Annotated in this window: 107 protein-coding genes, 2 tRNA genes and 1 pseudogene (1 of these 110 only partly in view); 72 read left to right on the top strand and 38 right to left on the bottom strand. The window is 66.3% G+C overall.

Features of this window, described 5'->3' with window-relative positions; translation table 11 throughout:
- Both ACFQ2S_RS14120 and cobT read right to left on the bottom strand, forming a co-directional pair.
- A protein-coding gene (locus ACFQ2S_RS14120) for an aminopeptidase P family protein (RefSeq protein ID WP_386075379.1) crosses the window boundary here: on the bottom strand, positions 1–1,691 show its 5' portion. 124 nt of this gene lie to the left of the window's left edge; the window shows 1,691 of its 1,815 coding nt (coding positions 1–1,691); it begins with the start codon at positions 1,689–1,691; its stop codon lies beyond the left edge, outside the window.
- A gap of 87 nt (positions 1,692–1,778) precedes the next feature.
- A complete protein-coding gene (gene cobT / locus ACFQ2S_RS14115) occupies positions 1,779–3,650 on the bottom strand; it encodes a cobaltochelatase subunit CobT (protein WP_386075377.1) in 1,872 nt (623 codons plus the stop codon).
- A 180-nt stretch (positions 3,651–3,830) separates the two neighbouring features.
- Between cobT and ACFQ2S_RS14110 the strand changes: the two genes are divergently transcribed.
- Complete coding sequence (locus ACFQ2S_RS14110; RefSeq protein WP_386075375.1) at positions 3,831–4,145, top strand: c-type cytochrome; 315 nt, start codon at positions 3,831–3,833, stop codon at positions 4,143–4,145.
- A gap of 162 nt (positions 4,146–4,307) precedes the next feature.
- The gene (locus ACFQ2S_RS14105) at positions 4,308–5,825 is read left to right on the top strand and encodes a hypothetical protein (RefSeq protein WP_386075373.1); all 1,518 of its coding nucleotides are present in this window, start codon (positions 4,308–4,310) and stop codon (positions 5,823–5,825) included.
- Between the two features lie 25 nt (positions 5,826–5,850).
- Here the strand turns inward: ACFQ2S_RS14105 and ACFQ2S_RS14100 are convergent, their stop codons facing one another.
- From ACFQ2S_RS14100 to ACFQ2S_RS14085, 4 genes are all read right to left on the bottom strand, one after another.
- Positions 5,851–7,401 carry a CYTH and CHAD domain-containing protein gene (locus ACFQ2S_RS14100; protein ID WP_386075371.1) on the bottom strand — a complete coding sequence of 517 codons (1,551 nt, stop codon included), beginning with the start codon at positions 7,399–7,401 and terminating at the stop codon, positions 5,851–5,853.
- A gap of 73 nt (positions 7,402–7,474) precedes the next feature.
- Positions 7,475–7,888, bottom strand: coding sequence for a hypothetical protein (locus tag ACFQ2S_RS14095; protein ID WP_386075370.1), 414 nt, complete (start codon positions 7,886–7,888; stop codon positions 7,475–7,477).
- A 198-nt stretch (positions 7,889–8,086) separates the two neighbouring features.
- Entirely contained in the window at positions 8,087–9,073 is a 987-nt protein-coding gene (gene cobS / locus ACFQ2S_RS14090) for a cobaltochelatase subunit CobS (protein ID WP_386075368.1), read from the bottom strand.
- Positions 9,074–9,872: 799 nt separating this feature from the next.
- Positions 9,873–10,124, bottom strand: coding sequence for a hypothetical protein (locus ACFQ2S_RS14085; protein ID WP_386075366.1), 252 nt, complete (start codon positions 10,122–10,124; stop codon positions 9,873–9,875).
- Positions 10,125–10,720: 596 nt separating this feature from the next.
- On the opposite strand from ACFQ2S_RS14085, the gene ACFQ2S_RS14080 reads away from it, so the two are divergent.
- Positions 10,721–11,206, top strand: coding sequence for a hypothetical protein (locus ACFQ2S_RS14080; protein WP_386075364.1), 486 nt, complete (start codon positions 10,721–10,723; stop codon positions 11,204–11,206).
- 46 nt (positions 11,207–11,252) lie between these two features.
- Here the strand turns inward: ACFQ2S_RS14080 and ACFQ2S_RS14075 are convergent, their stop codons facing one another.
- Positions 11,253–11,882: a J domain-containing protein gene (locus ACFQ2S_RS14075; RefSeq protein ID WP_386075362.1), complete on the bottom strand. Its 630-nt coding sequence runs from the start codon at positions 11,880–11,882 to the stop codon at positions 11,253–11,255.
- Between the two features lie 110 nt (positions 11,883–11,992).
- Between ACFQ2S_RS14075 and ACFQ2S_RS14070 the strand changes: the two genes are divergently transcribed.
- Entirely contained in the window at positions 11,993–12,250 is a 258-nt protein-coding gene (locus tag ACFQ2S_RS14070; protein ID WP_089232706.1) for a BolA family protein, read from the top strand.
- 7 nt (positions 12,251–12,257) lie between these two features.
- Here ACFQ2S_RS14070 and ACFQ2S_RS14065 read toward each other — a convergent pair whose 3' ends face one another.
- A complete protein-coding gene (locus tag ACFQ2S_RS14065; protein ID WP_386075360.1) occupies positions 12,258–12,770 on the bottom strand; it encodes a DUF4177 domain-containing protein in 513 nt (170 codons plus the stop codon).
- 264 nt (positions 12,771–13,034) lie between these two features.
- Here ACFQ2S_RS14065 and ACFQ2S_RS14060 point away from each other — a divergent pair, with 264 nt between their 5' ends.
- Positions 13,035–15,272 carry a Calx-beta domain-containing protein gene (locus ACFQ2S_RS14060; protein ID WP_386075358.1) on the top strand — a complete coding sequence of 746 codons (2,238 nt, stop codon included), beginning with the start codon at positions 13,035–13,037 and terminating at the stop codon, positions 15,270–15,272.
- Between the two features lie 178 nt (positions 15,273–15,450).
- On the opposite strand, the gene gatB is transcribed toward ACFQ2S_RS14060, so the two are convergent.
- Entirely contained in the window at positions 15,451–16,959 is a 1,509-nt protein-coding gene (gatB, locus tag ACFQ2S_RS14055) for an Asp-tRNA(Asn)/Glu-tRNA(Gln) amidotransferase subunit GatB (RefSeq protein ID WP_386075356.1), read from the bottom strand.
- A 246-nt stretch (positions 16,960–17,205) separates the two neighbouring features.
- Between gatB and ACFQ2S_RS14050 the strand changes: the two genes are divergently transcribed.
- The 4 genes from ACFQ2S_RS14050 (at position 17,206) to ACFQ2S_RS14035 (ending at position 20,050) form a co-directional block, all read left to right on the top strand.
- Positions 17,206–17,961, top strand: a complete 756-nt coding sequence (locus ACFQ2S_RS14050) for a J domain-containing protein (protein ID WP_386075354.1) — start codon at positions 17,206–17,208, stop codon at positions 17,959–17,961.
- Between the two features lie 151 nt (positions 17,962–18,112).
- Positions 18,113–18,799, top strand: coding sequence for a transglycosylase SLT domain-containing protein (locus ACFQ2S_RS14045; RefSeq protein ID WP_386075353.1), 687 nt, complete (start codon positions 18,113–18,115; stop codon positions 18,797–18,799).
- 157 nt (positions 18,800–18,956) lie between these two features.
- On the top strand, positions 18,957–19,424 hold the full coding sequence (locus ACFQ2S_RS14040; RefSeq protein ID WP_386075351.1) for an Lrp/AsnC family transcriptional regulator: 468 nt from the start codon (positions 18,957–18,959) through the stop codon (positions 19,422–19,424).
- The gene (locus ACFQ2S_RS14035) at positions 19,421–20,050 is read left to right on the top strand and encodes a LysE family transporter (protein ID WP_386075349.1); all 630 of its coding nucleotides are present in this window, start codon (positions 19,421–19,423) and stop codon (positions 20,048–20,050) included. The genes ACFQ2S_RS14040 and ACFQ2S_RS14035 overlap by 4 nt, the downstream gene beginning before the upstream one ends.
- Before the next feature lie 20 nt (positions 20,051–20,070).
- Here the strand turns inward: ACFQ2S_RS14035 and ACFQ2S_RS14030 are convergent, their stop codons facing one another.
- Complete coding sequence (locus tag ACFQ2S_RS14030) at positions 20,071–20,946, bottom strand: 1-acyl-sn-glycerol-3-phosphate acyltransferase (RefSeq protein ID WP_386075348.1); 876 nt, start codon at positions 20,944–20,946, stop codon at positions 20,071–20,073.
- Between the two features lie 162 nt (positions 20,947–21,108).
- The gene (gene pepN, locus ACFQ2S_RS14025; RefSeq protein ID WP_386075346.1) at positions 21,109–23,682 is read right to left on the bottom strand and encodes an aminopeptidase N; all 2,574 of its coding nucleotides are present in this window, start codon (positions 23,680–23,682) and stop codon (positions 21,109–21,111) included.
- Between the two features lie 257 nt (positions 23,683–23,939).
- Here pepN and ACFQ2S_RS14020 point away from each other — a divergent pair, with 257 nt between their 5' ends.
- Positions 23,940–24,725, top strand: a complete 786-nt coding sequence (locus tag ACFQ2S_RS14020; protein ID WP_386075344.1) for a hypothetical protein — start codon at positions 23,940–23,942, stop codon at positions 24,723–24,725.
- 43 nt (positions 24,726–24,768) lie between these two features.
- Here the strand turns inward: ACFQ2S_RS14020 and ACFQ2S_RS14015 are convergent, their stop codons facing one another.
- Positions 24,769–25,395, bottom strand: coding sequence for a response regulator transcription factor (locus ACFQ2S_RS14015; RefSeq protein ID WP_386075343.1), 627 nt, complete (start codon positions 25,393–25,395; stop codon positions 24,769–24,771).
- A gap of 161 nt (positions 25,396–25,556) precedes the next feature.
- Entirely contained in the window at positions 25,557–27,875 is a 2,319-nt protein-coding gene (locus ACFQ2S_RS14010) for a cache domain-containing protein (protein ID WP_386075341.1), read from the bottom strand.
- 538 nt (positions 27,876–28,413) lie between these two features.
- Here ACFQ2S_RS14010 and ACFQ2S_RS14005 point away from each other — a divergent pair.
- The 7 genes from ACFQ2S_RS14005 to ACFQ2S_RS13975 all read left to right on the top strand — a co-directional run bounded on the left by ACFQ2S_RS14005 (position 28,414) and on the right by ACFQ2S_RS13975 (position 35,018).
- Positions 28,414–28,593 (top strand): hypothetical protein, encoded by a 180-nt coding sequence (locus ACFQ2S_RS14005; RefSeq protein WP_089232716.1) that lies wholly within the window; start codon positions 28,414–28,416, stop codon positions 28,591–28,593.
- A 163-nt stretch (positions 28,594–28,756) separates the two neighbouring features.
- A complete protein-coding gene (locus ACFQ2S_RS14000; protein WP_386075339.1) occupies positions 28,757–29,137 on the top strand; it encodes a VOC family protein in 381 nt (126 codons plus the stop codon).
- Positions 29,137–29,844, top strand: a complete 708-nt coding sequence (locus ACFQ2S_RS13995; protein WP_386075338.1) for a helix-turn-helix transcriptional regulator — start codon at positions 29,137–29,139, stop codon at positions 29,842–29,844. Before ACFQ2S_RS14000 ends, ACFQ2S_RS13995 begins: the two co-directional genes overlap by 1 nt.
- A 75-nt stretch (positions 29,845–29,919) precedes the next feature.
- On the top strand, positions 29,920–31,119 hold the full coding sequence (locus ACFQ2S_RS13990) for a hypothetical protein (RefSeq protein WP_386075337.1): 1,200 nt from the start codon (positions 29,920–29,922) through the stop codon (positions 31,117–31,119).
- A gap of 192 nt (positions 31,120–31,311) precedes the next feature.
- Positions 31,312–33,513: a malate synthase G gene (locus tag ACFQ2S_RS13985; protein WP_386075336.1), complete on the top strand. Its 2,202-nt coding sequence runs from the start codon at positions 31,312–31,314 to the stop codon at positions 33,511–33,513.
- Between the two features lie 146 nt (positions 33,514–33,659).
- The gene (locus ACFQ2S_RS13980; RefSeq protein ID WP_386075335.1) at positions 33,660–34,091 is read left to right on the top strand and encodes a GlcG/HbpS family heme-binding protein; all 432 of its coding nucleotides are present in this window, start codon (positions 33,660–33,662) and stop codon (positions 34,089–34,091) included.
- A gap of 150 nt (positions 34,092–34,241) precedes the next feature.
- Positions 34,242–35,018 (top strand): gamma-glutamyl-gamma-aminobutyrate hydrolase family protein, encoded by a 777-nt coding sequence (locus tag ACFQ2S_RS13975; RefSeq protein ID WP_386075333.1) that lies wholly within the window; start codon positions 34,242–34,244, stop codon positions 35,016–35,018.
- Positions 35,019–35,194: 176 nt separating this feature from the next.
- Here ACFQ2S_RS13975 and ACFQ2S_RS13970 read toward each other — a convergent pair whose 3' ends face one another.
- Both ACFQ2S_RS13970 and kynU read right to left on the bottom strand, forming a co-directional pair.
- A complete protein-coding gene (locus tag ACFQ2S_RS13970) occupies positions 35,195–35,665 on the bottom strand; it encodes a GNAT family N-acetyltransferase (protein WP_386075331.1) in 471 nt (156 codons plus the stop codon).
- Positions 35,662–36,858: a kynureninase gene (kynU, locus tag ACFQ2S_RS13965; RefSeq protein ID WP_386075329.1), complete on the bottom strand. Its 1,197-nt coding sequence runs from the start codon at positions 36,856–36,858 to the stop codon at positions 35,662–35,664. The genes ACFQ2S_RS13970 and kynU overlap by 4 nt, the downstream gene beginning before the upstream one ends.
- A 194-nt stretch (positions 36,859–37,052) precedes the next feature.
- On the opposite strand from kynU, the gene ACFQ2S_RS13960 reads away from it, so the two are divergent.
- Both ACFQ2S_RS13960 and ACFQ2S_RS13955 read left to right on the top strand, forming a co-directional pair.
- Positions 37,053–37,796: a hypothetical protein gene (locus ACFQ2S_RS13960; protein WP_386075328.1), complete on the top strand. Its 744-nt coding sequence runs from the start codon at positions 37,053–37,055 to the stop codon at positions 37,794–37,796.
- A 91-nt stretch (positions 37,797–37,887) separates the two neighbouring features.
- Complete coding sequence (locus ACFQ2S_RS13955) at positions 37,888–38,847, top strand: MBL fold metallo-hydrolase (RefSeq protein ID WP_386075326.1); 960 nt, start codon at positions 37,888–37,890, stop codon at positions 38,845–38,847.
- A gap of 71 nt (positions 38,848–38,918) precedes the next feature.
- On the opposite strand, the gene ACFQ2S_RS13950 is transcribed toward ACFQ2S_RS13955, so the two are convergent.
- Positions 38,919–39,077, bottom strand: coding sequence for a DUF1328 domain-containing protein (locus tag ACFQ2S_RS13950; RefSeq protein ID WP_089232727.1), 159 nt, complete (start codon positions 39,075–39,077; stop codon positions 38,919–38,921).
- A 92-nt stretch (positions 39,078–39,169) separates the two neighbouring features.
- The gene (locus tag ACFQ2S_RS13945; protein ID WP_386075324.1) at positions 39,170–39,463 is read right to left on the bottom strand and encodes a hypothetical protein; all 294 of its coding nucleotides are present in this window, start codon (positions 39,461–39,463) and stop codon (positions 39,170–39,172) included.
- A 187-nt stretch (positions 39,464–39,650) separates the two neighbouring features.
- Between ACFQ2S_RS13945 and ACFQ2S_RS13940 the strand changes: the two genes are divergently transcribed.
- The 7 genes from ACFQ2S_RS13940 (at position 39,651) to ACFQ2S_RS13910 (ending at position 48,279) form a co-directional block, all read left to right on the top strand.
- The gene (locus ACFQ2S_RS13940) at positions 39,651–40,106 is read left to right on the top strand and encodes a methyltransferase family protein (protein WP_386075323.1); all 456 of its coding nucleotides are present in this window, start codon (positions 39,651–39,653) and stop codon (positions 40,104–40,106) included.
- 126 nt (positions 40,107–40,232) lie between these two features.
- Entirely contained in the window at positions 40,233–41,807 is a 1,575-nt protein-coding gene (locus ACFQ2S_RS13935; RefSeq protein WP_386075322.1) for a Re/Si-specific NAD(P)(+) transhydrogenase subunit alpha, read from the top strand.
- A gap of 13 nt (positions 41,808–41,820) precedes the next feature.
- The gene (locus tag ACFQ2S_RS13930) at positions 41,821–43,254 is read left to right on the top strand and encodes an NAD(P)(+) transhydrogenase (Re/Si-specific) subunit beta (protein WP_386075320.1); all 1,434 of its coding nucleotides are present in this window, start codon (positions 41,821–41,823) and stop codon (positions 43,252–43,254) included.
- A 194-nt stretch (positions 43,255–43,448) separates the two neighbouring features.
- Positions 43,449–43,997 carry a lipocalin family protein gene (locus ACFQ2S_RS13925; RefSeq protein ID WP_386075318.1) on the top strand — a complete coding sequence of 183 codons (549 nt, stop codon included), beginning with the start codon at positions 43,449–43,451 and terminating at the stop codon, positions 43,995–43,997.
- 222 nt (positions 43,998–44,219) lie between these two features.
- On the top strand, positions 44,220–45,392 hold the full coding sequence (locus ACFQ2S_RS13920; RefSeq protein WP_386075317.1) for a type III PLP-dependent enzyme: 1,173 nt from the start codon (positions 44,220–44,222) through the stop codon (positions 45,390–45,392).
- Positions 45,393–45,574: 182 nt separating this feature from the next.
- The gene (locus tag ACFQ2S_RS13915) at positions 45,575–46,885 is read left to right on the top strand and encodes a DUF3422 family protein (RefSeq protein WP_386075315.1); all 1,311 of its coding nucleotides are present in this window, start codon (positions 45,575–45,577) and stop codon (positions 46,883–46,885) included.
- Positions 46,886–47,115: 230 nt separating this feature from the next.
- Positions 47,116–48,279: a M20 aminoacylase family protein gene (locus tag ACFQ2S_RS13910; RefSeq protein WP_386075313.1), complete on the top strand. Its 1,164-nt coding sequence runs from the start codon at positions 47,116–47,118 to the stop codon at positions 48,277–48,279.
- Between the two features lie 109 nt (positions 48,280–48,388).
- Here ACFQ2S_RS13910 and ACFQ2S_RS13905 read toward each other — a convergent pair whose 3' ends face one another.
- Complete coding sequence (locus ACFQ2S_RS13905) at positions 48,389–48,853, bottom strand: helix-turn-helix transcriptional regulator (protein WP_386075311.1); 465 nt, start codon at positions 48,851–48,853, stop codon at positions 48,389–48,391.
- Between the two features lie 214 nt (positions 48,854–49,067).
- On the opposite strand from ACFQ2S_RS13905, the gene ACFQ2S_RS13900 reads away from it, so the two are divergent.
- Positions 49,068–49,868 carry a glycosyl transferase gene (locus ACFQ2S_RS13900; RefSeq protein ID WP_386075309.1) on the top strand — a complete coding sequence of 267 codons (801 nt, stop codon included), beginning with the start codon at positions 49,068–49,070 and terminating at the stop codon, positions 49,866–49,868.
- A 138-nt stretch (positions 49,869–50,006) separates the two neighbouring features.
- Positions 50,007–50,765, top strand: a complete 759-nt coding sequence (locus tag ACFQ2S_RS13895; RefSeq protein WP_386075308.1) for a phytochelatin synthase family protein — start codon at positions 50,007–50,009, stop codon at positions 50,763–50,765.
- A 94-nt stretch (positions 50,766–50,859) separates the two neighbouring features.
- Here ACFQ2S_RS13895 and moaA read toward each other — a convergent pair whose 3' ends face one another.
- Entirely contained in the window at positions 50,860–51,861 is a 1,002-nt protein-coding gene (gene moaA / locus ACFQ2S_RS13890; protein WP_386075306.1) for a GTP 3',8-cyclase MoaA, read from the bottom strand.
- A gap of 111 nt (positions 51,862–51,972) precedes the next feature.
- On the opposite strand from moaA, the gene ACFQ2S_RS13885 reads away from it, so the two are divergent.
- Positions 51,973–52,455, top strand: coding sequence for a D-galactarate dehydratase (locus ACFQ2S_RS13885; protein WP_386075304.1), 483 nt, complete (start codon positions 51,973–51,975; stop codon positions 52,453–52,455).
- Between the two features lie 13 nt (positions 52,456–52,468).
- Here ACFQ2S_RS13885 and ACFQ2S_RS13880 read toward each other — a convergent pair whose 3' ends face one another.
- On the bottom strand, positions 52,469–52,786 hold the full coding sequence (locus tag ACFQ2S_RS13880; protein WP_386075527.1) for a HesB/IscA family protein: 318 nt from the start codon (positions 52,784–52,786) through the stop codon (positions 52,469–52,471).
- Between the two features lie 84 nt (positions 52,787–52,870).
- Between ACFQ2S_RS13880 and ACFQ2S_RS13875 the strand changes: the two genes are divergently transcribed.
- The 9 genes from ACFQ2S_RS13875 to ACFQ2S_RS13835 all read left to right on the top strand — a co-directional run bounded on the left by ACFQ2S_RS13875 (position 52,871) and on the right by ACFQ2S_RS13835 (position 63,403).
- Entirely contained in the window at positions 52,871–54,010 is a 1,140-nt protein-coding gene (locus ACFQ2S_RS13875; RefSeq protein WP_386075302.1) for a deoxyguanosinetriphosphate triphosphohydrolase, read from the top strand.
- A 162-nt stretch (positions 54,011–54,172) separates the two neighbouring features.
- On the top strand, positions 54,173–55,993 hold the full coding sequence (locus ACFQ2S_RS13870; RefSeq protein WP_386075300.1) for a cation:proton antiporter: 1,821 nt from the start codon (positions 54,173–54,175) through the stop codon (positions 55,991–55,993).
- Between the two features lie 53 nt (positions 55,994–56,046).
- A complete protein-coding gene (gene argS, locus ACFQ2S_RS13865) occupies positions 56,047–57,792 on the top strand; it encodes an arginine--tRNA ligase (RefSeq protein ID WP_386075298.1) in 1,746 nt (581 codons plus the stop codon).
- 97 nt (positions 57,793–57,889) lie between these two features.
- Positions 57,890–58,993 (top strand): SPOR domain-containing protein, encoded by a 1,104-nt coding sequence (locus ACFQ2S_RS13860; RefSeq protein ID WP_386075296.1) that lies wholly within the window; start codon positions 57,890–57,892, stop codon positions 58,991–58,993.
- Entirely contained in the window at positions 58,990–60,006 is a 1,017-nt protein-coding gene (gene nagZ, locus ACFQ2S_RS13855; RefSeq protein WP_386075295.1) for a beta-N-acetylhexosaminidase, read from the top strand. Before ACFQ2S_RS13860 ends, nagZ begins: the two co-directional genes overlap by 4 nt.
- A 16-nt stretch (positions 60,007–60,022) precedes the next feature.
- Complete coding sequence (locus ACFQ2S_RS13850) at positions 60,023–60,823, top strand: segregation and condensation protein A (RefSeq protein WP_245837895.1); 801 nt, start codon at positions 60,023–60,025, stop codon at positions 60,821–60,823.
- Positions 60,816–61,547 (top strand): SMC-Scp complex subunit ScpB, encoded by a 732-nt coding sequence (gene scpB / locus ACFQ2S_RS13845; RefSeq protein ID WP_386075293.1) that lies wholly within the window; start codon positions 60,816–60,818, stop codon positions 61,545–61,547. Before ACFQ2S_RS13850 ends, scpB begins: the two co-directional genes overlap by 8 nt.
- A gap of 288 nt (positions 61,548–61,835) precedes the next feature.
- On the top strand, positions 61,836–62,885 hold the full coding sequence (locus tag ACFQ2S_RS13840; protein ID WP_386075291.1) for a fasciclin domain-containing protein: 1,050 nt from the start codon (positions 61,836–61,838) through the stop codon (positions 62,883–62,885).
- 122 nt (positions 62,886–63,007) lie between these two features.
- Entirely contained in the window at positions 63,008–63,403 is a 396-nt protein-coding gene (locus tag ACFQ2S_RS13835; protein WP_089232749.1) for a VOC family protein, read from the top strand.
- A 92-nt stretch (positions 63,404–63,495) separates the two neighbouring features.
- On the opposite strand, the gene ACFQ2S_RS13830 is transcribed toward ACFQ2S_RS13835, so the two are convergent.
- From ACFQ2S_RS13830 to ACFQ2S_RS13795, 8 genes are all read right to left on the bottom strand, one after another.
- Positions 63,496–64,572: a 2'-deoxycytidine 5'-triphosphate deaminase gene (locus tag ACFQ2S_RS13830; RefSeq protein WP_386075289.1), complete on the bottom strand. Its 1,077-nt coding sequence runs from the start codon at positions 64,570–64,572 to the stop codon at positions 63,496–63,498.
- 82 nt (positions 64,573–64,654) lie between these two features.
- A tRNA-Pro gene (locus ACFQ2S_RS13825) sits at positions 64,655–64,731 on the bottom strand.
- 64 nt (positions 64,732–64,795) lie between these two features.
- Positions 64,796–65,617: a MerR family transcriptional regulator gene (locus ACFQ2S_RS13820; RefSeq protein WP_386075288.1), complete on the bottom strand. Its 822-nt coding sequence runs from the start codon at positions 65,615–65,617 to the stop codon at positions 64,796–64,798.
- 12 nt (positions 65,618–65,629) lie between these two features.
- Positions 65,630–65,932, bottom strand: a complete 303-nt coding sequence (gene ihfA / locus ACFQ2S_RS13815) for an integration host factor subunit alpha (protein ID WP_386075286.1) — start codon at positions 65,930–65,932, stop codon at positions 65,630–65,632.
- A gap of 177 nt (positions 65,933–66,109) precedes the next feature.
- Complete coding sequence (locus tag ACFQ2S_RS13810; protein ID WP_386075284.1) at positions 66,110–67,081, bottom strand: beta-ketoacyl-ACP synthase III; 972 nt, start codon at positions 67,079–67,081, stop codon at positions 66,110–66,112.
- Positions 67,082–67,136: 55 nt separating this feature from the next.
- Complete coding sequence (gene plsX, locus ACFQ2S_RS13805; protein ID WP_089232753.1) at positions 67,137–68,228, bottom strand: phosphate acyltransferase PlsX; 1,092 nt, start codon at positions 68,226–68,228, stop codon at positions 67,137–67,139.
- A gap of 35 nt (positions 68,229–68,263) precedes the next feature.
- A complete protein-coding gene (gene rpmF / locus ACFQ2S_RS13800) occupies positions 68,264–68,470 on the bottom strand; it encodes a 50S ribosomal protein L32 (RefSeq protein ID WP_386075282.1) in 207 nt (68 codons plus the stop codon).
- Positions 68,471–68,787: 317 nt separating this feature from the next.
- On the bottom strand, positions 68,788–69,327 hold the full coding sequence (locus ACFQ2S_RS13795) for a YceD family protein (RefSeq protein WP_386075280.1): 540 nt from the start codon (positions 69,325–69,327) through the stop codon (positions 68,788–68,790).
- Between the two features lie 85 nt (positions 69,328–69,412).
- Here ACFQ2S_RS13795 and ACFQ2S_RS13790 point away from each other — a divergent pair, with 85 nt between their 5' ends.
- The gene (locus tag ACFQ2S_RS13790; protein ID WP_386075279.1) at positions 69,413–69,880 is read left to right on the top strand and encodes an outer membrane protein assembly factor BamE; all 468 of its coding nucleotides are present in this window, start codon (positions 69,413–69,415) and stop codon (positions 69,878–69,880) included.
- Positions 69,881–69,926: 46 nt separating this feature from the next.
- On the opposite strand, the gene msrB is transcribed toward ACFQ2S_RS13790, so the two are convergent.
- Complete coding sequence (gene msrB, locus ACFQ2S_RS13785) at positions 69,927–70,340, bottom strand: peptide-methionine (R)-S-oxide reductase MsrB (RefSeq protein WP_386075278.1); 414 nt, start codon at positions 70,338–70,340, stop codon at positions 69,927–69,929.
- A 190-nt stretch (positions 70,341–70,530) separates the two neighbouring features.
- Here msrB and ACFQ2S_RS13780 point away from each other — a divergent pair, with 190 nt between their 5' ends.
- The 8 genes from ACFQ2S_RS13780 (at position 70,531) to ACFQ2S_RS13745 (ending at position 78,111) form a co-directional block, all read left to right on the top strand.
- The gene (locus tag ACFQ2S_RS13780) at positions 70,531–71,262 is read left to right on the top strand and encodes a GNAT family N-acetyltransferase (RefSeq protein ID WP_386075276.1); all 732 of its coding nucleotides are present in this window, start codon (positions 70,531–70,533) and stop codon (positions 71,260–71,262) included.
- Positions 71,263–71,328: 66 nt separating this feature from the next.
- The gene (locus ACFQ2S_RS13775; RefSeq protein ID WP_386075274.1) at positions 71,329–72,207 is read left to right on the top strand and encodes a glycosyltransferase family 2 protein; all 879 of its coding nucleotides are present in this window, start codon (positions 71,329–71,331) and stop codon (positions 72,205–72,207) included.
- A 64-nt stretch (positions 72,208–72,271) separates the two neighbouring features.
- Positions 72,272–74,107, top strand: coding sequence for an ABC-F family ATP-binding cassette domain-containing protein (locus tag ACFQ2S_RS13770; RefSeq protein WP_386075273.1), 1,836 nt, complete (start codon positions 72,272–72,274; stop codon positions 74,105–74,107).
- 130 nt (positions 74,108–74,237) lie between these two features.
- On the top strand, positions 74,238–74,594 hold the full coding sequence (locus ACFQ2S_RS13765; protein ID WP_386075271.1) for a hypothetical protein: 357 nt from the start codon (positions 74,238–74,240) through the stop codon (positions 74,592–74,594).
- 248 nt (positions 74,595–74,842) lie between these two features.
- Positions 74,843–75,424, top strand: a complete 582-nt coding sequence (locus ACFQ2S_RS13760) for an outer membrane protein (RefSeq protein ID WP_386075269.1) — start codon at positions 74,843–74,845, stop codon at positions 75,422–75,424.
- 152 nt (positions 75,425–75,576) lie between these two features.
- Complete coding sequence (locus ACFQ2S_RS13755; protein ID WP_386075267.1) at positions 75,577–75,984, top strand: hypothetical protein; 408 nt, start codon at positions 75,577–75,579, stop codon at positions 75,982–75,984.
- Between the two features lie 73 nt (positions 75,985–76,057).
- The gene (locus ACFQ2S_RS13750) at positions 76,058–77,032 is read left to right on the top strand and encodes a threonine dehydratase (protein WP_386075265.1); all 975 of its coding nucleotides are present in this window, start codon (positions 76,058–76,060) and stop codon (positions 77,030–77,032) included.
- A 98-nt stretch (positions 77,033–77,130) separates the two neighbouring features.
- The gene (locus ACFQ2S_RS13745) at positions 77,131–78,111 is read left to right on the top strand and encodes a zinc-binding metallopeptidase family protein (protein ID WP_386075263.1); all 981 of its coding nucleotides are present in this window, start codon (positions 77,131–77,133) and stop codon (positions 78,109–78,111) included.
- 9 nt (positions 78,112–78,120) lie between these two features.
- Here the strand turns inward: ACFQ2S_RS13745 and ACFQ2S_RS13740 are convergent, their stop codons facing one another.
- Positions 78,121–78,564 (bottom strand): MmcQ/YjbR family DNA-binding protein, encoded by a 444-nt coding sequence (locus tag ACFQ2S_RS13740; RefSeq protein WP_386075262.1) that lies wholly within the window; start codon positions 78,562–78,564, stop codon positions 78,121–78,123.
- Positions 78,565–78,595: 31 nt separating this feature from the next.
- Here ACFQ2S_RS13740 and ACFQ2S_RS13735 point away from each other — a divergent pair, with 31 nt between their 5' ends.
- From ACFQ2S_RS13735 to ACFQ2S_RS13715, 5 genes are all read left to right on the top strand, one after another.
- Positions 78,596–79,264: a gamma-glutamylcyclotransferase gene (locus ACFQ2S_RS13735; protein ID WP_386075261.1), complete on the top strand. Its 669-nt coding sequence runs from the start codon at positions 78,596–78,598 to the stop codon at positions 79,262–79,264.
- Positions 79,265–79,450: 186 nt separating this feature from the next.
- Positions 79,451–80,854: a cysteine--tRNA ligase gene (gene cysS / locus ACFQ2S_RS13730; RefSeq protein WP_386075259.1), complete on the top strand. Its 1,404-nt coding sequence runs from the start codon at positions 79,451–79,453 to the stop codon at positions 80,852–80,854.
- Between the two features lie 115 nt (positions 80,855–80,969).
- Positions 80,970–82,595, top strand: a complete 1,626-nt coding sequence (cimA, locus tag ACFQ2S_RS13725; RefSeq protein ID WP_386075257.1) for a citramalate synthase — start codon at positions 80,970–80,972, stop codon at positions 82,593–82,595.
- Between the two features lie 11 nt (positions 82,596–82,606).
- A complete protein-coding gene (locus tag ACFQ2S_RS13720; RefSeq protein ID WP_386075256.1) occupies positions 82,607–83,326 on the top strand; it encodes a class I SAM-dependent methyltransferase in 720 nt (239 codons plus the stop codon).
- Positions 83,323–84,093: a squalene/phytoene synthase family protein gene (locus tag ACFQ2S_RS13715; protein ID WP_386075255.1), complete on the top strand. Its 771-nt coding sequence runs from the start codon at positions 83,323–83,325 to the stop codon at positions 84,091–84,093. Before ACFQ2S_RS13720 ends, ACFQ2S_RS13715 begins: the two co-directional genes overlap by 4 nt.
- Before the next feature lie 82 nt (positions 84,094–84,175).
- Here ACFQ2S_RS13715 and ACFQ2S_RS13710 read toward each other — a convergent pair whose 3' ends face one another.
- Positions 84,176–85,393, bottom strand: a complete 1,218-nt coding sequence (locus tag ACFQ2S_RS13710) for an MFS transporter (RefSeq protein WP_386075253.1) — start codon at positions 85,391–85,393, stop codon at positions 84,176–84,178.
- 175 nt (positions 85,394–85,568) lie between these two features.
- Between ACFQ2S_RS13710 and ACFQ2S_RS13705 the strand changes: the two genes are divergently transcribed.
- Complete coding sequence (locus tag ACFQ2S_RS13705) at positions 85,569–86,204, top strand: DNA-3-methyladenine glycosylase family protein (RefSeq protein WP_386075251.1); 636 nt, start codon at positions 85,569–85,571, stop codon at positions 86,202–86,204.
- Positions 86,205–86,222: 18 nt separating this feature from the next.
- Here the strand turns inward: ACFQ2S_RS13705 and ACFQ2S_RS13700 are convergent, their stop codons facing one another.
- On the bottom strand, positions 86,223–88,601 hold the full coding sequence (locus ACFQ2S_RS13700) for a LamG-like jellyroll fold domain-containing protein (protein ID WP_386075250.1): 2,379 nt from the start codon (positions 88,599–88,601) through the stop codon (positions 86,223–86,225).
- A 197-nt stretch (positions 88,602–88,798) separates the two neighbouring features.
- Between ACFQ2S_RS13700 and ACFQ2S_RS13695 the strand changes: the two genes are divergently transcribed.
- The 3 genes from ACFQ2S_RS13695 to ACFQ2S_RS13685 all read left to right on the top strand — a co-directional run bounded on the left by ACFQ2S_RS13695 (position 88,799) and on the right by ACFQ2S_RS13685 (position 91,970).
- Positions 88,799–89,470: an alpha/beta hydrolase gene (locus ACFQ2S_RS13695; RefSeq protein WP_386075248.1), complete on the top strand. Its 672-nt coding sequence runs from the start codon at positions 88,799–88,801 to the stop codon at positions 89,468–89,470.
- 166 nt (positions 89,471–89,636) lie between these two features.
- Positions 89,637–91,220, top strand: a complete 1,584-nt coding sequence (locus ACFQ2S_RS13690; protein ID WP_386075246.1) for an ABC-F family ATP-binding cassette domain-containing protein — start codon at positions 89,637–89,639, stop codon at positions 91,218–91,220.
- A 165-nt stretch (positions 91,221–91,385) separates the two neighbouring features.
- Complete coding sequence (locus ACFQ2S_RS13685; RefSeq protein ID WP_089232776.1) at positions 91,386–91,970, top strand: HNH endonuclease; 585 nt, start codon at positions 91,386–91,388, stop codon at positions 91,968–91,970.
- Between the two features lie 18 nt (positions 91,971–91,988).
- Here ACFQ2S_RS13685 and ACFQ2S_RS13680 read toward each other — a convergent pair whose 3' ends face one another.
- The 3 genes from ACFQ2S_RS13680 to ACFQ2S_RS13670 form a co-directional block, all read right to left on the bottom strand.
- Positions 91,989–92,324 carry a DMT family transporter gene (locus ACFQ2S_RS13680; protein WP_386075244.1) on the bottom strand — a complete coding sequence of 112 codons (336 nt, stop codon included), beginning with the start codon at positions 92,322–92,324 and terminating at the stop codon, positions 91,989–91,991.
- Between the two features lie 7 nt (positions 92,325–92,331).
- Positions 92,332–92,961: a YitT family protein gene (locus ACFQ2S_RS13675; protein WP_386075243.1), complete on the bottom strand. Its 630-nt coding sequence runs from the start codon at positions 92,959–92,961 to the stop codon at positions 92,332–92,334.
- 211 nt (positions 92,962–93,172) lie between these two features.
- The gene (locus tag ACFQ2S_RS13670) at positions 93,173–94,387 is read right to left on the bottom strand and encodes an NADP-dependent isocitrate dehydrogenase (RefSeq protein WP_386075242.1); all 1,215 of its coding nucleotides are present in this window, start codon (positions 94,385–94,387) and stop codon (positions 93,173–93,175) included.
- A gap of 233 nt (positions 94,388–94,620) precedes the next feature.
- Here ACFQ2S_RS13670 and ACFQ2S_RS13665 point away from each other — a divergent pair, with 233 nt between their 5' ends.
- Positions 94,621–95,685 carry an HlyD family secretion protein gene (locus ACFQ2S_RS13665; RefSeq protein ID WP_386075240.1) on the top strand — a complete coding sequence of 355 codons (1,065 nt, stop codon included), beginning with the start codon at positions 94,621–94,623 and terminating at the stop codon, positions 95,683–95,685.
- Positions 95,675–96,091 (top strand): annotated as a pseudogene (locus ACFQ2S_RS13660) (DUF2955 domain-containing protein); the annotation flags it as partial. The gene ACFQ2S_RS13665 and the pseudogene ACFQ2S_RS13660, both read left to right, overlap by 11 nt.
- Before the next feature lie 538 nt (positions 96,092–96,629).
- On the opposite strand, the gene ACFQ2S_RS13655 reads toward ACFQ2S_RS13660, so the two are convergent.
- The 3 genes from ACFQ2S_RS13655 to ACFQ2S_RS13645 form a co-directional block, all read right to left on the bottom strand.
- Positions 96,630–97,259, bottom strand: coding sequence for an HD domain-containing protein (locus ACFQ2S_RS13655; protein ID WP_386075239.1), 630 nt, complete (start codon positions 97,257–97,259; stop codon positions 96,630–96,632).
- A 64-nt stretch (positions 97,260–97,323) separates the two neighbouring features.
- Positions 97,324–97,551: a hypothetical protein gene (locus tag ACFQ2S_RS13650; RefSeq protein ID WP_386075238.1), complete on the bottom strand. Its 228-nt coding sequence runs from the start codon at positions 97,549–97,551 to the stop codon at positions 97,324–97,326.
- Between the two features lie 8 nt (positions 97,552–97,559).
- A complete protein-coding gene (locus ACFQ2S_RS13645; RefSeq protein WP_386075236.1) occupies positions 97,560–98,213 on the bottom strand; it encodes an alpha/beta hydrolase in 654 nt (217 codons plus the stop codon).
- A gap of 167 nt (positions 98,214–98,380) precedes the next feature.
- Between ACFQ2S_RS13645 and ACFQ2S_RS13640 the strand changes: the two genes are divergently transcribed.
- The 14 genes from ACFQ2S_RS13640 to ACFQ2S_RS13575 all read left to right on the top strand — a co-directional run bounded on the left by ACFQ2S_RS13640 (position 98,381) and on the right by ACFQ2S_RS13575 (position 110,736).
- Complete coding sequence (locus ACFQ2S_RS13640; RefSeq protein WP_386075234.1) at positions 98,381–98,848, top strand: Fe-S cluster assembly transcriptional regulator IscR; 468 nt, start codon at positions 98,381–98,383, stop codon at positions 98,846–98,848.
- A 113-nt stretch (positions 98,849–98,961) separates the two neighbouring features.
- The gene (locus ACFQ2S_RS13635) at positions 98,962–100,011 is read left to right on the top strand and encodes a cysteine desulfurase family protein (protein ID WP_386075233.1); all 1,050 of its coding nucleotides are present in this window, start codon (positions 98,962–98,964) and stop codon (positions 100,009–100,011) included.
- Between the two features lie 35 nt (positions 100,012–100,046).
- On the top strand, positions 100,047–101,570 hold the full coding sequence (gene sufB, locus ACFQ2S_RS13630) for a Fe-S cluster assembly protein SufB (protein ID WP_386075232.1): 1,524 nt from the start codon (positions 100,047–100,049) through the stop codon (positions 101,568–101,570).
- A gap of 142 nt (positions 101,571–101,712) precedes the next feature.
- Entirely contained in the window at positions 101,713–102,612 is a 900-nt protein-coding gene (locus tag ACFQ2S_RS13625) for a polysaccharide pyruvyl transferase family protein (RefSeq protein ID WP_386075230.1), read from the top strand.
- The gene (locus tag ACFQ2S_RS13620) at positions 102,609–102,920 is read left to right on the top strand and encodes a heavy metal-binding domain-containing protein (protein WP_089232788.1); all 312 of its coding nucleotides are present in this window, start codon (positions 102,609–102,611) and stop codon (positions 102,918–102,920) included. The genes ACFQ2S_RS13625 and ACFQ2S_RS13620 overlap by 4 nt, the downstream gene beginning before the upstream one ends.
- A gap of 76 nt (positions 102,921–102,996) precedes the next feature.
- Entirely contained in the window at positions 102,997–103,296 is a 300-nt protein-coding gene (locus tag ACFQ2S_RS13615) for a hypothetical protein (RefSeq protein ID WP_386075229.1), read from the top strand.
- An 82-nt stretch (positions 103,297–103,378) separates the two neighbouring features.
- Positions 103,379–104,134: a Fe-S cluster assembly ATPase SufC gene (gene sufC, locus ACFQ2S_RS13610; protein WP_386075228.1), complete on the top strand. Its 756-nt coding sequence runs from the start codon at positions 103,379–103,381 to the stop codon at positions 104,132–104,134.
- Between the two features lies 1 nt (position 104,135).
- Positions 104,136–105,431 (top strand): SufB/SufD family protein, encoded by a 1,296-nt coding sequence (locus tag ACFQ2S_RS13605; protein WP_386075226.1) that lies wholly within the window; start codon positions 104,136–104,138, stop codon positions 105,429–105,431.
- 3 nt (positions 105,432–105,434) lie between these two features.
- Positions 105,435–105,941, top strand: coding sequence for a YIP1 family protein (locus tag ACFQ2S_RS13600; protein ID WP_386075225.1), 507 nt, complete (start codon positions 105,435–105,437; stop codon positions 105,939–105,941).
- Between the two features lie 11 nt (positions 105,942–105,952).
- On the top strand, positions 105,953–106,567 hold the full coding sequence (locus ACFQ2S_RS13595; protein WP_386075223.1) for a YIP1 family protein: 615 nt from the start codon (positions 105,953–105,955) through the stop codon (positions 106,565–106,567).
- Positions 106,560–107,780 carry a cysteine desulfurase gene (locus ACFQ2S_RS13590; protein WP_386075222.1) on the top strand — a complete coding sequence of 407 codons (1,221 nt, stop codon included), beginning with the start codon at positions 106,560–106,562 and terminating at the stop codon, positions 107,778–107,780. Before ACFQ2S_RS13595 ends, ACFQ2S_RS13590 begins: the two co-directional genes overlap by 8 nt.
- A gap of 84 nt (positions 107,781–107,864) precedes the next feature.
- Positions 107,865–107,941 (top strand) — tRNA-Arg (locus ACFQ2S_RS13585).
- Between the two features lie 107 nt (positions 107,942–108,048).
- Entirely contained in the window at positions 108,049–109,062 is a 1,014-nt protein-coding gene (locus ACFQ2S_RS13580; RefSeq protein ID WP_386075220.1) for a tyrosine-type recombinase/integrase, read from the top strand.
- A 951-nt stretch (positions 109,063–110,013) separates the two neighbouring features.
- Positions 110,014–110,736, top strand: a complete 723-nt coding sequence (locus ACFQ2S_RS13575; RefSeq protein WP_386075218.1) for a hypothetical protein — start codon at positions 110,014–110,016, stop codon at positions 110,734–110,736.
- Positions 110,737–110,787: the final 51 nt, after the last annotated feature.

The following is a 110,787-nucleotide window of genomic DNA, read 5'->3' as shown; positions in this document are numbered from 1 at the left end:
GCCACGTCGATCAGCCGCCGGTCGATCGGCACCCAGGTCAGCGTCTCGAAGGCCAGCATCTCGCGCCCGGCATCGCCGCCGGGCAGGTCGGGGGCCTCGGTTATGTGGATCAGGTTCTCGATCCGGATGCCGAACGCCCCCTCGCGGTAGTAGCCGGGTTCGTTCGACAGGACCATGCCGGGCTCAAGCACCACGTCTGTCTGCCGCGAGATCCGCTGCGGCCCCTCGTGCACCGACAGGTAGGCGCCGACGCCGTGCCCGGTGCCGTGGTCGTAATCCTGCCCGGCCCGCCACAGCGGCGCCCGCGCCAGCGCATCCAGATCCCGCCCGGTCAGCCCCACCGGCCAGCGCTGCGCCGAGACCGCGATCATCCCCTGCAGGACCCGCGTGAAACAGGCCTTCTGCTCGGCGGTCACGGGGCCTGTGGCGATGGTGCGGGTGATGTCGGTTGTGCCGTCGGCATATTGCCCGCCCGAATCCACCAGCAGGATCTCCCCCGGCGTGACCGGCCGGTTGCTCGCCTCGCTCACCCGATAGTGCACGATCGCCCCGTTCGGGCCGCTGCCGGCGATGGTCTCGAAGCTGATGTCGCGCAGCATCGGGTCGTGCCGGCGCTCCTGCTCCAGTCGCTTCACCACGTCGATCTCTGTCAGCCTGCCCGTCGGCGCCTCGGCGTCGAGCCAGCACAGGAACCGGCACATCGCCGCCCCGTCGCGCAGATGCGCCGCCCGCATCCCCGCGATCTCGGCCGGGTTCTTGCGCGCCTTTGGCAGCACGCAGGGATCGCGCCCCAGCACCACCTCGGTCTCGCCGAGCTGCGCCTTGAGCCAGACCGAGGCGCTGCTCCGGTCGAGCCGCACCGGCCCCTCCAGTGCCGCCAACGCCTCCGGCAGCGCCGCCTCGGGGCGGCACTCGACCGCCTCGCCCAGGTGCGCCCGCACCTCGTCCGTGAGCTTGGCCGGGTCGCAGAACAGCGCCACCCGCCCGTCATCGTGCAGGATCGCCACCGCATGGGGCACCGGGTTTCGGACGATGTCGCTGCCCCGGATGTTCAGCAGCCAGGCCACCGAATCCGGCAGCGAGATCACCGCCGCCCGCTCGCCCTTGCGCGTCAGCTCCGCCGCCAGCCGCGCCCGCTTCGCATCATGCGCCTCGCCGGTCAGTTCCAGCGGATGCACCGAGATCGGCCCCACCGGCGGGGCCGGCTGGTCCTCCCAGATCGCGTCGACCGGGTTCTCCACCGCCACCAGCTCGATGCCCTGCGGCGCTCCCTTGCGGGCCAGCGCCTCGACCGCCTCGACCGTGTGCAGCCGCGGATCGAAGCCGATCCGCCCGCCCTCCGGCATCTGTTCGACCAGCCAGTCGCCGAGCTGAACCTTCGGCCAGCCGACCGGCGTGAAATGCTCCAGGTCGACCTGCGCGCGCACCTGCACCGTATAGCGCCCGTCGATGAACACGCCGGCGACCGAGGGCAGCACGGCGCAGAACCCCGCCGAGCCGGTGAAACCGGTCAGCCAGGCCAGCCGCTCGTCATGCTGCGCCACGTATTCGCCCTGGAAGGCATCCGCCCGCGGCACCAGGAACCCGTCGAGCCCGATCTCCGCCAGCTTCGCCCGCAACGCCGCCAGCCGCGCCGGCCCGTCCTCCGGCCGCGTCGTCACCGCGAATTCCTGAAACCCCGGCTGATCCATACCGGCCCCCGTCCTCATCTGTTCAAAAATATCCCCGACGGAGGCACGCGGCGCAGGCGCGCCCCGCCGCCGGGTCCAATCCCGCCGTCAGCCGGCCTTCCTCATCCCGAGAAACCGCGCCCGCGCCCGCGGGTCGTTGTCGAACAAGGCCGCCAGCTGCTCGGTCATCGCGCCGGCCAGCTGCTCGACATCGGTGATCGTCACCGCCCGGTCGTAATAGCGCGTCACGTCGTGGCCGATGCCGATGGCGATCAGCTCGACCTGCCGCCGCCGCTCGATCATCGCGATCACGTCCCGCAGGTGCTTCTCCAGGTAGTTCGCCGGGTTCACCGACAGCGTGCTGTCGTCCACCGGCGCCCCGTCCGAGATCACCATCAGGATCTTGCGCGCCTCGGGCCGCCCGACCATCCGCTTGTGCGCCCATTCCAGCGCCTCGCCGTCGATGTTCTCCTTGAGCAGCCCTTCCTTCATCATCAGCCCGAGATTGTCGCGCGAGCGCCGCCAGGGCGCGTCCGCCGACTTGTAGATGATATGGCGCAGGTCGTTGAGCCGGCCGGGGATCTGCATCCGGCCCTCCTTGAGCCAGCGCTCCCGGCTCTGCCCGCCCTTCCACAGCCGGGTGGTGAAGCCGAGGATCTCCACCTTGACCGAGCACCGCTCCAGCGTCCGCGCCAGCACGTCGGCGCAGATCGCGGCGATCGAGATCGGCCGGCCGCGCATCGAGCCGGAATTGTCCAGCAGCAGCGTCACCACCGTGTCGCGGAACTCGGTGTCCTTCTCGACCTTGAAGGAGAGCGGCGTGGTCGGGTTGGCCACCACGCGGGCCAGCCGCCCGGCGTCCAGGATGCCTTCCTCCAGGTCGAACTCCCAGCTCCGGTTCTGCTGCGCCTGCAGCCGCCGCTGCAGCTTGTTGGCCAGCCGGCTCACCGCGCCCTTCAGCGGCTCGAGCTGCTGGTCGAGATAGGCCCGCAGCCGCTCCAGCTCCGCCGGCTCCGCCAGTTCGGTCGCCTCGATGATCTCGTCGAATTCGGTGGTAAAGACCTTGTAGCCCGGGTCCGCCTCCGAGACCGGCGCCGGGGCAGGGGGCTCCAGCGGCGCCTCGCCCTCGGGCAATTCGGTCTCCTCGCCCATGTCCGATTCCGCCGAATCGTCCATCGAGACCTGCGCCTCCGACGGATCGTCGGTGGTCTCCTGGTCCTCCTCGGGCTGGCTCTCCTCGTCCTGGCGGCCTTCCTCGTCCTCCTGACCGGTGCTCTCCGGCTCGTCGGGATCCTGCTCGGCCTCCTCGGAGCTCTCCTCCTCGTCGACCTCGTCGGGGTCCTCGCCCAGCTGGTCGCCGTAGCCCAGATCCTCGATCACCTGGCGCGCGAACTTCGCAAAGGCCGCCTGGTCGTCGAGGCAGGACTCGAGGTCCGGCAGCGTCTCCGAGGCCGAGCCCTCCAGGTGGTCGCGCCACAGGTCGAGCACGTTTTGCGCCGGCTCCGGCAGCTCCCGGCCGGTGGCCAGCGCCCGGATCATGTAGCCCGCCGCCACCGCCAGGGGCGCCTCGCTCGGGTTGCTGATCTGGCCATAGCCGCGCCGCACCGCCTCGTGGTTGATCTTGGCGTCGATGTTGCCGGCCGTGCCCGGCATGGTCCGCGCCCCGAGCGCCTCGCAGCGCGCCGTCTCCATCGCCTCGTAAAGGTCGAGCGCCATCTGGCCCGAGGGCAGGTAGCGCTGGTGCACGCCGGGATCGTGATACTTGCGCCGCAGCGCAAAGGCATCCGCCGTGCCGCGCGCCAGCAGCACCTCCTCCTTGGTCAGCCGCCGGCTCACCTGCGGCAGCCGCACCTGGTCGGCGGTCATGCCTGGCGGGTCGACGGTGAACACGACGCCCAGGTCGGGGTCGTCGGCGATCACCCGGGTCGCCTCGCTCAGCGCCTTCTTGAAGGGGTCGGCAGGGTTGTCTTGCTGGGCCATGTCTCCCCCGGGGGCATCTGGATCAATCCCCGGCAACCTAGGATGGATTTCGCCCGGGTGCCATGCACGGCGTGAAAAAATCACCGGCCCCGGATCGGGGGTGCATTGACCGGCATCAAGGCGGCACGCGGCAAATTGACGTAAGGGAAGTTATGGGATGCGAAACAGGGAGGAGAGACGATGAAACGCATTATCCTGACAACGATCCTGGCACTCTGGGCCGGGGCCGGACTTGCGCAGAGCGCCGGCGACGCGGAGGCGGGCAAGCTTCTTGCCGATCAGTATTGCGCCCGCTGCCACGACGTGAGCGCCGACGGGGCCTTCAAGCAGACGCCGCCGAGCTTCAGGGCGATTTCGGTCTACTGGGGAGAGGATCAGATCTGGAGCCGGATCATGTTCCCCATCCACACCAGCATGCCCGCGATGTGGGACTTCATGATGCCCGAGAACGTCGGCCACGTGACGGCCTATATCCTGTCGCTCGAAGAGATGTGAGTGCGGCCGCACCCGTGACGCCGGCCATCGGAGACGCGCTCGGAAGCAGATGCACAAATGCCGCGCTGCCTGCCGTAAGGTCAGCCACGTGATTGACAGCAAAAGGCCCACCCGCTTTATCGATAGCCACACCCTTCCTGCATTCCAAGGGACGTTGGTCATTTGTTGAACGATAACGTGGTCGAGAGGACCTTTCTGGTCCCGGCCTTTCTGCTTCTTGCAACGGCCGTCTTTGTCCGCCTCTACCCTTTCGCAGGTGCGTTTTTCCCGCTGAATGACGGAGCGCTCTTCCTCGCGTTCGTCGAACACATCCACGCCGGCGCCTACTTCACCGAGCCTTGTGTCGGCTACAACGGCGAATGCGTCCCCTTCGCCTATCCACCGCTGTCGTTCTTTGCTGCGTCGGGCCTGTTGTGGCTGGGGCTTGCGCCCGTGCAGGTCGCGGTCGTCTACCCGCTGGCCCTGTCGCTGCTGGTAGTGCTGGCGGCATTGTGGTTGTATCGTGAAGTCATCGAGGACGATTTCATCTTTCTCCTCGCCGGGGCCGCGGCGTTGCTGCAGGTTCGGTCGATCGAATACCTGCTGATGGGCGGCGGCATTTCCCGGTCGACAGGAGCCCTGTTCTTCCTGCTCACGCTGATCGCGGCCCTCGCCGCAACCAGTGGCAATCGCACCCGTCCGGCGGTCCTCGGCGGTCTCTTTGCCGGGCTGGCGCTGCTTGCCCACCTGGAATGGGGGATCAATGCAATCGTCGGCGCCGTCCTGCTGGTGCTGTTCTCCAGCCGCACGGGAGCGGAAAAGGCGCGGGTGATCGTGCTCGCCGGACTGTGCGCCGCCCTCGTGGTCGCGCCCTGGGCGATCTGGCAACTCTCCACCCAGGGTCTCGACCCGTTCCGCAGCGCGAGCAGCAGCGCCCATTGGAGCCTGCCTATCGCTGTCACGGCCTCTGCGCAGCTCTCATTCTTCCGGCCATTTCACTTGACATGGCTCTGCGTGATCGGGTCGGTCGTGCTCTGGCAGCGGCGCGAAAACGTCTGGCTTGCCATGCTGGTCGCCTTCTACTTCGTCACGCCCCGGCATTTCGGTTCCGTTGCCGTATTTCCGACCGCAATCCTTCTCGCATACGGTTTCGACAGTGTTCTCAACTGGCTCAGGCGGCAACTTGAAGAGCTGCCTGGCCGCGTCACGCGCCCGGCGCAGGGCCTGTCCATGCGCGCCGAAGCCCTTGCCGTCGTTGTGGTCGTGGCCCTTCTGACGGTCTCGCTGGTCCAGCAGTCTGGAAACGTCGTCGGCTTCCGCAAGCTGTCACCCGATGTCCAGGCCGCGGCCTCCTGGGCGGCCGAGGAATTTCCCGATAGCGCTGTCGCCGCGATCCTAACCGACGATCCCTGGGCGGTCAGCAAGGATGCCGAGTGGTGGCCCTACTTGTCTGAGCACAAGGTTCTCAACACCGTGCAGGGCTCGGAATGGCTGAACGAGGGTGAATACATGGCACGCTGGCAGACCTCGGAGGATCTGCGTGTTGCCGAGGACTGCCCCTCGGTCCGTGACGTGCTGGAACGGCTCGGCCCCCCCGACTACGTCATCGACGTCTCCTCGCGGAACTGCGTCTCGGAATTCGGCCGCCCGATCTTCGATCTTCCCGGCGTGCAGCTCTTCACCTTCGACCATTCCGGCTGAGGAGGAAGCGGCCATTCCGGCCAGCTCACGCCCAGAAAGGTCCCTTTCCCTTGAGGTCCTGCCACAGCTCCTTGGCATGGGTCCAGGACAGTTCCGCATGGGCGCCCCGGTTGCCGAGGATCCAGCCCACCGCCCGCTGCGCCGCAAGATTCCGCGCGCCGGGGCTGTCGATCCCGCAGAGCATCTCCTCGGCCATCGCGAGGTCGTTCAGCTCGCCAAAGACGGTCTGCAACCGCTTCATCCGCTTGACGAATTCGGCCACGGCCTTCTCCTTGTAGAGCGGCCCCATGAACTCAACCGAATAGCGCAGCTTCTTGAGCTCCTTGCGCAGCTCGTGCCGCGCCTCGATGGTCAGGTGGTCGATCCCGTGGGCATGTTTGCGTACCGATTTCCACCGCTTGCCAAGCGCCCGTTCGGCCAGCTCGCCAACCGGGGCGGCCAGCCGCGTGGTCTGATCGATGTCGCTCGGCACCAGCCAGCCCCGCGCCTCGATGAACCGCGCCAGCGCGATCTGGAACCCCTGGACCTCGGCGCCCTCGAGATGCCGGCGCAGGGTCTCCCGCGTGGTATCGCGCCGCGCCTCCACCGCCTCGCGCAAGATTGCGAAGCCGGGCTCGGAGGCATGGTCGCGCTCGCTCGGGTCGATCACGTCGGCAATCACCACGTCGAGGTCGCGCAAGGCTCCCACCGCCGCGCCAAGCGCCTTGGCCTGCGCGCCCAGTCGCGCCATCTCCGGATGGCCGATCACCGGTCGGAACAGGCCCATCGCCGCCCGTAGCCGCCGCAGCCCGATCCGGAGCTGGTGCGGTCCCTCCGGCGCCGGCGAATGCAGCACCACGTCGATATTCGCGGTGATCTGTTCGAAACATTCCCGCAGCACGTCCCGCGCCGCGATCTCGGCTGTCATCTCCGGCGCAAGCGGCACCTCGCGGGCCTTGCGCGGCGCCAGCTTCGGTCCGATCTCGCCGGTCTCCGCCAGCAGGTAGCCTCGCGCCGATTTCGGTAGCGTCGACAGCCGCAGCCCGCCCTCGGGAAACAGCCGCCCCGCCAGATCGTAGAGCGCGCTCACATCGCCCTGCAGCAGCTCCAGCTCCGCCTCGCGGAACGGCGCGCGCCGGTCGCCGGCCAGGATCTCGCCGCAGTCGATAGCCAGCTCCACCCGCGCCCCGCCCTCGGAGCGCAGCACGCAGGACGTCCGCTCCATCCGGGTCTCGCAGACCGGCAACAGCTCCGCCCCGTCCACCGCGGCCAGGATCTCCTCGCGGATCTCCGGCACCGGGATGCGGTTGAGGTCCAGAAGGCCGTCGGGGGCAGGGGCGTCCACCTCTTCGGTGCGCATGAGCCCGCCGGCGATCCCGGCCCGCGCCTTCACGGTCTGGGTCCAGGTCTCGCCCTCCAGCCGCAGCCGCAACGCCGTGCCGGCCTTGCGCAGCCGGTGATCCGGCGTGTCGTGATAGACCGTCCGCAGGGACTGCCGCCGCAGCGCCGGTCCCCCCTGCCGTACATCCTCCAGCCGCGCCCGCAGGTGCGCTTCGCCGGCGTCGTCCAGGACGACCTTCAACTCGATCTCACTCATGCGCTACAGATAGGGCCTTGCGGTTTGGAATTGAAGGAAAACCTCATGCCGGGGAACGCCGATGCGCTGCCTGTCAGAACAGCGCCAGCCCCCGGCAATAGTCGATCTCCGAGGCCGCCCGCCGCCGCGACCATTCCGCCAGCCGCCGGTCCGAGTGAAACAGTGCCTGGCTGAGCAGCGCCGAATGCGCCTGCCGCGCCGCCGTCCGCTCCTGCAGCACATCCCGGCCGGCTTCCTCCGGCATCGCCGCCTCAAGCAGATCGATCATCGCCGCGCGCTCCGCCTCCGTCTGGTCCGCCCTCGGGTCGGACACCAGCCACTGGTGCTGCATCTCGGCCGACAACCGGCCCACGCAGGAGGCAAAGACCCGCACCATCTCACCCGCAGGCGCCGCCCCGCGCCCGTCCGCCGCCGAACCGCCCTGCGGGAGGCCGACGATCATCCCGATGCACAGCACGGGAAAGACGAGAGTTTTCAAACTGGTCATAACAAAAGCATTACATGCGAAAAACCGCACAACAATAAGGCAAAATGAAAACAATCCTGCGCGGGACGCCCATGCTACAGGCCGCCCCGCGTCCTCCGCCACCGCGAACGCAAAACGGGCGCCGCCCGCGCCCGATCCGTCATCTGTTCAGAAATGTCCCGCGGCCCCGGATGTCCTGGCGCGCGCGGGCGGGGCGGCTCAGCCGAGCGCCGTGCTTACCGCGCTCTCGGGCAGTTCCTCGTCGAAGCAGCGCTGGTAGAACTCCGCCACCGTCTGCCGCTCCAGCTCGTCGCACTTGTTGAGGAAGGTCAGCCGGAAGGCATAGCCGACCGAGCGGAAGATCATCGCGTTCTGCGCCCAGTTGATCACCGTCCGGGGGCTCATCACCGTCGACAGCTCGCCGTTCATGAATGCGGTCCGGGTCAGGTCGGCGACGGTCACCATCTGGCTCACCGTCCTGCGGCCCTTCTCGGTGTTGTAGGTCGGCGCCTTGCTCAGGACGATCGCCGTCTCGGCGTCGTGGCTGAGGTAGTTCAGCGTCGCGACCAGCGACCATCGGTCCATCTGCGCCTGGTTGATCTGCTGGGTGCCGTGGTAGAGGCCGGTGGTGTCGCCCAGGCCCACGGTGTTGGCGGTCGCGAAGAGCCGGAACGACGGGTGCGGCGTGATCACCTCGTTCTGGTCGAGCAGCGTCAGCTTGCCATCGTGCTCGAGGACCCGCTGGATCACGAACATCACGTCGGCGCGGCCGGCGTCGTACTCGTCGAAGACGATAGCCACCGGGTTCCGGAGCGCCCAGGGCAGGATGCCCTCCTGGAACTCCGTCACCTGCTTGCCGTCGCGCAGCTTGATCGCGTCCTTGCCGATGAGGTCGATCCGGGAGATGTGGCTGTCGAGGTTGACCCGCGCGGTGGGCCAGTTCAGCCGGGCGGCGACCTGCTCGATATGGGTCGACTTGCCGGTGCCGTGGTAGCCCTGGATCATCACCCGGCGGTTGTGGCTGAAGCCCGCGAGGATCGCCAGCGTGGTATCGGGATCGAACTTGTAGGTCGGGTCGATCTCCGGCACCCGTTCGGCCACATCGGCAAAGCCCTTGACCACCATGTCGGTGTCGATCCCGAACACGTCCCGGACAGAGACTTCCTCGGTGGGTTTCGCTTTGGGGTCGACGGTGGTGGCTGCCATGATCCTGCTCCTCGCAAAAACGTCCGCGCCCGGGCAGCGCGACCGGTGCCCGGGATGCACCATATCCGACAGGGGTGCAAGGGTGGCCATGCGATCCCGCGCCGCGTTGCATGGGCCGGGCGGAGCGGGCAGCCTTCCGGCGAGATTCACGGGGCGCGCACCGATGACAAACCACGCAGGTTTCGACGGCGAAGAGCCGGCCCGGTCCGCATCCCCGGCGCGGGATCCGGCACCAGTCCGGCGACGCATCGCCGGGCTGGTCGCCGTGGCGGCAGTCATTCTGATGTGCCCATCATTCCTTTTCTCACTTCGGCACGAGCCGATGAGCTTTCGGCTGATCTACTGGTGGCCGGGGTGTACCGCGCTGGGCGGATACCTTGCTGGTCGGATATGGACCGCGTCGTTCGGGCATCCGGGTTGGCCCGGGGTCAAAAGGGCCCTGTCCGCCGCAATCCCTGTCTCAGTCACCGGGGCGCTGATCGGAGGATTTTTCGCAGTTCCGATCCTCGGAACCGCTCTGGGGCCAGCTGTTCTTTTTTGGCCAATGGAACATTCTCTTTCCGGAAGTGCTGCAACAACGAGGCGGTGACGCACTTCTGACACTCTCCCCATACAGTATCGCCATAGCGCTGATTGTCCTCTTCATCCTCACAATCCCCCTCCGTCTCCTCGCCAGCCGGGTGCGACGCCGTGCCGAGTGACGGCGCCCTCCCGCCGGTCGTCCACGCATCGCAGATGCGCCTCCTCCCGTTGGGCCGGGCGCGCGCGTGCCGCGCGCGGGGGCAAGCGTCACCCGGTCTCAGATCTTCTGGGGTTTTTCGCCCGGGGCTGCGGTTATCGGGCGCTCGCGCCGGCTGTTCCATTCGGGATCTTCCCGTTTGATTCTGCGGGCAGCCCAGTAAGACACCGGGTAGGCGAGCAGGAGACCGACGATCACGGCTCCGAGGATGGCGGTCCACGAGTAGATCCCAGACACGAGAACCAGGATGACGAGAGCGCCGGGAATGCTGGTGCCTGCGGCAAGCGTGACGAGCAATGCGAGACGATCCATCGGGGGCCTCCTTTCATGGTCGTGCGATGGCTTTATGGGTAGTGAACGCGGGCCTCTGGCGCATTGTTCCGTTTGGTCCTTGCGCAACGCCGTAGTGGCGCGACCCGTCCCGGTCGTTCTTTCGCCGCTGCCGGAGTTGCCGTGGCCGGGGCCAGCCTCGGCCGGATCTTCTGCCCTTGCCACGGTGTCCTGGTATTGATGGACGGACGTGCCAGGTTGACCGGCGACACGGGGTAGGACCGGTTCGCCGATCACGAAGGCCCGGCCAGGCGCCACAGACGCGGCATGCGCCCGAGCGTGGTTCCTTGCCTTCTCGAAGACCGCTTTCTCAGCCGAAAATTGGAGGGCATAGCGCGCTGCTCCTTCTTGCCGCCGACCGCCGCCCCGGTCCTTCTCGCAGCCCTCAGCCTGCGGCGGAGCGAGGCCCGAAGCTTCGCCCGCCTGGTGCGCGCCCGGGCCGACGCGACGCCTTCCGATGCCAAAGCGCACCGCGGCCGCTGACTGCGCGCCGCGGTCTTTCCTCGGCCCCCGTTTCCGGGCAAATTGACCCTGGGGACGCCCGCCGGGCGCAAGAACGAACAAGGGGCAGTGATCGCATGACCGATACCTCGAAACCTGGACGCGCACCGCGGCTGGTGGTGGCGCAGATGATGGCCGTAATCTCGGGGCTGCTGGTGCTGGCCTTCATCTTCCAGGACAGCGCCGCCATGGCCGACGCCCAGCCCGGGCTCGCCGGCGCGATCACCTTCCAGCTGGTCGCCCAGGCGCTGGGCGGGTTCATCGTCGGCTGGATCCTTGCGGGGCTGTTCGGGCGCCCGGGCCTAACGGGCTGGATGCTGTCGCTCGCGATGGGCGTTCTGGCAACCGTGCTTGCCGGCCTGCTCGGCGGGATCATCAAGAGTGTGCCGAGATTCCTGTCCGAAGGCTTCGAACTCGGCGAGCTCGTGACCGTCGCCGCCAGCGCGCTGGCCGGGCCGCTGGCCTTCGACCGCAATCCGGTGCTCGCGGTCATCTGGGTCGGGCTGCTGCTGCTGACCCACATCGTCGCGGCGCGCGAGCGCGGTCAGACTCGCACGATCTGAACCGCTGGCCTCGGCTGGCCGCCGTGGCCTCCCGCAGCGGGGGAGCTCACTTGAAGTTGCGGCTGTCCTTGATCTGGTCCCACGCCCAGACGACCTCCTGCAGGCGCTCCTCGTCGGAACGGTCGCCGCCGTTCATGTCCGGGTGCAGCACCTTGATCAGCGCCTTGTAGGACTTGCGCACCTCGGCCTTTGTCCAGTGGTCCTTGGCGTCGAGGATCTCCAGCGCCCGCCGCTCCGTCGGTGGCAGCCGCCGCCCGGCGCTGCCGCTCGACTTGCCGGGATTGCGGGTGGCGTTCTCGCCCAGCACCTGGTGCGCGTCATCGACCCCGAGCCGCGCCCAGGCCCGCTCCTCGGCGGACTGCCGGAACGGCTTGGTCTCGCGGCCCCACACCTTGTCCTTGTCGATCTGCTCCTGGAATTCCTCCTCGGTCGTGCCGTCGAAGAAGTTCCACTTCAGGTTGTACTCGCGCACGTGGTCCTTGCAGAACCAGTAGTAATCATCCAGCGAATCCGGCGATTTCGGCGCCCGGTACTGGCCGGCCTCCTCGCAGCCCGGATGCTCGCACTGCCGTCTCGATGTCTCGAAGGCGCCGGACATCCCCCGCTTGCCGCGCGACCGCTTCTGCTTGTCGCTCTTGACGCGAATGTCGAAGCCAAAAGGATCTGGTTTCGCCATGGGGACTGCTCCTTTCTCGAAACACCTGCGCTCGGCCCGGAGTTCTTTCCGACTCGGACGCAGGAGTTTAATCTCTCCGATGGGGCTTCGAACAGGGGGAAATCCGAAAAATGACCGTAGCCGATGAAATCGCCGAGCGGCTCACCGCCGCCTTCTCGCCGCGCGAACTGCAGGTGGTGGACGACAGCGAGAAACACAGGGGCCACGCGGGCTACCAGGAAGGCGGCGAGAGCCACTTCAACGTCCGCATCGCCGCGGACAGCTTTGCCGACATGTCCCGGCTGGCCCGGCACCGCGCGGTCCATGCCGCGCTCGGGCCGGAGCTGATCGGGCGCATCCACGCGCTGGCGCTGGATATCAGCGCCTGAGCGGGCGTTACTGGGCGGCGACGCTTCCGTCGTCGTCCTTGTCGCTGGCGCGCGCGGGGCCGAGCTTCGGCGCCGCGCCGGCAGGCGGCGTGCCGCGGTAGGCGCTGAGTGCCGCCGCCGCCGCCGCGGCCGCTTCGGTCGCCTGCTGGGTCGCAGGAGCGGCGGGCGCAGCCGGAGCTGCTGGCGCGGCGGGGGCGGGCGCTGGCGCCGCGGCCCGGGGAGCGGGCTGCCAGGACTGTCCGGCCTCCGGCGCGGCCTTCGCCACCGCCTGTTCGCTGCGCACAGCACCCGTCTCGCGGCGGAACACCAGCATGTTCTGGTAGGCGGTCGTCGAGCCCGTCAGGCCCGAGCGTTCCTCGCAGGGCAGGGTGTCGGCGCGCTGGTACTCCCACCCTGCGGCGCCGAGTTCGTTCATCAGGGTCTCGAGCGCCAGCGCAAAGCGCCCCTGCGTGCCCTTGGTTCCCTTGCCCTTCAGCCCCTTCACGGGTGCAGGCACCACCTTGTATTCGTAGATCGGCATTGGTTCGTCCCCGCAATCCGCTTGTCGCAGCCCGTTCCTTAACTGATTCGCGCAGCGGCGTCCAAAACTCGCCGTCCCGGCCTGAGCGCTGAAATGCCGACGTGATTCAACCTGCGGGAGAAATTCCCGCAACATGACTCATTCATTAGGCCATGCGCGAAGAATCGCCTAATCTGGCGCGAGCCGGCCAGCATTTTGCGCCGTGCCGGATTTCCATTAGCGCGCAGTCATCTGTGCACAATCTGACTTGGGGGTATGAATTCTATGGTCAAGATGACCCTTTCTCCGGCTTTTGCCGACGAAGGAACCAACCAGTATACGAACCTTGTCTTCACGGCGACGCTCGTCAGGGCCGTGGATTACAACGTCACGGTTTACTACAGAACGATCTTCGACGGCTCCGCCTACGTCACTGACCTGTACAGAGATTACGATGGGTCCTTTACCATTCTTGCGGGCGCTACTTCCGCCACGATCACGGTGCAGACGCCCTATTACGATGACGTTAACGAGCGCGACGAGTTCTTCACCATGGAACTCTACAACCCGACCTCAGGCGTCACGTTCCAGCACGATCAGCCCATCCTGCGGTCGCCCGGTATCATTCTCGATGACGATGGCGATCCAAGTCTCTCCTTCGGCGTCACCGATCCGATTATCGAGGAAGGCAACAGCGGGGAGCGCTTCGCCGTGTTCGAAGTGTGGCTCTCGCGGCCGGCTTCGAAGGATCTCAGTTTCGACTATACCACCGTGGACGGATCTGCTCTCGCCGGATCCGACTACGTCAAGACGGCCGGTACGATCGTTTTCCAGGCAGGGCAGGAGGTCGCGTATGTCCGGGTCCCGGTCAAGGGCGACAAGACACTTGAAGGCTCGGAGAATTTCAGCCTTCAGGTGATCCCGCCGAAAGGGGAAGGCTTTGCCAAGACAGATTCCGTCGGCGTCGCGCGCATCCTCGACGACGACGCATCCGGCGGGCCTGTCGTTTCCATTCAGGATGCCTATGCAATCGAGGGCACCAACAAGTATACCAGCCTTCGTTTTACCCTCGTTCTGTCCGAAGCCGCAGACGAAGATCTTAGCGTCTATTATCGGACGAACAGCAGCGGAACGGCATCCGACAGCGATCTCTATCGGGCGTATACGGGACTGGTCACCTTCAGGGCTGGCCAGACTTCCGCGGAAATAGAAGTTCAGACTCCATATTACGACGACGTGGACGAGGATGACGAAGTCTTCTTTATGGAGCTCTACAATCCGTCTGCCGGTCTGAAACTCGCGGGCGGGGTCCCCGTGCTGTCGGCCGCCGGCTACATCCTCGACGACGATGGATCGGGTTCCAAAACCGCTCTGGCAGCGGCGCCTGTCAGCATTGCCGAAAACGCTGTGAATGACGGAAAGACGGTCAGCTCTGTCTCGATCAAGCTGAGCCGGCCGCTGGACACGGCGCAGGTCTTCTCGGTCAAGGCCGTCAACGGTACAGCAATTGAAGGGCGTGACTTCAAACTGTTGCAGGACACCGTGCGCTTTGCCCCCGGTCAGACAGAGGCCGGCGTCAAGGTCAAGATCCTGGGCGACTTCAACCAGGAGAAGCTGGAGACCTTCGAGCTTGCCTTCAAACACAAGTTCGGCGCCGACTTCTCGGGCTCCATCCTCAACCAGACGGTGAGCATCGTCGATACGGTTGTCTTTACCGCAGGGGCCGAAAGCCTGCGCCTGACGAACCGCGACGACAACGTCAAGACGCTTGGAGGCGGGGACGAGGTCTTTGGTCTCAAGGGCAACGACAGAATCGACGGTGGCTCCGGGCGGGATATCCTCGACGGCGGCGCCGGAAACGATCTCCTGATCGGCGGCGGCGATGCCGACAGTCTCTTTGGCGGCAAGGGTGCCGACACGCTGCGGGGCGGCAAAGGGGGAGACAAGCTTTACGGCGACGGCGGCAACGACACCGCAGATTACACAGGTGCCGCCGGTCCGGTGCGGGCCAACCTCGCGAAGTCGGGACAGAACCGGGGAGAAGCCGCCGGCGACACCTATCGCAGCATCGAAAACCTCACCGGTTCGTCGGGCAACGACTTCCTGACCGGCAACAACGCCAACAACGTCATCAAGGGCGGCCAAGGGGGAGATTCGATAAACGGCTCCGGCGGCCGCGACTGGCTCTACGGCCAGAAGGGGAACGACAAGCTCATTGGCGGCGAGGGCAACGATGTGCTCGCAGGCTCCGATGGTAACGACCGGATGACAGGCAACGGCGGTGCGGACAGCTTCGTGTTCGACGGCGGAAAGGATATCATTCTCGACCTCCAGGATGGCGTGGACAGCGTGAGCCTCGACAAGTCTCTCTGGACCGGGTCGTACTCGGTGCAGCGCCTCGTCGATCGCTACGGCTTCGACTACGGCAAGGACGTCGCCCTCGAGTTCTCCGGCGGCAATTCGCTGACATTCAAGGGTATCGGAAACCTCGACACCCTGGTCGACAACATCGAGATCGTCTGATTCCAGGGACGCAGAATCGCGACGGCCGGCACCTCGGAGCCGGCCGTTTGCGTTTCATCCCGAGTTTCGGTCATTCCAGCGTCGAAAACGACCGAATGCGCCGATTTGGGGTATCCTGATACAGTTTCGGTCATTTGCGAAACGACCGGAACAGGTGGTCAGAACGACCGGAACGGGCTCAGCCGAGCTTCCTGGCGACGATTTCGTTGACCGCCTTCGGGTTGGCCTTGCCGCCCGTCGCCTTCATCACCTGGCCCACGAACCAGCCCGCAAGCTTCGGATTTTCCCTGGCTTTCGCGACCTGATCCGGATTGGCCTCGATGATCTCGTCAACGACTTTCTCGATCGCGCCCGTGTCCGTGACCTGCTTCATCCCTCTTTCTTCAACGATTCCAGCGGGATCTCCGCCTTCGCTGAAGACGATCTCGAACAGGTCCTTGGCGATCTTGCCCGAGATGTCACCCTTGGTGATCAGGTCGATGATCCCGCCCAATTGTGCAGCGGAAACAGGGCTTTGCGTGATATCAAGGTCGTCCTTCTTCAGCCGGCCGAACAGTTCGTTGATCACCCAGTTCGCCGCCAGCTTCCCGTCACGCCCCTGCGCCACTTCCTCGAAATAGGCCGCGGCCTCTGACTCCGCGGTCAGCACCGAGGCATCGTATTCGGTCATGCCGAAGTCATTGACAAAGCGAGCCTTTTTCTCATCCGGAAGCTCCGGAAGGCTGGCCGCGATATCGTCCACCCAGGCCTGTTCGATCTCCAGCGGTAGCAGGTCCGGGCAGGGGAAGTAGCGGTAGTCATGCGCCTCTTCCTTGCTCCGCATCGACCGCGTCTCGCCCTTGTCCGGATCGTAAAGCCGCGTCTCCTGGTCGACCTTGCCGCCGTCCTCGATGATCGCGATCTGGCGTTTCGCTTCGTATTCAATGGCTTGCTGGATGAACCGCATGGAGTTCATGTTCTTGATCTCGCAGCGCGTACCAAGGTGCCCGAAGTCCCCGGTCTCCCGGTATTTCTCGTAATCCCCCGGCCGGCACACCGAGACGTTCACGTCCGCCCGCAGGTTGCCGTTCTGCATGTTGCCATCGCAGGTCCCCAGATACCGCAGGATCTGCCGCAGCTTGACGACGTAGGCCGCGGCCTCTTCCGGCCCCCGGATGTCGGGGCGTGAGACGATTTCCATCAGCGCCACGCCTGTCCGGTTGAGGTCGACGAAGGACATGTTCGGGTCCATGTCGTGGATCGACTTGCCGGCGTCCTGTTCGAGGTGGATACGTTCGATCCGGACAAGCCGGGCCACGCCCGGTCCCATGTCAACCAGAACCTCGCCTTCACCCACAATCGGATGATAAAGCTGGGAAATCTGGTATCCTTGCGGGAGGTCCGGGTAGAAGTAGTTCTTCCGGTCGAAGGCCGAGAAAAGATTGATTTCTGCTTTCAGCCCGAGCCCTGTCCGCACCGCCTGGGCAACGCAGAACTCGTTGATCACCGGCAGCATCCCCGGCATGCCCGCGTCGATGAAGGCGACGTTGGAGTTCGGCTCCGAGCCGAATTTCGTGGAGGCACCGGAGAACAGCTTTGCCTTGGACGAGACCTGCGCATGGACCTCCATCCCGATCACCAGTTCCCAGTCTTCCCGCGCGCCCGAGATGACCTTGGGTTTCGGGGCTTCGTAGGTGAGGTCGAGCATAGGCATGTCCCTTCGGCTGATCGCATCCGGGTTTAGTGCAGGCCCGGGCAAGGGGCAAGACGCGCCGCGGCAGCTGATAGGCTGGCGGAGTGTTCAGCCCGCCGTCGAGATAAATTGTCAGCGATTTCCATGCCCCGGTTCCACCATTCGTCCTCCTTTTGCCGCCATAGACGTCAGGATGGCAGCCGATGAGTGCGACTGTAGTGCGAGGAGTAGGGCAGTGGAGATGGGAAGGCGGGGCGGAGAATGAGGGCGCCGGGAAAGAGCTTCTCGGCTGCCGATCTCGGGCTGGTGCCCGGGCTGCCACCAGAGGAAATGCGCCAGGTGTATCGCCGTCTGGTGCGCCGGTTTCATCCCGATCTGGGAGGTCCGGCCGATTTCCTCGCACAGATCAATGCCGCCTATGACGCGATCCGTCGCGACCGTCCGTTCGCGCTCCCCGCGGTGGCTGCCCGGCCGCTGCGTCGTCGACCGGTCGCAACTTGCCGACTGGGGCGGGACCTGCAGAAAAGCATGGCCGAGACCGCGTTGCTGGCGCTCGATGACTGGCTGGCGGTCCGGCATGGGCTGCCGCGCTCACCGCTGCTGCGGCAGATGGCTTGTCGATCCGGGCTGTTCAGTCCCGTAGAGCGGCCAGGGTTGCTGTTGCCATGCGGGGTAACGCTCTGGAGCGAGGCGCTGGTGCTGCATCACGACGGCGCGATCCGGGCTGGGCCTAACATCCTGATCCTGCCTGGCCTACGCGCCGGTGATGGCGGACGGCCCGAGCCCAATGGCAATCTGTCCGCCATCCTGCGCAGCGTGCCGCGGCCGTCCCGTGTAATAGAGTTGCCGGTGGAGGATGCGCGGCGCTACGGCCTGGACTTGCGGTTTGACGACCGCGCGCTGCCGGTCCGGTTGCGGTTTGCGGGGCGAGGAGAGAATGCGGGCGCGGCGCTCTGCGACGCGACCGCAAAGCGGTATCGCGGGCTTTTCAGGCAAGCAATTGCTCCTGAGTTCTGAACAATGGATGGCGGGCGCAAGGGCGCTGACCCGGGCCGCGGGCGAAAGATCGCCGATTTCTCCCCTTCCGGAGCGAGAGGGTTGCCACGCGGACTTTATCCGGCAACAAATTCGCCGTCGGGCCGGACCCGATGCTGACAGAGCTTCCAAAATGCCGACCCGTTTTGCCTTTCTTAAGGCTGCGCTTTTCGCATTGCCATTTGCCCTCTCCGCCTGTGCGACGCCGAACGACGCCACGATGGAAGAGACCGAGGCAACCGCTTCCACCAAATCGACGCTTTCGACCAAGGCTCCCCACATGCGGTGGGATCATCGGCCGGAAGCGACCAATTGGACCACCTCCGCCCTGACCGCGCTGCGGACGCATGGCGCGGTCCTGCCCTCCATGGTGCCGGCCGATATCGAAACCTGGTGCCCGGGCTACGTAACCGCCAGCCAGGAAGATCGCGAGGCCTTCTGGGTCGGGCTGATCTCGGCGCTGGCCAAGCACGAGAGCACCTGGAACCCGTCCGCCGTTGGCGGTGGCGGGCTCTGGTTCGGGCTGGTGCAGATCGCCCCGCCGACGGCCCGCGGATATGGCTGCAAGGCAAACAGCGGCTCGGCCCTCAAGAATGGCGCCGACAACGTGAGCTGCGCAATCCGGATCATGGCCCACACGGTGCCGCGCGATGGCGTGGTCAGCCAGGGGATGCGTGGCGTCGCGGCGGATTGGGGCCCGTTCCACTCCGCGGCCAAGCGCGCCGACATGATCGCCTGGACCCGTGCCCAGCCCTTCTGCGAGGCGAAGCCGCAGACGATTCGGGCGCAAATGCTCGACCGCCTCAAGAAGGACGGCTGATCGGCCCCCGGTCGGTTGCCGGATTTCAGGACTGAATGGCGCCGCTGGCCGGAAGAATTCCGGCGGCGGCGTTGTTGTTTCGGTCATCTGGTGGGAAATCCCCCTGAATCCGGAATTTTGTTTGATTTAGTCGATTTGTGCCTGCAATTTGTGGGTCATGGATGAGATCGACCGGAAGATTTGCGGCCTTCTGCAGGCCAACGGGCGCGCGTCAAGCGCCGAACTGGCCGAGGCCGTTGGGCTCTCGGTCTCCTCTGCCAATGATCGCGTGCGGCGTTTGGTGGCGCAGGGCGTCATCACCGGATGGCAGGCCGTGCTGGACCGGGTGGCGACCGGCGCGTCACTTTGCGCCTTTGTCCTCCTCGATGTCGATTACAAAGGCGAGGCGGAGGCCTGCACGGCCTTGTCGGAACGGCCGGAGGTGATGGAGCTTCACCACGTCAGCGGCGCGCGGTCTTACGTGATGAAGGTACGGCTGGCGGATACGGCGGCGTTGCAGGCCTTCCTGCAGGAGGTGGTAAAGCCTCTCCGGGGCGTGCGCCGGACCGAGACGATGATCTCGCTCGATGCCCTGAAAGAGACCATGGCGGTGCCGGTGGTGCCTCGAGGCGAGGGGCGGCGATGATCGAGGTGCTGCTGAAGGGGATCGGCGTTGGGCTGGCCATTGCGGCGCCGGTGGGGCCGATCGGGCTATTGTGCATTAGGCGGACGCTGATCGACGGCCGCGCGGCGGGGCTGGCGACGGGGCTGGGCGCGGCCACGGCGGATGCCGTCTACGGGATGATGGTGGCCGCGGGCTTTGCCGCGACGGGCGTGCTGGTGGCCCATGCCGGGCCGATGGCGCTGGCCGGCGGGCTGCTGGTGGCGGCGCTCGGCGCGATGTCGTTGCGCGGCTACTGGGCAGCGCGGCACCAGCCGGCGCCGCAGGCGGCGGGGCAGGGACGTCCTTATCGCGGGGTGGTCGCGGCCTGGGCCTCGACCTTTGCACTGACGCTCTCCAACCCGATGACGATCCTCGCCTTTATCGGCATGGTCGCAGCGCTCGGCTCGGCGGCGTCCGGCACGCCGCTGGCGCCCTATGTGCTGGTGATCGGCGTCTTTGCCGGATCGGCGCTCTGGTGGCTGATGCTCGTTCACATGGCGCTTTTCGCCGGCCGACGCATGGACGCGGCCGCCATGCGCTGGCTCGACCTCGTGTCCGGCAGCGTGTTGCTGGTCTGGGGAGGCTGGATCGCCGCGACGGCGCTCTGATCCCGCCCGGACGGTCGGACTCAGGCGGAGAGGGTGGAGCGGACCCAGCGGGGACGGCGGGTCATCTCGGCCAGCGACACGGTCGGGGCGTGCCGCCCGCCAAGCCGCAGCGTCGCCGCCTTCAGCTCCTCGATCGCCTCGCTGGAGTTGGTCGACAGCGATTTCGCCGGGATAGGTCGTCCGAAGGTCAGCCGGTAAGGCTGCCGGTCCTTGTTCAGCGTCTCGTAGAACAGGGTGATGTCCCGCAGGCTGGGGTGAATCATGTCGAAGAGGTAGAATAGCGCCGAATTGCGGGCCCGGACGTTCACCGGAATCACATCGAGATCCCACTTGCGGGCGATCATCGCCGCCGAAGCCATCCAGTCCCGCTCGTGCAGCTTCAGCCAGCGGCGCTTGGCGAGGCGCCCGGAGGGGAAGATCACGCCGATGCGGCCGGCCTCGATCGCCTTGCGGGTATAGGCCATGGTCTCGCGGGTCTTGGCGTGCGTCCGCTTTTCAAGGCGCCATTCGACCGGTGCGATCATCGTCGACATCTGCGGCATCACCCGCAGGATATCTGAATTGGCGTAGAAGAACGGATCGGTGCGGCGCTGCGTGATCGCGTGCCACATGATGATGCCGTCGGCGATGCCGGTAGGGTGGTTAGCCACCACCATTGCCGGGCCGTTGGCCGGGATGTGCTCAAGGCCGGAGATCTGCACGTCCTTGGCGATCATGTCGGCCATGTGGGACATGATCGCGTCGTTTGGGGCATCCCGCAGGGCGGAACCCAGCTCGATGGTGCGATCATAGCCCAGCATTCGGTTGAGAACACGATGGGACGTCCGCGCAACAGGGTTGTCCGCGAAAAGCCAGGCAGCGCGCTCCTGAATCAGGGGGTCGATTCGATCTCTCATGGGACCATCCATCACGTCGCTGTGACACATCAATGACATACCATGTAAACATATACCCGGGCAATCGCGACACTTTATTGTCAAATTGCCGAGTTCGGCAGCAGAGCGCCGCCGCGCTTGGCGCGGGACGGAGCGGGCGGCAAGGCGCCGGTTCAATTAGGCTCAGGCCGAGAGGATTCGCCCGACCATTTCCGTGGTGTCGCGGCTCAGATCCGGCACCGCGGCCAGCCGTTCGAGGTTCTCACGGATCATCTCCTGGCGGTCGGCGTCATAGCGCTTCCAGGTCTCGAAGGCGGTGGTCATGCGGGCCGTGGTCTGCGGGTTCAGCGGGTCGAGCCTGATCAGCCAGTCGGTGAACAGCGCATAGCTGTCACCGCTGGGGTGGTGGAACCCGGCCGCGTTGGCCGCGAGCCCGCCAAGCACGGCGCGGAATCGGTTGGGGTTCTTCCAGTCGAAATCGGCATCCTCGCTCAGCCGACGCGTGACGTTGGCGGCCTTTTCCGGCGGGGCCATGCTGGCCTGCAGGCCGAACCACTTGTCCATCACCAGCCGGTCGCGCTGCCACTGGTGTCGGAAGGCGGAGAGCTGCTCTTCGGCCGCGTCGATGTGGAGCAGGGCCACCAGTGCGCCGAGTTGCTCGGTCATGTTGTCGGCCGCGTCGAATTGTGCCCGGGCGCGAGCGCCCTCGTCCTCCAGCGTCAGGAAGCCGAGCGCCGCCTGGCGCAGCGCGCGCCGACCCGCGCCCTCGGCGTCGGGCAGGTAGGGTCCGGGCACCGTCATCTCGTCGTAGAGGTCGGAGAAGGTGCTGCCGGCATGGTCCGCGATGGCCTGTCCGAGGGCGCGGATGGCGCGGCGGATCCGGGTCGGGTCCGGCGTGTGGCCGGAGTCGAACAACGTCTGGGCCATGTCGTCCTGGCTCGGCAGGCCGAGCGCCAGCGCACGGAAGGCCGGGTCGAGGTCGCTGTCCTGCGCCATCTGCTCGAGCGCGACGAGATAGGCGGGGGAGGGCGCGGCATCCTCGGCGATCATCCGCACCAGCACATCCTTGGCGAGCGTCCGTCCGGCTTCCCAGCGGTTGAACGGATCGGTGTCATGGGCCAGCAGGAAGGCCAGTTCCGTGCGGTCCGGCTTGCGGGTCAGGATCACCGGTGCGGAGAAGCCGCGGAGGATCGACGGCACCGGCCGGGTCTCGAGCCCGTCGAAGGCGAAGCTCTGGGTGACGTCGGTCATTTCCAGCACCCGGGTCGGGACGACCTCGGTGCCGTCCTTGTCGAGCAGCCCCACGGCGACCGGGATGACCAGCGGCGCCTTGTCCGGCTGGCCGGGCGTCGGCGGTGTGTTCTGGCGCAGGGTCAGCGTGTAGGTGCCGGCGGCCTTGCCCGCCATGCCGGGCGACCATGCCTCGTGCACGTCGAGCCGCGGCGTGCCGGCCTGTGAATACCAGCGCTTGAATTGCGACAGCTCCCGCCCTGTGGTGTCCTCGAACACCTTCAGCCAATCCTCGATCGTGCAGGCCTGACCGTCATGGCGGGTGAAGTAGAGATCGAGCGCCTTGAAATAGGCCTCGTCCCCCACCAGACGCTTGAGCATGCCGATCACCTCGGCACCTTTCTCGTAGACGGTCGCGGTGTAGAAATTGTTGATCTCGACGAAGCTCTCCGGCCGCACGGGATGCGCAAGCGGGCCGTTGTCCTCGCGAAACTGCCGTGCGCGGAGGGCGAGCACGTCGTTGATACGCTGCACCGCAGCCGAGCGCTCGTCGCCGGAGAAATGCTGGTCGCGGAAGACCGTCAGCCCCTCCTTGAGGCAGAGCTGGAACCAGTCGCGGCAGGTGATGCGGTTGCCGGTCCAGTTGTGGAAATACTCGTGCGCGATGATCGACTCGATACGCTCGAAATTGGCGTCCGTCGCGGTTTCGGGCGAGGCGAGCACGGCGGAGGAGTTGAAGATGTTCAGCCCCTTGTTCTCCATCGCGCCCATGTTGAAATCGTCGACGGCGACGATGTTGAAGACGTCGAGGTCGTATTCGCGGCCATAAACCTGCTCGTCCCATGTCATCGAGCGCTTCAGCGCATCCATGCCGAAGGCGCATTTGTGCAGGTCGCCCTCGCGCACCCAGATGTTGAGCTCCACCTCGCGGCCGGAGCGGGTGGTGAAGCGGTCGGGGTGGTTGACCAGCTCGCCCGCGACCAGCGCGAAGAGATAGGCAGGCTTGGGCCAGGGATCGGTCCATTCCGCCCAGCCCTCGCCGCGGCCCGTCGGGTTGCCGTTGGACAAAAGCACCGGCAGGTCGCTCTCGATGCGGACGGTGAAGGGCGCCATCACGTCGGGCCGGTCGGGGTAGTAGGTGATCTTGCGAAAGCCCTCAGCCTCGCATTGGGTGCAATACATGCCGTTCGACATGTAAAGTCCCTCGAGCGCGGTGTTGCTCTGCGGGCTGATCTCGACCTCGGCCTCCCAGGTGAAGGGGCCGTCGGGCACCGCGCAGGTCAGGCCGGTCTCGGTGATCTCGGGCGTGACCGGCGCGCCGTCGATCTTCGCCTCGATCAGCGCGAGCTTCTCGCCATGCAGGAAGAAGGGGCCGCCGCCGCTGTCGGGGTTGGGCGCGAAGTCGATCCGCGAGATCACCCGCGTCGCACCCGGCGCAAGCCGGAAGGTGAGATGGGCCCGCTCCACCCGGTGGGTGAATGGCGTGTAATCGGCAAGAAAGATGGTTTGCGGGGCGTCTTTCGGCATATGCGTCGGGCTCCGGAATTGGTCGCGCGCACCCTATGGCGGCGGAATGTCCGCTGCAACTGCATTGCCTGCCAGTCGCGAAGGGATGGCTGTGGCCGGGAAGCAGCGTCTCGCGTTACGTGGTGACCCGGTTGTTCTTGATCAATCCAAAGCTTGGATTTTCAGGTATATTGCCGACACTACTCTAGGAGCTCCGCGGCGCGGGCATAGTGCCTTGCGCGGTCGGCGTGACAACAGGCGTACGGGAGGACGGGTCCATGAAGAAACTTATTGGTGCGGCGGCCATGGCGGCGGGAGCGTGCGTCGCACAATCCGCAGTGGCTCAGGACTTCCTCGATCCGATTCAGAGGAATGCCTGGAATTACGAGCTTCAGCTTTACGTCTGGGGCACGGAAGTGGGCGGGGAAGCCGCCGGCAAGGAATTCGAGCTCGGGTTCGATGAACTCGTCGAGAATCTCAACGTGGCGTTCATGTTCGGCCTTCGCGGCTACAACGGACCGTGGATGACCTATGGCGAGGCAAGCTATGCCAGCGTGCGGCAAGGCGGCGACGCAAGCTTCACAGTCGCGCCGGGCGACCCGGCCGAGGGGATCACAATCGATGCCGTGGCGGATGCCGATGTCGAAACGACGATCGTGAACTTCGGCGCTGGCTACAAGCTGGTGGAAACGCCCAACTACGCGATGTACGGAACCTTCGGCGCGCGTTACCTGAAGCTTGAGGCCGATCTGACGCTCGATGTGAGCGCCGGCGGCCCCGGACAGTCCTTCGAAGTGGACGGCGACCAAGACTACTGGGACGCGGTGATCGGCGTGAACGGCCGCGCGGCATTCAACGACAACTGGTTCGCTGCCTATCAGTTCGACGTCGGCGCAGGCCAGTCGGACCTGACCTGGCAGGCCGCGCTCGGGGTCGGCTACACCTTCGGGAGCAGCGATATCGTGTTTGGATACCGGCACCTTGAGTGGGATCTGCCGGATGACGACCTCGTGTCGGAATACTACCAAAGCGGACCTATGCTGCTCTGGAACTACCGTTTCTGAGAGGGAGGGGTGAAGGGCGCCGGATCGGTCCTGGAAGGCCGCGCTAGATGGAGTCCTTCAGCCTCGAGGCCAGGTCGATCAGTTCCACGACGGAATTGACCTCGAGCTTCTCGAGGATGCGGGCCCGGTGGTGATCCACCGTGCGCGGCGATATGCCGAGGTGGTTGGCGATCTCCTTGCTGGAGACCTCCGCCGGCCGAGCGATCATGTGGGCCACGATCTCCTTCTCGCGGGCGGTGAGCCGTTCGAAGCGTTCGCTGATCTGGCGATGGTTCTGCAGGCGCGCTTGTTTCTCGCCCGCCAGCGACAATGCGGTCTGGATGTTCTTGACCAGGTCGGATTGCCGGAACGGCTTCTCCAGGAAGTTCACCGCGCCGGACTTGATCGCCTGCACCGATTCCGGAACCCCGCCATGGCCGGTGATGAAGACAAGCTCCAGCGGCGCGGCGGCCTCGTTCAGGCGCTGCTGAAGCTCCAGCCCCGACATCTCGGGCATCCCGTAATCCAGCACGAGGCAGCCGACCTGCTCGTTGTCGTAGGCATAGAGGAACTCACGCGCGGACCCGAATGTCTGCACCTCGAAGCCGCGCTTTCGCAGCGCGCGGCTCAGCGAGGTGCGAATGTCCTGATCGTCATCGACGATGAATACGGCATTTGCGACGTCAGGCATGGCGTTCATCCATTCAACAGACCCTTCTGCGTCGGACGGGCCCGGGATGGCCGCCTCGGGCTCCGAACGAGCGGTCGGGTCGGGTGCCGGGCGAGCCGACCGTTCTCATCGCGTTGCCATTGCTGACAAAAACAAATGTCGCCCGGAACTTCAAGCTGCGGTCAGGCGTCGGGAACGGCGCTCAGGGTGAAACAGAACCGCGCACCGGGCCCTTTGGCGTCTTCGTGCCAGAGCTCGCCGCCATTCGCCTCGACCATCGAACGGCAGATCGAGAGCCCGAGACCCATGCCCGATACCTTCGTCGTCTCGAACTCCGAGAACAGCTTGATCGCAGGATCGACCCCGGGTCCGGTATCGGTGACGCAAACGAGGACCTGGCCGCCCTGTTGCCGGGCCGTGACGGTGACCACCTTGGGCGCGTCGCCGTTCTCTGCCAGAGCCTCGAGCGCATTGCGCAGCAGGTTCACCAGCACCTGGGCCACCTGCACCCGGTTCGCCACGACCAGCCGCAGGGGCTCGATTTCGGTTTCGATCCGGGCGCCCACGACATGCGCCTCTGCGATGATGAGCCGCTTGGTCTGATCCACCAGTTCGGCCAGGTCGAAGGCGTTCCGAACGCCTTCGTCCTTGCGGATGAACGCACGCAGCGCACGGATGATGTCGCCGGCCCGCAACGACTGCGCCTCGATTTCCTCGAGGATTTCGCGCAGCTCGTCGTCCTGCCGGTCCGGCGCCTGCTTGACGGTTAGGAGCGCGGTGTCGGCGTTCTGCGCAATGGCGGTCAGCGGCTGGTTGAGCTCGTGGGCGAGGCCGGCCGCCATCTGGCCCATGGTGTTGTCCCGCGACAGGTTGGAGAGGTCGCGGCTGAGCTGCGCGATCTGCTCCTCCTTGCGTTTGTTCAACGTGATGTCGTCCATCGTGAACACGGCATGGAGCAAGCGGCCTTCCTGGTTGTGAACGAGGATCCCGTTCACCGCGATCCAGATCGTCCGGCCGTCATTGCAACGGCAGCGCATCTCGTGGTTGATCTCGATCTGCTCCTCGCCCGACACGCCGTCCCAGGAGAGGAAGGGCTTGTCGTCGGGATGGACCAGATCGGCCAACGCCATCTGCTTGAGCTCTTCCTCGGAATAGCCTGTCATCTCGCAGAATTTCGCATTCACCCGGAGGAATCGGCCGGTCTCGGGCTCGATCTGGACCATGCCGCGGGAGGAGAGTGCGAAGGTCTGGCCGTATTCGGATTCGGTCTCCTTGCGGGCGGCGATCTGTTGCATCAGCGTCGTGTTGGCCCGCTCCAGCTCCTGGTAGGTCTTTGGCAGCGGTTCGGACGGGTCGAGCTCGCCCTGCGAGATCAGCGCGGAGCGGACGGCAAAGGCGCGGACCGGCTTGTGGATGTAGTTTGCCAGCATCAGGCCGCAGATACCCGTAATCATGGCGACCATTGCGGCGATCCAGATGTTGATCAGCCGGTTGTGCTTGATGACGGAGGTGAAATCGCTCTCCGGGGCATAGGCGGCGAAGGTCCAGGGAAGGGTTTCGCTGACCTCCGGCATCACGACAGAAACATAGGTCTCTCCGTCGTACTCGAACTGGCCCAGCTGCGGCCGGTCCGCGGGCCCGCTGCCATCGCGGATCAGATCGGAGAAGGCCGCCCGGGAGATCGGGTCCCCGAAGGATCGGATGTTGGTGAAACGCAGGGTGCCGTCGGCGGCCTCGGTCTTCAGGAGATCCGTGTCCGGGTGGGCGATGACGTCGCCATTCTGGTGAATGATCAGGGCCTTGCCGGTCGAGCCGATCCGCAGCCGGCCGAGGAAATCCGAGATGTCGCTGATCTCGATATCGACGCCGACAATGCCGCGCACCGTGCCGGGGCCGGAGAGCACCGGGGAGGCGAGGGTGATGCCCGGTTGTTGCGACGAGAAGAAGATGTAGGGATCGGTCCAGATCGTCGTCAGTTCTTCTCGCGCGCGCATATACCAGGGACGCGTGCGGGGATCGTAGGTATCCTCGGGGTCCATCTTGCGCTCGACCACCGAATAATCGTCATTGCGCCAGATCAGCTCGGTTGTGCGGGCGTCGTCGTCGACCCGGATGATCTTGGATCGGAACGGCGCCGGGCCGTCCTCGGTGCGCATCACGTAGACGAACTCGCCCTTCTCGTTGCCGTGAAAGACACCGGCGAACTGGGGGGCGAGTTGGAGTTGCTGGAAGATGAGCTTTTCCAGAAGCACGGGGTCGTCGCTGGCGACCACGTCGTTCTGCGCAAGCCGAGCAGACAGTTCGGCTGCGCCGCGGGCAGGGCGCAGGAAGCCGCGCGAATGCTCGATGGTATTGTTCCCAACGTCCCTGAGCAGGTCCCGCGCGTGGCTCAGAAGCGCGCTCTCGGACGTCAGGTAGGAAGAAAATACCACCGCCAGAACCGCCAGGAACTGGAGGCCGGCCAGGCCTATGGCGAGCAGTGCACCGAGGGAATTTCGCATGACGTCGTCACTCTGGTTGCGTCCGGCGGGAGAATGCGCCTTGATGTGCGGATCGGCCAGACGGGCCGGAGACCGGGTGTCGATGCAACGCGCAATGCATTGCCGCATTCCCGGGATGTGGTGTTGAAGGCATTTCACAAACCGCCCCCAACGGCAACTGCATGGCAATTTCTCGACAGTGCAAATACTGGTTTTCCGCGCCCCATAGGTAAAACTGCCCAGGCAATGACGCGAATGGTCGACCCGGGCATTATATGACAGGATTTATGTGTCGCTGCCCAGAATTTGTGGTTGCCGTCTTCTGTAGTACAGAGTTTCGTGCCCGATTTCGGGCGCGGTTATTTACAAGCGCTAGTGAGTGGAGCGCGAAATAGAGTGCATACTTAAAGTTCCGGCGTCTGGGTTCCCCACCGAGGCGCCGGTTTTCTTTTGGTGACAGCGCTGTCTGTGAAGGTCGTTCGCTGCTCTTGATGGAATCCCGGGCCGCGTGTAGCTTTTTTTCATTGCGGTAGCGAAAAGACTTTTCTGGGAGATCTCCATGGGCGCGAACGTCAGCAAGAAGACCAAGAACGGCAAGGTCGGTGTCGGAGCCAAGGGCGCGAATGCGACCGTTGGCGGCAAGAAGGGCTCCGTGAAGGTCGGCAAGTCCGGCGCCAAGGTGAACATGAAGATTCCGGGCACCGGCATCAGCGTCGGCAAGAACCTCAAGATAAAATAGGCGGCGTCTCGTCGGCGCGTGAAGCGGAGGCCGGGACTGTCCGCCTGATACGCATGACAGGACGTGACCTGTTACGAGGAGCGGGAAGGCTGCTGACAGAAGGCTGTCAGGAGGGGTGTGCGAAACATTGGGCATCGGATGAGGTTCGACAAGGAGTAGCCCGATGAACGACACCCCCAAGAATGCCACCGTCTGGATCGAGATCCCGGTGACGGACATGGACAAGGCAATGCAGTTTTACGAGGCGGTGACCGGCCTCGCGCTCAAGCGCGATGACACCGGCCCGAACCCGATGGCCATCTTCCAGGTGGAGGATCCGGCTCTCGGCGTCGCCGGACATCTCTATCCCGGCACGCCCGCACGGAACGGCGAGGGGCCGACGATCCACCTCAGCGTGGCCGGAAGTGTAGAAGAGGCAATGGAGCGGGTTCGCGCCGCCGGCGGCGCCGTGGTCTCGCCCGCGATCGAGATTCCGCCCGGGCGCTTCGCCTATTGCATGGACCTCGACGGCAATTCCATCGGCGTCTTCGAGGCGCGCGGCTGATGCGCCGGGCCGACCGTCTGTTCCAGATCGTTCAGCATCTGCGCGGCGGTCGGCTCGTCACGGCCCGCCAACTGGCCGAGCGGCTGGAGGTCTCCGAGCGCACGATCTATCGCGACATCGCGGATCTGCAGGGCACGGGCGTGCCCATCGAGGGCGAGGCGGGGGTGGGATATGTGCTGCAGGGCGGCTTCGACCTGCCGCCCCTGATGTTCTCGCGCGACGAGATCGTGGCGCTGGTCGCCGGCGCCCGGCTGGTACGCGCCTGGGGCGGGGCGGGTATGGCCCGCGCCGCCGAGGAGGCGTTGATCAAGGTCGAGGCAGTTCTGCCTCAGGCCGAGCGCGCCCGCGCTGCGGCGGTTCAGGTCCATGCCATGGCCCCGGAGATGACGCCCGAGGTGCGCGCACGGATCGACCGGCTGGAACAGGCGGTGGAGGCGCGCGACGTGCTCGAACTCGACTACGAGGACGGCGAGGGGCATGGCAGCCTGCGTCGGGTGCAGCCGTTGGGACTCTGGTTCTGGGGCAAGGTCTGGACTCTTGTCGCCTGGTGCGAGCTGCGCGACGATTTCCGCATGTTCCGGCTCGACCGGATCCGCGAGATGTGCCCGACGGGCGAGCGATTTGCCCCTGACCGCCGGCGCAGCCTGCACGCATTCTACCGCAGTCGCGAGATTTCCGACGGGCGCTGCCCGGCACCCGCGCCATAGCCGATTGTGGGCGCCCGACCGATCGCTTAGACGGGATCCGGTTGCCCCGCGGGATAAGAGAATGGAGCCTGTGCCATGAAATGCGTCGTTCACATCGGCACGGAGAAGACCGGGACAACCAGCCTTCAGCATTTCTTCTCCGACAACACCGAGGCGCTCCTGGAACGCGGCCTCGCCTATAGCGCCGCCTTCGGGCGCCCGACAAATCGGAAGCTCGCGACGATCTCGATGGACCCCCGCCAGGGCGACTCGTCCTTCGTGGATCATGGTCTCGTCACGCCGGCGGATCATGCGGCGTTCCGGGAGGCCGTAACTGCCGATTTCGACGCCGAGGTCGAGGCTCTCAAGGCCCGCGGCGATGTGCACACCTATTTCGTCTCCAACGAACATCTTCACAGCCGCCTGCTGACGTCCGAGATGGTTGGAAGTGCTGCCGAAGTGCTGCGCCGGAAATTCTCCGAAATCGAGGTTATCTGTTTCCTGCGTCCGCAGGCGGATCTCGCACTGTCCTGCCTGTCCACCTCTGCGCGGGTGGGGAAGCAGGTGACGTCCGAGACCTATACGACAGAGGGGCCCTATTACGATTACCTCGGGCTTCGGGAACGTTGGGTGGAGCTTTTCGGCTCGATCCGTTTGGTGCCTTACAAGAGACACCGGGACACCATAGGCTGGTTTCTGGAACATTTCGGGCTTGAGCGGGACGGCTTGACCGAGCCGGCGGGGCTTAACACGGCGCTCGATTTCCGCACGGTGCACCTGTTGTCGCTTGTCGGCCCGAGGGTGGTCGGCGCGCAGCTGAACCTCAATCGCAATGTCTTTCTGAGAGAACACGCGGTGGAAGAGCCGCTCTCCGTCGACCGCGAGATGGCGAGGCAGTGTCAGGAACGGAACCATGCGGCCAATGAGGCCCTTTGCGCCCTGACCGATGACGTGACGATGGACGACCTGACGCCGGACTTCGACAGATACCCGGAAACCGGCAATATCCACGAGCTCGACGTCGATGTGGCGGCGGCACCGCGGGTCAATTGGCTGGTCGTGCGGTTCAATGCGGAACTGTCGCTGGAACGGGCCAACACCCGGATGGCCGAGGCCGAGCTTGCCCTGGAGCAGGGAGACCGGGACCGGGCGACCAGGTTGCTGGAGAACGCCGAGAAGCTGATCCGCCAGGCTGCGGATACCGGGCTCGAGGTCCCGGTCCGGCGAGCTGGCTGGATGGGGCGGAAGGTGCAGAAGATGGTGCGACGGCTCAATCGCGGGGGGCCGGCAACCTGAACGCAGATCTGTCATCGTTGTGTGCGGCTGGAGATCTTGTGCAACCGGTGTGCCGGGCACAGCGTGTTCGGCGGCGGGGCAGATACCTGGCCGATCACCGGACCCGCCCTGCTGCTCATTGATGCGCCCGGCTTTTCTGCTAGGGTCGCACCGCGACAGACCAAGAATTCCGCATAACCTTGGGGGGATACCGTGGACAGCTACACCGAGCGCAAAGGCTTGCAGGTCGAGGAGACCCTGGCACGATTCGTCGAAACCGAAGCCGTGGCAGGCACCGGCGTCGAGGCCGAACAGGTCTGGGATGGTCTTGCTGCGCTTGTAGCCGAGTTTGGCGAACGCAACCGCGACGCTCTGAAGGAACGCGCCCGCATTCATCAACAGATCGACGCCTGGCATGTGAAAAACCGCGAAACCGGGATCGACCCGGAGGCATACCAGGCCTTCCTGCGCGAAATCGGATACCTCGTCCCCGAGCCTGCACCCTTCTCCGTCGAAACGACCAAGATCGACCCCGAATTCAGCAGCATCGCCGGCCCGCAGCTGGTGGTGCCGATCACCAACGCTCGCTACGCACTCAACGCCGCGAACGCCCGCTGGGGCAGCCTCTACGACGCGCTCTACGGCACCGATGCCCTGGGCAGCCTGCCCGAGGGCGCGGGCTACGACGCCGAGCGCGGCCGTCAGGTGATCCGCTGGGCCAAAAAGCATCTCGACCGCGTGGTGCCGCTGGTTGCCGGGCGTTGGAAGGAGGTGACGGGGTTCACCTTCGACGGGCCGATCCTCGGTCTGAAGCATGCCGCCGGCATGACCGCGCTCGACGATCCCGCGGCCTTTGCCGGGACGGTGACGGGGGACGACGGCGCCCTGCGCGAACTGATCCTCAAGGTCCATGGGCTGCACATCCGCATCGTGATCGACCCGAGCACCGAGGTCGGGTCAGCGGACCCGGCCGGGATCTCCGATGTCCTGCTGGAGGCCGCGATCTCCACCATCATGGACATGGAGGACAGCGTCGCCTGCGTCGACGGGCCGGACAAGGCGCAGGCCTACGGCAACTGGCTCGGGCTTATGAAGGGCGACCTGACCGAGGAGGTCTCCAAGGGGGGGCGGACCTTCACCCGCGCGCTGGCGCCGGACATCGCCTATACCGCGCCGGACGGCAGCCCGGCCGTGCTGAAGGGCCGCTCGCTGATGCTGGTGCGGAACGTCGGACACCTGATGACCACCCCGGCGGTCCTCGATGCCGAGGGCAACGAGATAGGCGAAGGGCTGCTCGACGCGTTGATCTCGGTGCTGATCGCCCTGCACGACCTGCGCCGCGAGGGCGGGCCGGTGAACTCGCCCGAAGGCTCCGTCTACGTGGTGAAGCCCAAGATGCATGGGCCGGTCGAGGTGAAGCTCGCCTGCGATATTTTCACGAAGGTTGAGGAGATCCTCGGGCTCGACCGCTACACGGTGAAGATCGGGATCATGGACGAGGAGCGCCGGACCTCTGCCAACCTCGCGGCCTGTATCGAGGCCGCCCGCAACCGGGTCTGCTTCATCAACACCGGTTTCCTAGACCGCACCGGCGACGAGACCTCGACCTCCATGGAGGCGGGGCCGATGGTGCCGAAGGCGGACATGAAGAACGCGGCCTGGCTCGATGCATACGAGAAGCGCAACGTCGATATCGGACTGGCCTGCGGGCTGAAGGGCCGGGGGCAGATCGGAAAGGGTATGTGGGCCGCGCCGGACCGGATGGCGGACATGCTGGAGCAGAAGATCGGCCACCCGATGGCGGGCGCCACCTGCGCCTGGGTGCCAAGCCCGACGGCGGCGGTGCTGCATGCCACGCATTACCATGTGGTCGACGTGTTCCACCGGCTGGAGGAAATCGAGCGCGAGATCGCCGCCAAAGGCACGCGTGCGCCACTGGAGGCGCTGCTGACGATCCCGCTGCTGGACCGCAAGCTCACCGCGGAGGAGATCGAGCAGGAGGTCGAGAACTGCTGCCAGGGGATCCTCGGCTACGTGGTGCGGTGGGTAAACGACGGAGTCGGATGCTCGAAGGTGCCCGACATCAACGACGTGGGGCTGATGGAAGACCGGGCGACCTGCCGGATCTCGAGCCAGGCGCTGGTCAACTGGCTGCACCACGGGGTGGTGAACGAGAAGCAGGTGATGAACGCCATGCGGCGCATGGCGGAGAAGGTCGACGGTCAGAACGCGGCGGACCCGGGATACCGGCCGATGGCACCGAAGTTCGGCAGCCACGCCTTCCAAGCGGCCTGCGACCTTGTGTTCAACGACGGCAACTGGCCGTCCGGCTATACCGAGCCGACGCTGCACTACCGGCGGCGTCAGGTGAAGGCGAAGGAAACGCGCAAGGCAGCCGAAGGGGCTGACGGCTAGGGCTCCCGCCCGCTGCGCGGGGCCGCAGGCGCGGCCCCTTCGAAGCGGTTGGGCCGAGCGCGCCTTCGGCGCGCAGCCTGCGGCAGTCGGTCGGTTCGGCAGGAAATGGCGGAGGCAAGGGGTCTTCCGCGGACTGGAGTGCAGCAATGACGGAACTGAATCTCGAAGCGTGTCGCCGGATCGTCCAGGCGGCGCTGGCAAAGGGTGTGTCGCTCGGTTGCGCGCCGATGTCGGCTGCGGTGCTGGATGCGGGCGGGAACGTGCTCGCCTTCGAGCGCGCCGATGGCACGCCTCCGGGCCGGTTCGAGGTGGCGCGGGCCAAGGCCTATGGCACGGTGATGCTGCACAAGGGCGGCCGGGCCCAGGAAGCGCTGGCCGAGGCGCGTCCGCAGGTGGCGGCAGCCCTGGGCGGCGCTTTCGACGGCAAGTTCTTTCCGCTGAAAGGCGGGGTTCTGGTCCGCGATGGCGCGGGGCGTGTGCTGGGCGCTGTCGGCGTCACCGGGGATTCGCCGGACAATGACGAGGCCTGTGCCGTTGCCGGCGTCGAGGCTGTCGAAGGGTTCGTGGCGGAAGCCTGATCCGCGCTGCCGGCACGTTGGGCAAATGGGCGCTCGGCGTGCTTTTCCTGCACATCGGTGCGCGGGAGCAGGGCTCCCGTGCGCATATGGCGTTCCGTTCCGCTGCAAGCTGTGGCTATCTTGTGAGAGAATATCTTGCAGCGAGGCATCATGGCGCGACCGGTCGTCGGCATCATTGGAAACCACCATCTCATCAATGACGAGTACCCCACCCATGCGGGCGGGACGATGAACTCCGAAGCCATCGCCGAGGTGTCCGGCGCCTTGCCCATGGTGGTCCCGGCGGACCCGCGCCTGGTGTCGATCGCCGATCTGATGGAGGTCTGCGACGGGTTTCTGCTGACCGGCGGGCGGCCCAACGTGCACCCTGAGGAATACGGAGAGACCGAGACCGAGGCGCATGGCGCCTTCGACAGGTCGCGCGATGCGGTGACGCTGCCGTTGATCCGGGCGCTGGTGGAGCGGGGTCAGCCATTCCTCGGGATCTGCCGCGGCTTCCAGGAGGTGAACGTCGCCATGGGCGGGTCGCTCTACCCGGAAATCCGGGAATTGCCGGGGCGGATGAACCACAGGATGCCGCCCGACGGCACCATCGAGGAGAAATTCGCTCTGCGCCACAAGGTGACCTTTTCGGAGGGCGGGCCGTTCCACCGTCTGTTCGGCAACCGGGAGGTGATGACCAACACGCTGCATGGCCAGGGGGTGAAGGTGCCCGGCAAGCGGATCGTGATCGACGGCACCGCCGCGGATGGAACGGCGGAGGCGCTCTATGTCGAGGGCGCGCCGGGGTTCACCATGTCGGTGCAATGGCACCCGGAATACCGCGCCTCTCGCGATCCGGTGTCCCGACCGCTGTTCGAGGCTTTCGGCAAGGCGGTTGCGGATTGGGCGGCCGGCCGGCGGGAGCCGATGCTGAAGCGGGCGTAGGTGGCGCCTGAGCACTGCGATCTCGCCGTGAAACCGTCAATGACCGGGAAGGTTGGCTCCCGCCCGTCGTCAGCGCATCGCAGATGCGCCTCCTCCCGTTGGGCGTGGCCGCGCGCTGCGCGCGCGGTGAGTGGCGCGCAGACCATTGCGGAGCTTCCAGCCTTCGCCGTCGTTTCTCAGACGACCTTCCAGGCCATCTTCCACCGTTGCAGGTTGACGCCGTTGCGCAGCACCGTTTCATCCTCAAGGACCGTCCATCCGCGCGACTCGAGGAACCATCGGGCGCAATGGCTCGCGTGCGTTGTCATGTCCGGGATGCCGCGGGCAACGGCCCAGCCGCGCATGCATTGATAGAGCGCCGGTGCCAGACCGGTGCCACGCCAGCCGGGTCGCACGAAGAATAGGTCGAGATGGCCCTCGGGCGTGACCGTCAGAAAGCCGATGGCGTGACCTTCGTCCTCGGCGATCCAGGTGACGCCATCCTGGAGCCGTGGCGGCAGCCATTCCTCGACGTCCTCGCTCGGCGCCCAGGCGCGGGCCTCTTCCTCTGAATACAGCGGAGCGGTGCCGTTGCGGACCGCATCGAAATAGACGTCGTGGCATGCCACGGCGTCGGCCGCGCCACCGGCGCGCAAGGACCAATTCATGTAACCATCGCTTTCACCTTGTACTCCGGGCGATCCCAAAGGCACCCGGCCATCACGTCCGCGATCGTATCGATCGCGCGGTCGATCTCCGGTTCTCCGACATAGAGCGGGCAGATGCCGAAGCGCATGATGTCGGGGGCGCGGAAATCGCCAATGACGCCGCGGGCGATCAATGCCTGCATCGCGGCGTATCCTTCTGAAAAATGGAATGAAACCTGGCTGCCCCGGTGCTCCGGCGCGCGCGGCGAGGCGAGGCGGAGCTGCGGGCAACGCGCCTCCACGCCGGCGATGAACCGTTCGGAGAGGGCGATGGAGCGGGCGCGGACATCGGCGATGTCGACCTGCTCCCAGATGTCGAGCGCGGCCTCGAGCGCTGCGAGTTGCAGCACCGGAGGCGTGCCCACGCGCATCCGGGCGACCCTGGAGGCGGGGCGGTAGCCGAGGTCGAAGGCGAAGGGGGCCTCGTGCCCCTGCCAGCCCTGCAGCACGGTGCCGGCGGCGCCGGCGTGCCGGGGCGCCACGTAGATGAAGGCCGGCGCGCCGGGGCCGGCGTTGATGTACTTGTAGGTGCAGCCGGCCGCGAAATCGACGCCAGCGGCGGCCAGGTCGACCGGCAGGGCGCCGAAGGAATGGGCGAGATCCCATAGGGTTAGTGCGCCAACTTCATGTGCCTTGCGGGTCAGCGCCGCCATGTCGTGACGCCGGCCGGTGCGGTAGTCGACCTCGGTCAGCATGAGCACCGCGACCTCCTCGGTCAGGTGCGCGGCCACGTCCTCGGGGGCGACCGTGACCAGCTTTGTGCCGTTGCCGAGCGTCGCGGCGAGGCCTTCGGCCATGTAGAGATCCGAGGGGAAATTCCCGGTGTCGGACAGGATCACGCGCCGCTCTGGGCGCAGCGCGAGGGCGGCTGCAAGCGCCTGGTAGACCTTGATCGAGAGCGTATCGCCCACCACAACATGCCCCGGCTCCGCGCCGATCATGGCGGCGATCCGGTCGCCTTGCGTTTCGGGCATCATGTGCCAGCCGGCCTTCGTCCAGCCGCCGATCAGCAGGTCCTGCCATTCCGGCTGCATCACCCGCGCCACCCGCTCCGGCGTCGCCTTCGGCAGCGGGCCGAGCGAGTTGCCGTCAAGGTAGACGACACCCTCAGGCAGCTGGAACTGCGCGCGGGTCCAGGTGAAATCGGTCGTCATGGGCGCTCCGGAGCTTGATCGAGGACGATCCCCAGAAACCCTAGCACGATATCGGGCGCAAGGAATTTCCTTTGTCGACACAAACTGTTCGCAGCAGTTTCCGCCACGGCTGCGTTTCGGTGGACGCGCCAGCGGAAATCTGGCACCTGTCGCCGGATACCGGCACAGAATGTGCATCCTAACGGGGCCAGACCATGACACGTTTCTGCATACACGGCATCTTTCGCTCGGGGACGAATTTCACCCGCGGCGTGCTGGAGATGAACTATGTCTGCCGGGCCGAGTATGACAGTTTCGGCTGGAAGCATTCGCCGTTCCCGATCCTGAGTGCGGGAAGCCGGCTGACGCTGCCGGACATTCCCAGCCTCTTTGTCACCCGGAACCCGTTTTACGCGCTGTCGGCACTGTTCACCTATGCGGAGCGCAACAAGCGCAACATCCGCTCGGCCGCCGACGACGGCATGACGGCGTTCCTGAGCGCGCCGATCGTGATATTCGATGGCGGCGCGGAGGTCAGTCCCGAGCTCTATTTCGAGACGCCGGTGGCGCTATGGAACGGGCTCAACTGGAACTACCTCTCGACGGTGGGGAAGCTGCCGGGGCGGGTGCACATGCGCTACGAGGACCTGGTGGCAAGGCCGGAAGAGACCGCCTCGCGCGTGGCAGAGGCCCTCGGGCTGGAGCGCAAGTCCGGCGTCTTCGAAGTGCCGCAGAACCGGATGCGCAACCTCGGCTCGAACATGCACAACGCCCAGAAGTTCCAGACTGACAAGGCGTTCGACATGTCGAAGACGCTGTTCTCCAGCTACGGGACGCTTTTCTCCGAGGAAGACCGGGCTCTGGTGCTGAATGGGTCGAACCGCGACCTGTTGGAACGTGCGGGCTACGCGGAGTTCATGGACCGGGTCGCGCGTGGCGAAGTGCCCGAGACTGTCTGATCGGGGAATGGCGGGCAAATAGTGGCCGCTGGCAAGGTAGGACTCGACTTTATATTCCGTTCGTAGAATGTGTATCGCAGGAGGACCCTGCATGACACGATTTCCGAACCTTGCCGCCGTACTCTTTGCGTTTCCGGCCGCGACCCCGCTCCTCGCCAGCGAGGATATCGCCGATCAATACCCGCAAAGCCCGCTCTATTCGAAGCCGGTCGAGGTGATCCCGAACGTCTGGTCGGCGATCGGAGCCACGGCGCCCCCGACCTACGAGAATACCGGACACAACAACAACCTCAGCTTCCTCGTCACCGGTGACGGGGTGGTGGTGATAAACGGCGGCGCGGCGGCGGTTCTGGCGGAGGCGCTGCACACGGAGATCAAGGCGGTGACCGACCAGCCGGTGAAGCTGGTGATCAACGAGAACGGACAGGGGCACGCGGTGCTGGGCAATTCCTACTGGGCAGCGCAGGGGGTGCCGATCCTGGCCCACGAGGATGCCGCCCACGAGGTCGAGCAATTCGGCCACCAGTTGCTGCAGGAGATGCAGGGCTACAATCGCGACAAGGCCGAGGGCACGGTGGTGCAGGGGCCGACGCTCACCTTTGCCGACAGCTACGACGCCTCCATGGGCGACATGCGGATCGAGGTGCTGCACCTGGGGCCGGCGCACAGCCCCGGCGACATCCAGGTCTGGCTGCCGGATCTCGGATTGGTGATTGCCGGCGACATGGCGTTCCACGAACGGATGCTGCCGATATTCCCCGACACGATCACCAGCGAATGGATCGAGACCTGGGACAACGCCTTCGAGGCCCTGGGCGCAACCTATGTCATTCCCGGTCACGGGCACCCCACCAACATGGACCAGGTGCGGCGCTACACGCGGGACTACCTGACGTATCTGAGGGAGCGGATCGGCGAGCACCTCGACGCGGGCGGCGGGCTTGCAGAGGCCTATTACGTCGACCAGACGCCCTTTGCCCATCTCGATACCTACGAGGAGCTGGCCACGAAGAACGCCGGTCGGGTTTTCGAGGAGATGGAGTTCGAATGAAACCCTGAACAGGGGCAAGCCGCGGGCGGCGGGATGGCCGGCGCCCGGGGCTCAGGTCGTTGCGGTCCGGATCAGCTTACGAGATGCATGATCAGCGAGCCGATGAAGAGCACGATGAAGATGAAGAATAGGATCCGGGCGATCCCGGCCGACGTCGATGCGACGCCGCCAAAGCCGAAGAAACCTGCGACGATGGCAATGATCAGGAAAATGATGATCCAGGTAAGCATTGCTGTAACCCCTTTGTGATGGCTTGCGATCTGAGAACCCGCAGCCCGGCGAATTGTTCCGCCGGGTCGTCTGTCGCGAAGCCGTGTCGGGTCTAGAGCGCACCCTCGGCCGCCATCGACATGATGCCGTCGGTGGTGCCGTCGCTGTAGGCGATGCATTGCCATGGCGCCTGCTCAGGTCCGACGCCGACGCGCACGCTCGTGCCGGCCTCGGAGAACTCCGAGCCCAACAGAACCACGTCGGGATTGGCCGTCGCGGCGGTCACGTCCCGCAGGCAGGCCTGTTCGGCCGGGGTGGGCATGGCTGCGGTGGAGCCGCTTTCGGACATGCTGTCCTCGCAAGCCATGAGGGCGAGCGGCGCGGCCAGGAATGCAAGACGGTACATTTTCTAATCCTCCAATGACGTTAAGTGGACCGAGGGTCGCCCGTCGCTGTGGTCGGATCAAGGTGTAGTTCGCCAAAGCCGGCCGGGATGTCGCAATCGGCGGGAAATGGCTGGTCGCAAAGCGCCGGTGGGTTTAGGTCGTCCGGGCGATCATGAAGCTACATGATGCAGGCTCGGGGAGGGCGACATGGCGTTCTGGAAATGGATCGATCTGCCGCCGCTGTGGCTGCTGCTGTTCGTTGCGCTGGCGCGCGTTCAGGCGGTGCGTCTGCCCGTGGGCGTGATCAACACACCCGTAACCGACCTGCTCGCAGGGCTGTTGATCGGGGGTGGGCTGCTACTGATGGCGGTCGCGGTCGTCCAGATGCGGCAGAACCGGACCACCTTCATGCCACACCAGCATGCCCGCCATTTCGTCACCAACGGCGTCTTCGCGCGCAGCCGCAACCCGATCTACCTCGGCGATGCGATGGTCCTGTTGGGACTGATCGTGCACTGGAGTGCCTGGCCGAGCCTCGTGCTGGTGCCGCTCTTCATGTGGGTGATCACGGACAGATTTATCCTCGAGGAAGAGGCCTGGCTGCGCGAGGACTTCGGCCCGCAATGGGAGCAATGGGCGGCCCGGACCCGGCGCTGGCTCTGATATATCGACGCGGTAGGGGTCAAAGGGCTGGAAAAGCCGCATCCGGAGTGCAATGAAACCCCCGGGAGAAGGCAATGACCGTGACGTGCATTCGTGCGCGGCGACTATGAACGAGAGGAAGAACACGTGAAGATAGGGTCACCAAGGGAAGTCTTCCCGGGCGAGGCGCGTGTGGCGATGACGCCCGACAGCGCCCGCGCATTGCAAAAGCTCGGCTATGCCTGCGCGATCGAGAGCGGCGCGGGCAAGGCGGCAGGCTTTTCGGACGCGGCCTATGCCGAGGCTGGGGTGGAGGTTCTGGGATCGGCCGAGGAGCTCTTTGCCGCCAGCGACATCATCGCCAAGGTGCGCCCGCCCACAGACACCGAAGTGGGCTTGCTCTCCGATGACAAGACCCTGATCTCCTTCTTCTATCCGGCCTCGAACGAGGCGCTGATGGAAGCCGCCAAGGAGAAGGGCGCGAGCGTCATCGCGATGGACATGGTGCCGCGGATCTCCCGCGCGCAGAAGATGGACGCGCTGAGCTCGATGGCCAACATCGCGGGCTACCGCGCGGTGATCGAGGCCGGCAACAACTTTGGCCGCTTCTTCACCGGCCAGGTGACGGCGGCGGGCAAGGTGCCCCCGGCGAAGGTTCTGATCGTCGGCGCCGGCGTGGCCGGGCTGGCCGCCATCGGAACCTCGACAAGCCTGGGTGCCATCACCTACGCCTTCGACGTGCGCCCCGAAGTGGCCGAACAGATCGAGTCCATGGGGGCCGAATTCGTCTACCTCGATTTCGAGGAAGAGCAGACCGACGGCGCCGCCACCGGCGGCTATGCCGCGCCCTCCAGCCCCGAGTTCCGGCTCAAGCAGCTCGAGAAGTTCCGCGAGCTGGCGCCCGAGATGGACATCGTCATCACAACCGCGCTGATCCCTAACCGGGACGCGCCGGTGCTCTGGACCAAGGACATGGTCGAGATGATGAAGCCGGGCTCTGTCATCGTCGACCTCGCCGCCGAGCGTGGCGGCAACTGCGAGTTGACCGTCAAGGACGAGAAGATTGTCACCGAAAATGGCGTGACCATCGTCGGCTACACCGACTTCCCGAGCCGGATGGCCGCGCAATCCTCGACCCTCTACGCCACCAACATCCGTCACATGATGACCGACCTGACGCCCGAGAAGGACGGCCAGGTCAACCACAACATGGAAGACGACGTGATCCGCGGCGCGACGATCACCCACGAGGGGGCGATCACCTTCCCGCCGCCGCCGCCAAAGATCCAGGCGATCGCGGCGCAGAAGAAAAAGGAGCCCGCCAAGGAGCTGACCCGCGAGGAGAAGCTGGAACTCGAGAAGCAGGCGTTCAAGGCGCAGACCCGGCAGCAGGTGACGCTGCTGGTGATCGGCGCGGCGCTGATTCTGGGCGTCGGCCTCGTGGCGCCGGCCAGCTTCATGCAGCACTTCATCGTCTTCGTCCTGGCGATCTTCGTCGGCTTCCAGGTGATCTGGAACGTCTCCCACGCGCTGCACACGCCGCTGATGGCGGTGACCAACGCGATCTCGTCGATCATCATCCTCGGCGCCCTAATGCAGATCGGATCGGGCAGCTTCCTGGTGATCCTGCTTGCCGCGCTGTCGGTGTTCATGGCCGGGATCAACATCTTCGGCGGCTTCCTCGTGACACGGCGCATGCTCGCCATGTTCCAGAAATCGTAAGGAGACGGGGACAATGGAATACGGATTCACAACGGCGGCCTATGTGGTCGCGGCCGTCCTCTTCATCCTCTCATTGGGTGGTCTGAGCGGACAGGAAAGCGCCAAGCGCGCGGTATGGTACGGCATCGCCGGCATGGCGCTGGCGGTGTTTGCAACGCTGATCGGCCCGGGCTCCGGCCTCTGGCTGCTGTCGCTTCTGCTGATCGCGGGCGGTGGCGCCATCGGCGTCGTGGTCGCCAAGCGCGTCCAGATGACCGAGATGCCGCAGCTCGTGGCGGCGATGCACAGCCTCGTCGGACTTGCGGCGGTCTTTGTCGGCTTCAACGCCCATTTCGAACTTGGCCGCGTGATGGCCATGGACGAGGCCGCGCGTGAGGCGCTCGAGGGCTTCGCGGCGGTGCTGGCGCACAAGGACGGCGTCGAACAGTCGATCCTGCGGGTCGAGCTGTTCCTCGGCATCTTCATCGGTGCGGTCACCTTCACCGGCTCGGTCGTCGCCTTCGGCAAACTCGCCGGCAAGGTCACGAGTGCTGCCACCAAGCTACCGGGCGGGCACCTGCTCAACGCCGGCGCGGCGGTGCTCTCGCTTCTCTGCCTGATCTGGTACTTCAACACCGGCGGCTTCTTCCCGCTCTTTGTGATGACTCTGGCGGGTCTCTTCATCGGCTACCACCTGATCATGGGGATCGGCGGGGCGGACATGCCCGTCGTGGTCTCGATGCTCAACAGCTACTCGGGCTGGGCCGCGGCCGCGATCGGCTTCTCGCTCGGCAACGACCTGCTGATCGTGGTCGGCGCGCTGGTGGGTTCCTCGGGTGCGATCCTGAGCTACATCATGTGCAAGGCTATGAACCGCAGCTTCATCTCGGTCATCCTCGGCGGCTTCGGCGGTCCGGCGGGCGAGCAGATGGCGGTCGAGGGCGAACAGGTGGCGATCGACGCCGACGGCGTTGCAGCCGCGCTCGAGGATGCCGACAGCGTGATCATCGTGCCGGGCTACGGCATGGCGGTGGCCCAGGCGCAGCAGAACGTGGCCGAGCTGACCCGCCGCCTGCGGGCCAAGGGCAAGGAGGTGCGCTTCGGCATCCACCCCGTCGCGGGCCGTCTGCCGGGGCACATGAACGTGCTGCTGGCCGAGGCCAAGGTGCCCTACGACATCGTGTTGGAGATGGACGAGATCAACGAGGACTTCCCGGAAACGGATGTCGTTATCATCATCGGCTCCAACGACATCGTGAACCCGGCCGCCCAGGACGATCCGAACTCGCCCATCGCCGGCATGCCGGTGCTGGAGGTGTGGAAGGCCAAGCAGGTCTTCGTCTCCAAGCGGGGGCAGGGCACGGGCTACTCCGGCATCGAGAACCCGCTCTTCTACAAGGAGAACACCCGCATGTTCTTCGGCGACGCCAAGAAGAGCCTCGACGATCTGCTGACCCGCATCAGCTGATCGCGAAAGATATCGACACATTGAAGACCGCCCGGTTATCGCCGGGCGGTTTTTCTTTTTCCGAGAGCAAGATGGCCGGCCATGCTAAAGTTTCACAGGAACCCGGAGTGCCGACGGACGTTGTCATCCGGACAGCGGGTTACCCCTGGACTCGCGGGCCAGCGGCCCGGAATCTGAAACGACAGGAGCGAGATATGATCAGGATCATGTTGATTGCGGGCGCGGCTGTTTCGGCACTTGCAGGCAGCGCATCGCTCGCCGGCACCGACCGCTACCGCGATACCGAGACACAGATGTCGGTGGTGCAGAACCTCGATGTCGACCGGTACATGGGCACATGGTACGAGATCGCGCGCTTTCCCAACCGCTTCGAGCAAGGTTGCGAGGGCGTGACCGCCGACTACGCCCGGACAGGCGATGGCGAGATCTCGGTGATCAACACCTGCCGCAAGGGCGCCCCCGACGGGCCGATCGAGCGTGCGGAAGGCGAGGCGGAAGTCGTTGCGCCGGGGCGTCTGAAGGTCTCCTTCGTGCCCTGGCTGCCCTTTGCCAGGGGGGATTACTGGGTGCTGCACATCGACCCGGCCTATTCCGTCGCGGTTGTCGGCGAGCCGAGTGGCAAGACCGGGTGGATCCTTGCGCGCAGCCCGCAGATCTCGTCGGCAAAGCGCGCCGAGGCCGAGGCCGAGCTCGAGCGCAACGGCTACGATCCCACGCAGCTTCGGGACGTGGCGCACAGGTGAGCCGTGTCGCGGAAAACACGCTCTGAATCCCGCCGGAGACTTTTTTGCGTCGGCGATAAATTGGGTCTTGAATCGAATCCTGTTACGCCGCAAATGCGGATTCAAGACGCCAACGCACGCGCCTCTGGCCGAAAGCATCTCGCAACCGTGTTTACGTAGCGACGGTAACGTCTCCCTTGGAACTGAGCGGTCATATATGGCCGGGTCTATTGGAGATGACCAATGACGATGCATTTCGGTGAGGCTCAGGCCTCGCGCGCCCTTCCTGTATCTTCGCGCCTGGAGTCCTTCCTCGCCACCAACGTGTTCGATCAGCCCACCCTGGTGATCGACACCGACATCGTCGCGCAGCAGTTCATGGCCCTCAAGGCCGGTCTGGGCGAAGCCGACATCCACTATGCCGTCAAGGCGAACCCCACCCGCGAGGTGATCTCGCGCCTGGTCGAGGTCGGCTCGCACTTCGACGCCGCCTCCCGTGGCGAGATCGAGCTCTGCCTGTCGCTGGGTGCGCGCCCCGACACGATCTCCTTCGGCAACACCGTGAAGCGGGCGTCCGACATCGCCTTCGCCTACCGCGCGGGCATCACCCTCTTTGCCGCCGACGCCGAGGAAGAGATCGAGAAGATCGCCCACAACGCGCCGGGCGCGCAGGTCTATATCCGCATCATCGTCGAGACCAGCGAGGCCGACTGGCCGCTCAGCCGCAAGTTCGGCTGCGACCGCGATACCGCGATCGCGCTGATGGGCCACGCCAAGATGCTCGGGCTGGACCCGGTTGGCCTGTCGTTCCACGTTGGCTCCCAGACCCGCCGTTCGGAGATGTGGGCGCCGACGCTCGACGCCATGGCGACGATCTGGCACGACGCCATCGCGCTCGGCCACGACCTGCGCCTGCTCAACATCGGCGGCGGCTTCCCGGCCTTCTACGGCGAGGCGATCGAGGCTCCTACCGCCTATGCCGCCGGCGTGATGCGCCAGGTGCGCGAGCGTTTCGGCGATGTCGAGCGGGTAATGGCCGAGCCGGGCCGCGGCCTGGTGGCCGAGGCCGGCGTTCTGGCCTGCGAGGTCATGCTGGTGAGCCGCAAGTCGGCGCGCGACGCGCACCGCTGGGTCTATCTCGACATCGGCAAGTTCTCCGGCCTCGCCGAGACCATCGACGAGGCGATCCGCTACCAGTTCGAAACTCCGCGCGATGGCGATCCCGAGGGCCCCTGCATTCTGGCAGGCCCCTCCTGCGACAGCGCCGACGTGCTCTACGAGAAACGTCCCGTGCATCTGCCGATGACCCTCGCGGCCGGTGACCGGGTGCTGATCCGCAACACCGGCGCCTACACGTCGAGCTATTCCTCGGTCGGGTTCAACGGCTTCCCGCCGCTGGCCGTGGTCGCGATCTGAACTGACGCGGAGATCCTGGGGAGGAGTGTCGGGTCGGGTGGCGCAAGCCATCCGGCCCGATCTGCATTTGGGGGGACGAGGTTCTGCGGCGGCGATCCTGCCGCCGCAGCTTGTGAGCCCGTATGCCAGTGCATGCCCAGAAATCCTTTTACAGGGCTGTTTCCCCAAGGTTATCTGGCTCCATGAACGAGACAGGCCACGCGCCCCTTCTGGCGGATCATCCGCGACGCTACGAGTTGGCCAACGAGCTGCATGCGCGCCCATTCCCCGAGATGATGGCGCCCTGCCATGCGCTGTTCCTGGCGATCAAGCCGCCGCGCGATGCGGCCAGCCGGGACAAGGCCGAGGACAGGGCGCATCTTGTGGCGCTGCTGGACCGCTTCGGCGCGCCGCACCCCCCGCCGGGAGCGACCCACTGGTTCGGCGAGATCGGTCGGCACCGGTTGAAATGGGAACGTCACACCGAATTCTCCACCTACACGCTCTTCATCGACGGGCTGGAAGACCGGGCCTTCGACGCAAGCGCCTACGAGTTGCTGCCGACGGACTGGCTGGCGATGGCGCCGGGGGCGCGGATCAGTTCTGCGCTGATCCGCGTCGAGCTCCTGGAGGCGGGAGACGCGGGGGATGCCGAGGCAAGCGACAAGGTCGACGGCTGGTTCGTGGGCGAGAGCATCGCCATGGCGCGGCTGCTCGAGGACGCCGCGATCGTGGCCAGCGACTTCCGGATCGATCCCAGCGGTCACATGCGGTTTGCGCTTTTCGTGCGTCCCTCGGTCGGACCGGCGCGGGTAGGGCGCGTGGTGCAGCGGGTTACTGAGATCGAGATCTACAAGTCCATGTCGCTGCTGGGCCTGCCGAGGGCGCAGGATCTCAGCCACCGGATGGGCGGAATAGATCAACAACTCAGTGTGCTGGTCGGAGACCTGCGCGGCGATCTGCAGCCGGCGGAGGAATCGCTTGAAAAACTGCTTTCGATCTCGGCCGAACTGGAGAACATGCTTGCCAGCTCGACTTTCCGGTTCGGCGCCACTGCGGCCTATGCGGCGCTCGTGCATGATCGGATCGCGGTCCTGCGCGAGGCGCGGTTCGAGGGGCGCCAGCTCTTCGGCGAGTTCATGGCCCGGCGCTTCGATCCGGCAATGCGGACAATCCGCTCGGTCGAGGCGCGGCTGAAGGCGATGGCCGACCGGGCCACCCGCGCCGGCGACCTGCTGCGCACCCGCGTCGACGTGGAGCGGCAGGCCCAGAACCAGCGGCTGCTCGAGAGCATGGACCGCCGGGCCGACCTCGCGCTGCGCCTGCAGCAGACGGTCGAAGGATTGTCGGTGGTCGCGATCAGCTATTACGCGCTGAACCTCGCCAGCTATGCCGCCTATCCCTTCCTCGAACCGCTTGGGCTCAGCAAGGGAACCGCCACCGCACTCCTGCTGCCCGCTGTGGTTCTGGCGGTGTTCCTGATGGTCCGACGGATCCGCAAGGGGATGCACTGAACAACCGGGCCCACGTGGGCCCGGATGTGGACCTGAGACCGGGCAGTTCGCCGATCTCGCGGGGCCGGTTCCGGCAAGTGACCATCCCGCGGCGTCGTCTCGCGGAGGTGGGAAACGGTACCGATTGCCTTTCGATCCCCCCTTGCCAATGCCGGGCGCTGCCGAAAGGCTGTCGCTCCAAGCGGCCGACTCCGTTCGGCCTGACCACTTGCCCGAGGAGCGCGCCTTCCATGCCCATCCGCAACCGTTTCGCCGACTGGCAGGACGAGATCACCGACTGGCGGCGGGACATCCACCGCCACCCCGAACTTCTCTTCGACACCCACCGCACCGCGGCCATCGTGGCGGAGCGGCTGCAATCCTTCGGCTGCGACGAGGTGGTGACGGGGATCGGCCGAACCGGCGTGGTGGGGGTGATCCGCGGGCGCAGCACCGCCTCGGGGCGGGTGGTCGGGCTTCGGGCCGACATGGACGCCCTGCCGATCACCGAGGCCACCGGCGCCGCGCACGCCTCCGAGGTGCCTGGCGCAATGCACGCCTGTGGGCATGACGGGCACACCGCCATGCTTCTCGGCGCTGCCCGCTACCTGGCCGAGACCCGCAATTTCGACGGCACGGTCGTGGTGATCTTTCAACCCGCCGAGGAGGGCGGCGGCGGCGGCCGCGAGATGTGCAACGATGGGCTGATGGAGCGCTTCGGCATCCAGGAGGTTTACGGCATGCACAACTGGCCCGGCCAGCCGGCAGGCAGTTTCGCGATCCGGCCGGGGCCGTTCTTCGCCTCGGCCGACCATTTCGAGATTGTCCTTACCGGGCGCGGCGGCCACGCGGCCAAGCCGCACGAGACCGTGGACGCGGTGGTGATGGCGAGCCACATGGTCGTCGCCTTCCAGAGTATCGTCGCCCGCAACGTCGACCCGGTGGCGCAACTGGTGGTCTCCGTCACTTCGGTCGAGACCTCGAGCAAGGCGTTCAACGTCATCCCGCAGCAAGTCACTCTGCGCGGAACCGCGCGCTCGCTGACCCCGGAGTTGCGCGACCTCGCCGAGCGCCGGATCACCGAGATTGCCGAGGGCACTGCGCAGATGTTCGGGGGCCAGGCGGAGGTGCGCTATCACCGGAACTACCCGGTGATGGTCAACCACGACGCCGAGACGGCATTTGCCGCCGACGCCGCGCGGGCCGTGGCGGGAAGCTGCGAGGAGGCGCCGCTTATCATGGGCGGCGAGGACTTCGCCTTCATGCTCGAGGAGCGCCCCGGCGCTTACATCCTCGTCGGCAATGGCAAGACCGCGCCGGTGCACCACCCGGAATACGATTTCAACGATGCCGCGATCCCGGCAGGATGCTCCTGGTGGGTGACACTGGCCGAACAGCGGATGCCGGCCGGCTGACATCGGGGGCGGGCCGGCCGGCGCGCGCAGCGCGCCCGGCCCAACGGGAGGAGGCGCATCTGCGATGCGTCGACGACGGGCGGGAGGCCTCCGCTCCCTTTCCGGGCGGTCAGCGCGGCGGCAGCAGTCCCCCGTCCAGCGCCTTGATCGCCGCAGTGGTCCGATCTCCTGCGCCGAGCTTCCGAAAGATCCGTCGGTTGTGCGTGTCCACCGTGTGCGGCGAGATGCCGAGGATCTCGGCGATCACCGCGTTGCTCTTGCCGCTCGCGATCCAGCCGAGGATCTCCTGTTCGCGCGGGCTGAGCGGCGGCATCTCCTCGGCCTCCTGCGCCGATCCGTCCTGGGTCTTCTCGGGGCGTTCCAGCAGCGCGACCAACTGCTTCGATTTCTCCCGCAGCAGCAGGAGCGCCTTTCTCCGGCAGGCCTCCGTACCGTCTCCCCGAATCCGCGCGACGAGACCGTCAATCCGCGCGCAAGCCGCCTGGAGTTCCGCCAGCGCTTCACGCGCGGGGTCACGTCGTACCAGGCAGCCGGCATCGCCGGGCAGGGGGGTGTCGAAGGCCTGCATAGACATCGAGGGCGTCGCTCCTTGTCATGAAGGGTCGGACCGCGGAACGGTCCCGCGGCGGAGATGTGACGTGTGATTGCGTAATGATTGCATCGTGCATGTAGGTATGCACTATCCGTGGCGCAAGTGTTTTGGTGGCAAATTGCATTGGTCGCATGGCCGGCTTTCGCCACTGGCAGGTTCGGGGGGGACAGGCTAGAGCGGGGCAAAGGAGGTGCGCATGGGCACAGCGAACGTCATCTGCATCAAATGGGGCACGCTCTTCGGTCCGGAGTACGTCAACCGGCTCTATTCCGGTGCCCGCAGGAACCTCTCGGACGAGGTGCGCTTCTTCTGTATGACCGAGCATCGCGACGGGCTGCACCCTTCGATCGAGGTGCTGGACCTGCCCGAGGAGCCCTTCCAGGCCGAGATGGACGCGGCCCTTGCGGTGGCCAACCGGCAGGGGGCGATGCGCAAGGTCAGCCTGTTCCGCCCCGGCCTGATCCCCGATCTCGACGGGCCGCTGCTCGGCTTCGATCTCGACGTGGTCATCACCGGCCCGCTCGACGACATCCTGCACCATGCGCCGGGCAAGGTCGCCATGCGGGCGGACTGGGTCGAGGCGCGCCGGGGCCGCGCAACCGGCCACGGCTCGGTGTTCCGCTTCGATCCGGCGCTGCATGCTTGGCTCTACGAGACCCTTGCCGCCGATCCCAGGGGCGAGGTCGAGAAGGCGCGCGGCTCGGAGCAGCGCTACACCTCGACCCTGGCGCAGGAGCGGGACGCCTTCGCCTACCTGCCCCCCGAGCAGGTGGTGAGCTTCAAGCACGGTTGCCTGCGCCTGCCGCCGATGAACTACCTCGCCGAGCCGCGACTCCCGGACAACGCGCGCGTCGTCTGCTTCCATGGCAGGCCCAAGATGAGCGAGGCGTTGGAGGGCTACCACGGCTCTGTCATCCGCCATATGCGTCCCTGTTCCTGGCTTCGCGAGCACTGGATCGAGCGCGCGCGGGACGATCTGGGCGGCGCCTGGGGCTAGGCCGGTCACGGTGCAGTGCGCGCCCCGTTGAAACCCGACCTTGGAAGGCGTGCAAGGAAGGCCGATCAATACGCGCGTTGACAGGCCATTGCGCGGTGCTAGTGTCTGCCATCAAACATTTTTCCGGACTCTTCCAAAATGACGAACCGCTCTCTCAAGCGCGCCGCCCTGCTCGGGGCCGGCCTGTTTCTGGCTGCCCCGATGGCAACTGCGGCCGACCAGCCCGCACCGAAGCTCGGACCGAACGCGACCCCGGTGACAGCCGACACCACTTTCCTGCGCCAGAGCGAAGCGCCGGATTACTGGGCTTTCGCCTCTTTCGTGAAACCGCAGTTCACCACGTCGGCTTGTTCCATCGCCGCGGTCACCGCGGCCGTGAACGGGTTGCGCGGCCTTCCGGCCAATGCAGAGGACACCGTGATCACCCAGCCGGAGCTGCTCGAGGCGGTGGCCGATGCCACCTGGGCGGAGGTGTCTGCCGAGGGGGGCGATGGGGTCACCTTCGACCAGTTGGCGCAGTTCACCGGCGGCACGCTCGCGGCGCTCGGGATGGAAGGCTACCGGACCGAGACCTTCAAGCCCACGGCCGCCGACGATCAGACCCTCGGCCAGCTGCGGGAGATCCTCGCCGCGAACGAGATGTCGGCCGAGGACGCGCTGCTGGTCTATTTCAACCAGGGCGTGGTGACCGGGGATTGGGATGGGCCGCATGTGTCGTTGATCGGCGCCTATGACGCGGCCGGCGACAAGGCCCTCATCCTCGAGGTCGACCAGGAATGGTACATTCCCTACTGGACCCCGGTTCCGGTGCTGCTGGAGGCGATGCTGAAGCCGACCTCGGCCGAACATGGCGTGCTCGAGGGCGAGACGGGCGGCTTCGTGCATATCCTGCGATAGGCCCGGCCGGGCATGGGACGTCGCGCCGCGTGCGGACTGCATGCGGCGCATTCCCTCACTCTGGCGGCTTTGTCCGAATCCCTGTCTGCCGGGCTCAGCCGCCGGTGTGGCTCATGTGACGCGGCATCTGGCCGGCCACTTCCTGCCGGGAATAATCGAAATCGTGCCCTTTGGGCTTCAGCCGGATCGCGGCGCGGATCGCGTCTTCGAGCGGCGGGGCGGTGGGCTCGCGCAGCGAGGGGCGGAGGTCGGCGCGATCTTCCTGGCCGAGGCACATGTAGAGATCGCCGGTGCAGGTCAGGCGCACCCGGTTGCAGCTCTCGCAGAAGTTATGCGTAAGCGGGGTGATGAAGCCGATCTTCTGCCCGGTTTCCCCCAGCTGCACATAGCGGGCGGGGCCGCCGGTGCGCTCGGCGAGGTCGGTCAGGCTGTAGCGCTCGCGCAGACGGGCGCGCAGGTCGCTCAGCGGCCAGTACTGGTCCAACCGGTCCTCGTTGCCCAGATCGCCCATAGGCATCACCTCGATGAAGGTGAGGTCCATGTCGCGGGAGGCGCACCATTCTACCAGCGGGAACAGCTCGTCCTCGTTGAAGCCCTTGAGGGCGACGGCGTTGATCTTGACCCTCAGGCCGGCCTCCTGCGCCGCGTCGATTCCCCGGAGCACCTGCGGCAGACGGCCCCAGCGGGTGATCTTGGCGAACTTGGTCTCGTCGAGCGTGTCGAGCGAGATGTTCACCCGGCGCACCCCGATGGAGGCCAGTTCGCCGGCGAAGCGGTGCAGCTGGCTGCCGTTGGTGGTCAGCGTCAACTCGTCGAGCGCACCGCTTTCGAGGTGCCGCGCCATCCCCTGGAAATAGGTCAGGATGTTCCGGCGCACCAACGGCTCGCCCCCGGTGATCCGAAGCTTGCGGACGCCGAGAGAGATGAAGGCGGTGGAAACGGTGTCGAGCTCTTCCAGCGTCAGCAGCTCGCGCTTCGGCAAGAAGGTCATGTTTTCCGACATGCAGTAGGTGCAGCGGAAATCGCAACGGTCGGTCACGGAAACCCGCAGGTAGGTCACCGCGCGCTGGAACGGATCGATCAGAGGCGTGTTCATGCGCGAAACGCTACGCTTTGCCGTGAAAACAGGCAAGAGACGGATCGAAGGTTGCCCCCCTTGTGAACGCAGGGCAGGTTGCGGGAAATGGCCGCAGAGGGAGACGGACAGATGCTGAGGCAGGTGACGATAGCGGCGCTGGTACTGGCGGTGGCAGGGTGTTCGCAGTTCCGCGTGCCCTTCCGGAAGCCGGCGGACCCGGTTGCCGGCGCGCCGATGGAGACCGTCGCGGCCGAGCCCGCAGCGGCGGTGCCGTCACCGACGGCGCTGACCCCCGAGCAATTCGATACCACGACAGGAGAACAGCGCGCCGCCGCTGCGGCCGCGGCCCCGGTGAGCGGCGAGAGCCGGCTGGGCACGACGATCGCATCGCTGGGAGATCCGGCCGATCCCGGCTTCTGGGCCGAGACCGGGCTGGTGAGCGAGGTGCGGCAGGGGCGGCTGGAATACCCGGCGACCGGCAAGTCCGTCGCGGTCGAACTGCGCCCCTCGGGCGGGGCGCCGGGATCCGGCACGCGCGTCAGCCTGCCCGCGCTCCGCGTGCTGGAAGCGCCGCTGACCGATCTGCCGGAACTGGTGGTTTACGGGGGCTGAGCGCCGGCCCGGATTACATCGCGAAGCTGACGCCGCAGCCGCAAGAGGAGCTGGCGTTGGGGTTGTCCACCACGAAACGGGCGCCGATCAGTTCGTCGGAGAAGTCGATGGTGGCGTTTTCGAGGAACGGCAGCGAGACCGAATCGACCACGACTTTCTGGCCCTGGCCTTCGATCACGAGGTCGTCCTCGGCCGGATCGTCGAGCTTGATCTCGTACTGGAACCCCGAGCAGCCGCCGCCTTCGACGGCCACGCGCAGCGCCTTCGGAGCGGCCTCGATCTCCGCCAGACGGGCGAAGGCGCGGTCGGTCACCTTGGGGGGAAGGGTCAAGTCCATGAAAAACCTCGATTGGCGCGTCGCATTCCTGTCAGAACCAAGATATATGCGGGCAGGAACGGCTGAACAAGGATGCCCATGAAACTGGCCCCCTACGCCTGCGACCCCGCCGCCAGCCGCGGCAGGCTCTATCCGGAAGCGATCAGCACCTTCCGCTCGCCCTTCCAGCGCGACCGCGACCGGATCATCCATTCCTCCGCCTTCCGGCGCCTGAAGCACAAGACCCAAGTGTTCGTGGAGCACGAGGGCGACCATTTCCGCACCCGCCTGACCCATTCGATCGAGGTCGCGCAGGTGGCGCGGACCATCGCAGGTACGCTCGGGCTGAACGGGGAACTGACCGAGGCGGTGGCGCTGGCCCATGACCTCGGGCACACGCCCTTCGGCCACACCGGCGAGGACGCGCTGCACGCGCTCATGGCGCCCTATGGCGGGTTCGACCACAACGCGCAGGCGATCCATATCGTCACCGCGCTGGAGCGCCACTACGCCGGGTTCGACGGGCTGAACCTGACCTGGGAGACGCTGGAAGGGATCGCCAAGCACAACGGGCCGGTCACCGGCGAGCTGCTCTACAGGCTCGCGGAATACAACGCGGTGCACGACCTGGAGCTGCACACCCACGCCAGCGCCGAGGCGCAGGTCGCCGCCCTGTCGGACGATATCGCCTACAACAACCACGACCTGATGGACGGTCTGCGCGCGAAGCTGTTCACCGATGCGGAGATCGAGGCGCTGCCCATCGTCGGGCCGGCCTATGGAGAGGTCGACGCGACCTGGCCCGGGCTCGACCCGATGCGCCGGCGACACGAGGCGCTGCGCCGGGTTTTCGGGGTCATGGTGACCGACGTGATCGCCACCGCGCGAGCCACGCTGGAGGAGGCCAGGCCCGGCGACGCGCAGGCGGTGCGCGAACTCGGCCGGCCAGTGATCCGCTTTTCGCAGCGGGTCTGGCAGGAGATCGAGGTGATCCGCTCCTTCCTGTTCACGCGCATGTACCGTGCGCCGAGCGTCATGGAGGAGCGCGCCCGCGTGACCCAGGTGATCGAGGCGCTGTTTCCGCTCTACATGCGGCGGCCGGATCTTTTGCCGGTGGACTGGCAGGACGACATCGAGCGCGCGGGGGACGAAACCGCGCTGGCGCGGATCGTGGCCGATTACATCGCCGGCATGACCGACCGCTTCGCGCTGCAGCAACACGCCCGGCTGATCGGCTAGGCCCGGCCGTCAGCCATGTTGCGCGCCTACGGCGCATTCCCCTTGAGCCCTTCGGGCCGACTGGGCGCGGCGAAAACCCTTGACCGTCAGGGCGAAGACTGAACGTCCTTGGGCGACAGGGACAAGCCCCGGACCCGGGGCGGACAGGCGGACGGAGAAGCGATGAGTGCAGGTGGTGGCGGGCTGACGCCCGAGGTGGCGATCGCGGTGATCGGCGTGCTGGGCGTCGGGGCGCAATGGATCGCGTGGCGGCTGCAGATGCCTGCGATCGTGCTGATGCTGGCGGCCGGTCTTGCGGTGGGGCCGGGCCTCGAATGGCTGGTGCCGGCGCGCGATATCGGGCCCCTGGTGGAGCCGATGGTCGCGATCGCGGTGGCGATCATCCTGTTCGAGGGCGGGTTGACGCTGAACCTGCACGGCTTGCGCGACGCGGCGACCGGGGTCCGGCGGCTGGTGATCCTCGGCGCGCCGCTCGGCTGGCTCTTTTCGGCGATGGCCCTGCATTACGTGGCCGGGCTCGGCTGGGCGGCGGCCTCGGTCTTTGGCGGCATCATGATCGTCACCGGTCCAACGGTGATCGCGCCACTGCTGCGGCAGGCGCGGCTGTCGCGGCGTCCGTCGGTGCTGCTTCTATGGGAGGCCATCGTCAACGACCCGATCGGGGCGCTGGCGGCCGTGCTGGCCTTTCAGGTGGTCACGGTCTCCGCGGCGGGGGGCGAAATGTGGAGCGCGCTGGTGCCGCTCGGCCTGCGCTTTGCCGTGTCGGGCGCGATCGGATGGACCGCGGGCTGGCTGGTGGTGCAGGCGTTCCGCCGCGCGCTGGTGCCGGAATACATGAAGGTGCCGGTGCTCTTCGTGGCGGTGCTGGCGACCTTCGTCGGCACCGACCTGATCGCCCATGAGAGCGGGCTGCTGGCGGTGACGCTGATGGGGATCGTCGTCGCCAACTCGGACCTGCCGTCCTTCACCGAGCTGCGCCGGTTCAAGGAACACGCGACGATCCTGCTGGTATCCGGCGTCTTCATCCTGCTGGCGGCCTCGATGGACCTCGGCACGCTGGAGCTGCTGGACTGGCGGGCCGCGGCGTTTCTCGTCGTGGTGATCCTGATCGTGCGGCCGGCGACGGTGCTGCTGTCGCTTCTGGGCTCCGGGCTTCCGCGAAACGAGCGGCTGCTCGTGGCGCTGACCGGGCCGCGCGGGGTGGTGCTCGTCGCGGTCGCGGGGCTTTTTGCGACAAAGCTGGTGGACCTTGGGATCGAGGACGGCGCGCGGGTGGTGCCGCTGGCCTTTGCGCTGGTGGCGGCCACGGTGGTGCTGCACGGGTTCACGCTGGCGCCCCTGGCGCGCGCGCTCGGCCTTGCGGGGACGGATGCGCCGGGGCTGGTTATCGTCGGCGGCTCGCGGTTTGCCACGGCGCTCGGCAACGCCTGCAAGGACCTGGAGATCCCGGTGATGGTGACCGACCGCAACTACACGCGGCTGCGAGGCGCGCGCGAGGCCGGGCTGCCGACCTATTACGGCGACATCCTGTCGGAGGCGACGGAGCACGGCCTGGACCTCGTGCGCTATGGCGTGGTGCTCGCGGCGACGGAGAACGACGCCTACAACACGCTCGTGGCGACGGACCTCGCGCCGGAGTTCGGCCGCGAGAATGTCTTTCAGATTTCCCGGGCGCAGGAGCAGTCCCGGCGCCATGCCCTGCCGAGCACGCTTGGCGCGCAGCCGCTGGGCAAGGGCATGAGCTATCTCGAACTGAGCCGGCTCATGACCGAAGGCTGGGAGGTGAAAGTGACCCGCCTGACCGAGGAGTTCACCCTCGACGACTGGCGGGGCAGGAACCCCGAGGCCTTTCTTCTCGGCCGGGTCGATGGCTCGGGACTCCGGCTTCTGGCCGATGGCGCCGAGTTCAAGGCTGTGCCGGGCGTGCGCCTGCTCGCGATGGTGCCGCCGGAGCGGGAGGCAGCGGCAACGGGCGGCCATTGACCTCGGTCTCGCCCGTGATACACCGCGCGGCAACCCCCAGCGGAGCCTGACCGATGAACATCTATGCCGATATCCGTACCCTTGTGACCGAGGCGCTGGACGCTCTGGCGGCCGAAGGTGTGCTGCCCGAAGGGCTGGACCTGTCCAACGTGGCGGTGGAACCGCCGCGCGACGCGTCGCACGGGGATATGGCGACCAACGCGGCGATGGTGCTGGCCAAGCCGGCGAAGATGAAGCCGCGCGACATCGCCGAGGCGCTGGCGGGAAAGCTCGCGGCGGACCGGCGGATCGACACGGCCGACGTGGCGGGGCCGGGCTTCCTGAACCTGCGGCTGGCGGCGCCGGTCTGGGCCGGGGTTGTCCGCACGGTGCTGGAGGCCGGCGGCGATTTCGGCCGGTCCGCGATGGGCAAGGACCAGCGGGTGAACGTCGAATACGTCTCCGCCAACCCGACCGGGCCGCTGCATGTCGGGCACACCCGCGGCGCGGTCTTCGGCGATGCGCTGGCCTCGCTGCTGGACTTTGCGGGCTATGATGTCACGCGCGAATACTACATCAACGACGGCGGCGGGCAGGTCGATACGCTCGCCCGCTCTGTTTACCTTCGCTATCTGGAAGCGCATGGAAAACAGGTGGCCTTCCCCGATGGCACCTACCCGGGCGATTACCTGATCGCCGTTGGCGAAGCGCTCAAGGAGAAGGTCGGCGATGCCTTTGTCGGCGCGGGCGAAGACGTCTGGCTGGCCGAAGTGCGGGAGTTCGCCACAGACGCAATGATGGAGCTGATCCGGGAGGATCTGGCCGCGCTCGGCGTGAAGATGGACCGGTTCTTCTCCGAGAAGTCGCTCTACGGCACCGGACGGATCGAGGCCGCGCTCAAGGCGCTGTCGGACAAGGGGCTGATCTACGAGGGCGTGCTGGAGCCGCCGAAGGGCAAGACGCCGGAGGACTGGGAACCGCGCGAGCAGACGCTCTTCAAGTCCACCGCCCATGGCGACGACGTGGACCGGCCGGTCAAGAAGTCGGACGGGTCCTGGACGTATTTCGCGCCCGACATCGCCTATCACTTCGACAAGGTGGAACGCGGCTACGACGCGCTGATCGATGTGTTCGGCGCCGATCATGGCGGCTACGTCAAGCGTATGAAGGCGGCCGTCTCGGCGCTCTCGGACGGCAAGGTGCCGCTCGACATCAAGCTCACGCAGCTGGTGAAGCTCTACAAGAACGGCGAGCCTTTCAAGATGTCCAAGCGGGCGGGGACGTTTGTCACGCTGCGGGACGTTGTCGACCAGGTCGGGCCGGACGTGACCCGCTTCGTCATGCTAACCCGGAAGAACGACGCGCCGCTCGACTTCGATTTCGACAAGGTGCTGGAGCAGTCCAAGGACAACCCGGTCTTCTATGTGCAATACGCCCATGCGCGGGTGAAATCCGTGCTGCGCAAGGCGGACGAGGCCGGGATCGCAGTGGACGACGCCACGCTTGCGGCCGCGGATCTGTCGGGCATGACCCATCCCGCCGAGGTCGCGCTGGCCGCCAAGGTCGCCGAATGGCCGCGGCTGCTGGAGATTGCGGCGCGCACCCACGAGCCGCATCGCGTGGCCTTCTACCTCTACGAGCTGGCCGGCGACCTGCACAGCCTGTGGAACCGGGGCAACGACGAGCCCGCCCTGCGGTTCCTGCAGGAAGCGGATCCGGCCACGTCGCAGGCGAAAATCGCCCTCGCACGCGCTGTCTCCGTTGTGATTTCCACCGGTCTTGGTATCTTGGGCGTGACCCCGGTCGAAGAAATGCGCTGACAAACGGCGCGCGCGGGGCATCAGGCAGGCAAGACCCCGCGCAGCGCAACTCCCATGAACGGCGGCGCCTCGTGCGGGACAGGCAATGAGGCGGAGCATGTTGAACCCGGCAGCAGGTCAGGGCAGGGGGGCGCTCGAAGCACCCCACGTTCAGGAATACATTCAGTCCTTCGAGTGCGTCGACGAGTCCGGCGCCTATCAGGTCGCGGCACCCGGCAAGGCACGGCTCTTTGTCCATGTGATCGGCGCGGCGGTCTCGCTGGCGGTGATCGGCGCCTGCGGCTGGTGGGGCTACAAGCAGATCATGCGCGATCTGCACGGCATCCCGGTGGTGCAGGCGCTCGAAGGGCCGATGCGGATCGCCCCCGATGATCCGGGTGGGATGGTGGCGAGCCATTCCGGGCTAGCGGTCAACTCGGTCCAGGCCGAGGGCGTGGCGGCGGTGCCGGAATCCCAGCTGATCCTTGCGCCCCAACCGGTGCGGCTGGCCGAGGAAGACCAGACTGCGGCCGAGCTGACGCCGGCAGAGAGCGCCGAAGCGACCGGGGATGACCAGGCCGCGCTGCTGGCGCGGGTCGATCCCGACGATGCGGAGCTTGCCGAGCCGGCGCCGATGACGCCGACGGTGGCAAGCCTGACCGAGGAGGTGCCTTCCGATGATCCGCTGGAGCGCGCCCTGGCGCTCGCCGATGCGGCCACGGCCGGTGCGATCCCGCTCTCGGAGAGTGCCGAGGCCGAGGAGCCCGCGGACACGGTCGAATCTGCGATCGAGGCCGCTGTCCGGACGGCGGCGATCGAGGCGTCGCTGGAGGGGCTGAACGACACCTCCGGAATGCCGGTCTCGCCGCGTCCCGCGCCGCGCCCGGGGGCGCGCGTTCTCGCCGCGCCGGAGGCGACGGAGCAACTGGCCAGCATCGCGCCGGCATCGGTCGACCCCACGTCGATCGAGGTCGGCACGCGGCTTGTGCAGCTGGGAGCCTTCGAATCCCAAGACGAGGCCAAGCGGGCCTGGGATATCCTGGCCTCCGCCTTCGACGGCCTGCTGGACGACAAGCAGCAGGTGCTGGTCGAGGCGAATGCCGGCGGCCGGAGCTTCTGGCGGCTGCGCGCGCTCGGCTTCGCTGACCTCGCCGAAGCCCGCCGTTTCTGTGCGGCACTGGTGGCCGAACGGGCCGAGTGCATCCCCGTGGTGGTGCGGTGAGCGCCCGCTCGGCGGCAATTCTCGGCGTCGAGGGGCTCGCGCTGACAGGCACGGAGCGATCCTTTCTGGCCGAGGCGCAGCCGCTGGGCTTCATCCTCTTCGCCCGCAATATCGAAGCACCGGAACAGTTGTGCCGCCTGACCGGCGATCTGCGCGACACCGTCGGCCGGGATGCGCCGGTTCTGATCGACCAGGAAGGCGGCCGGGTCCAGCGGATGCGGCCGCCGCACTGGCGCCTCTGGCAGCCGCCACTGGACCAGATGCAGCGAGCCGGCGATCTCGAGGCCGCGGCGCGGGCGATGTTCCTGCGGCACCGCCTGATCGCCCACGAGTTGCGCGAGGTCGGCATCGACACCAACTGCGCCCCCTCCGCCGACATTGCGCGGCCGGAGACCCACCCCTTCCTGCGCAACCGCTGCTTCGGCGAGGACGTGGCCGCCGTGGTGACCGGCGCCCGTGCCGCCGCCGAAGGGCTGACGGCCGGTGGCGTGCTGCCGGTGGTCAAGCACATCCCTGGGCACGGCCGGGCGCGGCTCGACAGCCACAAGGACCTGCCGGTGGTGGAGGTGGATGCCGACGATCTGCGCGCCCTGGATTTCGCGCCCTTCCAGGCGCTGGCGGACTTGCCGATGGGCATGACCGCGCATCTGAAATTCACCGCCTTCGACGCGGAGGCCCCGGCCACGCAATCGGCCCGCATGATCGACCTTATCCGCAACGAGATCGGCTTCGACGGGCTGCTGATGACCGACGACCTGTCGATGCAGGCGCTGAGCGGAGACATCGCCGCACGCGCCTCAGCCTCTATTGCCGCCGGATGCGATGTGGTCCTGCATTGCAATGGCGAGCTGGCCGAGATGGAGCAGGCTGTGGCTTCGGCCGGGCCGCTTTCTCCAGATGCCACACGCCGGGCCGATGCGGCGCTTGCGCTGCGCCGGAAGCCGGATCCGGTTGACATTCCGGCCGTGGAAGAGGAACTTCGCACACTTCTGAACGGGGATGCCTATGGCTGAGGACATGGCAGCGGATATGGCGAATGCCGTCGCGGGCACTGCCGGCACGGGCGATGCGGTGGCAGAGCGGCTTGCCGCCGAGGCGCTGATCGTCGACGTGGACGGCTACGAGGGCCCGCTCGACCTTCTGCTGACGCTGTCACGGACCCAGAAGGTGGATCTTCGCAAGATCTCCGTTCTGAAGCTTGCCGAGCAATATCTTGCCTTCATCGACCGGGCCAAGTCGCTCCGGATCGAGCTGGCGGCCGACTACCTGGTGATGGCGGCCTGGCTGGCCTTCCTCAAGTCCCGCCTGCTGCTGCCGCCCGATCCAGCCGAGGAAGGCCCCAGCGGCGACGAGCTGGCCGCGCACCTGGCGTTTCAGCTCGAACGCCTGCAGGCGATGCGCGACGTTGCCGCCAAGCTGATGGCCCGCGACCAGAAGGGCCGCGATTTCTTTGTCCGGGGCGAGATCCAGCAGGTCGAGCGCACCCGCAAGGTGACCTATTCGGCCACCATCATGGACCTTATGCAGGCCTATGCCCGGATCCGCACCAAGGACGAGTTCCGCCCCTTCGTGATGGACCGCAAGAACCTCTACACGATGGAAGAGGCGCTGGAGCGGCTGAAGCCGTTGGTGGGCTATGCCGGCGAATGGACGGACCTGATGTCCTACCTGCCCGAGGGCTGGGAGCTGGACCCGGTGCGCCGCCGCACGGCGACCGCTGCCACCTTCGCCGCCTCGCTGGAACTGGTGAAGGCCGGCCGCATCAGCATCCGTCAGCCCGAGACCTTCGCGCCGATCCAGATCCGCGCCGCCGAGGGTCGAAATGGCTGACAAGCAGGAGCTGCCGGAGGAGGAGAGCCTCTTCGAGGCCCCGCCCGAGGGCGAGCAGGAACGCATGGTCGAGGCGATCCTCTTTGCCACCTCCGAGCCGGTGACGGTGGGCGAACTGAACGCCCGCATGCCCCACGGCGCCGATGCCGCTCGCGCGCTGGAGCGGCTCGCGAAACGCTACGAGGGCAGGGGGGTGAACGTCGTCCGTGTCGCCGACCGTTGGGCGATCCGCACGGCGCCGGATCTCGGTTTCCTGATGCAGAAGGAAACCGTGGAGATGCGAAAGCTCTCCCGCGCCGCGATCGAGACGCTGGCGATCATCGCCTACCACCAGCCGGTGACCCGCGCCGAGATCGAGGAGATCCGCGGCGTTTCGGTCAGCCGGGGCACGATCGACCTGCTGCTCGAGATGGAATGGATTCGCTTCGGCCGCCGTCGGATGACCCCCGGCCGGCCCGTGACCTTTGTGGTGACACCGGAGTTCCTCGACCACTTCGGCCTCGAAAGCGCCCGCGACCTTCCGGGGCTGCGCGAACTGCGCGCCGCGGGCCTGCTCGACAACCGTCCCCCGCCGGGCACGGAGACCGAGGAAGAGGCCGGCGACGAGGGGCAGGGCGAAATGTTCGATGACGCCGGCCACGCGACCGAGCCCCTCTCCGAAACCGGCGATGAGCCGGACGAGCCGGACGACGACATTGACCCGGACGAGGACGCTCAGACCTGACCTATGGCGCGCGACACGAGACCGGGGCGCGCGGCGGATCACCCGTTTTGAGCGGCATTCATTCACGTTTTTGTCAGGAATTGTATGTCGTGTTTTCAGTGTCTTGGCTCCGTTTCAGGGGCCGATCTGACGCTCCCGGCTGGCTGCTCCTGACCGGCCGATACATCCGAATTCCCGGCCTGCACCGTATTCCGATCATCTGCTCACAAGGGCAGTGAAGAGATGGCTTGGCGCATGGCCCCGTGAGAGACGGGGCATGGAGCGGGTCACGGGAGACGGAGGACACTCATGGACAAGACCATCACCGAGATCGTGCTCGAAAGCGGAGCGCCGGGGGAATTCGACAGGAACGGGGATGATTTCGACATCCTGCGCGATGCCGTCGTCACTGCGGGGCTGGCGGATGCGCTGGCAGACCCGGACGCGGAACTGACCGTCTTCGCGCCGGTCGACAGCGCCTTCACCGGGCTTGCGGGCGCGCTCGGCTACGAGGGGGCGTCCGAAAGGGGCGCATTCAAATACATTGTGGAATCGCTCACCCTGCTGGGCGGCGGCGATGCAATCCCGTTGCTGACGGACATCCTGACCTATCACGTCGCCGCCGGCGCGCTGGAAGCCGCCGACGTGATCGATGCCGGCGAGGTCGAGACGCTGCAGGGCGGGATCCTGACCCTCGACGCCGGCACCACGCCTCCCTCGCTGATCGACGCCGACGACGGCGTCGCCAACCCCGGTCTCATCGCCACGGACATCATGGCGTCGAACGGCGTGATCCACGCGCTGGACGGCGTGCTCCTGCCGCTCGCCGTGTCCGACATCCTTGGCCGTGACAGCACCGACTTCATCATCGGCGGCGACGAGTCGATGATCTACGAGACGAAGGGCGGCACGGACTTCATCAGCGCCGGTGGCGGCGCCGACCTCGTACGGGCCGGGAAGGGTGACGACGTGGCGCTCGGGCGGGCCGGGTCCGATGTGCTCTTCGGCAACGGAGGCCACGACAGCCTGTTTGGGCACAAGGGCGGCGATATTCTCATGGGCAACGGGGGCGACGACATCCTCGACGGCGGCCAGGGGCAAGACCAGCTGACCGGTGGCCGGGGCGAAGACACCTTCGTTTTCTCGGAGGGCTACGGCAAGGATACGGTCGTGGACTTCCGCAACGGCCACGACACGATCGATGTGAGCGGGCTGGGTATCACGACTTTCGACGAGATCGAAGCTGCCGTGGTGGAGAAGAACTACGGCACCGTGCTGAACTTCGGCGATGGGGACCGCCTCGTCCTGCTCGGCACGGATGAGTCGCGTCTAGACGATGGCGATTTCATCTTCGCGTAACGGCGCTCTCTGCCGGTCCCGTCCATCGGGGCCGGCAGTATTTCATGCTGAACAGCCCCTCGCGATCGGTGGGCGGATTCGATAGGCGTCCTGCAAATTCCGACAGATGAGGAACAGGCAAGATGGTCAAGGCAATCCACAGCATGATCCGTGTTCTCGACGAGGCACGCTCGGTCGCCTTCTACGAACAGGCATTCGGACTGACGGTCGCGGACCGGTACGATTTCGACGATTTCACCCTGGTCTACCTGCGCAACGACGCGGCGGATTTCGAACTGGAGCTGACGGTCAACAAGGGGCGCACGGAGCCCTATGCCCTGGGCGACGGCTATGGCCACATCGCGTTCTGCGTCGATGATCTGGAGGCGGAGCACGCGCGGCTCGAGGCGGCCGGGCTGTCGCCGCGCAAGATCGTCAGTTTCGAGCGCGACGGCGAACTCATGGCGCGGTTCTTTTTCGTCGCGGACCCGGATGGATACCAGGTCGAGGTCTTGCTGCGGCACGGCCGGTATCGCTGAGCCAACGGCCGCGAAGCGACCGCCGATCATTCGGAAGAAAGATCGTGCCTCCGGCGGAGGGCATTGGGGCCAAGAAGACAGAGGGTGCGCGATCAGGGCGCCTTGAAGTGCTTTGACAGCTTCAGGCCCTGACCCTGGTAGTTGGAAGCGATGCCGGCGCCGTAGAGCGTCTCGGGCCGTTCGGCCATGCGTTCGTAGACGAGACGTCCGACGATCTGCCCGTGTTCCAGCGCGAACGGCGCCTCGTGGCAGCGCACTTCCAGCACGCCGCGTGCGCCGAAGCCGCCGGCCTCCGCATGTCCGAACCCCGGGTCGAAGAAGCCCGCGTAATGCACACGGAACTCCCCGACCATGGCGAGATAGGGCGCCATCTCGGCGGCGTAATCGGGCGGGATATGGACCGCTTCGCGGCTGACGAGGATATAGAAGGCGCCCGGGTCGAGGATGATCCGGCCGTCTTCAGCCTCCACGCGTTCCCAGAAATCCGCCGCCCGGTAGTGGCCGATCCGGTCGAGGTCGATCACGCCCGCGTGCGGTTTGGCGCGCCACCCGGCGAGCGCGCCGTCTTGCGGACGCAGATCGACCGAGAAGCCGAGGCCTTCGGAAATCACGGCTTCACCGGAGACGAGGCCGACCTCTTCGTGCAAGGCCCGGAGCGCTGTGTCGTCGAGCGTGGCCTTGCCGCTCCGGAACCGGATCTGGTTGAGCCGCATGCCGGGCCGGACCAGCACGGAGAAGGAGCGCGGGCAGATCTCGGCATAGAGCGGGCCGGTGTAGCCCGGCGCGATCCGGTCGAATTCCACACCGCCGTCGGTGATGACGCGGGTCAGCAGGTCGAGCCGGCCCGTTGAGGATTTGGCGTTGGCGACAGCGTTGGTGCCGCCGGGCAGGGCGAGGCGCTCCTGCAGCGGCACCACGTAGACGCAGTTCTTTTCCAGCACCGCGCCCTGGCTGAGGTCGATCGCATGCATGCCGAACTGCTTCAGCCGGTCGCCGACGCGATTGCCGTCGCCGGCGAGGAATGAGGCGCGTACCCGGTAGGCCGTGCGCCCCAGTCGCAGGTCGAGGCTGGCGGGCTGGACCTGCCCTTCGGCGAAGGGCTGGTCGGCGGCGATGGCACCATCCGCGATCATCCTTGCGATGCTCTGGCTCGGCAGCACGCCGGTCATGCGGTTCCCCCTTGCTGGGCGGCGCACGGTGCGCCGCACAACAAAACGCCCGCGTCCCGGAGGATGCGGGCGGATTGTGAATTGGTCGGGCTAGCAGGACTCGAACCTGCGACCTTCCGTCCCCCAGACGGACGCGCTACCAGGCTGCGCCATAGCCCGACGTTCGGGCTTTGTAGCGATTTCTGCGGCAAGGGCAAGCGACAAACCGACAGGAATCTCGTGCTCACTCCCGGCCGCCCATCCGTGCGCGCAGCTCGACCAGACGGGCATGGATCGGACGCAGGAGGGCCGGATCGATCATGCCGGGCGTCAGGCTTCCGAGCAGGTCTACGAGGGGGATATCGGCCGGCGGCAGGGGGGCGATGACTGGGCCACGTGGCGCCGGAGGCCCTTCGGCTGTCGCGGCGGGCTCGGCTTCACTTGCAGTCTCTGCGAGTGCGTCTTCGACCTCGGAAGGGGCATCCTCTGCGGCCGTGGGCGAAGGTGAGGGGGCCGGGCGATTGAAAAGCGGCATGGCCTCGGTATCGTGCTCCGGCTCCGCAGGGGCAGACGGTTCCGGCGCGTCCGGCGTTTCGGAGGCGCTTGCGGCCTCGGCGGTTTCGAGCGGCTCCGCCACCGGCGGGGCCTGTGGCTTATCGAGCGCGGCGGGGTCGGCCACGCGGGTTTCCGGCTCGCTCCGCGCGGCCTCTGCGGATATCGGAGGTTCGGCAGATGCGGGGGGCTCAGGTGCAGCGGGGGCCGGTTCCTCGGCGACGGCGGAGACATCGTCCAGCGGCCGAGACATGGCGCAGACAGCGCGGACGCCCTGTTCGCGTAAGACCTTCTGCACGCCCTTGATGGTCATGCCATCCTCGTGCAGCAGCTTCTGTATGCCGCCCAGCAATTCCATGTCGGACGGGCGATAATATCGGCGCCCGCCGGCACGTTTCACCGGCTTGACCTGGGAAAACTTGCTTTCCCAGAAGCGCAGAACATGGGCGTTCACGCCCAGCCAGTCCGCAACTTCACTGATCGTGCGGAATGCGTCGGGGGCCTTGCCGTTCATTCCCGTGATGCCTTACTTCCGGTTTCCGGCCGCGACCCGTTCCTTCATCAGATGGGACGGGCGGAAGGTCAGAACGCGGCGGGGATGGATCGGCACTTCTTCCCCGGTCTTGGGGTTGCGGCCGATTCGCGCTGCCTTGTCGCGGACGGAGAAGGTGCCGAAGGAGCTGATTTTCACCTGCTCGCCGCGCACCAGCGCGTCGGACATGTGTTGCAGCACGCTTTCGACAATCTGGGCGGATTCGTTGCGGGACAGTCCGACCTCGCGGAAGACGGCCTCGCTCAGATCCATTCGGGTCAGTGTCTTTTCGCTCATTGTCCCCCCGGCGCTAATTGAGGATGAGCGTAGGGTAGCCGTGGAATTCAGTCAATATCAATGACTTGGGTGGAGGCGCTAAGTCGCCGAAAGTGCGATGCTCCGGCCGCCTTTTGGTGAGCCTCAACGCTCAAAGCATTGGATTCGCTCGATTAAGCTGCCGGTCCCTCGGCAGCCTTACCAGCGCAGAACCACGGAACCCCAGGCCAGTCCGCCGCCGATCGCCTCTGTCACGACGACATCGCCGGGCTTTATCTTGCCTTCCGCCTTGCCGACCGACAGGGCGAGGGGAATCGAGGCGGCGGAGGTGTTGCCATGGTCCTGGACCGTCAGGATGACCCGCTCCATTGGCACCTTCATCTTGGCGGCCGTTCCCTTGATGATCCGCAGGTTGGCCTGGTGGGGGACCACCCAATCGACATCGTCGCTGTCGAGGCCGGCCCGGTCGAGCGACCGGTGCGCCGTATCGGCCAGCTTTTCGACGGCATGGCGGAACACTTCCTTGCCCTGCATACGGAGCACGCCGCTGCTGCCGGTGGAGATGCCGCCGTCGACATACAGCAGGTCGCGGTAGCGGCCGTCGGAGTTCAGGTCGGTGGCAAGGATTCCGCGGTCCGCGGAGGTGCCAGCGGCCTGCTGAGCCTCAAGCACCAGCGCGCCCGCGCCGTCGCCGAAGAGCACGCAGGTCGCGCGGTCGGTCATGTCTAGAATCCGGCTGAAGGTTTCGGCGCCGATCACCAGAACGCGCTTGGCCTGTCCGGAAAGGATCAGCGCGTTGGCGTTGGCGAGCGCATAGACGAAACCGGCGCAGACCGCCTGCACGTCGAAGGCGAAGCCGCCGGTCATGCCCAGCTTGTCCTGGACCATGGTGGCGGCCGAAGGGAAGGTGAGATCGGCGGTGGAGGTCGCGACGATGATCGCGTCGATGTCCCCGGCGGAGAGGCCGGCATCCTCGAGCGCGGCGCGCGCGGCGTTGGTCGCCAGATCGGAGGTGTTCTCGCCTTCTGCCGCGAAGTGCCGCCGCTCGATTCCGGAGCGGGAGCGGATCCACTCGTCTGACGTGTCCAGGGAGGCTTCGAACTCGGCGTTCTCTACGATTCGTTCCGGGAGGTAGTGACCCACTCCGCGGACCACGGCTCTGACCAGCATCTTCACTTGCCTTTTTTGTCTCGTTGGTCCCGCCCAGTCCGGCCGGAACGTTGCGTCACGGCATATCCTGTCGCAAGGGCGAGGTCGAGGCCACGCGGGCCGCAAGGCGGTCGGAAAAGCCTGCCTGCGCCAATTGGAACGCAAGTTTGATCGCCGCGGAGACCCCTGTGGCGTCTGCGGAGCCGTGGGATTTCACGATGGTGCCGTTCAGGCCCAGAAACACCCCGCCATTGACCCGGCGCGGGTCGGTGCGCTTGGACAGCCGCCGCATCGAGGTGAAGGCCAGCAGCGCGGCGATGCGGGACAGGATCGTGTGCCGAAACGCTTCCTTCAGCAGATCGCGGATCAGCGAGGCGGTGCCTTCGGCCGTCTTGAGCGCCACGTTGCCGGTGAAGCCGTCGGTGACGATCACGTCCACCTCACCTCGCGGAATGTCTCCGCCCTCGACGAAGCCGATGAATTCATAGTCGGAAACCGCCGCGGCTTCCGCCATCAGGCCATGCGCGGCCTTGAGCTCGGGGCGACCCTTGTGCTCCTCGGTGCCGACGTTGAGCAGGCCGACGCGGGGGCGGGCGATGTCGAGGCCGTTGCGCGCATAGGAGGCGCCCATCAGCGCGTATTGCAGCAGGTCGCCCTCGTCGGCGCGGATATCGGCGCCCACGTCGAGCATCACGGCATAGCCGTGCGGACTGCGCGAAGGCCAGAGGCAGGCGATGGCCGGACGGCTGACGCCGGGCAGCTTGCGGAGGCGCACCATCGAGAGCGCCATCAGCGCGCCGGTGTTGCCGCAGCTCACGGCCACGGTGGCCTGGCGGTCCCGCACCGAATCGATGGCGGACCACATCGAGGTGTCCTTGCCTCGGCGCATCACGACGGAGGGCTTGGCATCCATCGTCACCACTTCGCGGGCGTCGCGGATCACGCAGCGATCGGCCAGGCCGCGCTTTGCGACCAGGGGCTCGAGTTCCTCAACGCGCCCGTGAAGGATGAAACCGATATCGGGATTCTTGCGGGCGGACATGGCGCAGCCGGCCACCACGGTGGCCGGGCCCCTGTCACCTCCCATGGCATCGACGGAGATCACGACCTTGCCCGCGAGTTCCGAAGGAATCGCGGACGGCAGATTGTCCTGCGCGTCAGTGGTCATGTGCGCACTGCCCGTCGAGGCCGCTGATGTCGGGTTCAGGCGGCGTCTTCGTCGATGTCGATTTCGTCAACCATCGCAACGATTTCACGGTCGTCGTAATGACCGCAGGCGCTGCACACGTGGTGCGGGCGCTTCAGTTCGCCGCAGTTGGAGCACTCGTTGGGATTCGATCCGCTGAGCGCGTCGTGCGACCGGCGCATGTTGCGGCGGGACTTGGTGACTTTATTCTGAGGGACAGCCATGTCTCAACCTCGGTGTTTTGGCCGGTCGGGTCTGTCCCGGCGGCAAATGTTTCGTTTGTCGGCGCCTCATACGCCGACGGCGCTTCCCGTTCAAGGGTGTGTGGAAGATGCGCGAACATACGCATTTTGCGTCAGGACGCAAGTGAGTCGTCTGGCATCGGCCCCGCGGTGCCCTGACGCCGGTTCTGTGTGGCCGAGAGCGGGGGGCTCCCGCCCGTCGTCGCGGCCTTGCGGCCGCTCCTCCGGTTGGGCCGGGCGCCTGCGGCGGGCTTGCGTCGCGCAGGCGGTGACGGGGCCGGACCGGCCCCGGCGGGCGTTCAGGATTCCAGCCGCTTCTTGAGGTCGGCGAGGCCGGCAAAGGGTTTTACGTCCTCGTCGCGCAGCGGCTGGGTGTCGGGCGCGGCAAAGACCGCATCGCCCAGCTCGGCGCCGTCGGCGCGCGGGAAGTCGGGGAGCGCCAGCGCCAGCGCCTCGGCGAGCACCGCGTCGAGGTCCAGCACCTCGGGCAGGGGCTCGAGGGAATCGTCCTCGGGCATTTCCGCCTCTGCCTCGTCGGAGACCGAGTAATTGGCGGTGTAGCGACGGACCACAGGCGCCTCGATGCGGGTGGTCACGGGGGTCAGCGTCACCGAGCAGGGTTGCACGACGGTCGCACCGAGGCGCGCTTCGAGCCGCCAGTCGCGTGGTCCGTCGGGGAACATTTGCCCTTCGAGCCGGAGCTTGCGAAGATCGATCAGGTCGAGTTCGCCGGCCAGATTCGCCATCGCCTCGGCATCGGGAACGATCTTGAAGGGCGTCGGCCGGGTCGTCGGCAGGCGCGAGAGCCTGAGCTTGGAAGGGGCGTCGGTTGAAGTCATGGGGTGTCGTTCCTTTCTTGAAGAAAAGGATGCCATCGTTATAAGCCGAAAGGCAATTCGACGAACACGTGACATGAGGGCAGACATGGGCAGGCAGTGCCGCGCGAATTTGGGCCGGGTGGTCCGGGCACTGTGTGCCGGGACCGTGCTCTCGGTCGCGACCGCCTGTTCTCCGATCTATCGGGACCATGGATATGCGCCGAGCGACGAGGAGCTCTCCGAGGTCGTCGTGGGCGTGGATACCCGCGACTCGGTGGCCGAAACCGTGGGCACGCCGTCCTCTGCCGGGGTGCTGAACAACTCGGGCTACTACTATGTTTCGCAGCGGATGCGCACGTTCGGCTACCAGGCGACGGAGATCGTCGACCGGCAGATCGTCGCGATCAGCTTCGATTCGAACGGGGTCGTAACCAACGTGGAACGCTTCGGCCTGCAGGACGGCAAGGTCGTCGCCCTGTCCCGCCGGGTGACCGACAGCAACATCCAGGGCCTCGGTTTCCTGGCGCAGCTGCTGGGCAACGTCGGCCGCTTCGACATCGGCTCCAACATCTGAGGCGCCTGAGCGCCGCGCCAGGGGCCGCGGCGCCCGGGCAGGCGACTCAGTCGTCGTCCTTTCCGCCGGTCTCGGGTTCGAAGCGCAGCGCCACGCCGTTGATGCAGTATCGCAGGCCGGTCGGCGCGGGGCCGTCCGGGAAGACGTGCCCGAGGTGGCCGTCGCAGCGGGCGCAATGCACCTCCGTCCGCCGCATCCCGTAGCGCGTGTCCTCGCTCTCGCCGACGATCTCCGAATCCACCGGCTGGGTGAAGCTCGGCCAGCCGCAGCCGGCGTCGAACTTGTCGGCCTGTTCGAACAGGGGCGCACCGCAGCCGGCACAGCGGAAGGTGCCGGGGTCGGAGGGGAAATCGTCGTGGGTGAAGGGGCGTTCGGTGCCGTGGTTGCGCATGACCTCGAAGCCCAGCGGGCCGAGTTCCTCGCGCCATTCTGCATCGCTCTTGCGGGTCTTGTCCGTCATTGCGGTTCCTTCCTGTCGCGTCGGGTGTCCATCCGGACATATGGGGCCGGATGGCGCTGTTGCCAAAGCCGGACGTCGGGGGAGGGACGGCGCTTCACGTTGCTGTCACCTCTTGCATGTATCGCCCGGCCCAACCAGATTCGTTTCGCGGCGCCGCGTACTTGCGGCGGCCCGGAGGTGGAGCGCGCATATGCTCAAGTTGCGAAAGGGCCGGTATGCGGCCCGTGTCGCCGAAACAGAGGCCGATGTGGCGGCGTCGCTGGCGCTGCGGGCGCTGTGTTTCCGGAATGGCGCCTCCGAGGACGGCGACCGTTTCGACGAGATCTGCCGTCATGTGCTGGTCGAAGACAGCCGCGACGGCACGCTTGTCTGCACCTTCCGGCTGTTGCCGCTGACCGGCGGGCAGGAGATCGCGCGCAGCTATTCGGCGCAGTTCTACGAGCTCTCGGCACTGCAGAACTTCGATGGGCCGATGGTGGAGATGGGGCGGTTCTGTATCCATCCCGAGCGCCGCGACGCCGATATCCTGCGGGTCGCCTGGGGGGCGATGACCTCCTTTGTCGACGAGACCGGGGTGGAGCTGCTGTTCGGTTGCTCCTCCTTCCGGGGCGTAGAGACCGCCGAGTATCGCGATGCCTTTGCCCTGCTTAAGGAGCGTCACCTCGGCCCCAAGCAATGGCTGCCGCGGGTCAAGGCGCCCAACGTCTTCCGCTTCGCCCAGCGGCTGCGCCGCAAGCCCGACCTCAAGCAGGCGATGCTGGGAATGCCCCCGCTCCTGCGCACCTACCTGCTGATGGGCGGTTGGGTCAGCGACCATGCGGTGGTCGACCGGGACCTCGGCACGCTCCACGTCTTCACCGGGCTGGAGATCGGGGCGATCCCGCCGGCGCGCAAGCGGTTGTTGCGGGCGGTCGCGGGCTGAGCCGACAGGCTTGCTTTTGTCCGGGACCGCGCCATCCTTGGACCGGAGCGGCGGGAGAGGTCCGACATGACAGGTGCAATCGCGGTGTCGGTCATCGTGCCGGCCTACCGGGCGCAGGCGCAGATTGTGCGGGCCGTAGCATCGGTCGCGCGCTGCGGGCTGCCGGCGGACGCGGTCGAGATCGTCATCGCCTCGGATGACGGCACCGACTATGCCGCTGTTCTTCCAGCCGGTCTGGGGCTGCGCTTCGCTCCGCCCGGTCCGATGGCGACCGGGCCGGGACCTGCGCGCAATCGGGCGCTGGCGCTGGCCCGAGGTGAGTTCGTGGCCTGCCTCGACGCCGACGACACATGGGAGGCGGGTTATCTCGCGGCCTTGCTGCCCGTGGCGCGGGCCACGGGCCTCTGTTTCAGCGAAACCAGCGTGCTGCAGGAGGGCGAGGGGCTCCTCCGCCTGCCGGGGGGGGCGCGTCTCGATCTGGAGACCCTCGGTGCCTGTGGGGCGAGCTTTCACGCCGTTCTGCCGCGCAACATGGCCGGCCCCTTCGCCGCAGCTCCCTCGCAGGATGTGCTGCATGCGGTGGAGGTGCTGGCGATGACGGGCGGCTCGGCGCCGGTAGGGCCGGTCGCCTACGAGCTGCACCTCTCGCCCGAGAGTGTTACCCGGGCGCCCGGCTTTTGCGAGCGGGTGGCGGAGGCCTACGCGGTGCATGCGGCGCGCATCCGAAGTGGGCAGACACGGGTGCCCGCGGCGATGGCCGAACGGGCGGCGCAGGTTTTCGAGGCGAAACAGCTGCTCAACGCGGCCTTCGCGGCCCAAGACCGGCACGCGACCTTCTACGGCTTCGTGGCGAGCCGGATCCAGGAGCGGGGCAGGGCGGCCGTCAGCCCTTCCACCGACACCGTGACGCCGGCCTTCCCGGCAGGACACCTGCCGGCCGGGTGACGACAGGCGCGTCCCCTCTCGCGGTGGCTTGACGGGGCATGCGGCGCCGACTACGCCGCCGCACATGGCACGCGCACCCCTTCTCCAATTGTCCGACATCTCGCTGACCTTCGGCGGGGATCCTGTGTTTTCTGACCTCGGGCTGGTGGTCCAGCAGGGGGACCGGGTGGCGCTCGTGGGGCGCAACGGCTCCGGCAAGTCGACCCTCATGAAAGTGATGGCGGGGCTGGTGGAACCCGATTCCGGCAGCCGGATCGTGCCGCCCGGCGTGCACGTGGGCTACATGGAGCAGGACCCGACCATGGCGGGCTTTGCGACCCTCGGCGATTTCGCCACCAGCGGCCTGGCCGAGGGCGAGACCTACCGGGTCGAGATGGCCGGCGAGGGGCTGAAGCTCGATCTTTCCCGGCCGGTCGAGACGGCCTCGGGCGGCGAGCGGCGGCGCGCGGCACTGGCTAAGCTGTTGGCCGAGGCGCCGGAGCTGATGCTGCTCGACGAGCCGACCAACCACCTCGACATCGCCGCGATCCGCTGGCTCGAAGACCAGCTTGCGGAGACCCGCGCGGCCTTCGTTCTGATCTCCCACGACCGGGCCTTCCTCAACCGGCTGACGCGGGCGACGCTCTGGCTCGACCGGGGCGCCGTGCGGCGGCAGGAACACGGCTTCACCAGTTTCGAGGAATGGCGCGACAAGGTCTGGGCCGAGGAGGACGAGGCCCGCCACAAGCTCGACCGCAAGATCAAGGCCGAGGCGAAATGGGCCGTCGAGGGCATCTCCGCTCGCCGTACCCGCAACCAGGGCCGCGTGCGCGCGCTGCAGGCGCTGCGGGCCGAACGGTCGGCGCAGATCCGGCGGCAGGGCACCGCCGATCTCGCAATCGAGACGGGGCGCGCTTCGGGAAAGCTGGTGGTGGAGGCGAAAGAGATCACCAAGGCCTTCGGCGACAACGTGATCCTAAAACCGTTCTCGCTGCGCATCCAGCGCGGAGAGCGGGTGGCGCTGGTCGGGCCCAACGGGGCCGGCAAGACGACGCTGCTCAAGATGCTGATCGGGCAGGAGACGCCGGACTCGGGCACGCTCACGCTCGGCACAAATCTCGACATCGCGGTCTTCGACCAGACCCGCGCCCAGCTCGATCCCAACGCCACGCTCTGGGAGAGCCTGACCGGGGACAAGGCGCTGCGGGTGCAGGGCCGCGGCGGCGACCAGGTCATGGTGCGCGGCAACCCGCGGCACGTGGTGAGCTATCTCAAGGACTTCCTGTTCAACGAGCAGCAGGCGCGGGCGCCGGTCAGTTCGCTTTCGGGGGGCGAGAAGGCGCGGCTATTGCTGGCCCGCATCCTCGCGCAGCCCGCGAACCTGCTGGTGCTCGACGAACCGACCAACGACCTCGACATCGAGACGCTGGACCTGCTGCAGGAACTGCTCTCGGATTATGATGGGACGGTGCTGCTGGTCAGCCACGACCGGGACTTCCTCGACCGGATCGCCACCACCACGATCGCCATGGAGGGCGACGGGCGAGCGGTGATCTATGCCGGCGGATGGAGCGACTACCGCGCTCAGCGGGGCGAGGCGGCCGAGACCCCGGGCGAGGGCGCCGTCCGCACGGCCACGGTCAAACCTGCCGCGCAGCCCGCTCCAGAGCCTGCGCCGGCGCAGGCGTCGACGCCGAGTCTGACCTTCACGGAGAAGCACCGCCTGGAGGTTCTGCCGTCCGAGATCGAGCGTCTGGAAGCGGAGATCGGCAAGCTGGAACAGTTCCTGGCAGATCCCGCGCTCTTCACCGCAGAGCCCGTAAAGTTCCGCAAGGCGAGCGAGGCGCTCGTGGAGCGGCAGCAGGCGCTGTCGGCGGCCGAGGAGGAATGGCTTCTGCTCGAGGAAAAGGCGGCCGGCTAGGGCCGCCACGGCCCGCCACAGGACGCCGTATTCCGGATTGGTGTAAATCCGCCGATGCCCCCTTGTTTGTCGGCCTGTCTCCGATGTTCCGTGTTAGGCTGAGTCCGAGGATCTGGAGGGAGGTGGCCGGATGACCGGCAAGAAAGGCATGACGCGGGAGCGGATGCGCTCCGGTGACGCGACGGAGCAACCGGTGGCGGGAGCCTGCGAGAGCGGGCTCGATTACGCAAACTGGCTGGGCAACGCCTGGGTCTATTGCCTGAGCGAGATGGGAACGGAAGTGTCCCATTTCATCGCCGACCGCATCCGGGAGGATGTGCGCACACAGCACGCGATCCTGCACTGCAAGGATCCCTCCGGAATCCAGGAGATCCAAAAGGCCTTCATCGACAAGGCGATCTCCGATTACATCGCCGAGACAGGCCGCCTCGTCGAGATTGGCAAGCAGTTCCATCACCAGGATACGCCGGAGCGCGCCGAGCAGTAAGCCCGCCTGTCCGATCCGCGAAACAAGGTCTCTCACAGAGTGTTGAGGGGAGTAACCCTGCCGTTGGCGATGCTCCGCCCGTTTCCGTAGGGTCATGGGCGGCGGATGGCCAAGGCATTGTTTGCTCATGGGGAAATCGGCGGGCTGACCCCTTTTGCAACTGCAGCATCGCCCCTAGGTCGGCTGTGGCCCCCGAGAGCGGGGGAAGAACCAACAACTGAGCAGACGACCTGTACAAGGAAAGAACCATGAACACCTTTGCGAAACGCGCTCTGGGCGCGACCGTTGTCCTGTCGCTGGCAGCTCCGGCCTTTGCCGGCTCCCTCGCAGAGCCTGTCATCGAGCCAGCCCCGGCTCCCGCGCCGGTGGTCGTGACGACCCCGTCGAATGACTGGACGGGTGGCTATGCCGGTCTTCAGCTCGGCTATGGCGAGCTGACCGACAACCTCGAGGGTGACGATGTCATCGGCGGCGTGCGCGCCGGGTACGACTGGGATCTCGGCAACTGGGTCGTGGGTCTCGGTGCGGAAGCGAACTTCGGCAACATCGAAACCGACGCGGGCGACCTCGATTCGCTGTCTACCCTGCGTGTGCGCGGCGGCTATGACTTCGGCCGCACGATGCTCTACGGCGTGACCGGTGCCAGCTATGCCGCGAGCGAAGACCTGAACGACGCCTGGGGCTATTTCGGCGGCATCGGCGTTGAAACCATGGTGACCGACGCGGTGAGCCTGACCGGCGAGATCGCTGCGCATCGCTTCGACGATTATCAGGACTTCGGCCGTGTGGACGCGACCACCGCGACGATCGGCGTCAACTACCGGTTCTGACCGGATTCGGTCGGGCGCTGCGATCCATTTTGCGGCACCCGCCAACCTTCCGGGCCGCCCCTGCCCGTGCAGGGGCTGGTCTGGAGCCTTCACTCCGCTATCCTTGCCCTTGAGCGCGCATCGGCGCTCGGACAGGTCCGGAGTGGCATCTCTTGACGACATCATTGGTCAGAAGCGCCCTCTGCGCCGCGTTGGTGGGGGTGTTCCTCGCGGGCTGCACGCCGGTCGATCCTGCACTGGAGCCGTCCCTGGCCATCGAGTTCGAGGGCAACAGCCGGGGCAATGCTGCCGGTGGGGGGGCGGGGCTCTCGCAGTCGCGCGCAATGCCCGGGGCCAATCCAGCGTGGAACTCGGCCCAGCGGGTCCCCAACACCAACCCGCGCATCGTCACCAATAACGTCTACGGACCGGGCCAGAGCTCGGATGCCTACGGCCAGGTGGTCCATCACAATCCGGGTCTGATCATCGAGCAGACCGCCGTGGGATCGGGGGATTACCGAGACCAATACGGCCGGCCCGTCACCTGTTACGGCAGCGGCATGGGCACCTACTGCCGCTGATACGCCCGGCCGCGCTTGTCTCCCGAAACCTGCCGTGGTTGGCTCCCACGAGGCATCGCGACAGGAGCGCCCTATGATCCGCCTTTCCGCAGCTGAGCTGGAGGTCGCCGCCACGCTGGTCCATTCACAGGTCCCGCCGACCCCGCTGCACCACTGGCCGTTGCTCTCCGGGGCCGTGGGCGCGGAGCTGTGGGTGAAGCACGAGAACCACGCGCCGACCGGCGCCTTCAAGGTGCGCGGCGGAGTGACTTTCATCGACTGGCTGCGCCGTACGGACCCGCACGCCGCCGGCATCTGCACCGCGACGCGCGGCAATCACGGCCAGAGCCAGGCCCGCGCCGCCCGCGCCGCCGGGCTGCGGGCGCTGATCTACGTGCCGGAGGGCAATTCGCAGGAAAAGAACGCGGCGATGCGGGCATTTGGCGGCGAGCTGGTGGTGCATGGCTCCGATTTCGACGCGGCGCGGGAGGAGGCGTTTCGCGTGGCCGGGGCCGAGGGGCTGACGATCGTGCCGCCGTTCCACCGGGAACTGGTGCGCGGCGTTGCGACCTACGGCTGGGAGATGTTCCGCGCCGCGCCCGACCTGGACACCGTCTACGTGCCGATCGGCTGTGGCTCTGGCATCTGCGGCACGATCCTCGCACGCGATGCGCTCGGGCTGTCGACCCGCGTCGTGGGCGTGGTCTCGGAGCGCGCGGCCTGCGCGCAGCTTTCGGTAGCGGCCGGGGCGCTGGTCGAGACCGACACCGCCCGCACCTTTGCCGACGGGATGGCCGTGCGGGTGCCCGTGCAGGAGGCCTTCGACATCTATGCCGCCGGTGCAGACCGGATCGTCACCGTCAGCGAGGACGAGATCGCGGAAGCCATCCGGCTGCTGTTCCGCGCCACGCACAACGTGGCCGAAGGGGCGGGGGCCGCGGCGCTCGCGGCGCTGATGCAGGAGCGCGAGGCGATGGCGGGCCGCAAGGTCGGGATCGTTCTCTCCGGCGGCAACGTGGACATGCCGCTCTTTCGTCAGATCCTCGGCGGAACCACCCCGGCAGTCTGAGCGTTCTCTGCTGCATTCCCGTTGCCGCGCGCCGCGGTCTCGGGCATCAGAATGGGTGTGCCGTGCCCGGTGAGGGCCGGTCAAACGGAGTGAACGAGATGCAGCTCTACACATGCCCGGCCTGCGGCGCCCGGCTTTATTTCCGCAATTCCGTGTGCGGGGCCTGCGGCACGGCGGTCAGCTATGACGATAAGCAGGACGCCTTCGTGACCGGTGCCGTGCCCTGCGCGAATGTCGACCGGATCGGGTGCAACTGGGTGGGCGACCCCGGGGCCGATGGGCTCTGCCGGTCCTGCCAGATGACCGACGTCGTGCCCGACCTATCGATCGAGCCGAACCAGGAGCTCTGGGCGGAGGGCGAAGTGGCCAAGCGGTGGGCGCTGGCCAACCTGGCCCGCTGGGGCTGGTTCGGGGCCGAAGACACGGGCCAGCTGCCGGCCTTCCACTTCAAGGCGGAACGCACCCGCAAGGGCCGCGAGCACGTGACGATGGGCCATGCCGACGGCGTCATCACCCTCAACGTGGCCGAGGCGGATGATGCGATCCGGGTCCACAACCGGGAAATGCTCGACGAGGATTACCGGACGATGCTTGGCCACCTGCGCCATGAACTCGCGCATTTCCTGTTCGAACGGCTGGCCGACGACCTGGCCTTTCCCGAGGCTTTCCGCGCGCTTTTCGGTGACGAGCGGGCCGATTACGGCGAGGCGCTCGAGCGCCACTATGCGGACGGCCCGCGCGCCGGTTGGCAGGAGAGTTTCATCACCCCCTATGCCAGTGCCCATCCGCACGAGGACTGGGCCGAGACGGTGGCCCATCTCACCCACCTGACCGACATCGTGGATACCGCGGCCGCGGTGCAGGTCGCGTGGCCGACCGCCGCGTCCGTGCCGGCCGATCCCTATGCCACGACCGATGCCGAGGCCCTGATCGTCTCGGCGGTCGATCTCGGGATGGCCCTCAACCAGGTGAACCGGGCGATGGGGCTCGCGGACCTATATCCTTTCGTGCTGACCGACACCGTGCGGGACAAGCTGGAATTCGCCCACGGCTGGCTCAACCGCCGGGCACGAAGCTAGGGCAGTGGATCAGGCTGGGTCGAGCCCGGCCTGCACCTTCTTCGGCAGGCTGGCGCGGACGATGTCGTAGGAGATGCGAATGCGGTGCGCGGCTTCCGCCGCATCCACCGCGTCGAACGGCACCAGCACCCAGGAGCGGTGGAAATACGGCGCCTTCTCGAAACGCCCGGTCTCCCGCAGCATCTCGGCGGTGGGCACGTCGGCGCATTTGACCGACACTCCGCGCCCCTCGGCACCGAGCGCGGCAAAGATCTTGCCGCCGACCTTCCAGATGTCGTGCCCAGGTCCGAAGGGCTCGGATACCTCTGCGCCCGGCAGGCCGGCGCAGAGGGCGTTGATCGCGTCGCGGTCCATGCCGCGAGTGTGCCGCTCGCCGGACGTTGCCGCAAGCGGGGCGTTCGACGCCTGTTCGCCGGTGATCTGGCTTTTCGGCCGCGCGGCGCTATCGTTCACGATCCATGCTTTCATCCGAACGGGACATATCATGACCGCACGGCTGCGCCTGACCCGAGAGCTGGTGGAGCGACTTCCGTCGCGGGTGGACGAGCGCGGGCCCGTCCGGGTGCCCGACCCGCCGCCCGAGTATTACCCCGAGACCGCCGCCCGCCTGATCGATGAGGTGCCGCCGGGCGAGGGGCTCTGGGTCTTTGCCGCAGGCTCGCTAATCTGGAACCCGCGTTTCGAGGAGATCGAGCGCCGGGCCGCGATGGTGCACGGCTGGCGGCGCGCCTTCTGCTACCACGACGCGCGGATGCGGGGCAGCCCCAAGACGCCGGGGAGGATGCTGAGCCTCGACCGCGGCGGGGCCTGTGGCGGCTTCGTGATCCGAATGGCGCCGGACGGGTTGCAGGACCGCCTCGTCGCACTCCTGAAGACAGAGCCACCGGTGCCGCCGGAATGGGTCCGGGCCGAAAGCGAGGACGGGGCGGTGCGGGCCATCGCCTTCACCGCCAGCCCGGATTTCCCGCTCTACGATCCGGAGCCGCCGCTGGAGGAACTGGCCGACACCCTGGCCGCCGCGGTCGGCCACCTGGGATCGATGGCGGAGTACATCCTCAACACGGTGCTCCATCTTGACCAGGCGGGGATCCACGATCCGCATCTGTGGCAGGTCCAGGATCTCGTGGCCGAGCGGCTGGAGCGGCTCGGCTGAGGCCCGGCGCGAAAAGGCTTGGCGCGGGCGGGGCTTGGCGGTAAGAAAGCCGCCATGAACCGTTGCAGCATCATCATCTGCATCTGCATTATCCGCTGACATCGTCAGGCGGGCCGGTTCCTTCATTCCCTTTCCAGAGCGAAGTTGCCAGACCCGCCGGCGCCGCCCGGAACGAGAGGAATAGCCATGGCCGAGATCAGGCTCTGGAACACCCGAACCCGCAGCAAGGAGCTGCTGGTTCCGATCGACCCCGAGAACGTGCGGATGTATGTCTGCGGGCCGACGGTCTATGACCGCGCGCACATGGGCAATGCGCGGCCCGTGATCGTCTTCGACGTGCTCTACCGGCTGCTTCGCCACGTCTACGGGCCGGATCACGTGACCTACGTGCGCAACTTCACCGACGTGGACGACAAGATCATCCGCCGCGCCGAGGAGAGCGGGCGGCCGATCGACGCGATCACCGAGGAAACCATTCGCTGGTATCACGAGGACATGGGCGCGCTCGGCGTGCTGGTGCCGAACAAGGAGCCCCGCGCCACCGCCTATATCGGCGAGATGGTGGCGATGATCGAGGACTTGATCGCTAAGGGCTTTGCCTATGCGGCCGAGGGGCATGTGCTGTTCGCCGTCGACAAATACGATGAATACGGTGCGCTTTCCGGCCGGTCGGTCGACGACATGATCGCCGGCGCCCGGGTCGAGGTCGCGCCCTACAAGCGCAACCCGATGGATTTCGTGCTCTGGAAGCCCTCGGACATGGACCAGCCGGGATGGGAAAGCCCCTGGGGCCGTGGCCGTCCGGGCTGGCACATCGAATGCTCGGCGATGAGCCACGCGCTGCTCGGCGAGAATTTCGACATCCACGGCGGCGGCAACGACCTGATGTTCCCGCACCACGAGAACGAGATCGCCCAGAGCCGCTGCGCCCACCCGGGCAGCGACTTCGCGAAGGTCTGGATGCACAACGAGATGCTGCAGGTCGAGGGCAAGAAGATGTCCAAGAGCCTGGGCAATTTCTTCACCGTGCACGACGTGCTGGAACAGGGCATCCCCGGCGAGGTGATCCGCTTCGTCTATCTCTCGACGCATTACCGCAAGCCGATGGACTGGACGGCGGAAAAGGCGCGGGAGGCAAAGAAGACGCTTTCCAAGTGGAGAGCGCAGACGAGGGGCGTGATGCCGGGCGACGTGCATCCGATGGTTCTCACGCATCTCGCGAATGATCTAAACACTGCCGGGGCGATCAATGAGCTGCACGGGCTCTCGGCCGCGTCGGATGTCACAACGCTGCTCGCGTCTGCCAATCTCTTGGGGCTTCTGACCGAGGATCTTGGTGGCTGGGAAGATGTAGGCCCAGCGGATGGAACTGACCTCTCAAAGCTTGATGACGTCAGGAGCTGGCTTATCGCGGCACGAGAGAAAGCGTTCGAGACCAAGAACTTCTCGGAGGTCGACAGGCTCAAGGCCGCTTTGGCTGGTGCGGGCGTGGAGGTCAGGATGTCCAAAGCCGATGTCGAACTGGTTCCGACGGACGAGCTGGATAGCAATCTGCTCTGGTCGATTGAACGCAACCGAGGTGCCGAATGAGACCTCTATCGTTCTCCGAGACAGAATTCTCAGCGACCGTACCCGGCGGCCCGGTATTCGCACGGGCGGCCATCGTGGAATGGGTATTTGAACACCAAGAAGAAGGGGCCACCGCATGAGTAAGGAGCGGCTCTACCTGTTCGACACCACGCTGCGCGATGGCCAGCAGACGCAGGGCGTGCAGTTCAGCCTCGAGGAGAAGCACGAGATCGCGGCAATGCTGGACGGGCTCGGGATCGACTATATCGAGGGGGGCTGGCCGGGGGCGAACCCGACCGACAGCGAGTTCTTCGATGCGCCGCCGCAACTCGGGCACGCGACTTTCCTGGCCTTCGGCATGACCAAGCGGGCCGGGCGCTCGGCGGCCAATGACGAGGTGCTGGCCGGGGTCGTCAACGCGGGCACGCCGGCGGTCTGTCTTGTCGGCAAGAGCCACGATTTCCACGTCACCACCGCGCTCGGCGTGAGCCTGGAGGAGAACCTCGCGGCGATTGCCGACAGCGTCTCGCACCTTGTCTCGCTCGGACGCGAGGCAATCTATGACGCGGAGCATTTCTTCGACGGCTACAAGGCCAACCCGGATTATGCGCTGGCCTGCCTTCAGGCGGCGCTGGAGGCCGGCGCCCGCTGGGTCGTGCTCTGCGACACCAACGGCGGCACCTTGCCCGCAGAGATCGGCGAGATCACCCGCGCGGTGATCGCGGCCGGGGTGCCGGGCGACCGGCTGGGCATCCACACCCACAACGACACCGGCAACGCGGTGGCGGGCACGCTGGCGGCGATCGACGCGGGCGCGCGGCAGATCCAGGGCACGCTGAACGGGCTGGGCGAGCGCTGCGGCAACGCCAACCTGATATCGCTGATTCCGACACTGCTGCTCAAGGAACCCTATGCCAGCCGCTACGAAACCGCGGTGACGCCGGAGGGGCTTGCGAGCCTCACCCGCGCCAGCCGGATGATGGACGATATCCTCAACCGGGTGCCGTTCCGCGGCGCGCCCTATGTCGGGGCCTCGGCCTTCGCCCACAAGGCTGGGCTGCATGCCTCGGCGATGCTCAAGGATCCCTCGACCTACGAACATGTCGACCCGTCGCTCGTCGGCAACGAGCGCGTCATCCCGATGTCGAACCAGGCGGGACAGTCGAACCTGCGCAGGCGCCTCGAAGAGGCGGGGCTGGTGGTGGAGCCGGGCGATCCGACGCTCGGGCGGATCCTGGATCTGGTCAAGGCGCGCGAGGCGGCCGGCTATTCCTACGACACGGCGCAGGCCAGTTTCGAGCTGCTGGCGCGGCGCGAACTGGGCCAGTTGCCGCGCTTCTTCACGATCGACCGCTACCGGGTGGTGGTGGAGCGCCGCAAGAACCGCTTCGGCGAGACGATCTCGCTGTCGGAGGCAGTGGTGGTGCTGTTCATCGGTGGCGAAAAGCGGCTCTCGGTCTCGGAATCGCTCGACGAGACCGGCTCGGACCGTGGCCCGGTCAACGCGCTTTCCCGGGCGCTCGCCAAGGACCTCGGGCCGCTCCAGCCCTTTGTCGAGGACATGAAGCTGGTGGACTTCAAGGTGCGGATCACCAACGGTGGCACAGAGGCCGTGACCCGTGTCATCATCGACAGCGAGGACAGCTCCGGGAAGCACTGGTCAACGGTCGGGGTCTCGGCGAACATCGTCGATGCCTCCTTCGAGGCGCTGCTCGAGGCGATCCAGTGGAAACTGCTGCGGGACGGCGCGCCCGCGTCCTGAGGAGCCGCAGGTTGGACAAGGAAGCCTTTTTCACCTTGCACCGGGAGCTGCCCCGCGAAGGGCCGGGCTGTCCGGAGGACGTGCTCTGGGCGATCGGCGTTGCCGGCACCCATGGCGAGGCCCGGATCTGCGATGCCGGCTGCGGGCCGGGCGCCGATACCGAGGCGCTGGCCGAATACCTGCCGGAGGCCTGGATCGACGCGGTCGATCTGCACGGTCCTTTCGCCGATGCCACGTCCGCCCGCTGCGCCCGGTTCGGGCCGCGGGTTAAGGCCTGGCAGGGCTCGATGGCCGATCTTGCGGGGCCGTACGACCTGATCTGGTGCGCCGGGGCGCTCTATTTCCTGGGCGTCACCGAAGGGCTGGAGGCGTTCCGGCCGATGCTGACGCGTGCCGGCCGGGTGGCGTTCTCGGAGCCCGTGTTGCTCGGCGGCGCGGAGCCGCGTGCAGTACAGGAGTTCTGGGCCGAGTACCCGGCCATCACCGACGTGGCCGGGATCGCCGCCCGGATCGCGACTGCGGGCTATCGGCTGCTCGATACCCGGCTGGTGATCGGCGCGCCGTGGGAGGCCTACTACGCCCCGATGGAGCACCGCATCGCCGCGCTCCGCGCCGAGGGCGTCTCCGACGCGGTCGAGGCGGTCCTGCGTGAAGGCGAGACCGAGATCGCGCAATGGCGCGCTGCGCCGGATCGCATCGCCTACCTGCTCTGCGTGGTGGAACCGGAATGAGCCTGGACGCATGCGCCGCGATCGTCGCGCGGGGCGACCCGGACCGGTTCCTGGCCACGATGGCGGCACCGGTGGTAGCGCGCGAGGTGCTCTTGCCGCTCTATGCCTTCAACGTGGAGGTCGCCCGTCTGCCCTGGGTCTCGCCCGAGCCGATGATCTGCGAGATGCGCCTGCAATGGTGGCGCGATCTGCTGACCCAGATTGCCGGAGGTGCCGTGCCCGACACCCACGAGATCGCCTCCCCGCTGGCCGGGGTCATTGGGCAGAACGGCGTGGCGGTGGAGGTGCTCGACCGGCTGGTCGCTGCGCGACAGTGGGACATCTACCGTGATCCCTTCGAGGACGATGGGGCGCTTCACGCCTATATCGATGCGACGGCTGCCGGGCTGACCTGGGCTGCCGCGAACGCACTCGGCGCGCCGGATGGCAGCGAGTCAGCGATCCGCGACGCGGGATGGGCTGCGGGCCTCGCGAGCTACCTGCGCGCCGTCCCGGAACTGGAGGCGCACGGCCGCCGCCCGCTCGTGGACGGACGGCCCGCAGCCGTCGCCGCCCTTGCGCAGGCCGGGCTGGACCGCCTCGCGCGTGCTCGCAAGGCCACGATCCCGGCCAAGGCGATTCCTGCGCTCAGGGCGGGCTGGCGGGCGAAAGCGACGCTGGAAAGAGCGGCGAAGGAACCCGCGCGGGTCGCGGACGGTGCGCTCCACGAAAGCGAGTTCGTCCGCCGTGGCGGCCTCTTTCTCCGGTCGCTCCGCGGCACGTGGTAGCGTGACAGGATCCGCTTTTTTTGTCCTGAAACATCCCCGTCGGAGGCACGATCTTTCGTAATAAAAATCGTTCCCCCCGCTGTCAGTCTTCAGGCCGCAGGGCGAGCCAGATCAGCGCGCCTCCGGCCAGAGCGAGGAACGGTGCCATCGCCAGGTTGACCGACATCCAGCCCTGCTGCGCATCGCCACCCGTGCAGTTCATCAACCCGCCCGAGACCAGCGACGCAAGGGCGACGCAGCCGAAAACCAGCGTGTCGTTCATCCCCTGAACCCGTCCGCGCTCTTCCGGGGCATGGGCCTGCGAGAGCATCGTGGTCGCGCCGATGAAGCCGAAGTTCCAGCCGAGCCCGAGCAGGATGAGCGCGAGGAAGAATTGCTCGAGTTCGACCCCGCTCAGGGCGACCACCCCACCGCCGGCCAGGATTAGCAGGCCGGCCGAGATCACGGTTCGCACGCCGAAGCGCGAGATGAGATGCCCGGTGAAGAACGACGGAATGAACATCGCCAGGACATGCGCGGTAACAACGTACCCGGCTGTCTCGGTCTCGAAGCCGCAGCCGACGACGGCGAGCGGCGTCGACGTCATCACCAGGTTCATCAGCGCATAGGTGGTCATGCCGCAGATCATCGCAACCAGCACCGTCGGGTCGCGCAGCAGCTCGAGCCGACTGCGACCGCGGGGAGCGCCGGCCTCGGGACGCGGCGGCTTCGGAATGTCGAGCAGGAAGAACAGCGACATGCCGACGATGTTGATGGCGATCGCGCCAAGATAGGTGCCTAGAAACGGCACGACATAGGCGTCTGCCAGGCTCGTCCCCAGCGTCGGCCCGATCATCGCCGAGACCAGCCCTCCGGCCATGACGTAGGAAATCGCCTTGGGGCGGAAGTCGTCGGAGGCCGTGTCGGCGGCTGCGAACCGGTAGAAGCCCTGGGCGGAGACGTAGATCCCGGTGAGGTAAGACCCCAGCAGGAACAGTGGGAAGCTGCTCACCCAGAGTCCGCGGGCCGAGACCGCGGCCCCGAGGATTCCGCCGAAGACGCCGATGAAGAACCCGGCGCGTCGCCCCAGCATCTGCATCGCGGAAGACAGCCAGGGCGCGGTGGTCATCGAGCCGATGACGATCATCGAAACCGGCAGGGTCGCGAGGCAGACATTGGGCGCCAGCATGCTCCCGGCCAGCCCGGCGATGGTGTAGATCATCGGCAGTTGCGAGCCGAGGATGGCCTGGGCTGCGACGAGGATCCACACGTTGCGGCGGGCGCGGGAATCGGACTGGATGGATTGGGCGGCGTCGGTCATGGATCGCCATTGCCCGCGTTTTCGGCAAAGAGCAAGGGGCGGGCTCCTGGCTTTGCGCAGGTTTCGGGTTGGCGTCGGATGACCTGCCCCTTAAGTGCCCGGTTCCGGTGTCTTCCTGCGGCCGGCATAGCGATATGGCTGGCAAAACAGAATCTTGCCGTGGAAAGGTGAAGCGATGTCTCGGGTCGGGCGGATCATTCAAACCCCGGAGTGCGTGGCCGAAGGGGCCGACTGGCTGGCCCGGACGGAGCCACGTTTTGCCGCGGCCCTGATCCGGACCGGCCCGCTCCCGCTGCGACGGCGCAAGGACGGTTACGAGGCGCTGCTGGCGGTGATCGTCAGCCAGCAGGTCTCGGTGGCCTCGGCGGACGCGATCTGGGGGCGGCTCAAGGCGGCGCGGCTTACCGGTCCGCGCAAGGTGGGCTGGGCGTCCGAGGAAGAGCTCCGCGCCTGCGGCCTCAGTCGCCCGAAGATCCGCTATGCCAAGGCGCTGGCCGAGGCGCGTATCGACTACGCCGCGCTGCGGGATTCGCCGGCGGAAGAGGTGATCGCAACGCTCGTGGAGGTGCCGGGGATCGGCCGCTGGACGGCCGAGATCTATGCCATGTTCTCCCTCGGACGGGCGGATGTCTTTGCGCCGGGCGACTTGGCCCTGCAGGAGGCCGCGCGGATGATCTTTGAATTGGAAGCCCGCCCGACCGAAAAGGCGCTGCGGCAGATGGCCGAGGACTGGAGTCCGTGGCGGGGCGTCGCGGCGCGGCTGCTCTGGGCCTATTTCCGCGTCGCCAAGAGCCGCGAGGGCATCCGCTAGGATGCCGCCGCGGCCGCTTCAGCCCGCGGGCACCAGCATGAAGAGCTCGCTTTCGTCGCCGAGGTAGGCACGCAGCCCGAGCTTGCCCTCCGCCACCGAGAGCATGTTGCCGCTGTCACGGTTGCGCAGCCTTACGCCGTCGGGGCTGGTGATCAGGTGGAACTGCTGCACGCGGGTGACATTGCCGTCGATGGGGGCGGCCAGTGCCGGGGGCGCGTCGCTGTGACGGTCGAGCGAGGTGACAACGCGGTCCGGGGTGGCGAGGGTCAGGTGGCCTTCCTTCCAGGTCAGGCGCCACCGGCTGGGGGCTTGCACCAGCGCAAGCGCCGCGTCGGGCGCGGCCGAGGACAGCCCGACCCAGGCATCGGGAAGGGCCACCGACTGCAGCGTGTAGAGCCCGTCGGGAAAGGGCGTGGCGTCCCAGATCTCCGACCAGAGCGGTCCGCGGTAGGTGCAGGGCAGCTGCTGCGAGGCGATGGTATTGCCGTAGGTCGGGCCGATGAACCGGATCCCGTTCTCGGTGACGGTCGCATTGCCCTGCAGCTCGGCGGTGTTGGCGCGGGAGGTGTCATCGGCGGTCGGTGCGGCCTCATCGAAATCCCACCAGCCGATCACCCCGGCATCCTCGGGGCCGGTGATCTCCAGGTCGGCGGGGTCGATCGCCCGGTCGAAAACGGCGAAGCGGTGGATCGCGCCACGCATGTCGAACCGGTTCCGAATTCCCTGGCCGAGGATGAACGGGCTCGCATTGGCCGTCACGTCGCCATTGCCCTTCGAGGTTCCGACTTTCCGGCCGTCGAGCCAGAGCGTCACGCCCTCCGGGGCAAAGGTTACGATGGCCTCGTGGCGCTCGCCTTCCTGCACCGTCCGTGGTTTGCTGCCGACGCGGCGCTTTCGCCCTTTCACTGAATGGATGACCTGGATTCGGCCATTGCGTTCGATGCTTAGTCGGAAATCGCCATCTGTCTCGTTGTTGCGCGATTTCGCAAGCACGTCGCCCTTCAGCTCCTCGGCGGTGAATTCCACGGCGAAGGTAAAGGTGCGGGCGGCATAGGCGGGAAGGTGCGGGATCACGACGCGGTCTTCGAGCTGGCCGTACTGGATGTCCCGGATCCCGTCGAGCTGTTCGGGGCGCAGCGGCACCGGAAGCGCACCCACGGTCTCGCCGGACGAGAACAGGTAATCGGTGATCCGGGCCACCGACGGCATCCAGATGCCGCCCGAACAGGCCCCCGAGATCGAACCGCGGGTGTGGATCGGGTTGTGCGGATAGAGCTCCCAGTTCGTCATGTCGTCGCGTCGCGAGCGCAGCAGGCCGGCGGCTTCAGGATAGTCGAACTGCGGCGTGTCCGGCCCGTCGAAGCCGTTGCCGCCGGTGTAGATCAGGTAGACCCAGTCCGGGTCCTGCGGGTCCTCGAAAAACACCAGCCCGATGATATGGCCCTGGTCGAACCAGTCGTCGCCGGCCGTCGGCTCATAGATCTTGATCGGCGCGCCCCAGGCTACGCCATCCTTGCTGAACCGCACCGAGATGATGTTGTCCTCGCCGGTGTTGTCGGCCATCACCCAGTCGCCCGGAGCCCGCTCCAGGATCGCCGATTGCCCGAACCGGCCGGGGCGTCCGTTCTCGTCGGTATAGTGGCCGCCGTAGGTCCAGGTGTTGCCGCCGTCGTCCGAATAGACGTAATGCCGGAAAGCCTTGAGATTGTAGGTCAGCGACAGGCGCGCGCCGCGGGGCAGGGGCTTGCCGTTCAGCGGATACTCGATCTGCAGAGGCGCATCCGTGCCGACATTGCGCAACGTGTAATCCTGGTTGCGTACGAGCTTCTCGCCGCGCCCCTTCTTTCGCCCCTTGCCGGCGTCGCCGGCCTTGCCGCGGCGGAGCAGGGACAGGCTCACGCTCTGGGCGAACCCGACTGGGTAGGGTGCGTCGAAGACCGTCGTGGCGCCATCGCCCTCGAAGATCACGTCCGAAGGCCCGTTCCGCTCCTTGAACTTGTAGGACAGGATGATCCGTCCGGTCGACATGCAGACCGGCACGTGCCCGGACATGAAGCCATCTACATGGTTGAAGCGCGCTGGCATCTGGTCGGGCTGGAACAGCGGAACATCGGGGCTGCGCACGGTCCAGCCGGTGGCCTTCCAGCCCTCGAAATCGACGATCGGCGCATCGAAGATGTTGAGGCCCTGATCGTATTCCTTGCCGTCGATTCCCCCGCGCAGGAAGAGCATCATCGACTCGCTTTTGAGAATGCATTTCGAGGTGCTCGGCAGCAGCTTGGAATTCAGCCGCGAGCCGGACATCCAGCTATTGTCGAGCGCGACATTGCCGGTCTTGACCGAGGCGTGCGGGACATGCGGGATCTCGGTGACAGGGACGAGACGGATCAGGGTCATGGCTTTGGTGCTCGAAACTGGAAAGGTTCCCGACACGCTCACCGATCGGAGACGGAATCGTCAACTCCGGAGTCGCCCTCGCACCGCACAACCGCGCGATGTTCGCGGGGCGGGGACGAGGGGCGCGGGCTGGCAAAGGCCGTCGCGAACGGGTAGGACCGGGCGAGGGCAGGTAAATTCAGCAGGGACGCGCAAGAATGGCACGAGAACTGAAATCCGGGCGCAAGGGCGCCGCCAGGGGCACGGCGAAACAGTTGGTGATCTTCGTCCACGGCTATGGCGCCGACGGCAACGACCTGCTCGGCCTGGCCGATCCGCTGATGCCCCATCTGCCCGACACCGCCTTCTACGCGCCCGACGCGCCAGAGCGCTGCGTGGGCAATCCCTTCGGCTACCAATGGTTCCCGATCCCCTGGCTCGACGGCTCGTCGGAAGAGGCGGCCAAGACCTCCATGGCAACGTCGGTGGAGGACCTGAACGCCTTTATCGACAAGGTGCTGGCCGACGAGGGGCTGACGCCGGATCGCCTGGTCCTGCTCGGCTTCAGCCAGGGCACGATGATGAGCCTGCACGTGGCGCCGCGCCGCGATGCCCCGATCGCCGCGCTGGTCGGTTTCTCCGGCCGGCTGCTGGAGCCGGAGCGGCTGCAGGCCGAGACGAAGGTCCGGATGCCGGTGCTCTTGCTGCATGGCGACCAGGACGACATGGTGCCGTTCCCTTCGCTGAAAGAGGCCGCCGACGCGCTGGTTGCCGCCGAGTTCGAGACCTATGCCTTCGTGATGAAGGGCATGGGCCACGGCATCGCGCCGGACGGGCTGGGCCAGGCGGTGGGCTTCATTCGCAACAAGCTGGGGCTGGACGCGGACTGACCCGCGACCTTGACAGGCCGGGGCCGGCGATGGGATAGAGCCGCCGTCGGAAATGCCTGCCGCAGGGGTAGGCAGACCGAGCCGCAGGCGCACACGGAGGACAGAGCAATGGACAGCAAGGCAGCGACCGCAATCGCCCGTCCCGTTCTCCCGATCCGCGTTGCCCATGGCCCTTCTGACCTTCGATTCCCTCCCCCTTTCCCGTCCTGATTCCACACCCCTTGTCACCGGGCTCACCTGCAGCCTGACCTCCGGCCTGATTGGCCTGGTGGGCGCGAACGGGTCCGGCAAGTCCACGCTCCTGCGTGTCGTGGCCGGAGATGTGCCCGCCCGCGCCGGGCATTTGATCCGCGCCGGCACGACAGCACGTCTGCGCCAGAGTTTCGCCCCCGAAGAGAGCATCGCGTGCTTGTTCGGCAAGGCAGGGGCGCTGGACCGGCTCGACCGTGCCGCCGCCGGGCGGGGGACGGCGGAGGATCTGGCCGAGGCCGACTGGACGCTCGAATCCCGGCTCGAGACGGCCCTGGCCCGCGTCGGGCTCGGCGCGGTCGACTCGCGCGTGGCGCTTGGGCGACTCAGCGGCGGCCAGCAACGGCGCGCGGCCCTGGCGGCGCTGTTCTTCGAATGCCCGGAAATTGTGCTGCTCGACGAGCCCACCAACGATCTCGACGCGGAGGGGCGGCAGATTGTCCGCACCCTTCTGGACGAGCATCGCGGGCGGGGGCTGGCGCTGGTGGCCAGCCACGACCGGGCGCTGCTCGACGGGATGGACAGGATCCTCGCGCTGGAGGCCGGATCGGCGCAGCTTCACACCGGCGGCTGGTCCACCTACGAGGCGGCCCGGACTGCCGCGCGCGCCCGCGCCGAGGCGCGGCTGGAGCGGGCCGACAGGGCGGTCTCGGCGGTCGAGTCGGCGATCGGAGAAAGCGCTCGCAAGAGCGCGGGCCGGGCGCGGCAGGGACGCGCGCTCCGGACCTCCGGCAGCCATGGCAAGATGCTGACCGACGCCATGCGCGACCGCGCCGAAAGCCGTGGTGCCGGCGCCGCGCGGCTCGCCGAACGCAAGCGGAGCGAGGCGCGCGTGGAACTAGAGGAGGCGCGCGCCGCCCTGCCGCCAACTATGCCGCGCCGGCTCGATGCCGCGCCGGATGCGCGCCGCCACGGGACGGTGCTGGATCTGCGCGACGTGAGCTTCAGATTCGGTGAGCAAGCACCTGTTGTGAAAAACTTTTCCATGGATGTGCGGGCGGGCGAAAGGGTTGCGCTGGTGGGGCCAAACGGCTCCGGAAAGTCCACGCTCCTCCGCCTGTGCGCGGGGCTTCTGGAGGCCGACGCGGGCGCGATCTCGCGCGGGAGCCTCGCCTTTCTGGACCAGCAGACAGCCTTGCTCGGGGAGGCCGGCACCCTCGCCGACGCCTTCGCTCGCCACCACCCCGGGCTCGGTCGGAACACCATCCATGCGGCACTCGCGCGGATGGGATTTCGCGGCGCGGCTGGGAACGCGGAGGTTGCCGGTCTGAGCGGTGGCGAGCGGATGCAGGCCGCCCTCGCGCTGGTGCTTGCGGGGGCCTCTCCGCCCGATCTGTTGGTGCTCGACGAGCCGACCAACCACTTGGACATCCCCGCGCTCGAAGCCGTGGAGGCCGGATTGTCCGGCCATGCCGGCGCGATGCTGGTGGTCAGCCACGACGCCGCCTTCCTCGACCGGCTGGCGCCGATCCGGCGGGTGACGCTCCCCGGCTGTGGATAATTGTCACATCGATGTCACCGAGCCGCGATACCCAATGGCCAAATCCACCGTATCACGAGGGTTGTCAGGCGGAAAACGCCACATATAGTTGTCTTCAGCTGGGGCGGGGTGTCCCGCCCTGAGCCACGGAGCAGGCAGGCAGGGCAGGGGCGGAGTCACAGGACCATGGACGGCGATTTCAGAAAACACTTCGTGCGGGAACCGAACAATTTGCGGCATCATCCGGCGCTGGTGCTGAACGCGGATTATCGGCCGCTCTCCTATTACCCGCTGTCACTCTGGCCCTGGCAGGAGGCGATCAAGGCGGCCTGGCTCGACAGGGTGGATATCGTGGCCGAGTACGACGAGGTCGTCCGAAGCCCCTCCACCACGATCCGAATACCCTCGGTGGTGGTCCTGAAAGATTTCGTCAAACCCCAGAAGCGCGTGGCCTTCACGCGCTTCAATTTGTTTCTGAGGGACCAGTTCTGCTGCCAGTACTGCGGCGCCAAGGGCGATCTTACCTTCGATCACGTCGTGCCGCGCGCCCGCGGCGGCATCACCAGCTGGGAGAACGTGGTCGCCGCCTGTTCGAGCTGCAACCTGAAGAAAGGCTCCAAGTCGCTGCGCCAGGCCGGGATGAGCCTGCTCAAGTCGCCGCGTCGCCCGGGAGCGGAAGAACTGCGCAACGTGGGCCGCAAGTTCCCGCCCAATCACCTGCACAAGAGCTGGCTGGACTTCCTCTACTGGGATGCCGAGTTGGAGGCCTGAGTCGGCGGCCGGCGCCTGTCAGTGACTGCCGGCGCTCGAAAAAAGCTGGATCACCACCACGCCGCTCACGATCAGCGCGAGGCCGATCATTGCCGCCGCGTCGAGCTTCTGCCCGAAGACCTTGAAGCCGATCAGCGTGATCAGCACCATCCCCAACCCCGACCAGATCGCATAGGCGACGCCGACCGGGATCGCCTTCATCGCCAGCGACAGCAGGTAGATCGAGACCGCATAAGCCAGCGCCATCACCAGCGTTGGCCCGAGCCGCGTCATCTGCTGGCTGGAATGCAGCGCCGTGGTGCCGACGACCTCGGTCAGAATGGCGCCGATCAGCGCGACGACATGGGTCGGCATGGAAACCTCACGATGCGATGTATCGGTCGCGCCGGTGATTGAAGGCGATCACACCGTTCAGGACCACCGCGCCCAGCAAGGAATACGCGACGATACGGCCGGGGAACAGGAAAAATGCGACCGCGAAAAGCACGATATCGACCGCGAGCTGCACATAGCCCGCCCGGACTCCGAGCCGATCCTGCGCCAGCAGCGCCAGCACGCCCAGCCCGCCGAGGCTGCCGCGGTGACGAAAGATCGCCAGCAGCCCCAGCCCGGTCAGCACGCCGAAGACCGCCGTGCCGAGCAGCGGCGTCAGCCGCTCGAAGGCCAGCCAGTGCGGCAGCAGGTCCACCAGAAGCGAGAGCGCAAAGACGCAGCCCAGCGATTTCAGCGTGAACTCCAGCCCCATGCGCCGCCATGCAAGCCAGTAGAACGGCAGGTTGATGACGGCAAAGACAAGCCCGAAGGACCATCCCGTGAGATAGGAGATGATCAGCGCCACCCCGGCCGTCTGGCCCGTCAGGAAGCCGAGATGGGCAAGGAAGGTGAGGCCGAGGGCGCAGATGAACACGCCGATGGCGAGGCCCTGGGCATCGTCGACCGGGGTGTGGCGCACCGCGTCGGCATCGGGCGGCGAAAGCATCGGGGAGGGCAAGGCGCGGGCTCCATGTATCTTGCATGCCGCCATGGGCCGGGCCGGCTGCGACCGGCCCACGGTGGTTCGGGGACGGGCGTAACATGCTGCGTGCCGAGGGTTGAGGCTTACCTAGCGGAGGCCGCACCCCTGCGCCCTCCGATGCCCGAAAAGGACGCAGCGCCGGTCGGGGTGCGCCTGCACGCCGCCCGGTCCGCGTCTGGCGCTCCGCCTAGCCGGCGAGCGCGCGATTGAGGTTCTCGTCGATCTTCTCGAGGAAGCCCATCGTGGTGAGCCAGCCCTGATCCGGGCCGACGAGCAGCGCGAGGTCCTTGGTCATGAAGCCGTCCTCGACGGTCTCCACGATCACCTTCTCCAGCGTCGTGGCAAAGGACATCAGGGCGATGTTCTCGTCGAGCTTCGCACGGTGCTTCAGCCCGCCGGTCCAGGCAAAGATCGAGGCGATGGAGTTGGTCGAGGTCTGCTGGCCGGCCTGGTGCTGGCGATAGTGGCGTGTGACCGTGCCGTGGGCGGCCTCGGCCTCGACGATCTTGCCATCCGGCGTCATCAGCTGCGAGGTCATCAGGCCGAGCGAGCCGAAGCCCTGCGCCACGGTGTCGGACTGCACGTCGCCATCGTAGTTCTTGGTGGCCCAGACGAAACCGCCGTTCCACTTCATGCAGCAGGCGACCATGTCGTCGATCAGGCGATGTTCGTACCAGATGCCCTTTTCCTTGAACTTTTCCTCGAACTCTTCCTCGAAGACCTGCTGGAACAGCTCCAGGAAGCGGCCGTCATACTGCTTGAGGATCGTATTCTTGGTCGACAGGTACACCGGCCAGCCAAGGTTCAGGCCGTAGTTGAACGAGGCCCGGGCGAAGTCGCGGATCGAATCGTCGAGGTTGTACATGCCCATGAAGACGCCGGAGGAGGGGGCCTGGTAGACCTCTTCCTCGATCACCGTGCCGTCGTCGCCGACGAATTTCATGGAGAGCTTGCCCGAACCGGGGAACTTGAAGTCGGTCGCGCGGTACTGGTCGCCAAAGGCGTGGCGGCCGATCACGATGGGCCGGGTCCAGCCGGGCACAAGGCGCGGCACGTTGCGGCAGATGATCGGCTGGCGGAAAACCACGCCGCCGAGGATGTTGCGGATCGTGCCGTTGGGCGAGCGCCACATCTTCTTCAGCCCGAATTCCTCGACCCGCGCTTCATCGGGGGTGATGGTGGCGCATTTGACCGCGACGCCCACTTCCTTGGTCTTTTCGGCGGCGTCGATGGTGATCTGGTCTTCGGTACGGTCCCGCTCCTCGATCCCGAGGTCGTAGTAGAGCAGGTCGATGTCCAGGTAGGGCAGGATCAGCTTCTGTTTGATGAAGTCCCAGATGATCCGGGTCATCTCGTCGCCGTCCATCTCGACGATGGGGTTGTCCACCTTGATCTTGGTCATGGGGTCTCTCTTGCAATGGGCTGGATTGAGTCGGAACCTGCCCGCGTCATAGCGCAATCCTCGCGCCACTGGAATATGGTATGCAAATGTATACCGTTTTGCCCTGCCCCCGCCGTTGCGAGAAGCAGCAGGCCGGGAAACCGGCGATTTTCGAGGCGGACCGTGTGTCCCGGTGACAGGGCGCGGATCCTGTGCTGGGGTGTGCCTGGGGGTGCGGGACTGAGGAGAAACGCATGAAGACGCTCATCCGACTGGTTCTGTTGATCGCGGTTCTGGTGTTCGCCTGGTATCTGGCGGCCGACCGGTTCACGCCCTTTACGTCGAACGCGCGGGTCAAGGCGGTGGTGACGCCGATCGTGCCGCAGGTATCCGGGTCGCTGGTCGATGTGGCGGTCTCCAACGGCCAGCTGGTGGAGGCCGGAGAGGTGCTGGCGCGCATCGACGCGCGGGCCTACCGGAACCGGCTGGACCGGGCGCGGGCCGAGCTGGACGCGGTGATCCTCTCGATCGGGGAGAGCTCGGCCGGCGTGGCCGCGGCGCAGGCCGCGCTGAGCCAGGCGGAGGCTGCTCTGGAGAACGTCCGGCTGCAGTCCTCCCGGGTCTTCGAGCTGGAGAACCGGGGGTTGATCGCCGCTGCGCGTGGCGATGCGGCGCGGGCCGCGCTGGCCGATGCGGAGGGCGCGCAGGCCCGGGCGGAGGCCGATCTGTGGCGGGCGCAGCAGCAGCTCGGCCCCGAGGGAGCGGACAACCCCGCGATCCGGCAGGCGCTCGCCGAGGTGGCGCAGGCGGAGCTGGAACTTGGCTGGACCGAACTGACCGCACCCACGGCGGGCGGGCTGAGCAATCTCGACGTTGCGGCCGGCGCCTATGCGAAGGCCGGGACGCCGCTGATGACCTTCGTGGACACTGAGTTCGTCTGGATCGACGCCTTCCTCACCGAGAACAACCTCGGCGAGGTCAGCGTGGGCGACCCTGTCGAGGTGACGCTGGACATCCAGCCGGGCCGAGTGCTGGAGGGCCGGGTCGAAAGTTTCTCCGGCGCGGTCGCCATCGGCACCGAGAACCAGCCCGGCACGCTCGCCGCCGCGCCCCGCAGTTCCGGCTGGATGCGGGCGCCGCAGCGATTCCCGGTGCGGATCGTCCTGCCGGGCTACGAGGCCGGTGACCCGGACGACGACGTTCTGTTCCAGATCAACGGGCAGGCCGACGTGATCGTCTACACGACCGACAACCCGGTCCTGAACGCGCTCGGGCGGGCCTATATCCGCGCGCTGTCCTGGCTCTCCTATGCCTATTGAGGATTCACGCCTCGGCATGCGGCTGGCGCTCGGGCCGGCGGTGCTCTTCCTCCTCGGGGTCGCTTTCGACTGGCCGATGGCCTTTGTCGGGGCGGTCTTCGCCGCGCTCTTCCTGCAGGCGCCTGCGCCGCCGTCACTGGCGGGCGGGGTGAAGCTGGTGCTGACCGCGATCGGCCTGCTGACATTGGCCACGGCGGTGTTCAGCCTGCTACGCCCCTATCCGGTGCTCTACCTGATCGGGGTCTGTCTGGCCGTCCTCTGGGCATTCGCGCTTTCCGTTCGAGGGCGCTCACCGTTGCTGGTGGTGCTGGCCTTGCTCGCGGCGCTGCTGGTGCCGCTGCTGGCGCGGGGCTCGGTCGAGCTGGCGGTCTGGGTGGTGATCTGGCTGTCGGCCAACATGGTCTTCGCGCTCCTCACGACATGGGCGGCGTTCGTGCTGCTGCCAGTGCCGAGGCGGGCGCATGTGACGCAGGAGGCGCCACAGGGAGGCGAGCCGGACTTCGACCCAGAGCGCCGCCAGCTGCGTATGGCGCTGGTGACGGTGCCCTTCGCGCTGGCGTTCTTTCTGGTGGATGGCGGCGCGCCTTTGACGCTGCTCTTTGTGGCGATCCTGTCCCAGCAGCTTGCCGCGAGCACCGAGGACGGGCCGGCTGTGGCGGGCGCGATGCTGGCGGCGAACCTGATCGGCGGCCTCGCGGCGGTGACGGCCCATGAGCTCGTTGTAGCGGCGACGTTCTTTCCGTTCCTGGCGCTGGTGGTGCTGGCGCTCTGCCTCGGCTTTGGCTGGTGGCACGCCTCGGAACGCCCGGATTCGGCACTGGCGGGCTCGGCCATGACGACCTTCCTGATCCTCTTCGGCGGCGCGATCGCGCCGCTATCCGACAGCGCCGAGGTGGCGATGCTGAGCCGGCTCGGTCAGATCGGGCTTGCGCTGGCCTGGGTGCTCACGGCTTTCGTGGTTCTGGATGCGCTGCTTCCGGAGCGGGCACCGAGGCTGCCTGATTGGCGAAAAACCCAGCCACGCGGGCACGCACATGGTGCCAAAGCGCCGGGGCCCCACGCATGACCTTTTCCCCGACGCGGTCGTCGATCTGGTCGAGGGTGACGTCATAGTCGATCCAGCTGCCGCCGCCATTGGCGAGGTTCAGAAGCAGAGGCTGCACGCGGTCGATGGTTTTCGCGAAGATCGCATCGGCGGTCTCTGCGGCTTCGAACTCGTCCCAGAGAGCGCGGAACTCGGTGGCCTGCGCCGCAGGCAGCAGGCCGAACAGCCGGTCTGCGGCGGCGCGTTCCTTGGCTGCATGGGCCTCGGCATCGTGGACCTCATGAATCGGCATGTCGCCAGCGTCGATTTCCACGATGTCGTGCAGCAGGAGCATCCGGATCACCCGGTCGATCCGCACCTCCGGCCCGGCCTCGTCGGCCAGGACCAGCGCGTACATCGCGATATGCCAGGAATGCTCGGCCGAGTTCTCGCGGCGCGAATTGTCGGCGATGGGCGTGGCCCGGAGCACACCCTTCAGGTGGTCGATTTCCTGCAGAAAGGAGATCTGGTCGGCGAGTTTGTTGGTCATGATCCGCCTTTAGGCGGTTCGCCGGGCAACGACAAGCGTTGCCCGCGCGCGCCCTTGCCCCGAGTCAGCCGCTCTTCGCGTCGGCCTGCTTGACCTGTGTCGTCAGGAACTCCCGCGCCCGGCGTTCGGCCAGGCGCATCCGGATCGAGGTCAGGTAGGCTTCCTCCATGGTCGTGGAGGTTGCGCCGAGCTGCTTTGCGACGTCTTGAATCAGGCTCTCGCGGCCAATCCGGAAGGCTTCCTTGATCGTGTCCCTCGCCAGACTGTCGGCGAGATCCTCCAGAACGCTCATGGCGGGCCTCAGCGCGTGGTTTCGGTCAGCCGGCGTCGCACGTAGGTTTCCACGTGATCGAGCATCGGCTGCATGTGCGGTTCTTCGAAGAAGTGGCCCGCGCCCTCCATCTCTTCGTGGGTGACGGTGATGCCCTTCTGCTCGTGCAGCTTGGCGACCAGCGCCTGGGTGTCCTTGGGCGGTGCCACGCGATCGGCGGCACCGTTGATGATGAGGCCGGAAGAGGGGCAGGGCGCCAGGAAGGAGAAGTCGTACATGTTGGCCGGCGGCGAGACCGAGACGAAACCGGTGATCTCGGGGCGGCGCATCAGCAGTTGCATGCCGATCCAGGCCCCGAAGGAGAAGCCTGCGACCCAGCAATGCTTGGCGTTCTGGTTCATCGACTGCAGGTAGTCGAGCGCCGAAGCTGCATCGCTGAGCTCGCCCACGCCCTGGTCGTACTCGCCCTGGCTCCGGCCCACGCCGCGGAAATTGAACCGCAGGACGGTGAAGCCCATGTTATGGAACGTGTAGTGGAGGTTGTAGACGACCTTGTTGTTCATCGTGCCGCCGAACTGCGGGTGCGGATGAAGCAGGATCGCGATCGGCGCGTCTTTCTCCTTCTGCGGGTGATAGCGGCCCTCCAGCCGTCCTTCGGGTCCGGGGAATATCACCTCGGGCATGTGCCTGCCTCTTTCCTTGTCTGGTTGCGAATGCGTCAATGCCAGCGATTGACGCTATCGGTCGGGGTAACTAGAACACTTCCATTCCGTGGGCTGCATATAACAGCGGAGCCTGAGGCAGTTAAGCTCCCCCGAGGCCCACGTCAACCTTTCGGGAGGGGTGTTCCGTGAAACTCAGCACCAAAGGTCGTTACGCAATGGTGGCGCTGACCGATCTCGCGCTGGCCCCGGCCGGGGATCTTGTGTCGCTCTCCGAAATCAGCGACCGGCAGGACATCTCGCTGCCCTATCTCGAACAGCTCTTCGTGAAGCTTCGGCGTGCGGGTCTGGTGGAATCGGTGCGGGGTCCGGGTGGCGGCTACCGGCTGGGCCGGTCGGCCGAGCAGATCCGGGTTTCCGAGGTCCTGACTGCGGTGGACGAAACGGTGAGCGCGCTGCACACCGGGGCGGGCGCCAAGGGCGGTGTCTCCGGCAGCCGGGCGCAATCGCTGAACAACCGGCTCTGGGAGAGCCTCTCGGCCCATGTCTACGTGTTCCTGCACCAAGCACGGCTGTCGGACGTTGTGAATAACGATCTGGCGCCCTGTCCGGCCGTCCCGTCGCTGTTCCAGCTCCACGACGATTGCACCGAGTAGCGCGCTGACCTATGACACTCCCGCCCGGTGGGCGCGGGAGACGATCTTTCCTGCGAAAGATCGCGCCTTCGGCGTGGGTATTTGAGCCAAGAAGAAGGGCGGGGCAGGAAAGGATGAGCCGGAGCTACCTCGACTGGAACGCCACGGCGCCGCTGCGGCCCGAGGCCCGCGCGGCGATGCTGGAGGCGATGGACCTCGTCGGCAACCCGTCCTCCGTGCATGCGGAGGGGCGCGCCGCGAAGGCGCTGGCCGAGCGGGCGCGGGCTCAGGTGGCGCAGGCGCTCGGCGCGGAGGGAGCCGATATCGTCTTCACATCCGGAGCGACCGAGGCGGCGGCGCTGGCGCTGGCCGGGCGCGGGCTGGTTGGCGCGGCAATCGAGCATGACGCGGTGGCAAGCTGGATCGACACGAGCCTGCCGGTGTCTGCCGACGGCCTGGTGACCGTGAACGAGCCTGCGCGCTCCACCCTGCAACTGGCCAATTCGGAGACCGGGGTCCTGCAGACCCTGCCGGAGGGACTCGCGGTCAGCGACATGACCCAGGCCTTCGGCAAGGTGCCCCTGGCGTTCAACTGGTCGGGATGTGACATGGCGCTGGTGTCGGCGCACAAGCTCGGCGGACCGAAGGGCGTCGGCGCGCTGGTGCTGAAGCGGGGCCTCGACGTGGAGGCCCGCATCCGCGGTGGCGGGCAGGAGATGGGGCGGCGCTCCGGCACCGAGAACCTGATCGGAATCGCGGGCTTCGGCGCCGCCGCGGAAGCCGCGCAGCGCGATCTGGAAGCGGGTTGCTGGGACCGGGTGGAAAAACTTAGAAGCATTCTAGAAAAAGCTCTGGAAACTTCCGCAAAGGATATTATTTTTGTCGGGAAAGCGTCGAGGCGACTCCCCAACACATCCTGCATCGTGGTGCCGGGGTGGCGGGGCGAGACCCAGGTGATGCAGATGGATCTGGCCGGCTTCGCCATTTCGGCGGGATCGGCATGTTCCTCCGGCAAGGTCAAGGTCAGCCGGGTCCTGCAGACGATGGGACTGGGTGACAGCGCATCCTGTGCGATCAGGGTGTCCATCGGGCCGGAGACGACGGAAGAAGAGGTTTTGCGGTTCGCCGAAGCTTGGGGGGCCGCCCATGGACGGATGTTGGCACGGTCGGGGCAGGGCTCCTGAGCCGGCGCCGCGACACAGGACGGATTGGATAGGACATGACGGTAGTGGAAGAGAAACTCGACGTTAAGGAAGGTGTTGACCGCGAAACCGTCGAAGCCGTCCAGAACATGGGCACCTACAAGTACGGCTGGGACACCGAGATCGAGATGGAGTATGCCCCGAAAGGCATCAACGAGGATATTGTCCGGCTCATCTCGGAGCGCAACGGCGAGCCTGAATGGATGACCGAGTGGCGCCTGACTGCCTTCCGGCGCTGGCAGCAGATGGAGCAGCCGAACTGGGCGTTGCTGAAGGTGCCGGCCATCGACTACCAGGACCAGTATTACTACGCTGCGCCGGTCTCCATGAAGGAAAAGCCGAAGTCGCTCGACGATGTGGATCCCAAGCTCCTGGAGACCTATGCCAAGCTCGGCATCCCGCTCAAGGAGCAGGCTATTCTTGCCGGTGTCGAGGGCGCGGGTGAGACTCCGGAGGAGGGCCGCAAGGTCGCGGTTGACGCTGTGTTCGACTCGATCTCGGTGGGCACGACCTTCAAGAAGGAGCTGGCCGAGGCCGGCGTGATCTTCTGCTCGATCTCCGAGGCGATCAAGGAGCACCCCGAGCTGGTGAAGAAATACCTGGGCTCGGTCGTGCCGCAGTCCGACAACTTCTTCGCGACGCTGAACTCGGCGGTCTTCTCCGACGGGTCCTTCGTCTATGTGCCGCCGGGCGTGCGCTGCCCGATGGAGCTCTCGACCTACTTCCGGATCAACGCCGAGAACACCGGCCAGTTCGAGCGCACCCTGATCATCGCCGACAAGGGCTCCTATGTGAGCTACCTCGAAGGCTGCACCGCGCCGCAGCGCGATGTCGCGCAGCTCCACGCCGCGGTGGTCGAGATCGTGCTGCTCGAGGATGCGGAGGTGAAGTATTCCACCGTGCAGAACTGGTTCCCGGGCGACGAGAACGGCCACGGCGGGATCTACAACTTCGTGACCAAGCGCGCGGATTGCCGGGGCGACCGCTCCAAGGTGATGTGGACGCAGGTCGAGACCGGGTCGGCGATCACCTGGAAATACCCCTCCTGCGTGCTGCGCGGCGAGGAGAGCCAGGGCGAGTTCTACTCGATCGCCATCGCCAACAACTACCAGCAGGCCGATACCGGCACCAAGATGGTGCACCTCGGCAAGAACACCCGTTCGCGGATCGTCTCCAAGGGGATCAGCGCCGGCAAGGCCCAGAACACCTATCGCGGGCTGGTCTCGGTGCACCCGAAGGCCAAGGAATCGCGCAACTACACCCAGTGCGACAGCCTGTTGATCGGCTCGACCTGCGGAGCGCACACCGTTCCCTACATCGAGGTGAAGAACAACTCGAGCCGGGTGGAGCACGAGGCGACGACCTCCAAGGTGGACGATGACCAGCTCTTCTACTGCCGCCAGCGCGGCATGGACGAGGAAGAGGCGGTGGCCCTCGTGGTCAACGGCTTCTGCAAGGAAGTGCTGCAGGCGCTGCCGATGGAATTCGCCATGGAAGCCCAGCAGCTCGTGGCGATCTCGCTGGAAGGCTCTGTCGGCTGAGGCTTGAGGCCCGGAGGCGTCGTGGCGGGCCGGCGAGGGCCGGCGCCACGCCTCGAGGGTGCAACTTGGACAGGGGATTGCGTGGTGGCGCCGGGGTGGGCGACCCTGGCGCTTTTGGAAACGGTCGCAGGGATCGGATGGGATGGCCGCAGAGGCTCCGATAAAACTCTTCTGGTATCGCAAGGAGCCGAACTTCGGCGATGCGCTGTCACCGCTGGTGGTCGCGCATCTGGCCGGCCGTCCGGTTGCCTGGGCGCACCGGGGCGAGTGCGAGCTCTATGCCGCGGGCAGCCTGATGACGATGATCGCCAACGCCCATGCCGAGCCGCGCCACGATGGCAGCCGGCCGGTGATCTGGGGAAGCGGAATGATGGCGCCGGTGTCCAGCGGGTTCCTGGCAAACGTCCGGCTGGCTCTTCTGCGCGGGCCGATCACCGCGACGCTGCTGGGGCAGCGGGCGGAGGGCTATGGCGATCCGGGCCTGTTAGCGCCCGAGTTGCTTGAGGAAGCGCCGCAGCGGCAGGACAGGATCGGCGTGGTGCCGCACCTGAGCAAACGCGGGGACCCGGCGCTCGTGACGGCGCTGGCGGAGGACCCGCGGCTGATGTTGATCGACGTCACCGCGGAAGATCCGCTGGACGTGGTGCGCCAGATCGCCTCCTGCGCCTACGTGTTTTCGTCGAGCCTGCACGGGATGACCGTTGCCGATGCCTTCGGGGTTCCGAACACGTGGCTCGATCCTAGCGGCAACCATGGAGCCGCGGCGCTGAAGTTCTACGACTACGCTGCCAGCGTCGGCCGCGCGCTGCCGACGCCCTTGGCGGTGGACGAAATCGGGGCGGCGATCCGGGCGGGCCTGCCCGAGACCATCGGCCACGCGGCCGGTGTCGCAGCCTGCCGGCAGGCGCTGGTCGAGGCGTTCCCCGCAGAACTGCGCGCCGGGCAGGGGGCTACCGCCTCGCCGCGGGCGACGGACGGCTTGGGCCTCCGCGCCGAAGAGGCACGCGCCTCGGGATACGAGATGAAAGGACTCGCGAGATGATCGTCACAACGACCCCGGCCGTCGAAGGCCGCCAGATCACCGAGTACTGCGGCATCGTCGTCGGCGAGGCGATTCTGGGCGCAAATGTGTTCCGCGATCTCTTTGCCGGCATCACCGACATCATCGGTGGCCGGTCGGGCAGCTACGAGGCCAGCCTCGGCGAGGCCCGCCAGACCGCCCTGCGGGAGCTGGAAGAACGCGCAGCGGCCCTTGGCGCCAACGCCGTCGTCGGCGTCGACCTCGACTACGAGGTCATCAACAACATGCTCATGGTCTCTGCCTCGGGCACGGCGGTCAGGCTCGGATAAGTGCTGATTTCGCCGAAATATCGCCCCGTTTTGGAGCCAGTTTCCCTTCCCATAGGAAGTGGAAAGGTAGCGAGTGATGGCATACGCTGGAACAGCCGATCGGGGATTTGCCGAGCGGATTGCCCGGATCGAGAAGGGCAAGCAGTGGACGCCCGACGGTGTCGTCATGCCGTCCAGCAAGGCCAGGAAAAAGAAGATCGGGCTGAAACATCTCGGCAGCAGGATCACCATGATGCTGTCGATTCTGCTGGCCGGCTCCGTTTGGTCGGTGTTCTCCCTGGTGCAGGCGGAGCTTGCGGAAGAGGACGCAGCAATCGACTTCACCGAGGTGACCACTGGGATAACAAGGCTGGTCTCCACCATAACCGGCGGCTGACGCCGCTCTCCACTCACCGAATTTCGAACCCAATGGCCGGGCCCTCCCAGGGCGCCGGCCCGCTTTGCATGCGAGGATGAAAATGCTGGAAATCAAGAACCTGCACGTCAAACTTGAAGAAGAGGACAAGCAGATCCTCAAGGGCGTCGACCTGACGGTCGAGACCGGCAAGGTGCACGCGATCATGGGGCCGAACGGCTCCGGCAAGTCGACCCTGTCCTATGTGCTCTCGGGCCGTGACGGCTACGAGGTGACCGAGGGCGAGGCCGTGATGGATGGCGTGGACTTGCTGGACCTGGAACCCGAAGAGCGTGCCGCGGCCGGCCTCTTCCTCGCGTTTCAATACCCGGTCGAGATCCCCGGCGTCGGCAACATGACCTTCCTGCGCACCGCGGTGAACGCACAGCGCAAGGCCCGCGGGCTGGAAGAGATGTCGGCCGCCGACTTCCTCAAGGAGATCCGCGCCAAGGCCAAGACCCTCAAGATCGACGCCGAGATGCTCAAGCGCCCGGTCAACGTCGGCTTCTCGGGCGGCGAAAAGAAGCGCAACGAAATCCTGCAGATGGCGATGCTTGAGCCCAAGATGTGCATCCTTGACGAGACCGATTCCGGCCTCGACGTGGACGCGATGAAGCTGGTCTCCGAGGGCGTCAATGCGCTGCGCAACGAGGGGCGCTCTTTCCTGGTCATCACCCATTACCAGCGCCTGCTCGATCACATCAAACCCGATGTCGTCCACATCATGGCCGACGGCCGCATCGTGAAGACCGGCGGGCCGGAACTGGCCTTGGAAGTCGAGAACAACGGCTACGGCGACATCCTGACGGAGGTGGCGTGACATGGCGTTGACCCAGCAGAAACTGGACGCCACGAGCACGCGCCTGGCCACGCTGCAGTTGCCCGAGAGCGGAGCGTGGCTGGCTGAGGCGCGCCGGGCGGCACAGGCGCGCGTGCAGGCGATGGGCTTGCCGCATGCCCGTGACGAATACTGGAAATACACCCGTCCCGAGACGCTGGTGCAGCCCGACGTGCCCGCGGCGAGGGTCTTCGAGCCTTACGAGTCCGCCGTGTTCGACGATATCGACCGGCTGAAGATCGTTTTCGTCGATGGCGAGTTCGACCCTGAGGCCTCGGACGATCTGAGCCTTGCCGGGGTGGAGATCGAGACGCTCGAAACCGCCGGCGCGGCCGACATCCACTGGGCGCGCGACCTCTACGGCGTGCTGGAAACCCGCGGGCAGGACCCGGTGGAGCGGCCGCTGGCCGCGCTCAACACCGCCTTCGCGCGGGTCGGGGTTGTGATCCGGGTCACCGGCAAGGCGGCCAGGCCGATCAACCTGATCTACCTGAACCGCAGCGCCGAATCCGACGCCATGCTGCACCACGTGGTGAAGGTGGAAGAGGGCGCGGACCTGACGGTCGTGGAAAACGGTCCGGCCGCCGCGCGGTTGAGCACCGTGATGGAGGTCGAGGTCGCCGACGGCGGCGCGTTCCACCACGTCCGCACGCAGGGCCGCACCCACGAGCGTCGCGCCGTGACCCACATCTTCGCCCGTCTCGGCAAGGAGAGCACCTTCAAGTCCTTCACCCTCACCGCCAACGGCGCGCTGACCCGCAACGAGGCGGTGATCGAGCTTACCGGCGACGATTCGGTGGCCCACGTGGCCGGCGCGGCGCTCGGCGACGGGGCGACGGGGGATTTCCACCACGACGACACCGTCTTCATCACCCACGATGCGGAGCGCTGCGAGAGCCGGCAGGTGTTCAAGAAGGTGCTGCGCAACGGCGCGGTCGGCGTCTTCCAGGGCAAGATCCTCGTCAAGGAAGGCGCGCAGAAGACCGACGGCTACCAGATCAGCCAGTCGCTGCTGCTCGACGACGACAGCCAGTTCCTCGCCAAGCCGGAGCTGGAGATCTACGCCGACGACGTCGCCTGCTCGCATGGCTCCACCTCGGGCGCGATCGACGAGGAGGGCCTTTTCTACCTGCGCTCCCGCGGCATCCCGGCACCGATCGCGACCGACCTCATGGTCATCGCCTTCGTCGCGGAAGCCATCGCGGAGATCGAGGACGAGGGCATCGCCGCCGACGTCCTGAGCCGCCTCGAAGGGTGGCTGGAGCGGCGCAGGGGCTGAGTCGTGTCGGTTTCCGCCGAGATCCTCCGGACCTTCCGGGCGCCGCGTCAGGTGATGCGGCGCCTGCTTGCCTCGCTGTCTGGGGATGACCGCCCGGAAGCGCGGATCCTTGTCTACCTCGTGGCCGGCTGTTTCGTGATCTTTGTCTCGCATCTGCCAGCGGCGGTGGCCGGCGGGCCGCAATGGCCGCCCGAGGCGCCGGCCGAGGCCCGTGTGATCAACACCTTCTTCGGCTGGCTCTTTATCGCACCGCTGCTGTTCTACGGACTGGCAGGCATCGTGCATCTGGTGGCTCGGGCCATCGGCGGACGGGGCAGTTTCCTGCGCTCGCGCGCAGCTCTGTTCTGGACGGTGCTCGCCGTCTCGCCGCTGATGCTCCTGCGCGGCATTGTGCAGCACCTGATAGGGCCAGGGGCGCAACTCCAAACGATGGAATGGGTCGTGGCCCTTGCGTTCTGTGCCCTGTGGGCCATATCGCTGGTCGAGGCCGAAACGGCCCCGGCAGGCTGAAGGCAATTAGGATGAGTGAACAACTTCCACGGTTTGGCGCTCTCGTCGTCGAGACCCTGCGGGCCCCGCGCGATGCCGCGCGCCGGGTTATCGCGCTGAACCTGCCCGAGCGTGTCGGCTGGGAGGCGCTGGCGCTCGGCATCCTGCTGACCGTCGTCATCTTCGGCATTCCGGTCGAGCTGTACCTTCGGGACGCCAGCGACGAGGAGGCCGAATTCGTGACCCAGGTCTGGGGCAACCCGCTGGTCGTGACCTTCGGGCAGGCGCTCAACAGCGTGGTGATGGTCTTTGCCATCGATATCATCGGGCGGTTCTTCGGCGGGCAGGGCAACCGCGCCGGCGCGGTGGCGCTGGTGGCCTGGCACCAGATCTTCATTCTCGCCATCGGCGTTGCGGGCGTTCTCGTCGGGACAATGGTGCCCTTCGTGCTGTCACTGGTCGTGATCGGCCTGATCGTGCTGTGGTTCTTCGTGCTGACCCAGTTCATCTGCGCCCTGCACGGCTTCACCAATTCCCTCGCGGTCTTCGTGATGGTCCTGCTGTCGATGGTCTCCATCGGCTTCCTCGTCACGATCGTGAGCGGCATCCTCATCGCGATCTTCTTCGGAGCCTCTCCCAATGTATGACGTCGCAGCGGTCCGCCGCGATTTCCCGATCCTGTCGCGCAAGATCAACGGTCGGCCGCTGGTCTACCTCGACAACGGCGCCTCGGCGCAGAAGCCCCAGGCGGTGATCGACGCGGTGACGCGCGGCTATGCCGAGGAATACGCCAACGTGCACCGTGGGCTGCACACGCTTTCCAACATCGCGACCGAGAAATACGAGGCTGTGCGGGGCATCGTGGCGCGCTTCCTCGGGGTCGCGGATGAACGCGAAATCGTCATGACCTCGGGCAGCACTGAGGGCATCAACCTCGTTGCTTACGGCTGGGCCGCGCCGCGGCTCGAGGCCGGCGACGAGATCGTCCTGTCGGTGATGGAGCACCACGCCAACATCGTGCCCTGGCACTTCCTTCGCGAGCGGCAGGGCGTGGTCCTGAAATGGGTCGACGTCGACATCAATGGCGACCTGGATCCGCAGGCCGTGATCGACGCCATTGGCCCGCGCACCAAGCTGGTGGCCCTGACCCACATGTCCAACGTGCTCGGCACGATGGTGGACGCGGCGGCGGTGGTCGACGGCGCCCATGCCAAGGGGGTGCCCGTGCTGCTCGACGGCAGCCAGGCGGCGGTGCACGGCCCGGTGAACCTCGACGCCATCGGCGCAGATTTCTATGCGGTCACCGGCCACAAGCTCTACGGTCCCTCGGGCTCCGGCGCGATCCACATTCGCAAGGAGAGGATGGCCGAGATGCGCCCCTTCCTCGGTGGAGGCGACATGATCCGCGAGGTCCACAAGGACGAGATCACCTATGCCGACCCGCCGATGAAGTTCGAGGCCGGCACGCCGGCGATCGTGCAGCAGATCGGCCTCGGCGTGGCGCTGGAATACCTGATGGGGCTCGGCATGGAGAACGTGTCCGCCCATGAGCGCGGTCTGCGGGACTATGCCCGCGAACGGCTGGAGGGGCTCAACTGGCTCAACCTGCAGGGGCGCTCGGCGGGAAAGGGGGCGATTTTCTCCTTCACCCTCGAAGGCGGGGCGCATCCGCACGACATCTCGACCGTGCTCGACAAGAAGGGCGTCGCCGTCCGCGCGGGCCACCATTGCGCCGGCCCGCTGATGGATCACCTCGGCCTCTCGGCCACCTGCCGCGCCTCCTTCGGGCTCTACAACACGGTCGAGGAAGTCGACTCGCTGGTGGACGCGCTGGAGTTCTGCCACGAGCTCTTCGGCTGAGCGGTCCACAGGGCCAAACGATCGCGCCACGCATCAGATTGGGCATTGCGGGGCGCGGGCAGGTTGGCTATACGCCATCGGCACGCACCCGTAGCTCAGCTGGATAGAGCGCTGCCCTCCGAAGGCAGAGGCCAGAGGTTCGAATCCTCTCGGGTGCGCCACCGCCAAGCTCCTTGTTTTTAACGGTGAGAACCGTTGCAGGGCATGGCGGGAGAAACTCCTGATTTGCAGCTTGTCACACTCTGGTCACACCGAGAGGAGTTATGACATGGCCACGATTAGGAACCGCAACGGCAAGTGGCAGGCGCAAGTCCGCATCAAGGGACATACTGCACGCACCAAATCCTTCACCACAAAGCGTGACGCGGAACGGTGGGCACGACAGACCGAGACCGAGATCGAAGCCTCTGCGCTGCGTGTGGATCACCGGGTTCTCGACCGAATGACGGTGCGTGATGTGTTAGAGCGGTACAGGCGTGAGGTCACGTCTCGGAAGCGGGGAGCCGCGTCCGAGAACAAGCGTCTCGATCTGATGGTACGTCAGCCATGGGCAGCGCAGCCGCTGTCGAGGATCACCCCTCAGACTTTCAGTCGTTACCGGGATGAGCGTCTCCGCACTGTCAGTGCTGGCACGGTAATCCGAGACCTAGGCCTGTTGCGCGCAATCTTCGAGGTCGCTCGTTTGGAGTGGGACATAGCCTTACCGGAGAACCCCGTTGCTCGTGTGCGCAAGCCAGCGTCACCGAATGCTCGGGACCGCCGTCTGCAAGCCGGAGAACTCGAGGCCCTGCTAAAAGAAAGCGACAAGAGCCGCAATGAGTGGCTCAGGACGGGTATTCTGTTGGCAGTCGAGACTGGCATGCGGCGTGGTGAGATGCTGAATCTACGCTGGGCCGACATCTGCTTCGATACCGGAACTTTGGCGATCCCGGTTACGAAGACCGGTCACGCCCGCCGGATACCGCTCAGCGACGTAGCATTGGGTCTTCTGACACAACGCAGAACTCACAGGGATACGGGACCGGATCTCGTGTTCCCGATATCAGCAAACGCATTTCGTCAAGCTTGGGAGCGTTGCAAAGGCCGGGTCGCCGTGTCCCGGCCCACGATAAGCGATCTACGGTTTCATGACCTGAGGCATGAGGCGGTGAGCCGGTTCTTCGAGATGGGATTGAGCGTGCCCGAGGTTGCTTTGATTAGCGGCCACAGGGACCCTCGCATGTTGTTTCGTTACACACACCTTCGGGCGGAGGACCTCGCAAAGAAGATGAGGGCAGCATGATCTGCTTGAACGTCGTCAGCAGGGCGTCTGCTCTCGTCGTGGAAGGCCCAAGCCGCTCCGCCTATTGAGAGAAGGAAGGATTGCTGGTCTCCCTTGCATGGCGCTGGGGAGCCGCGCGCATTGGGCATGAGTTATTGTGGTCCTTCCTGCAGATAGAACTGCATGGGTTGGCTCGCTGGGGTGCGCTGCTCTTTTTCCGTTGTACCGGTGGCGTTGGAGGCAGGAGTGTCCAGCAAAGGTTGGCGAAGCGGTCCCAGGTAGAGCCAACTGGTCTCTTCCCCTAGTCGTCTAGACGGAGCAAGCGTCCGAGCAAGTTATCATGCGTGCTTCGCTCCGCCCTGCGAGAATCGTCCTGCGGCGTCCCCTTCCTTTGCATTGCCCGTATGGTCTGCGGTTTCTACCTAGTTGCCTGATCCTGCCCATCATGCCTGATCTTCTGGTGATGATGGTGTGACCATGGTCCTTCTTAGCTATCGGTGCGTGGGAGCAAGTGCTGATGGACCTGCACCCGCCTGCTGCGGCCGAAACCTCCGTCTCACAGTCAAAGTCAAGGCGCGAGCATCGCCGCTTTCGGCGTCGGGGCAACATCGTCCCATTCTCCCTGCATCCATAGAGAGAAAGCGCGACATCACCCGAGGAAGTCGCGACCTTGCTCCATTTGCCGTGGAGTGGGTGGTATTTAATAGTCTGAAAATAAACAGAAAAATCAGATTTCCTGTGAGAGAGTGTTATTGGGTGATTCCCAGATGACCTGAGCAATCACAATGCTGCGTCGGTCTACCACCGAATGCGATGTGAGCACCGGACCGAGCTACTGCTGCCGCGCATCTGCTCGCTGTGTCCCAAGTTGCTATGCCGCGCGCATCGTCACCCGGGCATCGAGGTCCGCTCTCTCTCGACCTTCTCCTACCATGAAACTTGGTCCAACGGACCGCAGCCAAGGAGGTCATCATGACCCATATCCGTATCATTGATATGCCCTGTGGATGGGGCAAATCCTCGCAAATCCTCAGTCGTTTCGAGAAGGGTGAGAAGTACCTCACCGTTGTCCCCTCCTTGTCGGAAGTGGGCCGCTACATCGACGGTGCTCTCAAGCAGTCTGGTTTCCGGCTCACTCAACCGGTCGATACAAAAGGACGCAAGAGCGACCATGCAGAGAAGCTTATTCGTGAGGGCAAGTCACTGGTGTGCACCCACGCCCTCTACTTCCGGCTAGGCACGATTGCCACGCAAGAGCACCAGGTCACAGTGTCAGTTGAGTTCGATGGAAAGAACCCGCCGACAATACACACCAAAAATATGCTCGACGACTACAACCTGATTATCGACGAGGTCATCAACCCGTTCGAGCACGAGCAATCAGTCAAACCCATCGAGTTTGACGAGGACTACGTCGCTCTTGGAATGGCGGAGGTGCACGGAGATGGTCGCGTCGAGCCCACGCCCAAGTGGGACACAAGATACGAACAAGGCAGCCGGACCTTTGACCGGGGCCTCTACGAGAAGGCCAAGTCAGGTTCACTCTACAAGCTGAGCGAGGGGTTGTTCATCCTCACGGTCCCGATGGAACTACTGACCCGTCCAAAGACCGTCACGATCTACACCTACCTCGCCGAAGGCTCGGTACTGCTGCACTTCCTTCGCAAGATGCAACGTGAGCACTGGGGAGCCTGATCTGACTGGTCCGGTTTGATTGTTAGTGCATGACCCGCCTTGGTTCCATCT

This window comes from Tropicimonas aquimaris (assembly GCF_042676185.1).
Lineage (GTDB): Bacteria > Pseudomonadota > Alphaproteobacteria > Rhodobacterales > Rhodobacteraceae > Tropicimonas > Tropicimonas aquimaris.
This window is presented reverse-complemented; position numbering and strand designations above follow the sequence as displayed.

Excerpts from the sequence above, each read along its gene's own strand:
- ACFQ2S_RS13745 (WP_386075263.1), top strand. The coding sequence starts at position 77,131 with ATGCAGCTCTACACATGCCCGGCCTGCGGCGCCCGGCTTTATTTCCGC.
- moaA (WP_386075306.1), bottom strand. The coding sequence starts at position 51,861 with ATGAACACGCCTCTGATCGATCCGTTCCAGCGCGCGGTGACCTACCTG.
- ACFQ2S_RS13960 (WP_386075328.1), top strand. The coding sequence starts at position 37,053 with ATGACACGTTTCTGCATACACGGCATCTTTCGCTCGGGGACGAATTTC.
- ACFQ2S_RS13905 (WP_386075311.1), bottom strand. The coding sequence starts at position 48,853 with ATGTCTATGCAGGCCTTCGACACCCCCCTGCCCGGCGATGCCGGCTGC.
- ACFQ2S_RS13695 (WP_386075248.1), top strand. The coding sequence starts at position 88,799 with ATGGCACGAGAACTGAAATCCGGGCGCAAGGGCGCCGCCAGGGGCACG.
- ACFQ2S_RS13945 (WP_386075324.1), bottom strand. The coding sequence starts at position 39,463 with ATGTACCGTCTTGCATTCCTGGCCGCGCCGCTCGCCCTCATGGCTTGC.
- sufB (WP_386075232.1), top strand. The coding sequence starts at position 100,047 with ATGACGGTAGTGGAAGAGAAACTCGACGTTAAGGAAGGTGTTGACCGC.
- ACFQ2S_RS14010 (WP_386075341.1), bottom strand. The coding sequence starts at position 27,875 with ATGCGAAATTCCCTCGGTGCACTGCTCGCCATAGGCCTGGCCGGCCTC.
- plsX (WP_089232753.1), bottom strand. The coding sequence starts at position 68,228 with ATGACCACTGACGCGCAGGACAATCTGCCGTCCGCGATTCCTTCGGAA.
- ACFQ2S_RS13685 (WP_089232776.1), top strand. The coding sequence starts at position 91,386 with ATGGACGGCGATTTCAGAAAACACTTCGTGCGGGAACCGAACAATTTG.
- ACFQ2S_RS13705 (WP_386075251.1), top strand. The coding sequence starts at position 85,569 with ATGTCTCGGGTCGGGCGGATCATTCAAACCCCGGAGTGCGTGGCCGAA.
- ACFQ2S_RS13595 (WP_386075223.1), top strand. The coding sequence starts at position 105,953 with ATGAGTGAACAACTTCCACGGTTTGGCGCTCTCGTCGTCGAGACCCTG.
- ACFQ2S_RS13615 (WP_386075229.1), top strand. The coding sequence starts at position 102,997 with ATGGCATACGCTGGAACAGCCGATCGGGGATTTGCCGAGCGGATTGCC.
- ACFQ2S_RS14070 (WP_089232706.1), top strand. The coding sequence starts at position 11,993 with ATGACCGTAGCCGATGAAATCGCCGAGCGGCTCACCGCCGCCTTCTCG.
- ACFQ2S_RS13680 (WP_386075244.1), bottom strand. The coding sequence starts at position 92,324 with ATGCCGACCCATGTCGTCGCGCTGATCGGCGCCATTCTGACCGAGGTC.
- ACFQ2S_RS13715 (WP_386075255.1), top strand. The coding sequence starts at position 83,323 with ATGAGCCTGGACGCATGCGCCGCGATCGTCGCGCGGGGCGACCCGGAC.
- ACFQ2S_RS14030 (WP_386075348.1), bottom strand. The coding sequence starts at position 20,946 with ATGAGAGATCGAATCGACCCCCTGATTCAGGAGCGCGCTGCCTGGCTT.
- ACFQ2S_RS13635 (WP_386075233.1), top strand. The coding sequence starts at position 98,962 with ATGAGCCGGAGCTACCTCGACTGGAACGCCACGGCGCCGCTGCGGCCC.
- rpmF (WP_386075282.1), bottom strand. The coding sequence starts at position 68,470 with ATGGCTGTCCCTCAGAATAAAGTCACCAAGTCCCGCCGCAACATGCGC.
- ACFQ2S_RS14035 (WP_386075349.1), top strand. The coding sequence starts at position 19,421 with ATGATCGAGGTGCTGCTGAAGGGGATCGGCGTTGGGCTGGCCATTGCG.
- ACFQ2S_RS13760 (WP_386075269.1), top strand. The coding sequence starts at position 74,843 with ATGAACACCTTTGCGAAACGCGCTCTGGGCGCGACCGTTGTCCTGTCG.
- sufC (WP_386075228.1), top strand. The coding sequence starts at position 103,379 with ATGCTGGAAATCAAGAACCTGCACGTCAAACTTGAAGAAGAGGACAAG.
- scpB (WP_386075293.1), top strand. The coding sequence starts at position 60,816 with ATGGCTGACAAGCAGGAGCTGCCGGAGGAGGAGAGCCTCTTCGAGGCC.
- ACFQ2S_RS14045 (WP_386075353.1), top strand. The coding sequence starts at position 18,113 with ATGCCGACCCGTTTTGCCTTTCTTAAGGCTGCGCTTTTCGCATTGCCA.
- pepN (WP_386075346.1), bottom strand. The coding sequence starts at position 23,682 with ATGCCGAAAGACGCCCCGCAAACCATCTTTCTTGCCGATTACACGCCA.
- ACFQ2S_RS13670 (WP_386075242.1), bottom strand. The coding sequence starts at position 94,387 with ATGACCAAGATCAAGGTGGACAACCCCATCGTCGAGATGGACGGCGAC.
- ACFQ2S_RS14020 (WP_386075344.1), top strand. The coding sequence starts at position 23,940 with ATGAAGAAACTTATTGGTGCGGCGGCCATGGCGGCGGGAGCGTGCGTC.
- ACFQ2S_RS13625 (WP_386075230.1), top strand. The coding sequence starts at position 101,713 with ATGGCCGCAGAGGCTCCGATAAAACTCTTCTGGTATCGCAAGGAGCCG.
- ACFQ2S_RS13990 (WP_386075337.1), top strand. The coding sequence starts at position 29,920 with ATGAAATGCGTCGTTCACATCGGCACGGAGAAGACCGGGACAACCAGC.
- ACFQ2S_RS13820 (WP_386075288.1), bottom strand. The coding sequence starts at position 65,617 with ATGAACGGCAAGGCCCCCGACGCATTCCGCACGATCAGTGAAGTTGCG.
- ACFQ2S_RS13810 (WP_386075284.1), bottom strand. The coding sequence starts at position 67,081 with ATGCTGGTCAGAGCCGTGGTCCGCGGAGTGGGTCACTACCTCCCGGAA.
- ACFQ2S_RS14085 (WP_386075366.1), bottom strand. The coding sequence starts at position 10,124 with ATGGATCGTCTCGCATTGCTCGTCACGCTTGCCGCAGGCACCAGCATT.
- ACFQ2S_RS13700 (WP_386075250.1), bottom strand. The coding sequence starts at position 88,601 with ATGACCCTGATCCGTCTCGTCCCTGTCACCGAGATCCCGCATGTCCCG.
- ACFQ2S_RS13710 (WP_386075253.1), bottom strand. The coding sequence starts at position 85,393 with ATGACCGACGCCGCCCAATCCATCCAGTCCGATTCCCGCGCCCGCCGC.
- ACFQ2S_RS13980 (WP_386075335.1), top strand. The coding sequence starts at position 33,660 with ATGACGGAACTGAATCTCGAAGCGTGTCGCCGGATCGTCCAGGCGGCG.
- cimA (WP_386075257.1), top strand. The coding sequence starts at position 80,970 with ATGAGTAAGGAGCGGCTCTACCTGTTCGACACCACGCTGCGCGATGGC.
- ACFQ2S_RS13970 (WP_386075331.1), bottom strand. The coding sequence starts at position 35,665 with ATGAATTGGTCCTTGCGCGCCGGTGGCGCGGCCGACGCCGTGGCATGC.
- ACFQ2S_RS13930 (WP_386075320.1), top strand. The coding sequence starts at position 41,821 with ATGGAATACGGATTCACAACGGCGGCCTATGTGGTCGCGGCCGTCCTC.
- ACFQ2S_RS13770 (WP_386075273.1), top strand. The coding sequence starts at position 72,272 with ATGGCACGCGCACCCCTTCTCCAATTGTCCGACATCTCGCTGACCTTC.
- ACFQ2S_RS13655 (WP_386075239.1), bottom strand. The coding sequence starts at position 97,259 with ATGACCAACAAACTCGCCGACCAGATCTCCTTTCTGCAGGAAATCGAC.
- argS (WP_386075298.1), top strand. The coding sequence starts at position 56,047 with ATGAACATCTATGCCGATATCCGTACCCTTGTGACCGAGGCGCTGGAC.
- ACFQ2S_RS14065 (WP_386075360.1), bottom strand. The coding sequence starts at position 12,770 with ATGCCGATCTACGAATACAAGGTGGTGCCTGCACCCGTGAAGGGGCTG.
- ACFQ2S_RS13620 (WP_089232788.1), top strand. The coding sequence starts at position 102,609 with ATGATCGTCACAACGACCCCGGCCGTCGAAGGCCGCCAGATCACCGAG.
- ACFQ2S_RS13860 (WP_386075296.1), top strand. The coding sequence starts at position 57,890 with ATGTTGAACCCGGCAGCAGGTCAGGGCAGGGGGGCGCTCGAAGCACCC.
- ACFQ2S_RS13950 (WP_089232727.1), bottom strand. The coding sequence starts at position 39,077 with ATGCTTACCTGGATCATCATTTTCCTGATCATTGCCATCGTCGCAGGT.
- ACFQ2S_RS13765 (WP_386075271.1), top strand. The coding sequence starts at position 74,238 with ATGACCGGCAAGAAAGGCATGACGCGGGAGCGGATGCGCTCCGGTGAC.
- ACFQ2S_RS13795 (WP_386075280.1), bottom strand. The coding sequence starts at position 69,327 with ATGACTTCAACCGACGCCCCTTCCAAGCTCAGGCTCTCGCGCCTGCCG.
- cobT (WP_386075377.1), bottom strand. The coding sequence starts at position 3,650 with ATGGCCCAGCAAGACAACCCTGCCGACCCCTTCAAGAAGGCGCTGAGC.
- ACFQ2S_RS14110 (WP_386075375.1), top strand. The coding sequence starts at position 3,831 with ATGAAACGCATTATCCTGACAACGATCCTGGCACTCTGGGCCGGGGCC.
- kynU (WP_386075329.1), bottom strand. The coding sequence starts at position 36,858 with ATGACGACCGATTTCACCTGGACCCGCGCGCAGTTCCAGCTGCCTGAG.
- ACFQ2S_RS13575 (WP_386075218.1), top strand. The coding sequence starts at position 110,014 with ATGACCCATATCCGTATCATTGATATGCCCTGTGGATGGGGCAAATCC.
- ACFQ2S_RS14100 (WP_386075371.1), bottom strand. The coding sequence starts at position 7,401 with ATGAGTGAGATCGAGTTGAAGGTCGTCCTGGACGACGCCGGCGAAGCG.
- ACFQ2S_RS13780 (WP_386075276.1), top strand. The coding sequence starts at position 70,531 with ATGCTCAAGTTGCGAAAGGGCCGGTATGCGGCCCGTGTCGCCGAAACA.
- ACFQ2S_RS13665 (WP_386075240.1), top strand. The coding sequence starts at position 94,621 with ATGAAGACGCTCATCCGACTGGTTCTGTTGATCGCGGTTCTGGTGTTC.
- ACFQ2S_RS14080 (WP_386075364.1), top strand. The coding sequence starts at position 10,721 with ATGACCGATACCTCGAAACCTGGACGCGCACCGCGGCTGGTGGTGGCG.
- ACFQ2S_RS13975 (WP_386075333.1), top strand. The coding sequence starts at position 34,242 with ATGGCGCGACCGGTCGTCGGCATCATTGGAAACCACCATCTCATCAAT.
- ACFQ2S_RS13605 (WP_386075226.1), top strand. The coding sequence starts at position 104,136 with ATGGCGTTGACCCAGCAGAAACTGGACGCCACGAGCACGCGCCTGGCC.
- ACFQ2S_RS13900 (WP_386075309.1), top strand. The coding sequence starts at position 49,068 with ATGGGCACAGCGAACGTCATCTGCATCAAATGGGGCACGCTCTTCGGT.
- ACFQ2S_RS13885 (WP_386075304.1), top strand. The coding sequence starts at position 51,973 with ATGCTGAGGCAGGTGACGATAGCGGCGCTGGTACTGGCGGTGGCAGGG.
- ACFQ2S_RS13895 (WP_386075308.1), top strand. The coding sequence starts at position 50,007 with ATGACGAACCGCTCTCTCAAGCGCGCCGCCCTGCTCGGGGCCGGCCTG.
- ACFQ2S_RS13735 (WP_386075261.1), top strand. The coding sequence starts at position 78,596 with ATGACCGCACGGCTGCGCCTGACCCGAGAGCTGGTGGAGCGACTTCCG.
- ACFQ2S_RS13650 (WP_386075238.1), bottom strand. The coding sequence starts at position 97,551 with ATGAGCGTTCTGGAGGATCTCGCCGACAGTCTGGCGAGGGACACGATC.
- ACFQ2S_RS13870 (WP_386075300.1), top strand. The coding sequence starts at position 54,173 with ATGAGTGCAGGTGGTGGCGGGCTGACGCCCGAGGTGGCGATCGCGGTG.
- cysS (WP_386075259.1), top strand. The coding sequence starts at position 79,451 with ATGGCCGAGATCAGGCTCTGGAACACCCGAACCCGCAGCAAGGAGCTG.
- ACFQ2S_RS14095 (WP_386075370.1), bottom strand. The coding sequence starts at position 7,888 with ATGACCAGTTTGAAAACTCTCGTCTTTCCCGTGCTGTGCATCGGGATG.
- ACFQ2S_RS13940 (WP_386075323.1), top strand. The coding sequence starts at position 39,651 with ATGGCGTTCTGGAAATGGATCGATCTGCCGCCGCTGTGGCTGCTGCTG.
- ACFQ2S_RS13955 (WP_386075326.1), top strand. The coding sequence starts at position 37,888 with ATGACACGATTTCCGAACCTTGCCGCCGTACTCTTTGCGTTTCCGGCC.
- ACFQ2S_RS13645 (WP_386075236.1), bottom strand. The coding sequence starts at position 98,213 with ATGCCCGAGGTGATATTCCCCGGACCCGAAGGACGGCTGGAGGGCCGC.
- ACFQ2S_RS14005 (WP_089232716.1), top strand. The coding sequence starts at position 28,414 with ATGGGCGCGAACGTCAGCAAGAAGACCAAGAACGGCAAGGTCGGTGTC.
- ACFQ2S_RS13830 (WP_386075289.1), bottom strand. The coding sequence starts at position 64,572 with ATGACCGGCGTGCTGCCGAGCCAGAGCATCGCAAGGATGATCGCGGAT.
- ACFQ2S_RS13835 (WP_089232749.1), top strand. The coding sequence starts at position 63,008 with ATGGTCAAGGCAATCCACAGCATGATCCGTGTTCTCGACGAGGCACGC.
- ACFQ2S_RS13790 (WP_386075279.1), top strand. The coding sequence starts at position 69,413 with ATGGGCAGGCAGTGCCGCGCGAATTTGGGCCGGGTGGTCCGGGCACTG.
- ACFQ2S_RS14015 (WP_386075343.1), bottom strand. The coding sequence starts at position 25,395 with ATGCCTGACGTCGCAAATGCCGTATTCATCGTCGATGACGATCAGGAC.
- cobS (WP_386075368.1), bottom strand. The coding sequence starts at position 9,073 with ATGGCAGCCACCACCGTCGACCCCAAAGCGAAACCCACCGAGGAAGTC.
- ACFQ2S_RS13750 (WP_386075265.1), top strand. The coding sequence starts at position 76,058 with ATGATCCGCCTTTCCGCAGCTGAGCTGGAGGTCGCCGCCACGCTGGTC.
- ACFQ2S_RS13850 (WP_245837895.1), top strand. The coding sequence starts at position 60,023 with ATGGCGAATGCCGTCGCGGGCACTGCCGGCACGGGCGATGCGGTGGCA.
- ACFQ2S_RS14060 (WP_386075358.1), top strand. The coding sequence starts at position 13,035 with ATGGTCAAGATGACCCTTTCTCCGGCTTTTGCCGACGAAGGAACCAAC.
- ACFQ2S_RS13840 (WP_386075291.1), top strand. The coding sequence starts at position 61,836 with ATGGACAAGACCATCACCGAGATCGTGCTCGAAAGCGGAGCGCCGGGG.
- ACFQ2S_RS14050 (WP_386075354.1), top strand. The coding sequence starts at position 17,206 with ATGAGGGCGCCGGGAAAGAGCTTCTCGGCTGCCGATCTCGGGCTGGTG.
- ACFQ2S_RS13875 (WP_386075302.1), top strand. The coding sequence starts at position 52,871 with ATGAAACTGGCCCCCTACGCCTGCGACCCCGCCGCCAGCCGCGGCAGG.
- ihfA (WP_386075286.1), bottom strand. The coding sequence starts at position 65,932 with ATGAGCGAAAAGACACTGACCCGAATGGATCTGAGCGAGGCCGTCTTC.
- gatB (WP_386075356.1), bottom strand. The coding sequence starts at position 16,959 with ATGCTCGACCTCACCTACGAAGCCCCGAAACCCAAGGTCATCTCGGGC.
- ACFQ2S_RS14075 (WP_386075362.1), bottom strand. The coding sequence starts at position 11,882 with ATGGCGAAACCAGATCCTTTTGGCTTCGACATTCGCGTCAAGAGCGAC.
- ACFQ2S_RS13775 (WP_386075274.1), top strand. The coding sequence starts at position 71,329 with ATGACAGGTGCAATCGCGGTGTCGGTCATCGTGCCGGCCTACCGGGCG.
- ACFQ2S_RS13910 (WP_386075313.1), top strand. The coding sequence starts at position 47,116 with ATGCCCATCCGCAACCGTTTCGCCGACTGGCAGGACGAGATCACCGAC.
- ACFQ2S_RS13925 (WP_386075318.1), top strand. The coding sequence starts at position 43,449 with ATGATCAGGATCATGTTGATTGCGGGCGCGGCTGTTTCGGCACTTGCA.
- ACFQ2S_RS13995 (WP_386075338.1), top strand. The coding sequence starts at position 29,137 with ATGCGCCGGGCCGACCGTCTGTTCCAGATCGTTCAGCATCTGCGCGGC.
- ACFQ2S_RS14000 (WP_386075339.1), top strand. The coding sequence starts at position 28,757 with ATGAACGACACCCCCAAGAATGCCACCGTCTGGATCGAGATCCCGGTG.
- ACFQ2S_RS13590 (WP_386075222.1), top strand. The coding sequence starts at position 106,560 with ATGTATGACGTCGCAGCGGTCCGCCGCGATTTCCCGATCCTGTCGCGC.
- msrB (WP_386075278.1), bottom strand. The coding sequence starts at position 70,340 with ATGACGGACAAGACCCGCAAGAGCGATGCAGAATGGCGCGAGGAACTC.
- ACFQ2S_RS13920 (WP_386075317.1), top strand. The coding sequence starts at position 44,220 with ATGACGATGCATTTCGGTGAGGCTCAGGCCTCGCGCGCCCTTCCTGTA.
- ACFQ2S_RS14040 (WP_386075351.1), top strand. The coding sequence starts at position 18,957 with ATGGATGAGATCGACCGGAAGATTTGCGGCCTTCTGCAGGCCAACGGG.
- ACFQ2S_RS13580 (WP_386075220.1), top strand. The coding sequence starts at position 108,049 with ATGGCCACGATTAGGAACCGCAACGGCAAGTGGCAGGCGCAAGTCCGC.
- ACFQ2S_RS13690 (WP_386075246.1), top strand. The coding sequence starts at position 89,637 with ATGGCCCTTCTGACCTTCGATTCCCTCCCCCTTTCCCGTCCTGATTCC.
- ACFQ2S_RS13915 (WP_386075315.1), top strand. The coding sequence starts at position 45,575 with ATGAACGAGACAGGCCACGCGCCCCTTCTGGCGGATCATCCGCGACGC.